The sequence below is a fragment of the Serratia sp. CY81684 genome, from assembly GCF_052166595.1.
In the GTDB taxonomy this organism is placed as follows: domain Bacteria; phylum Pseudomonadota; class Gammaproteobacteria; order Enterobacterales; family Enterobacteriaceae; genus Serratia; species Serratia nematodiphila.
Genome location: NZ_JBJNOO010000006.1, coordinates 57,408 through 171,631 on the forward strand (window position 1 = coordinate 57,408; position 114,224 = coordinate 171,631).

At 60.8% G+C, this 114,224-nt stretch carries 100 protein-coding genes, 4 tRNA genes and 1 other RNA gene (2 of these 105 cut by a window edge); 78 read left to right on the forward strand and 27 right to left on the reverse strand.

Translation table 11 applies throughout. The annotated features are described in order from the left end of the window. The 7 genes from bcsA to ACJ8QF_RS21145 form a co-directional block, all read left to right on the forward strand. Positions 1-1,195: the end of a UDP-forming cellulose synthase catalytic subunit gene (gene bcsA / locus ACJ8QF_RS21115; protein ID WP_004934153.1), read on the forward strand. 1,409 nt of this gene lie to the left of the window's left edge; only the last 1,195 of its 2,604 coding nucleotides appear in the window; its start codon lies off the left edge, out of view; its stop codon occupies positions 1,193-1,195. Between the two features lie 62 nt (positions 1,196-1,257). Then, complete coding sequence (bcsB, locus tag ACJ8QF_RS21120; protein ID WP_154871905.1) at positions 1,258-3,546, forward strand: cellulose biosynthesis cyclic di-GMP-binding regulatory protein BcsB; 2,289 nt, start codon at positions 1,258-1,260, stop codon at positions 3,544-3,546. Between the two features lie 5 nt (positions 3,547-3,551). Continuing rightward, positions 3,552-4,664, forward strand: a complete 1,113-nt coding sequence (bcsZ, locus tag ACJ8QF_RS21125) for a cellulose synthase complex periplasmic endoglucanase BcsZ (RefSeq protein WP_442537845.1) — start codon at positions 3,552-3,554, stop codon at positions 4,662-4,664. Then, complete coding sequence (bcsC, locus tag ACJ8QF_RS21130; RefSeq protein WP_442537846.1) at positions 4,646-8,119, forward strand: cellulose synthase complex outer membrane protein BcsC; 3,474 nt, start codon at positions 4,646-4,648, stop codon at positions 8,117-8,119. Before bcsZ ends, bcsC begins: the two co-directional genes overlap by 19 nt. A gap of 229 nt (positions 8,120-8,348) precedes the next feature. Then, a complete protein-coding gene (hmsP, locus tag ACJ8QF_RS21135) occupies positions 8,349-10,355 on the forward strand; it encodes a biofilm formation regulator HmsP (RefSeq protein WP_208020762.1) in 2,007 nt (668 codons plus the stop codon). A 351-nt stretch (positions 10,356-10,706) separates the two neighbouring features. Then, positions 10,707-11,993 carry a dicarboxylate/amino acid:cation symporter gene (locus ACJ8QF_RS21140; protein ID WP_004934168.1) on the forward strand — a complete coding sequence of 429 codons (1,287 nt, stop codon included), beginning with the start codon at positions 10,707-10,709 and terminating at the stop codon, positions 11,991-11,993. A gap of 260 nt (positions 11,994-12,253) precedes the next feature. Further along, entirely contained in the window at positions 12,254-13,756 is a 1,503-nt protein-coding gene (locus ACJ8QF_RS21145) for a M16 family metallopeptidase (RefSeq protein WP_033645700.1), read from the forward strand. 25 nt (positions 13,757-13,781) lie between these two features. Here the strand turns inward: ACJ8QF_RS21145 and ppiC are convergent, their stop codons facing one another. Then, the gene (gene ppiC, locus ACJ8QF_RS21150) at positions 13,782-14,063 is read right to left on the reverse strand and encodes a peptidylprolyl isomerase PpiC (RefSeq protein ID WP_004934175.1); all 282 of its coding nucleotides are present in this window, start codon (positions 14,061-14,063) and stop codon (positions 13,782-13,784) included. 109 nt (positions 14,064-14,172) lie between these two features. Between ppiC and rep the strand changes: the two genes are divergently transcribed. After that, positions 14,173-16,197 carry a DNA helicase Rep gene (gene rep / locus ACJ8QF_RS21155; protein WP_004934177.1) on the forward strand — a complete coding sequence of 675 codons (2,025 nt, stop codon included), beginning with the start codon at positions 14,173-14,175 and terminating at the stop codon, positions 16,195-16,197. Between the two features lie 32 nt (positions 16,198-16,229). Here the strand turns inward: rep and ppx are convergent, their stop codons facing one another. Together ppx and rhlB are read right to left on the reverse strand one after the other, a co-directional pair. Further along, positions 16,230-17,726, reverse strand: coding sequence for an exopolyphosphatase (gene ppx / locus ACJ8QF_RS21160; RefSeq protein ID WP_004934179.1), 1,497 nt, complete (start codon positions 17,724-17,726; stop codon positions 16,230-16,232). A gap of 5 nt (positions 17,727-17,731) precedes the next feature. Beyond that, complete coding sequence (rhlB, locus tag ACJ8QF_RS21165; protein WP_015376249.1) at positions 17,732-19,018, reverse strand: ATP-dependent RNA helicase RhlB; 1,287 nt, start codon at positions 19,016-19,018, stop codon at positions 17,732-17,734. A 131-nt stretch (positions 19,019-19,149) separates the two neighbouring features. Here rhlB and trxA point away from each other — a divergent pair, with 131 nt between their 5' ends. The 20 genes from trxA to ACJ8QF_RS21265 all read left to right on the forward strand — a co-directional run bounded on the left by trxA (position 19,150) and on the right by ACJ8QF_RS21265 (position 36,912). Continuing rightward, on the forward strand, positions 19,150-19,476 hold the full coding sequence (gene trxA / locus ACJ8QF_RS21170; protein WP_004934187.1) for a thioredoxin TrxA: 327 nt from the start codon (positions 19,150-19,152) through the stop codon (positions 19,474-19,476). Between the two features lie 400 nt (positions 19,477-19,876). Continuing rightward, positions 19,877-21,136, forward strand: coding sequence for a transcription termination factor Rho (gene rho / locus ACJ8QF_RS21175; RefSeq protein WP_004934188.1), 1,260 nt, complete (start codon positions 19,877-19,879; stop codon positions 21,134-21,136). Positions 21,137-21,432: 296 nt separating this feature from the next. Then, positions 21,433-22,530, forward strand: coding sequence for a UDP-N-acetylglucosamine--undecaprenyl-phosphate N-acetylglucosaminephosphotransferase (gene wecA / locus ACJ8QF_RS21180; protein ID WP_004934192.1), 1,098 nt, complete (start codon positions 21,433-21,435; stop codon positions 22,528-22,530). 20 nt (positions 22,531-22,550) lie between these two features. Continuing rightward, on the forward strand, positions 22,551-23,603 hold the full coding sequence (wzzE, locus tag ACJ8QF_RS21185) for an ECA polysaccharide chain length modulation protein (protein ID WP_033631474.1): 1,053 nt from the start codon (positions 22,551-22,553) through the stop codon (positions 23,601-23,603). A gap of 86 nt (positions 23,604-23,689) precedes the next feature. Continuing rightward, positions 23,690-24,820, forward strand: a complete 1,131-nt coding sequence (gene wecB / locus ACJ8QF_RS21190; protein WP_004934198.1) for a non-hydrolyzing UDP-N-acetylglucosamine 2-epimerase — start codon at positions 23,690-23,692, stop codon at positions 24,818-24,820. After that, positions 24,817-26,079 (forward strand): UDP-N-acetyl-D-mannosamine dehydrogenase, encoded by a 1,263-nt coding sequence (gene wecC, locus ACJ8QF_RS21195; RefSeq protein WP_004934201.1) that lies wholly within the window; start codon positions 24,817-24,819, stop codon positions 26,077-26,079. The genes wecB and wecC overlap by 4 nt, the downstream gene beginning before the upstream one ends. After that, positions 26,070-27,143, forward strand: a complete 1,074-nt coding sequence (gene rffG / locus ACJ8QF_RS21200; protein ID WP_280631060.1) for a dTDP-glucose 4,6-dehydratase — start codon at positions 26,070-26,072, stop codon at positions 27,141-27,143. Before wecC ends, rffG begins: the two co-directional genes overlap by 10 nt. A gap of 48 nt (positions 27,144-27,191) precedes the next feature. Next, on the forward strand, positions 27,192-28,073 hold the full coding sequence (gene rfbA / locus ACJ8QF_RS21205) for a glucose-1-phosphate thymidylyltransferase RfbA (protein WP_004934207.1): 882 nt from the start codon (positions 27,192-27,194) through the stop codon (positions 28,071-28,073). Next, positions 28,051-28,782: a dTDP-4-amino-4,6-dideoxy-D-galactose acyltransferase gene (rffC, locus tag ACJ8QF_RS21210; RefSeq protein WP_280631059.1), complete on the forward strand. Its 732-nt coding sequence runs from the start codon at positions 28,051-28,053 to the stop codon at positions 28,780-28,782. Before rfbA ends, rffC begins: the two co-directional genes overlap by 23 nt. Beyond that, positions 28,769-29,899, forward strand: coding sequence for a dTDP-4-amino-4,6-dideoxygalactose transaminase (gene rffA, locus ACJ8QF_RS21215; RefSeq protein WP_171453148.1), 1,131 nt, complete (start codon positions 28,769-28,771; stop codon positions 29,897-29,899). The genes rffC and rffA overlap by 14 nt, the downstream gene beginning before the upstream one ends. A 1-nt stretch (position 29,900) precedes the next feature. Continuing rightward, complete coding sequence (gene wzxE, locus ACJ8QF_RS21220; RefSeq protein ID WP_197753744.1) at positions 29,901-31,151, forward strand: lipid III flippase WzxE; 1,251 nt, start codon at positions 29,901-29,903, stop codon at positions 31,149-31,151. Beyond that, positions 31,148-32,233, forward strand: coding sequence for a TDP-N-acetylfucosamine:lipid II N-acetylfucosaminyltransferase (locus ACJ8QF_RS21225; protein ID WP_442537847.1), 1,086 nt, complete (start codon positions 31,148-31,150; stop codon positions 32,231-32,233). Before wzxE ends, ACJ8QF_RS21225 begins: the two co-directional genes overlap by 4 nt. After that, entirely contained in the window at positions 32,230-33,597 is a 1,368-nt protein-coding gene (wzyE, locus tag ACJ8QF_RS21230) for an ECA oligosaccharide polymerase (protein WP_004934221.1), read from the forward strand. Before ACJ8QF_RS21225 ends, wzyE begins: the two co-directional genes overlap by 4 nt. A gap of 14 nt (positions 33,598-33,611) precedes the next feature. Continuing rightward, positions 33,612-34,352 (forward strand): lipopolysaccharide N-acetylmannosaminouronosyltransferase, encoded by a 741-nt coding sequence (gene wecG / locus ACJ8QF_RS21235; RefSeq protein ID WP_004934224.1) that lies wholly within the window; start codon positions 33,612-33,614, stop codon positions 34,350-34,352. A 365-nt stretch (positions 34,353-34,717) separates the two neighbouring features. Beyond that, a complete protein-coding gene (gene thrP / locus ACJ8QF_RS21240; RefSeq protein WP_004934226.1) occupies positions 34,718-36,121 on the forward strand; it encodes a bifunctional threonine/serine APC transporter ThrP in 1,404 nt (467 codons plus the stop codon). A 135-nt stretch (positions 36,122-36,256) separates the two neighbouring features. After that, a tRNA-Arg gene (locus ACJ8QF_RS21245) sits at positions 36,257-36,333 on the forward strand. A gap of 63 nt (positions 36,334-36,396) precedes the next feature. Then, a tRNA-His gene (locus tag ACJ8QF_RS21250) sits at positions 36,397-36,472 on the forward strand. Between the two features lie 41 nt (positions 36,473-36,513). Next, positions 36,514-36,600, forward strand: a tRNA-Leu gene (locus ACJ8QF_RS21255). A gap of 74 nt (positions 36,601-36,674) precedes the next feature. Continuing rightward, positions 36,675-36,751, forward strand: a tRNA-Pro gene (locus ACJ8QF_RS21260). 34 nt (positions 36,752-36,785) lie between these two features. Then, a non-coding RNA gene (locus tag ACJ8QF_RS21265) (RtT sRNA) lies at positions 36,786-36,912 on the forward strand. Positions 36,913-37,619: 707 nt separating this feature from the next. On the opposite strand, the gene hemY is transcribed toward ACJ8QF_RS21265, so the two are convergent. The 4 genes from hemY to hemC are packed head-to-tail and all read right to left on the reverse strand — an operon-like array spanning position 37,620 to position 41,645. Next, positions 37,620-38,816, reverse strand: coding sequence for a protoheme IX biogenesis protein HemY (gene hemY / locus ACJ8QF_RS21270; protein WP_004934228.1), 1,197 nt, complete (start codon positions 38,814-38,816; stop codon positions 37,620-37,622). 3 nt (positions 38,817-38,819) lie between these two features. Beyond that, positions 38,820-39,944 (reverse strand): uroporphyrinogen-III C-methyltransferase, encoded by a 1,125-nt coding sequence (hemX, locus tag ACJ8QF_RS21275; RefSeq protein WP_049200056.1) that lies wholly within the window; start codon positions 39,942-39,944, stop codon positions 38,820-38,822. Positions 39,945-39,966: 22 nt separating this feature from the next. Further along, entirely contained in the window at positions 39,967-40,707 is a 741-nt protein-coding gene (gene hemD, locus ACJ8QF_RS21280; RefSeq protein WP_280631055.1) for a uroporphyrinogen-III synthase, read from the reverse strand. Continuing rightward, a complete protein-coding gene (hemC, locus tag ACJ8QF_RS21285) occupies positions 40,704-41,645 on the reverse strand; it encodes a hydroxymethylbilane synthase (protein WP_049186147.1) in 942 nt (313 codons plus the stop codon). Before hemC ends, hemD begins: the two co-directional genes overlap by 4 nt. 316 nt (positions 41,646-41,961) lie before the next feature. On the opposite strand from hemC, the gene ACJ8QF_RS21290 reads away from it, so the two are divergent. Next, a complete protein-coding gene (locus tag ACJ8QF_RS21290; RefSeq protein WP_019452546.1) occupies positions 41,962-44,514 on the forward strand; it encodes a class I adenylate cyclase in 2,553 nt (850 codons plus the stop codon). 36 nt (positions 44,515-44,550) lie between these two features. On the opposite strand, the gene cyaY is transcribed toward ACJ8QF_RS21290, so the two are convergent. Then, positions 44,551-44,871 carry an iron donor protein CyaY gene (cyaY, locus tag ACJ8QF_RS21295; RefSeq protein ID WP_004934237.1) on the reverse strand — a complete coding sequence of 107 codons (321 nt, stop codon included), beginning with the start codon at positions 44,869-44,871 and terminating at the stop codon, positions 44,551-44,553. A 78-nt stretch (positions 44,872-44,949) separates the two neighbouring features. Between cyaY and lptM the strand changes: the two genes are divergently transcribed. From lptM to uvrD, 6 genes are all read left to right on the forward strand, one after another. Further along, positions 44,950-45,156, forward strand: a complete 207-nt coding sequence (gene lptM / locus ACJ8QF_RS21300; RefSeq protein ID WP_004934241.1) for an LPS translocon maturation chaperone LptM — start codon at positions 44,950-44,952, stop codon at positions 45,154-45,156. 71 nt (positions 45,157-45,227) lie between these two features. Continuing rightward, the gene (gene dapF / locus ACJ8QF_RS21305) at positions 45,228-46,052 is read left to right on the forward strand and encodes a diaminopimelate epimerase (RefSeq protein WP_004934244.1); all 825 of its coding nucleotides are present in this window, start codon (positions 45,228-45,230) and stop codon (positions 46,050-46,052) included. After that, on the forward strand, positions 46,049-46,762 hold the full coding sequence (locus ACJ8QF_RS21310; RefSeq protein WP_004934247.1) for a DUF484 domain-containing protein: 714 nt from the start codon (positions 46,049-46,051) through the stop codon (positions 46,760-46,762). The genes dapF and ACJ8QF_RS21310 overlap by 4 nt, the downstream gene beginning before the upstream one ends. Then, entirely contained in the window at positions 46,759-47,670 is a 912-nt protein-coding gene (gene xerC / locus ACJ8QF_RS21315; RefSeq protein ID WP_021504817.1) for a tyrosine recombinase XerC, read from the forward strand. Before ACJ8QF_RS21310 ends, xerC begins: the two co-directional genes overlap by 4 nt. Then, entirely contained in the window at positions 47,670-48,386 is a 717-nt protein-coding gene (gene yigB, locus ACJ8QF_RS21320) for a 5-amino-6-(5-phospho-D-ribitylamino)uracil phosphatase YigB (RefSeq protein ID WP_004934252.1), read from the forward strand. The genes xerC and yigB overlap by 1 nt, the downstream gene beginning before the upstream one ends. 78 nt (positions 48,387-48,464) lie before the next feature. Then, positions 48,465-50,627, forward strand: coding sequence for a DNA helicase II (gene uvrD / locus ACJ8QF_RS21325; RefSeq protein WP_048326578.1), 2,163 nt, complete (start codon positions 48,465-48,467; stop codon positions 50,625-50,627). A 43-nt stretch (positions 50,628-50,670) separates the two neighbouring features. Here uvrD and ACJ8QF_RS21330 read toward each other — a convergent pair whose 3' ends face one another. Next, positions 50,671-51,144, reverse strand: a complete 474-nt coding sequence (locus ACJ8QF_RS21330) for a WbuC family cupin fold metalloprotein (protein WP_004934257.1) — start codon at positions 51,142-51,144, stop codon at positions 50,671-50,673. Between the two features lie 445 nt (positions 51,145-51,589). Between ACJ8QF_RS21330 and corA the strand changes: the two genes are divergently transcribed. Beyond that, positions 51,590-52,540, forward strand: coding sequence for a magnesium/cobalt transporter CorA (gene corA / locus ACJ8QF_RS21335; protein ID WP_004934262.1), 951 nt, complete (start codon positions 51,590-51,592; stop codon positions 52,538-52,540). Positions 52,541-52,556: 16 nt separating this feature from the next. On the opposite strand, the gene rarD is transcribed toward corA, so the two are convergent. Next, entirely contained in the window at positions 52,557-53,444 is an 888-nt protein-coding gene (gene rarD / locus ACJ8QF_RS21340) for an EamA family transporter RarD (RefSeq protein WP_004934265.1), read from the reverse strand. 66 nt (positions 53,445-53,510) lie between these two features. Further along, positions 53,511-53,981, reverse strand: coding sequence for a thioesterase family protein (locus tag ACJ8QF_RS21345; RefSeq protein WP_442537848.1), 471 nt, complete (start codon positions 53,979-53,981; stop codon positions 53,511-53,513). A 203-nt stretch (positions 53,982-54,184) separates the two neighbouring features. On the opposite strand from ACJ8QF_RS21345, the gene pldA reads away from it, so the two are divergent. The 3 genes from pldA to rhtC are packed head-to-tail and all read left to right on the forward strand — an operon-like array spanning position 54,185 to position 57,572. Then, complete coding sequence (pldA, locus tag ACJ8QF_RS21350) at positions 54,185-55,063, forward strand: phospholipase A (RefSeq protein WP_004934270.1); 879 nt, start codon at positions 54,185-54,187, stop codon at positions 55,061-55,063. A 43-nt stretch (positions 55,064-55,106) separates the two neighbouring features. Further along, the gene (recQ, locus tag ACJ8QF_RS21355) at positions 55,107-56,939 is read left to right on the forward strand and encodes an ATP-dependent DNA helicase RecQ (RefSeq protein WP_004934274.1); all 1,833 of its coding nucleotides are present in this window, start codon (positions 55,107-55,109) and stop codon (positions 56,937-56,939) included. A 12-nt stretch (positions 56,940-56,951) separates the two neighbouring features. Then, a complete protein-coding gene (rhtC, locus tag ACJ8QF_RS21360) occupies positions 56,952-57,572 on the forward strand; it encodes a threonine export protein RhtC (protein ID WP_325962715.1) in 621 nt (206 codons plus the stop codon). A gap of 48 nt (positions 57,573-57,620) precedes the next feature. Here rhtC and rhtB read toward each other — a convergent pair whose 3' ends face one another. Continuing rightward, complete coding sequence (gene rhtB / locus ACJ8QF_RS21365) at positions 57,621-58,241, reverse strand: homoserine/homoserine lactone efflux protein (protein ID WP_004934282.1); 621 nt, start codon at positions 58,239-58,241, stop codon at positions 57,621-57,623. A gap of 147 nt (positions 58,242-58,388) precedes the next feature. Here rhtB and pldB point away from each other — a divergent pair, with 147 nt between their 5' ends. Continuing rightward, entirely contained in the window at positions 58,389-59,432 is a 1,044-nt protein-coding gene (pldB, locus tag ACJ8QF_RS21370; protein WP_325962714.1) for a lysophospholipase L2, read from the forward strand. A gap of 4 nt (positions 59,433-59,436) precedes the next feature. Beyond that, the gene (gene yigL, locus ACJ8QF_RS21375; RefSeq protein WP_004934290.1) at positions 59,437-60,234 is read left to right on the forward strand and encodes a sugar/pyridoxal phosphate phosphatase YigL; all 798 of its coding nucleotides are present in this window, start codon (positions 59,437-59,439) and stop codon (positions 60,232-60,234) included. Positions 60,235-60,277: 43 nt separating this feature from the next. Here yigL and glpQ read toward each other — a convergent pair whose 3' ends face one another. Beyond that, positions 60,278-61,357, reverse strand: a complete 1,080-nt coding sequence (gene glpQ, locus ACJ8QF_RS21380) for a glycerophosphodiester phosphodiesterase (protein WP_004934292.1) — start codon at positions 61,355-61,357, stop codon at positions 60,278-60,280. 82 nt (positions 61,358-61,439) lie between these two features. Then, a complete protein-coding gene (gene glpT, locus ACJ8QF_RS21385; protein ID WP_004934295.1) occupies positions 61,440-62,795 on the reverse strand; it encodes a glycerol-3-phosphate transporter in 1,356 nt (451 codons plus the stop codon). A gap of 364 nt (positions 62,796-63,159) precedes the next feature. On the opposite strand from glpT, the gene glpA reads away from it, so the two are divergent. From glpA to glpC, 3 genes are read left to right on the forward strand one after another with little or no spacing between them, the layout of a single operon-like run. After that, positions 63,160-64,809 carry an anaerobic glycerol-3-phosphate dehydrogenase subunit A gene (gene glpA / locus ACJ8QF_RS21390; RefSeq protein WP_015376274.1) on the forward strand — a complete coding sequence of 550 codons (1,650 nt, stop codon included), beginning with the start codon at positions 63,160-63,162 and terminating at the stop codon, positions 64,807-64,809. After that, a complete protein-coding gene (gene glpB / locus ACJ8QF_RS21395; RefSeq protein ID WP_154871911.1) occupies positions 64,799-66,067 on the forward strand; it encodes a glycerol-3-phosphate dehydrogenase subunit GlpB in 1,269 nt (422 codons plus the stop codon). The genes glpA and glpB overlap by 11 nt, the downstream gene beginning before the upstream one ends. Beyond that, entirely contained in the window at positions 66,064-67,263 is a 1,200-nt protein-coding gene (gene glpC / locus ACJ8QF_RS21400; protein WP_197753750.1) for an anaerobic glycerol-3-phosphate dehydrogenase subunit GlpC, read from the forward strand. Before glpB ends, glpC begins: the two co-directional genes overlap by 4 nt. A 34-nt stretch (positions 67,264-67,297) precedes the next feature. Here the strand turns inward: glpC and ACJ8QF_RS21405 are convergent, their stop codons facing one another. The 3 genes from ACJ8QF_RS21405 to ACJ8QF_RS21415 all read right to left on the reverse strand — a co-directional run bounded on the left by ACJ8QF_RS21405 (position 67,298) and on the right by ACJ8QF_RS21415 (position 69,077). After that, on the reverse strand, positions 67,298-67,861 hold the full coding sequence (locus ACJ8QF_RS21405; protein WP_015376277.1) for a DcrB family lipoprotein: 564 nt from the start codon (positions 67,859-67,861) through the stop codon (positions 67,298-67,300). An 80-nt stretch (positions 67,862-67,941) separates the two neighbouring features. Further along, positions 67,942-68,376 (reverse strand): GNAT family N-acetyltransferase, encoded by a 435-nt coding sequence (locus ACJ8QF_RS21410; protein WP_197753752.1) that lies wholly within the window; start codon positions 68,374-68,376, stop codon positions 67,942-67,944. Positions 68,377-68,417: 41 nt separating this feature from the next. Next, entirely contained in the window at positions 68,418-69,077 is a 660-nt protein-coding gene (locus ACJ8QF_RS21415) for a 7-cyano-7-deazaguanine/7-aminomethyl-7-deazaguanine transporter (protein ID WP_442537849.1), read from the reverse strand. A 220-nt stretch (positions 69,078-69,297) separates the two neighbouring features. Here ACJ8QF_RS21415 and tusA point away from each other — a divergent pair, with 220 nt between their 5' ends. After that, entirely contained in the window at positions 69,298-69,543 is a 246-nt protein-coding gene (gene tusA, locus ACJ8QF_RS21420) for a sulfurtransferase TusA (RefSeq protein ID WP_004934314.1), read from the forward strand. Between the two features lie 80 nt (positions 69,544-69,623). Here tusA and ACJ8QF_RS21425 read toward each other — a convergent pair whose 3' ends face one another. Then, positions 69,624-71,942: a zinc/cadmium/mercury/lead-transporting ATPase gene (locus tag ACJ8QF_RS21425; protein WP_442537850.1), complete on the reverse strand. Its 2,319-nt coding sequence runs from the start codon at positions 71,940-71,942 to the stop codon at positions 69,624-69,626. A gap of 682 nt (positions 71,943-72,624) precedes the next feature. Between ACJ8QF_RS21425 and ACJ8QF_RS21430 the strand changes: the two genes are divergently transcribed. Together ACJ8QF_RS21430 and ACJ8QF_RS21435 are read left to right on the forward strand one after the other, a co-directional pair. Then, positions 72,625-74,088, forward strand: coding sequence for a serralysin family metalloprotease (locus ACJ8QF_RS21430; protein WP_033631502.1), 1,464 nt, complete (start codon positions 72,625-72,627; stop codon positions 74,086-74,088). 55 nt (positions 74,089-74,143) lie between these two features. Further along, positions 74,144-74,521, forward strand: coding sequence for an AprI/Inh family metalloprotease inhibitor (locus ACJ8QF_RS21435; RefSeq protein ID WP_325962712.1), 378 nt, complete (start codon positions 74,144-74,146; stop codon positions 74,519-74,521). Between the two features lie 40 nt (positions 74,522-74,561). On the opposite strand, the gene ACJ8QF_RS21440 is transcribed toward ACJ8QF_RS21435, so the two are convergent. Further along, a complete protein-coding gene (locus ACJ8QF_RS21440; protein WP_015376282.1) occupies positions 74,562-75,188 on the reverse strand; it encodes a lysoplasmalogenase in 627 nt (208 codons plus the stop codon). Between the two features lie 160 nt (positions 75,189-75,348). Between ACJ8QF_RS21440 and ACJ8QF_RS21445 the strand changes: the two genes are divergently transcribed. Continuing rightward, a complete protein-coding gene (locus ACJ8QF_RS21445) occupies positions 75,349-75,705 on the forward strand; it encodes a DUF2500 domain-containing protein (protein WP_015376283.1) in 357 nt (118 codons plus the stop codon). Positions 75,706-75,708: 3 nt separating this feature from the next. Here ACJ8QF_RS21445 and ACJ8QF_RS21450 read toward each other — a convergent pair whose 3' ends face one another. After that, positions 75,709-75,981: a DUF1145 family protein gene (locus ACJ8QF_RS21450; protein WP_004934327.1), complete on the reverse strand. Its 273-nt coding sequence runs from the start codon at positions 75,979-75,981 to the stop codon at positions 75,709-75,711. Further along, positions 75,971-76,591, reverse strand: a complete 621-nt coding sequence (gene rsmD, locus ACJ8QF_RS21455; protein ID WP_015376284.1) for a 16S rRNA (guanine(966)-N(2))-methyltransferase — start codon at positions 76,589-76,591, stop codon at positions 75,971-75,973. The genes ACJ8QF_RS21450 and rsmD overlap by 11 nt, the downstream gene beginning before the upstream one ends. A 242-nt stretch (positions 76,592-76,833) precedes the next feature. Here rsmD and ftsY point away from each other — a divergent pair, with 242 nt between their 5' ends. The 4 genes from ftsY to rpoH all read left to right on the forward strand — a co-directional run bounded on the left by ftsY (position 76,834) and on the right by rpoH (position 81,242). Then, a complete protein-coding gene (gene ftsY / locus ACJ8QF_RS21460; protein ID WP_325962711.1) occupies positions 76,834-78,447 on the forward strand; it encodes a signal recognition particle-docking protein FtsY in 1,614 nt (537 codons plus the stop codon). Between the two features lie 5 nt (positions 78,448-78,452). Next, positions 78,453-79,124: a cell division ATP-binding protein FtsE gene (ftsE, locus tag ACJ8QF_RS21465; RefSeq protein ID WP_004934337.1), complete on the forward strand. Its 672-nt coding sequence runs from the start codon at positions 78,453-78,455 to the stop codon at positions 79,122-79,124. Next, positions 79,114-80,067, forward strand: a complete 954-nt coding sequence (gene ftsX, locus ACJ8QF_RS21470; protein ID WP_004934340.1) for a permease-like cell division protein FtsX — start codon at positions 79,114-79,116, stop codon at positions 80,065-80,067. The genes ftsE and ftsX overlap by 11 nt, the downstream gene beginning before the upstream one ends. A 317-nt stretch (positions 80,068-80,384) precedes the next feature. Next, positions 80,385-81,242, forward strand: coding sequence for an RNA polymerase sigma factor RpoH (rpoH, locus tag ACJ8QF_RS21475; protein ID WP_004934345.1), 858 nt, complete (start codon positions 80,385-80,387; stop codon positions 81,240-81,242). A gap of 63 nt (positions 81,243-81,305) precedes the next feature. On the opposite strand, the gene ACJ8QF_RS21480 is transcribed toward rpoH, so the two are convergent. Genes ACJ8QF_RS21480 through panM form a run of 3 tightly spaced genes read right to left on the reverse strand, consistent with a single transcriptional unit; the run spans position 81,306 to position 84,974 of the window. Beyond that, positions 81,306-83,324: a hypothetical protein gene (locus ACJ8QF_RS21480; protein WP_325962771.1), complete on the reverse strand. Its 2,019-nt coding sequence runs from the start codon at positions 83,322-83,324 to the stop codon at positions 81,306-81,308. A 43-nt stretch (positions 83,325-83,367) separates the two neighbouring features. Beyond that, the gene (locus tag ACJ8QF_RS21485) at positions 83,368-84,585 is read right to left on the reverse strand and encodes a DUF3142 domain-containing protein (RefSeq protein WP_325962710.1); all 1,218 of its coding nucleotides are present in this window, start codon (positions 84,583-84,585) and stop codon (positions 83,368-83,370) included. Further along, entirely contained in the window at positions 84,582-84,974 is a 393-nt protein-coding gene (gene panM, locus ACJ8QF_RS21490) for an aspartate 1-decarboxylase autocleavage activator PanM (RefSeq protein ID WP_004934355.1), read from the reverse strand. Before panM ends, ACJ8QF_RS21485 begins: the two co-directional genes overlap by 4 nt. 405 nt (positions 84,975-85,379) lie before the next feature. Here panM and ACJ8QF_RS21495 point away from each other — a divergent pair, with 405 nt between their 5' ends. From ACJ8QF_RS21495 to ACJ8QF_RS21550, 12 genes are all read left to right on the forward strand, one after another. Further along, positions 85,380-86,495: a branched-chain amino acid ABC transporter substrate-binding protein gene (locus ACJ8QF_RS21495; protein ID WP_265261783.1), complete on the forward strand. Its 1,116-nt coding sequence runs from the start codon at positions 85,380-85,382 to the stop codon at positions 86,493-86,495. A 117-nt stretch (positions 86,496-86,612) separates the two neighbouring features. Then, on the forward strand, positions 86,613-87,539 hold the full coding sequence (gene livH / locus ACJ8QF_RS21500; RefSeq protein ID WP_015376290.1) for a high-affinity branched-chain amino acid ABC transporter permease LivH: 927 nt from the start codon (positions 86,613-86,615) through the stop codon (positions 87,537-87,539). Beyond that, on the forward strand, positions 87,536-88,819 hold the full coding sequence (locus tag ACJ8QF_RS21505; protein WP_049241602.1) for a high-affinity branched-chain amino acid ABC transporter permease LivM: 1,284 nt from the start codon (positions 87,536-87,538) through the stop codon (positions 88,817-88,819). Before livH ends, ACJ8QF_RS21505 begins: the two co-directional genes overlap by 4 nt. After that, positions 88,816-89,586: a high-affinity branched-chain amino acid ABC transporter ATP-binding protein LivG gene (gene livG, locus ACJ8QF_RS21510; RefSeq protein ID WP_265261782.1), complete on the forward strand. Its 771-nt coding sequence runs from the start codon at positions 88,816-88,818 to the stop codon at positions 89,584-89,586. Before ACJ8QF_RS21505 ends, livG begins: the two co-directional genes overlap by 4 nt. 1 nt (position 89,587) lies before the next feature. Beyond that, positions 89,588-90,289: a high-affinity branched-chain amino acid ABC transporter ATP-binding protein LivF gene (gene livF / locus ACJ8QF_RS21515; protein ID WP_015376292.1), complete on the forward strand. Its 702-nt coding sequence runs from the start codon at positions 89,588-89,590 to the stop codon at positions 90,287-90,289. A gap of 44 nt (positions 90,290-90,333) precedes the next feature. Next, a complete protein-coding gene (locus ACJ8QF_RS21520) occupies positions 90,334-91,521 on the forward strand; it encodes an aminotransferase-like domain-containing protein (RefSeq protein WP_004934394.1) in 1,188 nt (395 codons plus the stop codon). Positions 91,522-91,708: 187 nt separating this feature from the next. Then, positions 91,709-93,028 carry a sn-glycerol-3-phosphate ABC transporter substrate-binding protein UgpB gene (ugpB, locus tag ACJ8QF_RS21525; protein ID WP_004934396.1) on the forward strand — a complete coding sequence of 440 codons (1,320 nt, stop codon included), beginning with the start codon at positions 91,709-91,711 and terminating at the stop codon, positions 93,026-93,028. A 78-nt stretch (positions 93,029-93,106) separates the two neighbouring features. After that, entirely contained in the window at positions 93,107-93,994 is an 888-nt protein-coding gene (gene ugpA / locus ACJ8QF_RS21530) for a sn-glycerol-3-phosphate ABC transporter permease UgpA (protein WP_015376293.1), read from the forward strand. Next, complete coding sequence (ugpE, locus tag ACJ8QF_RS21535) at positions 93,991-94,836, forward strand: sn-glycerol-3-phosphate ABC transporter permease UgpE (RefSeq protein ID WP_004934403.1); 846 nt, start codon at positions 93,991-93,993, stop codon at positions 94,834-94,836. The genes ugpA and ugpE overlap by 4 nt, the downstream gene beginning before the upstream one ends. A gap of 5 nt (positions 94,837-94,841) precedes the next feature. After that, positions 94,842-95,912: a sn-glycerol-3-phosphate import ATP-binding protein UgpC gene (locus tag ACJ8QF_RS21540; RefSeq protein ID WP_004934406.1), complete on the forward strand. Its 1,071-nt coding sequence runs from the start codon at positions 94,842-94,844 to the stop codon at positions 95,910-95,912. Beyond that, positions 95,912-96,649 carry a glycerophosphodiester phosphodiesterase gene (gene ugpQ, locus ACJ8QF_RS21545; protein WP_049186115.1) on the forward strand — a complete coding sequence of 246 codons (738 nt, stop codon included), beginning with the start codon at positions 95,912-95,914 and terminating at the stop codon, positions 96,647-96,649. Before ACJ8QF_RS21540 ends, ugpQ begins: the two co-directional genes overlap by 1 nt. A 60-nt stretch (positions 96,650-96,709) precedes the next feature. Next, positions 96,710-97,666, forward strand: coding sequence for an AEC family transporter (locus ACJ8QF_RS21550; RefSeq protein ID WP_049241604.1), 957 nt, complete (start codon positions 96,710-96,712; stop codon positions 97,664-97,666). On the opposite strand, the gene ACJ8QF_RS21555 is transcribed toward ACJ8QF_RS21550, so the two are convergent. Further along, on the reverse strand, positions 97,647-97,976 hold the full coding sequence (locus tag ACJ8QF_RS21555) for a hypothetical protein (protein ID WP_016929457.1): 330 nt from the start codon (positions 97,974-97,976) through the stop codon (positions 97,647-97,649). The two genes, ACJ8QF_RS21550 and ACJ8QF_RS21555, sit on opposite strands and share 20 nt — an antisense overlap. Before the next feature lie 151 nt (positions 97,977-98,127). Between ACJ8QF_RS21555 and ACJ8QF_RS21560 the strand changes: the two genes are divergently transcribed. Then, positions 98,128-98,988 (forward strand): carboxylate/amino acid/amine transporter, encoded by an 861-nt coding sequence (locus ACJ8QF_RS21560; RefSeq protein ID WP_265261781.1) that lies wholly within the window; start codon positions 98,128-98,130, stop codon positions 98,986-98,988. A gap of 16 nt (positions 98,989-99,004) precedes the next feature. Here the strand turns inward: ACJ8QF_RS21560 and metR are convergent, their stop codons facing one another. Beyond that, complete coding sequence (gene metR, locus ACJ8QF_RS21565; RefSeq protein ID WP_015376299.1) at positions 99,005-99,949, reverse strand: HTH-type transcriptional regulator MetR; 945 nt, start codon at positions 99,947-99,949, stop codon at positions 99,005-99,007. 90 nt (positions 99,950-100,039) lie between these two features. On the opposite strand from metR, the gene metE reads away from it, so the two are divergent. Then, positions 100,040-102,328 carry a 5-methyltetrahydropteroyltriglutamate--homocysteine S-methyltransferase gene (gene metE / locus ACJ8QF_RS21570; protein WP_265261780.1) on the forward strand — a complete coding sequence of 763 codons (2,289 nt, stop codon included), beginning with the start codon at positions 100,040-100,042 and terminating at the stop codon, positions 102,326-102,328. An 86-nt stretch (positions 102,329-102,414) separates the two neighbouring features. Here the strand turns inward: metE and ACJ8QF_RS21575 are convergent, their stop codons facing one another. Continuing rightward, positions 102,415-103,242, reverse strand: a complete 828-nt coding sequence (locus ACJ8QF_RS21575; protein ID WP_015376301.1) for a dienelactone hydrolase family protein — start codon at positions 103,240-103,242, stop codon at positions 102,415-102,417. Between the two features lie 493 nt (positions 103,243-103,735). Between ACJ8QF_RS21575 and udp the strand changes: the two genes are divergently transcribed. From udp to hemB, 12 genes are all read left to right on the forward strand, one after another. After that, the gene (gene udp / locus ACJ8QF_RS21580; protein WP_004934432.1) at positions 103,736-104,497 is read left to right on the forward strand and encodes a uridine phosphorylase; all 762 of its coding nucleotides are present in this window, start codon (positions 103,736-103,738) and stop codon (positions 104,495-104,497) included. Between the two features lie 129 nt (positions 104,498-104,626). After that, positions 104,627-105,409 carry a tyrosine-protein phosphatase gene (locus tag ACJ8QF_RS21585; RefSeq protein ID WP_015376302.1) on the forward strand — a complete coding sequence of 261 codons (783 nt, stop codon included), beginning with the start codon at positions 104,627-104,629 and terminating at the stop codon, positions 105,407-105,409. Between the two features lie 79 nt (positions 105,410-105,488). Further along, positions 105,489-106,019 carry a DedA family protein gene (locus ACJ8QF_RS21590; protein WP_265261779.1) on the forward strand — a complete coding sequence of 177 codons (531 nt, stop codon included), beginning with the start codon at positions 105,489-105,491 and terminating at the stop codon, positions 106,017-106,019. A gap of 140 nt (positions 106,020-106,159) precedes the next feature. Continuing rightward, positions 106,160-107,707, forward strand: coding sequence for a DNA recombination protein RmuC (gene rmuC, locus ACJ8QF_RS21595; protein WP_004934441.1), 1,548 nt, complete (start codon positions 106,160-106,162; stop codon positions 107,705-107,707). Positions 107,708-107,785: 78 nt separating this feature from the next. Continuing rightward, positions 107,786-108,541: a bifunctional demethylmenaquinone methyltransferase/2-methoxy-6-polyprenyl-1,4-benzoquinol methylase UbiE gene (gene ubiE / locus ACJ8QF_RS21600; protein WP_004934443.1), complete on the forward strand. Its 756-nt coding sequence runs from the start codon at positions 107,786-107,788 to the stop codon at positions 108,539-108,541. A 13-nt stretch (positions 108,542-108,554) separates the two neighbouring features. Next, a complete protein-coding gene (gene ubiJ, locus ACJ8QF_RS21605; protein WP_004934446.1) occupies positions 108,555-109,163 on the forward strand; it encodes a ubiquinone biosynthesis protein UbiJ in 609 nt (202 codons plus the stop codon). Then, positions 109,160-110,791 carry a ubiquinone biosynthesis regulatory protein kinase UbiB gene (ubiB, locus tag ACJ8QF_RS21610; RefSeq protein ID WP_004934451.1) on the forward strand — a complete coding sequence of 544 codons (1,632 nt, stop codon included), beginning with the start codon at positions 109,160-109,162 and terminating at the stop codon, positions 110,789-110,791. Before ubiJ ends, ubiB begins: the two co-directional genes overlap by 4 nt. Before the next feature lie 80 nt (positions 110,792-110,871). After that, on the forward strand, positions 110,872-111,135 hold the full coding sequence (gene tatA / locus ACJ8QF_RS21615) for a Sec-independent protein translocase subunit TatA (RefSeq protein ID WP_004934452.1): 264 nt from the start codon (positions 110,872-110,874) through the stop codon (positions 111,133-111,135). Between the two features lie 3 nt (positions 111,136-111,138). Continuing rightward, complete coding sequence (tatB, locus tag ACJ8QF_RS21620; protein WP_004934455.1) at positions 111,139-111,708, forward strand: Sec-independent protein translocase protein TatB; 570 nt, start codon at positions 111,139-111,141, stop codon at positions 111,706-111,708. A gap of 3 nt (positions 111,709-111,711) precedes the next feature. Next, positions 111,712-112,482 carry a Sec-independent protein translocase subunit TatC gene (gene tatC, locus ACJ8QF_RS21625; protein WP_004934456.1) on the forward strand — a complete coding sequence of 257 codons (771 nt, stop codon included), beginning with the start codon at positions 111,712-111,714 and terminating at the stop codon, positions 112,480-112,482. A gap of 53 nt (positions 112,483-112,535) precedes the next feature. Continuing rightward, positions 112,536-113,318 carry a 3'-5' ssDNA/RNA exonuclease TatD gene (gene tatD / locus ACJ8QF_RS21630; RefSeq protein ID WP_265261778.1) on the forward strand — a complete coding sequence of 261 codons (783 nt, stop codon included), beginning with the start codon at positions 112,536-112,538 and terminating at the stop codon, positions 113,316-113,318. A 14-nt stretch (positions 113,319-113,332) separates the two neighbouring features. Next, positions 113,333-114,224 carry the 5' portion of a porphobilinogen synthase gene (gene hemB / locus ACJ8QF_RS21635; RefSeq protein ID WP_004934463.1) on the forward strand. Its footprint extends 131 nt past the window's final position, so only the first 892 of its 1,023 coding nucleotides appear in the window; the start codon lies at positions 113,333-113,335; the stop codon falls past the right edge of the window.

Here is a 114,224-nt window from a genome sequence, read left to right on the forward strand (position 1 = left end):
CTATATCCGCATTCCGCAGGCCGCCGGGCTGGCGACCGAAAGCCTGTCGGCGCATATCGGCCAGCGCATTCGCTGGGCGCGCGGCATGGTGCAGATCTTCCGGCTCGATAACCCGCTGCTGGGCAAAGGGCTGAAACTGGCGCAGCGTCTGTGCTACGCCAACGCCATGCTGCACTTCCTGTCGGGCATTCCGCGGCTGATCTTCCTCACCGCGCCGCTGGCGTTTTTACTGCTGCATGCCTACATCATCTTCGCGCCGGCGCTGGCGATCGCGCTGTATGTGCTGCCTCACATGATCCACGCCAGCCTGACCAACTCGCGCATCCAGGGGAAATACCGCCATTCGTTCTGGAGCGAGATCTATGAAACGGTGCTGGCCTGGTATATCGCGCGGCCGACGACGGTAGCGCTGTTCAATCCGCACAAGGGCAAATTCAACGTCACCGCCAAAGGCGGGCTGGTGGAGGAGGAGCACGTCGACTGGGTGATCACCCGGCCTTACATGTTCCTGGTGGTGCTGAATCTGGCCGGGCTGGCGTTCGGCGCCTGGCGGCTGGCCTATGGCCCGACGGACGAGGTGATGACGGTGATCATCAGCCTGGTGTGGGTGCTGTACAACATGACCATTCTCGGCGGCGCGGTGGCGGTGGCGGTGGAGGCCAAGCAGGTGCGCCAGGCGCACCGCGTGGAGATCGCCATGCCGGCGGCGATCGCGCGTGCTGATGGCCACCTCTACCCCTGCACGCTGCGCGATTACTCCGACGGCGGCGTGGGCATTGAGATGCGAGTGGAAAACGCGTTGAAAGACGGCGACAAGGCCTCGCTGTTGCTCAAGCGCGGCCAGCAGGAGTACAGCTTCCCCTGTGTGGTGACGCGCGCCTTCGGCAACAAGGTGGGGGTGCGTCTGGTCAGTCTCTCCACCCGTGAACACATCGATTTCATTCAGTGCACCTTCGCCCGCGCCGATACCTGGGCACTGTGGCAGGACGGGTTCCCTGAAGACCGGCCGATCGAAAGCCTGCGCGACGTGCTGGCGTTGGGCTTCCGCGGCTATGTGCGCATGGCGGACTACGCGCCGCCGCTGGTGCGCGGCCTGCTGGTCGGGGTCACTTCGCTGACCGCCTGGGTAGTATCGTTTATTCCGCGCGGCGTCGGCAGGGATCCGACCTTGGGTCAACAAGAAACAGTGGGTTAGCTGCGAGTTCAACCGCCCGCTCACTCGCCCGGTGAACAGGCTCCAACATTGATGATGATACGATGACGCGAAAAATAACCTGGTTAACTGCTCTGGCCTTAGGCATCAGCACCCTGTCGCAGGCCGAAACCGCCACCGCGCCGACCGTGGCGGCCCAGCCGCCGATCGCCGCGGCGGCCGATACGGCGACCGCGCCGCAGGATCCGAATGCGCCGGTGCGCGACGTGTCGCTGCCGTTCGCGCAGATAGCGCCGCCGCCGGGCACCTTTGTTCTGCGCGGCACCCGGCCGGACGGGCAGATCGAATTCGGCGTGCGCAGCGATGAGGTGGTCTCGCAGGCGATGCTCGACCTGGAATTTACGCCGTCGCCGGCGCTGATCCCGGTCGAGTCGCACGTCAAGGTCTACCTCAACGACGAGCTGATGGGCGTGACCACCCTCGCCAAGGAGCAGCTGGGCAAGCCCAATCGCATCCAAATGGCGATCGATCCGCGCTATATCACCGATTTTAACCGCGTCCGGCTGGTGTTTGTCGGCCATTATCAGAACATCTGCGAAAACCCGGCCAGCACTTCGCTGTGGCTCGACGTCAGCAAGTCCAGCGCGCTGAAGCTGCGTTTCCAGACGCTGCCGGTGAAAAACGAGCTGTCGCACTTCCCTGAGCCGTTCTTCGACAGCCGCGACAATCGGCCGCTGACGCTGCCGATGGTATTCGCCGGCCAGCCTGATCTCGCCCAGCAGCGCGCGGCGGGCATTCTGGCCTCCTGGTTCGGCAGCAAGGCGCAGTGGCGCGGGCAATCCTTCCCGACGCTGTACAATGCGCTGCCGGCGCAGCACGCGGTGGTGTTCGCCACCAACTCGCAGCGCCCGGATTTCCTGCGCGATTATCCGGCGGTCAACGGCCCGACGGTGGAGATGATCAGCCACCCCGACAATCCGTACGTCAAACTGCTGTTGATTCAGGGGCGTGACGACAACGATTTGATCACCGCGGTGAAGGGTATCGCGCAGGGTAACATCCTGTTCCGCGGCCAGAACGTGACGGTGGACAAGGTGGAACAGCTCGCGGCGCGCCAGCCTTACGACGCGCCGAACTGGGTGCGCACCGATCGGCCGATGACCTTCGCCGAGCTGCAGCAATATGCCGAACAGCTGCAAACCAGCGGCATCGAACCCGGCCCGATTTCGCTGACCATGAACCTGCCGCCGGATCTGTTCCTGATCCGCAGCACCGGCATCGACATGCACCTGAAATACCGTTATACCGCGCCGCGCATTCAGGACGGTTCGCGGCTGAGCGTCAGCCTGAACAACCAGTTCGTGCAGGCTTACTCGCTGGTGCCGGAACACGAGCAGGGCGCGCAGCTGCTGAGACTACCGCTGACGCAGGGGCTGCTCGACTCCGACAGGAACGTCAGTATCCCGGCGTTGCGGCTGGGCGCCACCAACCAGCTGCGCTTTGACTTTGACTACACCACGCTGCTGGCCAGCGGCGCGGAAGGGCGCTGCGAAACCTACTCCTTCACGCAAAACCACGCGGTGATCGACGGCGCGTCCACCATCGATTTCTCCGGCTATCGCCACTTTATGGCGATGCCGGATTTGCGCGCCTTCGCCAACGCCGGCTTCCCGTTCAGCCGCCTGGCGGATCTGTCGCAAACGCTGGTGTTGGTGAACCAGAAACCGCAGCCGGCGCAGGTCAGCGCGCTGCTGAACGCGCTCGGCGTGATCGGCGCGCAAACCGGCTACCCGGCGCTGGCCTTTACGCTGAGCGACGACTGGTCGCAGGCCAAGGATCGTGACGACGATATCCTGATGATTGGCACCATTCCGCCGGCGCTGCGCGACGACAAGAAAATCAGCCTGCTGGTGGACGCCACTCAAAGCTGGGTGAAGCAGCCGACGCGCCAACCGCCGTTGCCGAGCGCGGAATTGCTGGCGGAGGACGCCAAGCCGGACAGCAAGACCACCGTCAACTCCGAGGGCGCAATGTCGGCGATCATCGGCGTGCAATCGCCGTTCAACGATCAGCGCAGCATCGTGGCGCTGCTGGCGGACAGCCCGCGCGGCTATGAGTTGCTGAACAATGCCCTGCTGGACAGCGGCAAACGCGCCGCGGTGTTCGGCTCGGTGGCGGTGATCCGCGAATCGGGGGTCAACAGCTTGCGCGTCGGCGATGTTTACTATGTCGGCCACCTGCCTTGGTGGGAGCGGCTGTGGTATGCCCTCTCCACCCACCCTGTTCTGCTGGCGGTGCTCGCGGTGGTGCTGGTGGTGATCCTGGGGCTGATGCTGTGGCGCGGCCTGAAGGCCTTCAGCCGGCGGCGTCTGGCGCCTGAAGATCGGGATTGACGGCGGTGAACGCGATGCTGCAACGCCTGTCGCTCGGCATGCTGCTGCTGTGCGCTTTCAGCGCGGCGGCGGCCTGCGAATGGCCTGGCTGGCAACAGTACAAGCAGTTCTACATCAGCCCGCAGGGGCGGGTGATCGATCCGAGCAGCCCGAACAAAATCACCACCTCTGAGGGGCAGAGTTACGGCCTGTTTTTCGCCCTGGTGGCCAACGACCGGCCGGCCTTCGACCTGTTGTTGACCTGGACGGAGAACAATCTGGCGGCGGGCGATCTCGGCGCCCGTTTGCCCGCCTGGCTGTGGGGCGAGAGCGACGATAAGCAGTGGAAGGTGCTGGACGCCAACTCGGCGTCGGACGCCGATCTGTGGATCGCCTACAACCTGCTCGAAGCCGGCCGCCTGTGGAAAAGCCGGCGTTATCAAACCCTGGGGACGCTGCTGCTGCAACGCATCGGCCGCGAGGAAGTGGCCGACATTCCCGGCCTGGGCCTGATGCTGCTACCGGGCAAAGTCGGGTTCGTGGCGGAAGATCGCTGGCGGCTGAATCCCAGCTACCTGCCGCCGCAGCTGTTGGCGCGTTTTGCGGCTCTGAACGGCCCATGGCGCGCGATGCGCGAGGTCAATCAACGGCTGTGGCTGGACACCGCGCCGCACGGTTTCTCACCGGATTGGGTGGTGTGGCGGGTCGGTGCCGGTTGGCAGCCGGACACCGTCAAGCCGAACGTCGGCAGCTACGACGCTATTCGGGTTTATCTGTGGGCCGGCATGCTGGCGGACGACGATGAGCACAAGGCGGCGCTGCTTGAACGCTTCCAGCCGATGGCGCAGCTCACTGCCAAACAGGGCGTTCCGCCGGAGAAAACCGATACCGCCAGCGGCAAAACCACCGGCGACGGCCCGGTCGGTTTCTCCGCTTCTGTGCTGCCGATGCTGGCGACGCAGGCTGAAGCGCTGGCGGTGCAGCGGCAGCGCATCAGCGAGCACCCGCCGGGTGACGACGCCTATTTCAGCGCTTCGCTGACGCTGTTCGGTCAGGGGTGGGATCAACAACGTTATCGCTTTAATCGTCAGGGTGAATTGCAACCCTCGTGGGACGGCCAATGCACAACTTCAAAATAAACTGGCTGAATTTGATTCCGCTGAGCCTGGCGATGCTGCCGCAGGCGCGCGCTGCGGAGGCCGTGGCCCCGGAACAGTGGCTGCTGGAACAGGTGCGCATTGGCGAGGCCGGCAACAAGGACGATCTGGTGCGCCAGTCGCTGTACCGGCTCGAGCTGATGGATCCGAACAACCCGGACGTGATCGCCGCGCGCATGCGTTTGGCGCTGCGGCAGGGCAACATGGCGCTGGCGCAGCAGCAGCTGGACAAGCTGAAAACCCTCGCGCCGCAGTCCAGCGCCTATCGCCAGGCGCAAATGAACATGCTGCTGACCCAGCCGGAAACCCGGCAAAAGCTGCAGCAGGCGCGCCTGATGGCGACCGCCGGCCGGTTGCCGGAAGCCAAGGCGCAGTACGATGCGCTGTTTCACGGCGAGCCGCCGACGCTCGATCTGGCGGTGGAATACTGGCGGCTGGTGGCGCGTTTGCCGGGGCAGGAGGCGAAGGCGTTAAAGCAGCTGCAGGCGCTGGATCAGCAATATTCAGGCAATGTGGCGCTGCGTATGTCGCTGGCGCGTATGCTGTTCAGTCAGAACCAGGACGCGCAGGCCTATGAACTGCTGCAGAAGATCGCCGCCGATCCGGCCGGGCGAGGCGATGCCGCCGATCTGTGGCTGGACAAGGTCAAAGCGATGCCGGTCAGCGCGCAGAGCGTGGCGGCGCTCAACCGCTTCCTCGGCGTGTTCGACACTGGCGATCAGGCGACCAGCGCCCGCGAAGAGCTGGCCAGACAGCAGAAATTGTTGGCCGATCCGGCCTATCAGGCGCGGGTGCGCGGCCTGGCGCAGGTGGATAAAGGCGGCAGCCGGGCAGCCATTCCTGAGTTGCAAAAGGCGCTGGCGGCGACGCCGAACGACGCCGAGGTGCTGGGCGCGCTCGGCCAGGCCTATTCGCGCGCCGGCAATCGCCCACAGGCGCTGAAGCTGTTTCGCCAGGCGCTGGCGGCCGACAAGAACGGCTACGACAGCGGCAAGTGGCAAAGCCTGATCAAAAGCACCGGCTACTGGCTGGCGATCGACGAGGGCGACAAAGCGCTCAAGGCCGGCAATCTCTCGCTGGCCCGGCAGAAATATCAGCAGGCGCGTCAGCTCGACGACAGCGACGGCGACGCGTTCATCGGCCTGGGCGATGTGGCGGTGGCGAGTAAAGATGACGCCGCGGCGGAAGGGTTTTATCGGCAGGCGCTGCGGCGCGATCCCGGTAACGGCAGCGCGCTGCGCGGCCTGGTGAATATCTATCAGCGCCAGTCGCCGGAAAAAGCGCTGGCCTACCTCAACGGCCTGCCGCGCAGCCAACAGGCCAAGCTGCGCAGCACCCTCGACGGACTGCGGCTCGATATGCTGAAACAGCAGGCGGAGACGCTGGCGGCACAGCAGCAGTGGCAGCAGGCGGCGGAAATCTATCGCCGCGCTCAGCCGATGGATCCCGACGACGTCTGGCTGACCTATCGCTATGCACAGGCGCTGCGTCAGGCCGGGCAGCCGCAGCAGGCAGACGCTCTGTTCCGGCAGCTGGCGCAGCGCCAACATGCCAATCCGCAGCTGACCTACGCCTATGCGCTCTATCTTTCCGGCAGCGATCGCGACAGGCAGGCGCTGGCACAACTCAATACGCTGCCTGCGGCACAGTGGAACGACAACATGCGCGAGCTGGCGCAGCGGCTGAAAATGCAGGCGGTAATCGAGCATGCCGAACGGCTGCGGGCGGCCGGTGACGAACCGGCGGCGGAAGCCTATCTGCGCCGGCAGCCGGCGGACACGCGCATCGATTTGCTGCTGGCCGACTGGGCACTGGCGCGCGGGGAGTATGCGGCGGCGCTGGACGACTATCAGCGGGTGAAACGGCGTGAGCCGAACAACCCGGATGCGCAGCTGGGCGAGATCGAAGCCTATGTGGCGCAGGGGGATCTGGACGCGGCGCGTCAACGGCTTAAAACCGAACCGCAGCCACAAGACGCTTCGCTCAACAGCCAGCGGCGAGTCGCCAACGCCTGGGGGGCGGTCGGCGATCCGCAGCAGGCCGAAGCTATCTTCGACCGACTGAAAACGGTGGCGGCTTCGGAGCCCGTCGGACAGACCAAGGCGCTGGTTTACCGTGACGCCGCCCGGCTGGAGCGGGCTCAGCAACAGCCTGAGCGGGCGCAGCAGGATTACCGCCAGGCGATGGTGGCCAGCGGCATCACGCCGACGCTGCCGCAGGATAATGACAGCTACACCTATTTGACGCGCAATAATCCGAGCGACGACTGGCTGAAACGCGGCATCCGCTCCGACGCCGCGGATCTGTATCGACAGCAAGACGTGAACGTCACGCTCGATCACGATTACTGGCGCTCGAGCGGCACCGGCGGCATCTCCGACTTCAACGCGCACGATACCATGCTGCAGGTGGACATGCCGCTGCATGACGGGCGCGCCTTCTTGCGCACCGACACCGTGCAGCTGGATGCCGGCCGCTTTTCGACCGACGGCAGCGGCAAATACTACGAAACCTTCGGCACCTGCCACACGCAAGGGTGCCGCGGCGATGAACACCAGAAAACCACCGGCACCAGCGTGGCGGCCGGCTGGAAAAACGATCGTTGGGCCGCCGACATCGGCACGACGCCGATGGGGTTTGAGGTGGTCGACTGGACCGGCGGCCTGGCCTACAGCGGCGACTGGAACCACATTGGTTGGACGCTGGCGGCCTCGCGACGGCCGATCTCCAGCTCGCTGCTGGCGTTCGGCGGCGCCAAAGACCCGAATACCGGCATCACCTGGGGCGGCGTGCGCGCTACCGGCGTCAGCCTGAGCGCCAGCTACGATCGCGGCGAGGCGAACGGCGTCTGGGCCGATCTCAGCGCGCACCAGATTACCGGCAAGAACGTGGCGGACAACCAGCGGCAGCGGTTGATGGCCGGTTACTACTACAAGCTGATCAACGAAGACAATCGCCGCCTGAGCGTCGGGCTCAATACCATGCTGTGGCACTACCAGAAGGATTTGAGCGGCTATTCGCTGGGGCAGGGCGGCTATTACAGCCCGCAGCAATATCTGTCGGTGTCGCTACCGGTCAACTACCGTCAGCGCACCGAGAACTGGTCGTGGGAGCTGGGCGGTTCGGTTTCGCTGTCCCATTCGAAAACCGACAGCCAGCGCCGCTATCCGCTGCAGGGGCTGATCCCGGATTCGTTGCCCGATAAGTTCGCCGTCGAGGACGGCAGCTCTTCGAGCGGCGTCGGTTATACCCTGCGGGCGATCGTCGAACGCCGTCTCAGTTCGCACTGGACGCTCGGCGCCGGCATCGATATTCAACAGGCGAAGGACTATACGCCGAGCCACGCGTTGATTTATCTGCGTTATTCCCTGGCCGGCTGGCAAGGGGATCTCGATTTGCCGCCGCAGCCGCTGACGCCTTACGCCGACTTCAAGTAGCCGGAAGGGGAAAGATTCGGAGTGTCGGACGCCGGGGAGTTTTGTTACCCTGTGTCCGGGTCGCGTTTGTTCGCTTTAGGAAAAGACTGAAACCCGCGATTTTCTTGGTTTTGCCTGCGGCATAGCCAGATAAAAACAGCCGATGATCGAGTATACTCAGCCCGGTTCGAGGGGGCGGGTGAGAGTCAGCCCCCTTTTTTGTTTCAGCCCGATTTCACGGAGAGCAGGTTTGCGGGTCAGGCGTTCGTTAACGATTAAGCAGATGGCGACAGTGTCCGGCGTGGCGCTGGTCACGATCTGCATTTTTATCGTGATCCAGTTATTCCACTTTGTGCAGCAGCGCAGGGATGACTACGCCCAGCAACTGGAGAATATCGCTCATTCCGTGCGCCAGCCGCTGGCGGAAGCGGTGCTGCGCATGGACGTGCCGGAAGCCAAAAGGGTGCTGAACACGCTGTTGCCGGTCGGCATTCTCAGCCGGGCGGATATCGTGTTGCCGAACGAGTTTCAGGCGCTGCACGCCAATTTCCCGCCGGAGCGGCCGGTGCCGACGCTGATCGCCCGGCTGTTTGAACTGCCTATCCAAATTTCCGTGCCGCTCTATTCGCTGGAGCGCGTGCCCGCCAACCAGCAGCCGCTGGCCTATCTGGTGCTGCAGGCCGATTCGTTCCGCATGTACCAGTTTATCCTCAGCATTTTGTCGACCATGCTGTCGACCTACCTGCTGCTGGCGCTGATCCTGTCGGTGGCCATCACCTGGTGCATGAACCGGTTGATGGTGCATCCGCTGCGCGCGATGGCCAAAGAGCTGGAGAACATCTCGCAGGACGAAGCGCCCTATCACCAGCTGATGCTGCCGGCGCTGCACCAGGACGACGAGCTCGGCCTGCTGGTGCGCAATTACAACCGCAATCAACAGACGCTGGCCAAGGCGCATGCCGATATGAGCCGCCTGAGTACCCGCCACCCGGTGACCGAACTGCCGAATCCTGCATTGCTGAACGCGTTGCTGGAACAGCATATCGCCTCCAGTCTGCGCCCTGAGCGTTTTAACCTGCTGGTGATCGGCATCGAGACGCTGCATGAAGCGTCTGGCGTGATGAGCCCGGCGATGCGTGAAGCGCTGCTGCTGGCGCTGGCGAAGAAGCTGCGCGGCTGCATCGACGAAAACGGCGTGCTGGCACAGCTGAGCAATACCGAATTCGCCATTCTGGCCAAGGGCATTGAGCGGCCGTTCCACGCCATGCAGCTGGCGCGGCGCATCATGGCGGAGATCAATGCGCCGTTGACGCTGGAAGGTCTGGCGCTGCGGCCCAACGCCAGCATCGGCATCGCGCACTACCTCAATCAGGGGGAGAGCGCGGAACAGCTGCTGCGCAGCGCCACCTCGGCGATGATGTCCGCGCACCGCGAAGGAAAAAATCAGATCCTGTTCTTCGAACCCAGCCTGACGGAACGCACGCAGAAGCGGCTGACGCAGGAGAGCGAGATCCTGCACGGCATCGAGCAGCGGCATTTCACGCTGTTCCTGCAGCCGCAGATCGACATGCAGTCCAACGAGGTGATCGGCGCCGAAGCGCTGCTGCGTTGGCAGCAGTATGACGGCAGCTATACCCTGCCGGCCGACGTTATCCCGCTCGCGGAAGAGCTGGGCGTGATCGTGCCTCTCGGCAACTGGGTGCTGGAAGAGTCTTGCCGTATCCTGGCGGACTGGCAGCAACGCGGCATTGCGCTACCGCTGGCAGTTAACGTTTCCGGTATTCAGATGCAGGATGAAGCGTTCGTCCCGCATTTGAAAAACCTGCTGGCGCAGTATCGGATCGATCCGCGCAAGCTGCTGCTGGAGATCACCGAGACGGTACGCATCGACGATCTCGATCGCGCCTTGGCACTGCTGCGCGAGCTGCACGACCTGGGGCTGTCGATCGCGCTGGACGACTTCGGCATGGGCTACTCCAGCCTGGAGTACCTCAACCGCTTGAAATCCCTGCCGATCGATTTGATTAAGATCGACCGCAGTTTCATTCAGGGGCTGCCGGGCGACGATGCGATGGTGCGCATCGTCAGTTCGATCTCCGAAGTGCTGGCGTTGCCGGTGATGGCCGAAGGCGTGGAAAACGCCGAACAGCGCGACTGGCTGCTGCAGCACGGCATTCGCAGTGGGCAAGGATTCCTGTTCGCTCGGCCGCTGCCGCGCGAAGCGTTCGAAGCCGAGTTTTGCCGCGCGGCGCCGTGAGCGTCGCGATACCTTTCCGGTACTTTTCCTCGTCCGAAAATCGCCATTCTTTATCTACCTCTTTTGCGTTAGTGCAAACAAAGGCTTACGCAATTTTCAGCTTTGCACCCCGACTGACGCGTTTCAGCTCTTAAATTCACATCAACCCCACACGGTGGGTGCAACAAATTATTTCCATGTTGTTAAGTGGGTGTTATTTTCCGCGCAGCAATAAACCGATTGAGTAATTCATTCCCCCAATAACTGAAACGGCGCCATGCCAGAAAAAAAGCGTGCATGAATCCCGTTTCCTGCATGAGAGGGGGGATCGGTTGCCACCTGATGCGTGTCTTGCCCCCATAGGATGTTCATATGAAAACAACCATTTTTAAGAGCCTCTATTTTCAGGTACTGACGGCGATCACGCTGGGTATCCTGCTTGGCCACTTCTACCCTGATCTTGGCGCCCAAATGAAACCCCTGGGCGATGGCTTCGTCAAACTGATCAAGATGATCATCGCGCCGGTGATCTTCTGCACCGTGGTGACCGGCATCGCCGGCATGGAAAGCATGAAGGCGGTGGGGCGCACTGGCGCCATCGCGCTGCTGTATTTTGAAATCGTCAGCACCATTGCGCTGATTATCGGCCTGGTGATCGTCAACCTGGTGCAACCGGGTGCCGGCATGAACGTCGATCCCGGCACGCTGGACGCCAAAGCGGTGGCGATCTACGCCGAGCAGGCGCAGCAGCAGGGCATCATTCCGTTCCTGCTGGACATCATCCCCGGCAGCGTGATCGGCGCGTTCGCCAGCGGCAACATTCTTCAGGTGCTGCTGTTCGCGGTACTGTTCGGCTTCGCCCTGCATCGTCTGGGCGACAAAGGGCAGCTGATCTACAACGTGATCGACAGCTTCTCGCGGGTGATTTTCGGCATCATCAACATGATCATGCGCCTGGCGCCGCTGGGGGCCTTCGGCGCCATGGCGTTTACCATCGGTAAATACGGCGTCGGCACGCTGGTGCAACTCGGCCAGCTGATCGTGTGCTTCTATATCACCTGCATCCTGTTCGTGGTGGTGGTGTTGGGCAGCATCGCCCGCGCCAACGGCTTCAGCATCTTCAAATTCGTCAACTACATCAAAGAAGAGCTGCTGATCGTGCTGGGAACCTCGTCGTCCGAATCCGCGCTGCCGCGCATGCTGGATAAAATGGAGAAGTTGGGCTGCAAGAAATCGGTGGTGGGTCTGGTGATCCCGACCGGATACTCCTTCAACCTGGATGGCACCTCTATCTACCTGACCATGGCTGCGGTGTTTATCGCTCAGGCGACCAACACCCACATGGATATCATGCATCAGATTACCCTGCTGGTGGTGTTGCTGCTTTCCTCCAAAGGGGCGGCGGGCGTGACCGGCAGCGGCTTTATCGTGTTGGCCGCCACCATCTCCGCCGTAGGCCACCTGCCGCTGGCCGGCCTGGCGCTGATCCTCGGCATCGACCGCTTTATGTCGGAAGCCCGCGCGCTGACCAACCTGGTGGGCAATGGCGTGGCGACCGTGGTCGTGGCCAAATGGTGTAATCAGCTGGATGAGAAACAGCTGAAAGACACCCTGAACAACAAAAACACCGGCGCGGACAAAACGCTGCCTTCCGCCTGATTTCGGCGGTAAATCACCGGCCGCAGCCGCGGCCGGTGAGCTTCTTCCCCTGCCTCGTAACGATTTTTTGCATTAAAAACCCCGCAATCTATTATTTTTCACTCTAATGAGTGACATCCGCAAAGGCGCGCGGTCTAACACGATGGTACACTTTCTGCTTTCCGCCCCACTGTGAAACTCAGGGCGTATTTTTATGATTCCATTGAATGGAATACACGCATTTGCATAAGAAATTGGATAGTCATTAAGTAGGGGTTCACATGCAGGGCACCAGAATTCATCTTATAGTTGGTGGGCTGCTACTGGCGGCAGCCAGTAGCAGCGTGCAGGCTGAAGCACTACAACCCGATCCTGCCTGGCAGCAGGGGGCGCTGGCCAACGGGTTTTCATGGCAGATTCTCGATACGCCGCAGCGGCCAAGCGACCGCGTGGAACTGCGGCTGATCGTCAATACCGGCTCTCTGGTGGAGTCTTCGCAGCAGACCGGTTTCGCCCATCTGCTGCCGCGGCTGGCGTTGGCGCGCAGCGAAAGCTTTACCGCGCCGCAGCTGCGCGCCCTGTGGCAACAGAGCGTGGATAACGAGCGGCCGCTGCCGCCGGCGATCATCTCGTATGATTTCACCATGTATAACCTCAGCCTGCCGAACAACCGGCCCGACCTGCTGAAAGAAGCGCTGGCCTGGCTGGCGGACACTACCGGCAAACTGGCGATCGACGAGCATACGGTGCACGCGGTGATGAATTCCAGCATCAATCCGGTCGGCACTTTCCCGCCCAATACCCAAGATGCCTGGTGGCGTTACCGCCTGAAAGGCTCGACGCTGCTGGCGCACGATCCGGCGCAGCCGGCGAAGCGGCCGGTCAACCTCGAGCAGCTGAAGAAATTCTATCAACAGTGGTATACCCCGGACGCCATGACGCTGTTCGTGGTCGGCAAGGTCGACAGCCGCAGCCTGGGCGAGCAGATCAACAAGGCGTTCTCGCCGCTGCAGGGCAAACGTGAAACCCCGGCCCCGATGCCGACCCTGACGCCGCTGCCGCAGCAGCCGGTGAGCCTGATCAGCGAGCAGGTGAAACAGGATACGCTGTCGATCATGTGGGATTCGCCGTGGCACCCGATTCGCGATTCGCAGAGCCTGCTCCGTTACTGGCGTGGCGATCTCGCCCGCGAGGCGCTGTTCTGGCATCTTCAGCAGACGCTGGAAAAAAGCGACCAGAAGAGCCTGCATCTGGGCTTTGACTGCCGTGTGCAGTACCAGCGGGGGCAGTGCGCCATCCATCTGGATACGCCGAACAACAATCTGAACGGCAGCCTGGGCTTTATCGCCCGCGAGCTGGCCAACGTGCGTGACAACGGCCTGTCGAAAGAGGAATTCGATGCGCTGCTGGCGCAGAAAAACGATCAGCTGAGCAAGCTGTTCGCCACCTACGCCCGCACCGACACCGATGTGCTGATGAGCCAGCGCCTGCGTTCGCAGCAGAGCGGGGTGGTGGATATCGCGCCGGAGCTGTATCAGAAACTGCGCCAGGAGTTCTTGTCCAGCCTGACGCTGGAGACGCTGAATCAGGCGCTGAAGCTGCAGCTGTCTCAGGAGGCGACGCTGGTGCTGATGCAGCCGAAGGGCGAGCCGGAAATGAGCATGAAGCAGCTGCAGGAAACCTATGACGGCATCATGATGCCGGCGCCGGCGGTGGTGACGGAAGAAGCCAAACCGGCCGACACCGCGGTGGCTGCGCCGGCGACGGACGCCGGCGCGCAGTAATTCGCAGCAGGGGGCGCAGGCCCCCTCAGTTGCGGTACAGCACCTTGATGATGTGGTAACCGAACTGGGTTTTGACCGGGCCGTAAGGTTTGAGCAGCGGTATGCTGAATACCGCTTTATCGAACGCCGGCACCATCGCGCCCTTGTTGAATTCGCCCAGCGAGCCGCCGTTGCGTTTTGACGGGCAGCTCGAATATTTGCGTGCCAGCGTGTCGAAGCTGACGCCGCGCTTCAGCTTGGCCAGCAGCTCGTTGGCCAGCTTTTCATTGTCTACCAGAATGTGCAGGGCGCACGCCGTTTTTGCCATGGTATTGCCTTTGTCGATGCGAAAATTGCGCTGATTATACCCGCTAAATCTCATCGGCGCTTTCTGCTACAATTCCCTTCCACGTTTTACAGTCGAGCAAGCCAGCACCATGCGATTAAACCCCAGCCAACAACAAGCCGTCGAATTCGTTACCGGGCCCTGCCTGGTGTTGGCCGGCGCCGGGTCCGGCAAGACGCGCGTTATCACCAACAAGATAGCTCACCTGATCCACCACTGCGGCTATCAGGCGCGGCACATCGCCGCCGTGACCTTTACCAACAAGGCCGCACGCGAGATGAAAGAGCGCGTGTCGCAAACCCTGGGCCGCAAAGAGGCGCGCGGGCTGATGATTTCCACCTTCCATACCCTGGGGCTGGAGATCATCAAGCGGGAATACGTGGCGTTGGGGATGAAGTCCAACTTCTCGCTGTTCGACGATCAGGATCAGCTGGCGCTGTTGAAAGAGCTGACCGAAAAGTGGCTGGAAAGCGACAAAACGCTGGTGGCGCAGCTGATTTCGACCATCTCCAACTGGAAAAACGACCTGATCGATCCCCAGCGGGCGGCAGAGTTGGCGCGCTCGGAACGCGACAAGCTGTTCGCCCACTGCTACGGTCTTTACCACGCCCATATGCGGGCGTGCAATGTGCTGGACTTCGATGACTTGATCCTGCTGCCGACGCTGCTGTTGCAACGCAACGAAGAGGTGCGCGAACGCTGGCAGCAGCGCATCCGCTATCTGCTGGTGGATGAGTACCAGGATACCAACACCAGCCAATACGAGCTGGTGAAGCTGTTGGTGGGCAACCGCGCGCGCTTTACCGTGGTGGGCGACGACGACCAGTCGATCTACTCCTGGCGCGGCGCGCGGCCGCAGAACCTAGTGCTGCTGAAGGAAGATTTCCCGGCGCTGCAGGTGATCAAGCTGGAGCAAAACTACCGTTCCAGCGAGCGCATTTTGAAGGCGGCCAACATTCTGATCGCCAATAACCCGCACGTGTTTGAAAAGCGGCTGTTTTCTGAGCTGGGATATGGCGAAGAGCTGAAGGTAGTGACCGCCAACAATGAGGATCACGAAGCCGAGCGGGTGGTGGGGGAGCTTATCGCCCACCACTTCGTGAAAAAGACCAATTACGGCGACTATGCGATCCTGTACCGCGGTAATCACCAGTCGCGGGTGTTTGAAAAGATGCTGATGCAGAACCGTATCCCGTACAAGATTTCCGGCGGCACCTCGTTCTTCTCGCGCCCCGAGATCAAGGATCTGCTGGCTTACCTGCGCGTGCTGACCAACCCGGAAGACGACAGCGCCTTTCTGCGCATCGTCAATACCCCCAAGCGCGAGATCGGCCCGGCAACGCTGCAGAAGCTTGGCGAGTGGGCCAACCAGCGCAACAAAAGTTTGTTCCATGCCAGCTTCGATCTGGGGCTGAGCCAGCACTTGACCGGACGCGGGCTGGAATCGCTGCAGCGCTTCACCCATTGGCTGGGCGGCATCGCCCAGCAGGCGGAACGTGAGCCGGTGGCGGCGGTGCGCGATCTGATCCGCGGCGTGGATTATGAGAGCTGGCTGTTTGAAACCTCGACCAGCCCGAAGGCCGCCGAAATGCGGATGAAAAACGTCAACACGCTGTTCGGTTGGATGACGGAAATGCTGGAAGGCAACGATCTGGACGAGCCGATGACGCTGACCCAGGTCGTGACGCGCTTCACCCTGCGTGACATGATGGAACGCGGCGAAAGTGAAGAGGAGCTGGATCAGGTGCAGCTGATGACGCTGCACGCCTCAAAGGGACTGGAGTTCCCTTACGTGTTCCTGGTGGGCATGGAAGAGGGGCTGCTGCCGCACCAGAGCAGCATCGACGAAGACAATGTCGATGAAGAGCGGCGTCTGGCCTATGTAGGGATCACCCGCGCGCAAAAAGAGCTGATTTTCACCCTGTGCCGCGAGCGCCGTCAGTACGGTGAGCTGGTGCGGCCGGAGCCGAGCCGGTTCCTGCTGGAGCTGCCGCAGGACGATTTGGCGTGGGAAACCGAGCGCAAAGTGGTGAGCCCGCAGGAGCGGATGCAGAAGGGGCAGAGCCATCTGGCCAATATCCGCGCCCAGCTGGCCAAGGCCAAAGGCGGGAATTAAAAAGAAAGGGCGCGATTCGCGCCCTGGTCATGTCAACGTTGTTCTTCCAACCGCAGCGTCCAGTGGACGTAGCTCTGCCAGTGGCTTTCCTGCTCCAGCGCCTCGGCGCGCAGCGGATGCTGTTCCAGCCAACCCGGCGGCAAGATCACCGTCAGTTCATCGTCCTGATTGGCGCGTAACCGCACCGCCGGCAGCGTGTCGTCGCGGCGGCGGCTGGCGAAGATGATCGCCAGGCGCAAAATGCGGCACAGGCGCTGCGCAGTGCGCGGCGGCAGGGCGTTTTGCTGGTTCAACAGCGACAGGTCGAGGGTGTTGCTCTGATTTTGCAGCAGGGTGGCCAGCAGTTTTTTCTGCGCCGGGGTAAAGCCGGGTAAGTCCAGGTGGCGGATCAGGTAGGCGGCGTGTTGCGGCGCCTGCTTGAAATCGACGCTGAGGCCGAGTTCGTGGATCAGGCTGGCGCTGTGCAACAGCTCGCGACATCGTGCATCCAGCTGCCACTCGTTGGCGACCTGCTGGGAGAAGTTGGCGGCGAGCTGGCTGACGCGTTCGGCCTGCTCGGTGTCGATCAGGTAGCGGCGCTGCAGGTTGCGGATGGTGCGGATGCGAATATCCTGCTCCACCGGCAGATGCAGCATGCCGTAAACCAGACCTTCACGCAGCGCCCCGCCGGCCAGCATCATGCTCTCGATGCCCAGCTCCTGGAAGATGGCCAACAGGATGGACAGGCCGCTCGGGAACACCAGCGCGCGCTCCAGCGTCAACCCTTCGATCTCCAGCTCTTCCAGCTTGCCGCACTGAATGGCGCGCTGTTTCAGCTGGCGCAGTTTGGGCAGGGTGATGCGCTCATCCATGCCCTGCGCCACCATGATCTCCTGCAGCGCTTGCACGGTGCCGGAAGCGCCGACGCAGATCTGCCAACCTTGTTGGCGCAATTGCGGTGCGATCGGCCGCACCATTTCGCGCGCGGCCTGTTCGGCGCGCTCGAAGTTTTCTTGCCCAAGGTTGCGATCGCTGAAGTAGCGTTCCAGCCAGGTGACGCAGCCCATCGACAGGCTATACAGCTGCGTTGCCTGTGCGCCGGTGCCGGTGACCAGTTCGGTGCTGCCGCCGCCGATGTCGACGACCAGCCGACGATCCGGCCCGCCGGTGGTGTGCGCGACGCCGTGATAGATCAGCCGTGCCTCTTCTTCGCCGCTGATCACCTGTACCGGGCAGCCGAGGATTTGCTCGGCGGCCTGCAGGAACTCATCGGCGTTGGACGCCAGACGCAGCGTGGCGGTGGCGACGACGCGGATCTGCTCGCGCGGTATGTCCTGCAGGCGTTCGGAGAACAGCCGCAGGCACTGCCAGCCGCGTTGCATGGCCTCATGCGACAGGTGATTGTTCTGATCCAGCCCGGCCGCCAGGCGCACTTTGCGCTTGATCCGCGCCAGAGTCTGAATGCTGCCTGCCACCTCGCGCACTACCAACATGTGGAAGCTGTTGGAGCCGAGATCGATGGCAGCATAAAGCGTGCTGGAACTGAGCATGGCGATCAGCTCGAACGTTTACGGTTGTTGCGCGGCGCGCCGCCGCGACGAGGCGCGGAGTTGCGACGTGGGCCGTTGCCGCCGCGCGGGCGCGACAGGCGCTTCGGCGCCGGCAAATCGGTCAGCAGCGCATCGCTGTTGTACTTGCTCACCGGAATGCTGTGGTCGATATAGGTCTCGATCGCCGGCAGGTTGAGCGCATACTCTTCACACGCCAGGCTGATGGAGTGGCCGCTGGCGCCTGCGCGGCCGGTACGGCCGATGCGGTGCACGTAGTCTTCGCAGTCGTCAGGCAGATCGTAGTTGAAGACGTGTGTGACGGAAGGGATGTGCAGACCGCGCGCGGCGACGTCGGTGGCGACCAGAATATCGAGATTGCCTTTGGTGAAGTCGTCGAGGATGCGCAGGCGTTTTTTCTGCGCCACGTCACCGGTCAGCAGGCCCACGCGGTGACCGTCGGCGGCCAGATGGCCCCAGATGTCTTCGCAGCGGTGCTTGGTGTTGGCAAAGATGATGGCGCGATCCGGCCACTCTTCTTCGATCAGCGTCTGCAGCAGACGCATTTTTTCTTCGTTGGACGGGTAGAACAGCTCTTCTTTAATGCGGTGGCCGGTTTTCTGTTCCGGTTCCACTTCAACATATTCGGCGTTGTTCATCTGCTCGAAGGCCAGTTCGCGTACGCGATAGGACAGGGTAGCGGAGAACAGCATGTTCAGGCGTTGATCGGCCGCAGGCATGCGGCGGAACAGCCAACGGATGTCTTTGATAAAGCCAAGATCGTACATGCGATCGGCTTCATCCAGCACGACGACCTGCATCGCGCCGAGATCGACATAGTTCTGTTTGGTGTAATCGATTAAACGGCCGGTGGTGCCAATCAGAATGTCCACGCCGCTTTCCAGCACCTTCAGCTGTTTGTCGTAGCCGTCGCCGCCGTAGGCCAGGCCCAGTTTCAGGCCGGTGCTCTGGGAGAGCGCTTCCGCATCGGAGTGGATTTGCACCGCCAGTTCACGCGTAGGCGCCATGATCAAGGCGCGCGGCTGATTGGTCTGGCGATCCTGTTTCGCCGGGTGAGTCAGCAAATAGTGAAAAGTAGACGCCAAAAACGCCAGCGTCTTTCCGGTACCGGTTTGCGCCTGACCTGCAACGTCACGCCCGGAGAGCGTGAGCGGCAATGCTAACGCCTGGATGGGCGTGCAATTGTGAAACCCTTTTTTCTCAAGGGCTTCAAGGACTAACGGGTGCAGGGCGAAGTCGGAAAACTTCTGTTCGGTCAAGTGTGTTTTGCTCATAGTGTGGTAGAATATCAGCTAACTATTGCTTTACGAAAGCACATCCGTTGAAATAAACGCGGTGCAATAAAATCACCTTGAGTTGGTTAATGCTACACCAACAAGGTAGACATAATCCTGTGGAGTAGAACATGAGCGATAAAATTATTCACCTGACTGACAGCAGCTTCGAAGCTGACGTGCTGAAAGCGGAAGGGCCGATCCTGGTCGATTTCTGGGCTGAATGGTGTGGGCCGTGCAAGATGATTGCTCCGATTCTGGATGAGATTGCCGAAGAGTTCGAAGGCAAACTGACCATCACCAAGCTGAATATCGATCAGAACCCGGCTACCGCGCCTAAGTACGGTATCCGTGGCATCCCTACGCTGTTGCTGTTCAAGAACGGTGAAGTGGCCGCGACCAAGGTTGGCGCGTTGTCCAAAGGTCAGCTCAAAGATTTCCTGAACGCGAATCTGTAATCGGGCGGGAAGCCCAGTATCAGGCGCCTGGCGGTGATGTTCAATTCACCGCTAGACGCCTGCCAAGAAGCGTGTTAAGTTTAACCACACTGCATATAGAACTTGCCCGAAGTTTTAAATCTAAAGAGTTTGAATCTAAAGCTATACTCTGTGTCGAATCACTGGCGTTGAAAGTAAACTGAACTCAGCCCGTGTTTTGGCAATCAAACGGTTTTGCAAAAATCATTTTTAAGGTACCTTCGATCTTCAACCGTCAATGCGTGCGCCCGATGTAAGCCATTTCTTACCGCGACGGCTCTGCGCCCGGTGATCGAACGTCCAGTAAACAGGCACGCATTTCGCTGCCATACCATTCACGATACAAGTTCGAGACATACCCCGAGTTTAAGAACCCACCACTATGAATCTTACCGAATTAAAGAATACGCCGGTTTCTGAGCTGATTACTCTCGGCGAAAATATGGGGCTGGAAAACCTTGCCCGTATGCGCAAGCAGGACATTATCTTCTCCATTCTGAAGCAACATGCGAAAAGCGGAGAAGATATCTTCGGCGACGGCGTGCTCGAGATATTGCAGGATGGATTCGGTTTCCTCCGCTCTGGAGACAGTTCCTACCTCGCCGGTCCCGACGACATCTACGTATCCCCTAGCCAAATCCGCCGCTTCAACCTCCGCACTGGTGACACCATTTCCGGTAAGATTCGTCCGCCAAAAGAAGGCGAGCGCTATTTTGCCCTGTTGAAAGTCAACGAAGTCAACTACGACAAGCCGGAAAACGCCCGCAGCAAGATCCTGTTCGAGAACTTGACGCCGCTGCACGCCAATTCCCGTCTACGGATGGAGCGCGGCAACGGCTCGACCGAAGACCTGACGGCGCGCGTACTGGATCTGGCGGCGCCTATTGGCCGCGGCCAGCGTGGCCTGATCGTGGCACCGCCGAAAGCCGGTAAAACCATGCTGCTGCAGAATATTGCGCAGAGCATCGCCTACAACCACCCAGACTGCGTGCTGATGGTGCTGCTGATCGACGAACGTCCGGAAGAAGTGACCGAGATGCAGCGCCTGGTGAAAGGCGAAGTGATTGCATCGACCTTCGACGAGCCGGCTTCGCGTCACGTGCAAGTGGCCGAAATGGTGATCGAGAAGGCCAAGCGCCTGGTTGAGCACAAGAAAGACGTGATCATTCTGCTCGACTCCATCACCCGTCTGGCGCGTGCCTACAACACCGTGGTACCGGCCTCTGGCAAGGTGCTGACCGGTGGTGTGGACGCCAACGCCCTGCATCGTCCGAAGCGTTTCTTCGGTGCGGCACGTAACGTGGAAGAGGGCGGCAGCCTGACCATCATCGCGACCGCGCTGGTTGATACCGGTTCGAAGATGGATGAAGTGATCTACGAAGAATTTAAAGGTACCGGCAACATGGAATTGCATCTGGCGCGTAAAATCGCCGAGAAACGCGTATTCCCTGCGATCGATTACAACCGCTCCGGTACCCGTAAAGAAGAGCTGCTCACCACTTCCGAAGAGCTGCAGAAAATGTGGATCCTGCGCAAAATCATTCACCCGATGGGTGAGATTGACGCGATGGAGTTCCTCATTAATAAGTTGGCGATGACCAAAACCAACGATGAATTCTTCGATATGATGAAACGCTCATAATTCGTTAAAAAATTCGCTGAACGCCACGCCTAGTCGTGGCGTTTTTCGCTTTTGGCGGATACGATAAGTAGCAGTAATGGAAAAGTAAGTTGTTTCCTCGACTTATTGAGAATTCATCTTGTTTGTCGGTCGGCCCGGTGCCGGTCGGCTTTGCTGCTGTCGTTTTGTCAGCCGATGCGAAGAAAATAGGCATGAATCACCGTTGTCATAGGAAATGACCGAAAGGTGGCGGGGGTCGATGGCACAAGCTATTGCCCGTGGTAAGCTGCCTTATCTTCTACAGAGATCTGTTAACTGTGAACTTACTCACTATGAGTACTGAAATTCTATTTGTTTTCCTGTTTTCTTTGGCTTTTCTCTTTGTTGCCCGCAAGGCGGCAAAACGTATTGGTCTGGTAGATAAACCCAATTATCGCAAACGCCATCAGGGGTTGATTCCGCTGGTCGGCGGTATTTCCGTTTATGCCGGGTTGTGCTTCGCGTTTTGGATTTCCGAACAACCTATCGCGCACGCCAAGCTTTATCTCACCTGCGCCGGCATTCTGGTGTTTGTGGGCGCGCTCGACGATCGTTTCGACATCAGCGTTAAAATCCGCGCCTTGGTGCAGGCATTAGTCGGCATCGCCATGATGGTGTTCGCCGGTCTGTATCTGCGCAGCTTCGGCCATGTGCTGGGTGACTGGGAGATGCTGCTGGGGCCGTTCGGCTATCTGGTGACGCTGTTCGCGGTATGGGCGGCGATCAACGCCTTCAACATGGTCGACGGCATTGATGGCCTGCTGGGTGGGCTGTCGTGCGTTTCCTTCGGGGCGCTGGGCCTGCTGCTGTACCTGAGCGGCCATCATGAGCTGGCGTTCTGGTGCTTTGCGATGATCGCCACCATCGTTCCCTATATTTTGCTCAACCTCGGCATCCTCGGCCGCCGTTATAAGGTGTTTATGGGGGACGCCGGCAGCACCCTGATCGGCTTTACCGCCATTTGGCTGCTGCTGCAAAGCTCGCAGGGTAAGGCACACTCGATCAACCCGGTGACCGCGCTGTGGATCATCGCTATTCCGCTGATGGACATGATAGCAATCATGTACCGTCGTTTACGCAAGGGGATGAGCCCCTTCTCTCCCGATCGTCAACATATTCACCACCTGATCATGCGCGCCGGCTTTACGCCGCGGCAGGCTTTCGTGTTGATCACCCTGGCGGCCGCATTGCTGGCGGCGGTGGGCGTGATCGGCGAACGCCTGACTTTTATCCCTGAGTGGGTTATGTTGGCATTATTCTTGCTTGCTTTCTTCCTGTACGGTTACTGCATCAAGCGCGCCTGGCGGGTTGCGCGGTACATTAAGCGTATCAAGCGCCGGCTGCGGCGTTCGAGCGATAACAAGCAAGTATCTTAACCAGAGGCTTTTTGGCTGTGATGAATCCAGAAACAACGTCTGACAAGCATACCCCGGCGGTGGATAACGAACTCGATATTCGCGGCCTGTGCTGCACCCTGTGGCGCGGCAAACCGTGGATTATCGGCATTGCGGTGCTGTTCGCGGCGGTCGCGCTGATCGTTTCTTACCTGGTTAAGCAAGAGTGGAGCGCGACCGCAATCACCGACAAACCCACGGTGAATGCGCTGGGCGGTTACTATTCCCAGCAGCAGTTCCTGCGCAATCTGGACGTGCGCACGTTGCCGGCGACGGCCGGCGATCAGCCGAGCATCGCGGATGAAGCGTACAATGAGTTCATCATGCAGCTGGCGGCTTACGACACGCGTCGCGATTTCTGGCTGCAGAGCGATTACTACAAACAGCGTCAGGAAGGGGATGCCCGTGCCGATGCGGCATTGCTCGACGAGCTGATCAATAACATTCTGTTCACGCCGCGCGACGACAAAAAAGTCCCGAACGACGGCGTGAAGCTGACAGCGGAAACCGCAGCGGACGCCAATCGCCTGCTGCGTCAATACGTGGCCTTCGCCAGCCACCGCGCTGCTCTGCACCTGAACGAAGAGATTCAGGGGGCGTGGGCCGCCCGTACCACCTCAATGAAGGCGCAGGTCAAACGTCAGGAAGCGGTGGCGGAGTCGGTTTACAAGCGCGAGCTGAACACCACGCAGCAGGCGCTGAAAATCGCCGAAAGCCAGGGGATCAGCCGCACGCAAACCGACACCCCGGCAGAACAGTTGCCGGATTCGGATCTGTTCCTGCTGGGTCGGCCAATGCTGCAGGCGCGTCTGGAAGGCCTGCAGGCCTCAGGCCCGACCTACGATCTGGATTACGATCAGAATCGTGCAATGTTGGCGACGCTGAACGTTGGCCCGACGTTGGATGAGAAGTTCCAGACCTATCGTTATTTGCGTACGCCGGAAGAGCCGGTAAAACGCGACAGCCCGCGCCGGGTATTCTGGCTGATTCTATGGGGCGCGATGGGCGCTTTGGTTGGCGCGGGTGTTGCCTTGGCGCGTCGGCCGCGTAGTTAAAAAATAATATAATAATCTGATGCAGGGCGCGTGAGCGCCCCATTCGCAGGCGGGGCCTGCGATTAACCGACCAAAAGAGATTCGCTGTGAAAGTGTTGACTGTTTTCGGCACCAGACCTGAAGCCATTAAAATGGCACCGCTGGTACATGCACTGGCCCAGGATGAGGCCTTTGAAGCAAGAGTCTGCGTAACGGCACAGCATCGTGAGATGTTGGATCAGGTATTGCGGCTGTTCGAGATCACGCCGGATTACGACCTGAACATCATGAAACCCGGCCAGGGGCTAACGGAAATCACCTGCCGCATCCTGGAAGGGCTGAAAGGGGTGCTGGAAGACTTCAAACCGGACGTGGTGCTGGTGCACGGCGATACCACCACCACGCTGGCGACCAGTCTGGCAGCGTTCTATCAACGCATCCCCGTCGGGCATGTCGAGGCCGGGCTGCGTACCGGCAATCTGTATTCTCCCTGGCCGGAAGAGGCCAACCGCAAACTGACCGGCCATCTGGCGATGTACCACTTCGCGCCGACCGAGAACTCGCGCCAAAACCTGCTGCGCGAGCTGCTGCCGGACAACCGTATTTTTGTGACCGGCAATACGGTGATCGACGCGCTGTTCTGGGTGCGCGATCGCGTGATGAGCGATGCTGCGCTGCGCGCCAGCCTGGCGCAGCGTTACCCGTTCCTCGATGCCGACAAAAAACTGATTCTGGTCACCGGCCATCGCCGGGAAAGTTTTGGCGGCGGTTTTGAGCGGATTTGCAGTGCGCTGGCGGAGATCGCCCGCAGCCACCCGGAAGTGCAGGTAGTGTACCCGGTACATCTCAATCCGAATGTCAGCGAGCCGGTGAATCGCATTTTGAAAGGCATCGACAACGTCATGCTGATCGAGCCGCAGGATTATTTGCCGTTTGTCTATTTGATGACCCACGCTTACATGATCCTGACCGACTCCGGCGGCATTCAGGAAGAGGCGCCCTCGTTAGGCAAGCCGGTGCTGGTGATGCGCGACACCACCGAGCGCCCGGAGGCGGTAGATGCGGGCACGGTGCGCCTGGTCGGCACCGATGTGGCCAAAATTGTTGAAGCGGTGACCCGGCTGTTGACGGACGAAAGCGAATATCACGCGATGAGCCGGGCGCACAACCCATACGGCGACGGGCATGCCTGTCAGCGTATCCTCGAAGCTTTAAAGAATCATCAGGTGACACTATGAGTTTTGACACTATTTCGGTTATCGGCCTGGGTTATATCGGCTTGCCAACGGCGGCGGCGTTTGCTTCCCGCAAGAAAAAAGTGGTGGGCGTAGATGTTAACCAACATGCGGTAGATACCATTAACCGCGGCGCGATCCATATCGTCGAGCCGGATCTGGACAAAGTGGTCAAGGACGCCGTCGACGGCGGTTTCCTGCGGGCGGTGACCAAACCGCTGGCGGCCGATGCGTTCCTGATCGCGGTGCCTACGCCGTTCAAGGGCGATCACGAGCCGGATCTGGCCTATGTCGAAGCAGCGGCGAAATCGCTGGCGCCGGTGCTGAAAAAAGGCGATCTGGTGATCCTGGAGTCCACCTCGCCGGTGGGTGCCACCGAACAAATGGCGGACTGGTTGGCGCAGGCGCGCAGCGATCTCAGCTTCCCGCAGCAAGCGGGCGAAGCGGCGGACGTGAATATCGCCTACTGCCCGGAGCGCGTGTTGCCGGGGCAGGTGATGGTAGAGCTGATTCAAAACGACCGCGTGATCGGCGGCATGACACCGAAGTGCTCGGAACGAGCCAGCGCGCTGTACAAGATTTTCCTCGAGGGGGAATGCGTAGTCACCAACTCACGCACTGCCGAGATGTGCAAGCTGACGGAAAACAGCTTCCGCGACGTGAACATCGCCTTTGCCAACGAATTGTCGTTGATTTGCGCCGAACAGGGGATCAACGTCTGGGAACTGATCCGCCTGGCGAACCGCCATCCGCGGGTGAATATTCTGCAGCCGGGGCCGGGCGTAGGCGGCCACTGCATCGCCGTCGATCCGTGGTTTATCGTGGCGCAAAACCCGCAGCAGGCGCGTCTGATCCACACCGCACGTCTGGTGAACGACGGCAAACCGCTGTGGGTGGTCGACCGGGTGAAAGCGGCGGTGGCCGATTGCCTGGCCGCCACTGACAAGCGCGCGTCCGAGGTGAAAATTGCCTGCTTCGGCCTGGCCTTCAAGCCGAATATCGACGATTTGCGTGAAAGCCCGGCAGTGGAAGTGGCGCACCTGATCGCCGAATGGCACGTTGGCGAAACGCTGGCGGTAGAACCGAATGTCGAACAGTTGCCGAAGTCGCTGGCGGGCCATGTGACGTTGACGCCAATCGCTGAGGCGTTGCAGCAGGCTGATGTGATCGTGATGTTGGTCGATCACCAACAGTTCAAGGCCATCCGGCCGGAAGATGTAAAACAAACATGGGTTGTTGATACCAAAGGAGTATGGCGTTGAAACGTATTTTAGTTACCGGTGGTGCCGGTTTCATTGGCTCCGCAGTTGTGCGGCACATCATCGAGGCCACCGGCGACAGCGTGGTGGTGGTGGATAAGCTGACCTATGCCGGTAACCTCGAGTCGCTGGCGGTGGTGGCCGAGAGCGAGCGCTATGCCTTCGAGCAGGTCGACATCTGCGATCGTACCGAGCTGGATCGGGTATTTGCCCGCTATCAGCCGGACGTGGTGATGCACCTGGCGGCGGAAAGCCACGTCGATCGCTCTATCGACGGCCCGGCGGCCTTTATCGAGACCAACGTGGTTGGCACTTACACGATGCTGGAAGCGGCGCGCCATTACTGGCAGCCGTTGGCGGCGGAGAAGAAGCAGGCTTTCCGCTTCCATCATATCTCCACCGACGAAGTGTACGGCGACCTGCACGGCACCGACGATCTGTTCACCGAAACCACGCCATATGCGCCGAGCAGTCCGTATTCCGCCTCCAAGGCGTCGAGCGATCATCTGGTACGTGCCTGGTTGCGCACCTACGGTTTGCCGACCCTCGTGACCAACTGTTCGAACAACTACGGCCCTTATCACTTCCCGGAGAAGTTGATCCCGCTGGTGATCCTGAATGCAGTAGCCGGCAAACCGCTGCCGGTATACGGTAACGGCGCGCAGGTGCGTGACTGGTTGTATGTTGAAGATCACGCGCGCGCGCTCTATCAGGTCGTGACCGAAGGCGTGGTGGGCGAAACTTACAATATCGGCGGCCATAACGAGCGCAAGAATATCGAAGTGGTGCAGACCATCTGCGATCTGCTGGAAGAACTGGCGCCAAACAAACCGCAGGGCGTGGCGCACTACCGCGATCTGATCACTTACGTGAAGGATCGCCCGGGCCACGATATGCGTTACGCCATCGACGCCGGCAAAATCGATCGCGAGTTGGGCTGGCGGCCGCAGGAAACGTTCGAAAGCGGCATTCGCAAGACGGTAGCCTGGTATCTGGCTAACGAAACCTGGTGGCGCCGGGTGCAAGACGGTTCTTATGCCGGTGAGCGTTTGGGGTTGTCAGATTAATTTAACGCCGCGTTGCCCTGATGTGGCGCGGCGGGTTTTGGAGTAAGTATGAAAGGTATTATTCTGGCCGGCGGTTCCGGCACGCGTCTGCATCCGATTACTCGTGGTGTGTCCAAGCAAATGCTGCCGATCTATGACAAGCCGATGATCTATTACCCGATGTCGGTACTGATGCTGGCGGGGATCCGCGACATTTTGATCATCTCGACCCCGGAAGATCTGCCGTCCTTCGAGCGTTTGTTGGGTAACGGCGAGCAGTTCGGCGTCAATCTCAGCTATGCGGTGCAGCCTAAGCCGGAAGGGTTGGCGCAGGCGTTCCTGATCGGCGAGGAGTTTATCAACGGCGATTCTTGCTGCCTGGTGTTGGGAGATAACATCTTCTTCGGCCAATCTTTCAGCCCGAAATTAAAAACCGTCGCGGCCCGCACTGAAGGTGCCACCGTGTTCGGTTATCAGGTCATGGATCCTGAACGCTTTGGCGTCGTGGAGTTTGACGACAATTTCCGTGCGCTGTCGATCGAAGAGAAACCGAAGAAACCGAAATCCGATTGGGCGGTGACCGGCCTGTACTTCTACGATAACCAGGTGGTGGAGTTTGCCAAGCAGGTGAAGCCTTCCGAGCGCGGCGAGCTGGAAATCACCAGCATCAACCAGATGTATCTGGAGCGCGGTGAACTGACCGTCGAGCTGTTGGGGCGCGGTTTCGCCTGGTTGGACACCGGGACTCACGACAGTCTGCTGGAAGCCAGCAGCTTTGTGCAGACGGTAGAAAAGCGTCAGGGCTTTAAAATCGCCTGTCTGGAAGAGATTGCCTGGCGCAACGGTTGGCTGGATGACAAGGGGCTGAAACGCGCCGCTACCGCATTGTCCAAAACGGGCTACGGCAAGTATTTGCTGGATCTGCTGCATGCACGTCCACGCCACTATTGAGCCTTTGTCATGGGAAAGCGAGTTTTTCGCGCTAGACAGCGCGAAACTCAGCTTTTCCTCCTCGGCTCCGGCGCTTGCCGAAGCCGATCTGGCGGCTTATACCCTGGTGCAGGCCAAAGTCCCCGCGCAGCACCTTGCGTTGGCGGACGGCCTGGCTGATTTGGGATTTCGCCTGGTTGAGGGCGAAGTCGATCTGGTTCTGGCTCTTGAGCACGATCACGCGGTTGAACCGGGTTCCGTCGCCCAGACTTCCCGCCTGGCGACAAAGGCCGATATCCCGGCATTGCGTGCCGCGGCGGCTCGGGCGTTCACCGTCAGCCGCTTTCGTACGCCCTGGTATCAACCTGATGACAGCGGCCGGTTTTATGCTTTGTGGATCGAAAAGGCCGTTTTGGGCACTTTCGATCATCAGTGCCTGTTGGCGCTGGACGAACAGGGGCGGCCAGAGGGATTTGTCAGCCTGCGTGACATTGGCGGCCAGGAAACGCGCATCGGCCTGTTGGCGGCTTTCCCCGGCGCATCCGGCCGGGGCGTGGGCGCCAGGCTGATGACGGCGGCGATCGCCGAGTGTCGACGGCAAGGGATGCAGCGCCTGCGGGTCGCGACCCAGATAGGCAATATCGCCGCATTACGACTCTATCAACGACAGGGTGCCGTGATTGAAAGCACCGCGTACTGGCTATACAGAGGTAGACATGATTCCATTTAACGCTCCACCGGTTGTTGGCACTGAACTGGAATATATGCAGGCTGCCATGGGCAGCGGCAAATTGTGCGGCGATGGCGGTTTCACCCGTCGCTGCCAGCAGTGGATGGAACAGCGTTTCGGCAGCGCGAAAGTGTTGTTGACGCCTTCCTGCACCGCGTCGTTGGAAATGGCCGCCATCCTGCTGGATATCCAGCCGGGTGACGAAGTGATCATGCCGAGCTTTACCTTCGTTTCCACCGCCAACGCCTTTGTGCTGCGCGGTGCCAAAGTGGTGTTCGTCGACCTGCGTCCGGACACCATGAACATCGACGAAACCAAAATCGAAGCGGCGATCACCGATAAAACCCGCGCGATTGTACCGGTGCACTATGCCGGCGTTGCCTGCGAGATGGATACCATCATGGCGCTGGCGAAGAAATATAACCTGTTCGTGGTGGAAGACGCCGCGCAGGGCGTGATGTCGACCTACAAAGGCAAGGCATTGGGCACCATCGGCCATATCGGCTGCTTCAGCTTCCATGAAACCAAAAACTACACCGCCGGCGGCGAAGGCGGCGCGACGCTGGTGAACGATCCGGCCCTGGTCGATCGGGCGGAAGTCATCCGCGAGAAGGGCACTAACCGCAGTCAGTTCTTCCGTGGCCAGGTCGACAAATATACCTGGCGCGACATCGGTTCCAGCTATCTGATGTCTGACCTGCAGGCCGCCTACCTGTGGGGCCAACTGGAAGTGGCGGAACGCATCAACCAGCGCCGTTTGGCTCTGTGGCAGAAGTACTACGACAGCTTCCAGCCGTTGGCCCGGTCAGGCCGCATCGAACTGCCGGTAATCCCGGCCGACTGCGTGCATAACGCGCACATGTTCTATATCAAGCTGCGTGATATTGAAGAGCGCACGGCCTTTATCGACTACCTGAAGGAAGCCGAAATCATGGCGGTGTTCCATTATATCCCGCTGCATGACTGCCCGGCCGGTGAACGCTTTGGCCGCTTTGCCGGCGAAGATCGTTACACCACGCAGGAAAGCGCGCGCCTGGTGCGTTTGCCGCTGTTTTACAATATGTCTGATGTCAATCAGCGTACGGTAATCAATACCATCCTGAGCTTCTTTGCCTGATATGTCGTTGGCAAAAGCATCGATATGGACCGCCGGCTCCACGCTGATCAAAATCGGCGTGGGGCTGTTGGTGGTGAAACTGCTGGCGGTGGCGTTTGGCCCCAGCGGGGTGGGGCAGGCGGGTAACTTCCGCCAGTTGATCACCGTGTTGGGCGTGCTGTCCGGCGCGGGCATTTTTAACGGTATCACCAAATACGTGGCGGAGTACCACCAGGATCCGCAGCGTTTACGCCTGGCGGTGGGCACTGCGTCGAGCATCGTGCTGGGTTTTTCGACCTTGCTGGCGCTGGTGTTTTTGTTCGCCGCCGAACCGATCAGCGTCGGGTTGTTCGGGCATGCCGATTACGTCGATGTGGTGCGCGCCGTCGCTTTCATTCAGATGGGCATCGCCTACGCCAACCTGTTCATGGCGGTGCTGAAAGGCTATCGCGACGCGATGGGCAATGCGCTGGCGGTGATCGGCGGCAGCCTGATTGGCGTGGTGGCTTATTACCTGTGCTTCAAGCTGGGGGGCTATGAAGGCGCGCTGGCGGGGCTGGCGCTGGTGCCGGCGTTGGTGGTGTTGCCGGCCGGGCTGATGCTGTGGCGGCGCAAAACGCTGCCGCTGCGCTATCTGGCGCCGCGTTGGGACAAACTCGTGGCCGGCAACCTTGGCAAATTCACCCTCATGGCGTTGATCACCTCGGTGACGCTGCCGGTGGCTTACGTGATGATGCGTAACCTGCTGGCTGCGCATTACGGTTGGGATGAGGTGGGGATTTGGCAGGGCGTCAGCAGCATTTCCGATGCCTATCTGCAGTTCATCACCGCCTCGTTTACCGTCTATCTGCTGCCGACGCTGTCGCGGCTGACGGACAAGGGCGCCATCTCGCGGGAGATCGTGCGCTCGCTGAAATTCGTGCTGCCGGCGGTAGCGGCGGCGAGCTTTACGGTATGGCTGCTGCGTGATTTCGCCATCTGGCTGTTGTTCTCGGACAAATTCGTCGCCATGCGCGATCTGTTTGCCTGGCAGTTGGTGGGCGACGTGCTGAAAGTCGGGGCCTATGTGTTCGGCTATTTGGTGATCGCCAAAGCGTCGCTGCGCTTTTATATCCTGACGGAAGTCAGCCAGTTTCTGCTGCTGACGCTGTTCTCACACTGGCTTATCCCGCTGCACGGCGCGCTGGGGGCGGCTCAGGCCTATATGGCAACCTACATCGTGTATTTCACGCTCTGTAGCTGCGTGTTTCTTATCTATCGTAGACGAGTATGACCACACTGATTCACGTTCTGGGATCCGATATCCCGCATCATAACCAGACGGTGCTGCGCTTCTTCAATGACGTGCTGGCGCCGCGTCTGCCGGCTGAGCAGACGCGGCATTTTATGGTGGCGGCCAAGGATGTGGCGGCACTGGGAGATTTCCCCGCCCTGAACATTGAGCCCTACGCGGACAAGAAAAGCCTGGCGGCGGCGGTCATCGCGCGCGCCCAGGCCGATCGCGATACGCGTTTCTTCCTGCACGGCCAGTTCAACCCGGGGCTGTGGCTGGCGCTGCTGAGCGGCAAGATCAAGGCGCGTCAGGCCAGTTGGCATATTTGGGGCGCCGATCTGTACGAAGACGCCACCAGCTGGAAATTTCGGCTGTTTTACCTGCTGCGCCGCATTGCGCAGGGGCGAGTGGGGAACGTGTTCGCCACCCGCGGCGACGTGATCCACTATCAGCAGCGCCATGCGCGGGTGCCGGCCTCGTTGTTGTACTTCCCGACGCGGATGGATCCGGCGCTGACCGACGTTCACGTCGAGAAAAACCTGGCCGGGCCGATGACGATTCTGGTGGGCAACTCCGGCGATCGCAGCAATCGGCATATCGAAGCGCTGCAGGCGATTCATCAGCAGTTCGGCGCCGACGTGCGCGTGATCCTGCCGATGGGTTATCCGGCCAATAACGACGCCTACATCGAGCAGGTGCGCGCCGCCGGGTTGCCGCTATTCGGCGAGAAAAACCTGCAGCTGCTCACGCAGCAGGTGGCATTCGAGGACTACCTCAATATTCTGCGCGCCTGCGATCTGGGCTATTTCATTTTCAATCGCCAGCAGGGGATTGGCACCCTGTGCCTGCTGATTCAGTTCGGCGTGCCTTTTGTGCTCAGCCGGCAAAACCCGTTCTGGCAGGATTTGGCGGAACAGCACCTGCCGGTGCTGTTCTACGGCGATTCGCTGGACGAGGCGGTGGTGCGCGAAGCGCAGCGTCAGCTGGCGGCGGTGGATAAACAGGCGATCGCCTTCTTCAATCCGAACTATGTTGACGGCTGGCAGCAAGCCCTGGCGTTGGCGGCGGGAGAGCACTCATGACGTTGGCGCAATTCGGCGGCCTGTTTGTCGTCTATCTGGTCAGCCTGACGTTTATCCTGACGCTGACCTACCAGGAGTTTCGGCGCGTGCGCTTTAACTTCAACGTCTTCTTCTCGCTGCTGTATTTGCTGACGTTCTATTTCGGCTTCCCGTTAACCTGCCTGCTGGTGTTTCAGTTTGACGTCGAGGTGGTGCCGGTGGAGTTTCTGCTGTACGCCCTGCTGTCGGCGACGGCGTTTTACGCCATCTATTACGTCACCTACAAGACCCGGCTGCGCAAGCGCCGCACTCAGCCGCGCGCGGCGCTGTTTACCATGAACCGGGTAGAGACTCATATGACCTGGGTGCTGCTGGCGCTGGTGGCGATCGGTACCGTTGGGATCTTCTTCATGCAGAACGGCTTCCTGCTGTTCAAGCTCAATTCCTACAGTCAGATCTTCTCCAGCGATGTGTCCGGCGTAGCGCTCAAGCGGTTCTTCTACTTCTTCATTCCGGCGATGCTGGTGGTTTATTTCCTGCGGCAGGATCTGCGCGCCTGGTTTTTGTTCCTGGTGGCGACGGTGGCGTTCGGCATTTTGACCTACGTGATCGTCGGCGGCACCCGTGCCAATATCATCATCGCTTTCGCGTTGTTCCTGTTTATCGGCATCGTGCGCGGCTGGATCACGCTGTGGATGCTGGCGGCGGCGGGCATATTCGGCGTGGTCGGCATGTTCTGGCTGGCGTTGAAGCGCTATAGCCTGGACGTCAGCGGCGCGGAAGCGTTTTATACCTTCCTCTACCTGACCCGCGATACCTTCTCGCCGTGGGAAAACCTGGCGCTGCTGCTGCAAAATTACGACAAGATCGATTTCCAGGGCCTGGCGCCGATCTTGCGTGATTTCTACGTCTTTATCCCAACCTGGCTATGGCCGGGCCGGCCGGACGTGGTGCTGAACTCGGCCAACTATTTCACCTGGGAAGTGCTGAACAACCACTCCGGGCTGGCGATTTCGCCGACGCTGATCGGTTCGCTGGTGGTGATGGGCGGCGCGCTGTTTATCCCGCTCGGCGCGATTCTGGTGGGCATGATCATCAAGTGGTTCGACTGGCTGTATGAGCTGGGCAAAACAGAGCCGAACCGCTATAAGGCGGCCATTCTGCAGGGGTTCTGCTTCGGCGCGGTGTTCAACATGATCGTGTTGGCGCGTGAAGGGGTGGACTCATTCGTGTCGCGCGTGGTGTTCTTCTGCATTATTTTCGGCGCCTGTCTGGTGCTGGCGAAGTTGCTGTATTGGCTGTTCGATACCGCCGGGCTGATCAAGGCCAGAGTGACGCGTGCCCGCGCGCTGGCGTCTCCGCCTCGGGCCAACGGTCTTTTGTAAGGGTAATGAGAACGATGGAAACAAAGATTTCGGTGCCGCAGTATGAGCTGCGCGGTTTCAGCCTGTGGGGCTTTCGCGATATGGCGCATTGCATGGACTTTCTGTTCGACGGCGGCCGGGTCAAACAGGGCACGCTGGTGGCGATGAATGCGGAAAAGATCCTGAAGGCGGAAGAGGACCCGGCGCTGCATGCGTTGCTGGATGAAGCGGAGTACAAGTACGCCGACGGCATCAGTATGGTGCGCTCAATCCGCCGCAAATACCCGGCGGCGGATGTGTCGCGCGTCGCGGGCGCCGATCTGTGGGAAGCGTTGATGCAGCGCGCCGGCCGCGAAGGCACGCCGGTCTTCTTGGTCGGCGGCAAGCCGGAAGTCTTGGCGGAAACCGAGCAAAAGCTGCGCAGCCAGTGGAATGTCAACCTGGTGGGCAGCCAGGACGGCTATTTCAAACCGGATCAGCGAGAGGCGCTGTTCGAGCGTATTCGTGCCAGCGGCGCCGCTATCGTGACGGTGGCGATGGGATCGCCGAAGCAGGAGATCCTGATGCGCGACTGCCGCAAGGTGCATCCGCAGGCGCTGTATATGGGCGTGGGCGGCACCTACGACGTTTTTACCGGGCATGTGAAGCGTGCGCCCAAGGTGTGGCAGAACCTTGGTCTGGAATGGCTCTACCGCCTGCTCAGCCAACCCAGCCGCATCGGCCGGCAGTTGAAGCTGTTGAAGTTTGTCGGCTACTACTACAGCGGCAAGATGTAACCTCTCATCCGGGGTGGAAAGTGCTGTTCCGCTCCGGACTGCTGTACCAATAATCTGCTTTTGCGCGTTTCTCCCGCATATCTATAACCCTCGGCCCTAAACGCCGCTGCATTTATTCCATAAAGTTTTAAATTGCGGTTTGCTTATAGCGGCGAAATGCGAAACGATACCGCCCGGAAATTATCCCTGGCCGCTGAAGCCTGATGCGACAGCGCTGAACGATGTCCTTCTCACGGTAACTTCGCTCCGACTACCCGTTGATGCCAGTCCGATCGGCAGGGGATGATTTATTCTTTTAATAATGACAATAACGACCGGCAGCGGCCGGCAGGCAAACACAACCCGAGAAAAATTATTGAGGATTTATGGCACACAAAGAGAAACCGCAAGGGCTACACCGGGGGCTTGAGGCCCGGCACATCGAGCTTATCGCTCTGGGGGGCACCATCGGCGTCGGCCTGTTTATGGGCTCGGCCAGTACGCTGAAGTGGGCGGGGCCATCGGTGCTGCTGGCTTACATCATCGCCGGGCTGTTCGTATTCTTCATTATGCGTTCGATGGGAGAAATGCTGTTCCTTGAGCCGGTCGCCGGGTCGTTTGCCGTTTACGCGCATAAGTACATGAATCCCTACTTCGGTTATCTGACCGCCTGGGGCTACTGGTTTATGTGGATTGCCGTCGGCATTTCTGAGATCACCGCCATCGGGGTGTATGTGCAGTTCTGGTTCCCGGAAATACCGCAGTGGGTGCCGGCGCTGATTGCCGTGGCGATGGTGGCGCTGGCCAACCTGGCGGCGGTGCGCCTGTACGGTGAGCTGGAGTTCTGGTTCGCCATGATCAAGGTCACCACCATCATCGTGATGATTCTGGTGGGGCTGGGGGTGATCTTCTTCGGCTTCGGCAACGGCGGTGAACCTATCGGTTTCGCCAATTTGACGGCGCACGGCGGTTTCTTTGCCGGCGGCTGGAAAGGCTTCCTGTTTGCGCTGTGCATCGTGGTGGCGTCCTATCAGGGGGTTGAGCTGGTGGGCATCACCGCCGGGGAAGCCAAGAACCCGCAGGTGACGCTGAAACGCGCGATCAACAATATCCTGTGGCGCATCCTGATCTTCTATGTCGGCGCGATCTTCGTCATCGTCACCATTTTCCCTTGGAACGGCATCGGCACTACCGGCAGCCCGTTCGTGCTGACCTTCGCCAAGATCGGCATCGTTGCCGCCGCCGGCATCATCAACTTCGTGGTGTTGACCGCCGCGCTCTCCGGCTGCAACAGCGGCATGTACAGCGGCGGCCGCATGCTGTACGCCCTGGCCAAGAATCGCCAACTGCCGGCGGCGTTGACCAAGCTTTCCGCCAGCGGCGTGCCGGTGAATTGCATCGCCGTCACCATCGGCTGCCTGCTGGTGGGATCTGCGCTGAACTACATTATCCCGAATCCGGAGCAGGTGTTCGTCTATGTCTACAGCGCCAGCGTGCTGCCGGGCATGGTGCCGTGGTTCGTGGTGCTGATAAGCCAGCTCTATTTCCGCCGCGCCCATAAGGAAGCGATCAAAAACCACAGCTTTAAGTCGATCATGTTCCCGTATGTGAACTATCTGACCATCGCTTTTCTGGTGTGCGTACTGGTCGGCATGGGAATCAACCCGGATACGCGGATTTCCCTGCTGGTCGGGGCGATTTTCTTAGCGGGCGTCAGCCTGTGCTACTTCGCTTTCGGCATGCATAAGAAACATCATCCGGCTGAAAATCGGGTAGAAACGCGGCAATAAACGGTGAAAAGGGGCTACGGAGTGCGCTTTCCTGCGCAGGAGTGAGCAAAGCGTAATCAAACGCAACATTTCTGCGAAAAAGCACTAGACAGGATTGGCGTAAATCCGTAGTATCCCCTCCCGCAACGGCGCTACGCGCCCGTAGCTCAGCTGGATAGAGCGCTGCCCTCCGGAGGCAGAGGTCTCAGGTTCGAATCCTGTCGGGCGCGCCATTAAGTTTGTGCGCAGGAGCTGCGGTGGTAATATTACCGCGTGAGTAAGAAGAAGTAGTAATGGTGGCTATAGCTCAGTTGGTAGAGCCCTGGATTGTGATTCCAGTTGTCGTGGGTTCGAGTCCCATTAGCCACCCCACTTCCTGATGAAGTGAAGATTTAGCAGTATTTTGTGACAGTGCGAAGGTGGCGGAATTGGTAGACGCGCTAGCTTCAGGTGTTAGTGTTCTTACGGACGTGAGGGTTCAAGTCCCTCTCTTCGCACCACGCAAAATATATGATAAATATAAGATTTATATGGACAACGGTCTGATAAATCGGGTAGTATGAGCAACACAAATCGGCGAGTAGCGCAGCTTGGTAGCGCAACTGGTTTGGGACCAGTGGGTCGGAGGTTCGAATCCTCTCTCGCCGACCACTTTCAAAGAAACCGACGCAAGTCGGTTTTTTTACGCCTGCAGTTTATGAGCATGAGCCCTTCCGCAGGCGGTTCGAGCCTCGCGAAGCGAGACAACGTTGCTTCAGCAACGGCCCGCAGGGCGCGTATCCAGGATGCGCGTAATCTTTCTCTCGCTGACCAGTTTCAAAGAAACCGACGTAAGTCGGTTTTTTTACGTCCGCCGTTGATGAGGGTAAGTCCTTGCCGCCGCGAGGAAACGCATAGCGACCAACCCGTGCGGTATTGCACGGGTTTTTGCGTATCTGAACATTGGCATTTTGTCTCAACCGGCACGTGTGTAGGTTTTCAGCGACAATGTGGTTCGACGTTGTCGCCAGTTTGAGACAAATAATCCATTGATTTTAAATATTAAAAGTGGCTTTGGCTTAAGTCGTCGTTTTGCGGCGACAGCATCAGATCGGCCGTGGGTAAAGAACGACCGGGGACGGCATGCTGAGAGAAAGTTAGGGGGTAAATAAAAATTCAATATTTTCAATAAATTGAATGCTATTTTTTATGGCGACTTTCCTGGTTCTGAAAGTTGGCACGTCAAATGCAATATCTATAGCGTAGATGCTCATTCCACCTCTTATGTTCGCCTTAGGCTTCATAAACCCTGGGAATGACGCAGAGCCGATTTAGGGTGCCTATCGCCCACGAGAACGATGACTAACCCGTCATCACGCTCAGGGCAAAACGTTGAGTGAGGCACCGCCCCTGTTGTCCTAGACCTGATTGCTTCTTTATACACTTGCCATACGGCAAGTGTTTTTTTTTGCGCCACAGAAAACCCTGGGCAAAAAAAAGCGCGGCATCGGAGCCACGCTTTTCTCACTTGGGCAGGGCGTTATTCGCCGCCGTTCTGTTTCAGCGTCAACATCAGTCCCTCACGTCGCATCTGCGCCGCTTCATCCGAACGATGCAGTTTTTCCAGCGTATCGGCCAACCAGGCGTAGTCGTAAGCATCCGGGCGCTGTTTCAACGCTTCGCGGAAGGCGTCGGCCGCTTGCTGCCACTCGCCGTGCTTCATCAGCAGTTGCCCCAGCGTGCTGTTCAGCAGCGGCGTCGCGCCGTGTTGCTTCATCTGCTGACGCAGCGCTTTCTCAAGCTGCTCGGGGTTGCCGGACTTCAGCCGCGGCAGCAACAGCACCAGGCGCTCGTCATATTGGCGCTTCAGGCTATCGAGCACAATCTCCTGCGCCAGTTCGTGGTCGTTGCATTCGATCAGGTGCTCCACCATCGCGATTTGCAGCGGCACTTCGTGACGCGTCTTGCGGCTCTGATCTTTCCACCAGCGCTTCAGGCCTTCGCTGCCTTCGTCCGCCATCGCCTGATTCATCAGCCCGATGTAAGCCTGTTGCTGCAACGCCTGCAGCTGCTCTTCGCTGTGCAGTTCGATTTTACGCATCGACGGCAGTACTTCCAGCAGCGACGCATAGGCGCCGGTGCGCAGATAGGCTTGTTCCGCCAGGCGCAACACTTCCGGATGGCGCGGCGCCTGGTTCAGCAGGCGATCGACGCCGTGGCGCGCGGCATGGTTCTCGCCCTGCGCCAGCTGGATGCGAACCCGGGTGATATCCACCGGCAGCTGATCGGTATCGGCGGCTTCGGCGGCCCGCTCCAGATACTGGTTGGTACGGAAGTCATCGCCGCGTTGCTGCGCGGCCTCGGCGGCCAGCAGATAGTTCACCACCGGTTGCTCAGCGTGATCGGCGTTGCGCGTCATCAGCTTTTCAACCTGTTTGTAGTCGCCTTCCGCCAGTTTGATCAGCGCGGCTTTGGTTTGCTGGCGCGCGCGGGTGCGCTTGCGGCCGATAAACCAGCCGCGCGTGCGGGCGCCGGTACGGAAGATACGGCGCAGGATCCATTCGATCGCCAGCAGCACCACGAACAGCAGCACCAGCATGATCACCAGGCCGGTGACGCTGGTTTCAATATTGTAATTATCGGTCTGGATCAGCACATAGCCCTGATGCCCGGCCAACATCGGCCCGAGCACCACGCTGGCGATCACCACCAGGAACAGAAATAGCACACGTAACATGGCTTAACCCTCCTGGTGAGCGGCAGGGGACTGGGTCATCAGGTTGCGCACCCGGGTCTGCATCACTTTTTCCAGCAGCGGCTGGCTCTTCAGCTGATCCGGCACATCCATCGAGATCGACTGTTGGCTCAGGCTGTCCAGCTCTTCCAGGAAGGCCTTGGTCGCCGGGTCGGTGGTGTCGAAATAGGCGCGCACCCAGGTGGAGACGGTTTCCAGCGACTGCTTGTAGGTCTCGTTCTGATGGCGCGGGATGGCCTGTGCGGCCACCAGCAGGCGCGAACGGATGTTCTCGCGCAGGTAGATGTCCTGGTTCGGCGCCAGCAGCGGTTCGGCGCTGGTGTCGCGGCGGCGGATGGTGATGAAGTCGGCCATGAAATTGCGCCAGCTCTTGGCCAGGTTCTGCCGCCATTCGCCGATCGAGCCGGAGAGCTCGCTGCTGTTTTGATCCATCGGCGCTTCGTCGGTGTCGTTGTCCGCCAGGCGCAGGTTATCCACCTGATTGGACAGCTGATTGACCTTGAGGATGATGCCGTCGTAATCGACCTGGGTCAGCGTGGAAAGCGTGCTGATGTCTTCGGTAATGGCGCGGCGCACGTCGAGCAGGCTCGGATCGTTCATGTCCGCCAGGCTGGCGTCGGCGCTTTTCAGCAGCGCGGCGGCGCTGCTGACGTCCTGATCGCTCCACAGCTTGCGGCCGGCCATTTTCACCAGGAAATCGGCCTGCGCCAGCAGCCAGGTTTTGGCGTCGCTGCCGGAGATGGTCGCCACTTTTTCCTGCAGCTCGCTCAGCTGGCGCGCCAGATTCGCCTGCTCGCGATCGGCGGCGTCCAGAGTTTTACCCTGCTGTTGCAGCAGGCCTTCCAGCGCGTTTCTTTCCTGCTGCTGACTCTGCTTCACGCCTTCGAGCTGCTGCTGCAGTGCCTGATTGGCGGCGATCAGCTGTTGCGCCTGCTTGTGCGTGTGGTAATAGCCGCCCGCGCCGAGGGCGATGACCAGCACGATAGCGATCGCGCCGAGCACCGGGCCGGTATTCTTGCCTTTGCGGCTGGCAGCGGCTGGCTGCTGGGAGCTCTCAACCGCGGTGGTTGGCTCTTCAACCGGGGCGGATGGGGTATTTTGTTCCGTCATAGTGGCACATCCCATAGTCAGATTATTGTAGCGCGCGGATCAGCGCGTCATTATCGGCGTTGTCAGCTACCCGAATCGTACGCCAGCCCAATTCCCGAGCGAGGGTAGCCAGGCGTTCGCTCACTACTACCAGGCGGCAACGCAGCAGCCATGAAGAACGATAGTAATCAGGAACTAAAGTATAGAGCTGTTGTAACATTTCACCGCTGGTCACCACCAGCGTATCCACACCGGCGCGCTGCCAGTGGGCGCTTTGCTCGCTGCCGTCATAGTGCACCGGGCTGCGTTGATAGCATTCATAATAGCTGACGTCGGCGCCGCGCTCGCTCAGCGTCGACCCCAACAGTTCGCGGCCGCCGTTGCCGCGCAGAATCAGCGCGCGTTTGCCCGCCAGCTTTTGCAGCGCCGGCAGCAGCAGCAGCGTTTCGCTGATCTCGCGTTCGCGCGGGTATTCCACCGGCAAACTGCTGATGCGGTGCAGCGCCAGCCCGGTGGTGCGGCCGATGGCGTAATAAGTCAGGTGCGCGGGCCAGCTCAGCCCGGCGCGGCCGATAACCGAATCGGCATAGTTCACCGAATGCTGCGACAGCACGAACACCAGATCGCCGGCGCTAAGCTGCTGCAACGCCTGCGGCAGCTTCGGCAGATCGCCGCCGGGGGCGAAGTCGATCAGCGGTGCATGATAGGCAACCCGGCCGAGTGCGCGCAGCCGGCTCACTAACAGCTCCCCCGAAGGCGATGGGCGGGTTACCAGAATGGTCATGCCGGCGGATTTCCCTGATAAACTTCGCTCAGGATCTCGCGCGCGCCGCGCGCCAGCAGCTCTTCCGCCAGCTCAACGCCCATCCGTTCGGCCTCGGCGGCCGGGCCGCGGCGTTCGCCGCGCACCATCTGGCTGCCGTCCGGCGCGCCGACCAGGGCGCGCAGCCACAGGCTGTCGCCATCAAGTTCGGCATAACTGCCGATCGGCACCTGGCAGCCGCCTTCCAGGCGAGTGTTCATCGCCCGCTCGGCGCGTACGCGGGTTTCGGTGGCCGCATGGTTCAGCGGCGCCAGCAGCGCGCGGGTGACGCTGTCGTCGAGACGGCATTCAATGCCGACCGCACCCTGGCCGACCGCCGGCAGACACTCTTCGGCGCTCAGCGGGCTGCGGATGCGTTGCTCCAGACCTAAACGCTTCAGGCCGGCCACCGCCAGGATAATCGCGTCGTAGTCGCCGTTGTCCAGCTTGGCCAGGCGAGTGCCGACGTTGCCGCGCAGGTCGCGCACGATCAGATCCGGGCGGCGTTCACGCAGCTGGCACTGGCGGCGTAGGCTGGAGGTGCCGACCACGCTGCCCTGCGGCAGCTGATCGAGCGAGGCGAAACGATTGGAAACAAAAGCGTCGCGCGGATCTTCGCGTTCGCAAATGGTGGTCAAACCGAGCCCGGCAGGGAAATCGACCGGCACGTCTTTCATCGAATGCACGGCGATATCGGCGCGGCCTTCCAGCAGCGCCAGTTCGAGTTCTTTAACAAACAGGCCTTTACCGCCGACTTTCGCCAGCGGCGTATCCAGAATAACGTCGCCGCGGGTGACCATCGGCACCAACTCGACCTGCAGGCCGGGATGGCAGGCCATCAGACGTTGCTGCACATAATGTGCTTGCCAAAGTGCAAGCGGGCTTTGTCGGGTGGCAATTCGAATAATTTTGTCTAACATGCTTGTTACCGTTTTTATATTTCGCCATCCATCCTACCACTGAGAGCCAATACTGTCAGTGCAAGAAGCCGGAGGCGGAAAAAGGACAACGGAATCAAAGGGACGTGTGATGTGCTTTGGGGCAGTTAACACTGCGGGTAAATCGTTTAGGGAAGCGCTACAATAATTGTGAAGCGTTACCTCCTTTACGGTCAATCAGCAAGGTGTTAAATTGATCACGTTTCCAGCAATAAGTCGCCAAATATTCTTCTTACACTAACGGCGCTTATGGAATACGGGTTTTTTTCTAAACACCGGGATAATCAGGCGAGACGTCTTGTACCTCTACATCGAGACATTGAAGCAGAGACTGGATGCGATCAATCAGCTACGCGTCGATCGCGCCCTGGCGGCTATGAAGCCCGCGTTTCAACGGGTATACAGTCTGCTGCCCACCTTACTGCACCACCACCACCCGCTGATGCCGGGTTACCTGAACGGTAACGTTCCCCACGGCATTTGCCTCTACACGCCTGATGAAACTCAACAAGATTACCTGAACGATTTAGAAGACAAATGGGGCAGCCCGTTTGACAAACCGGCCAGCGGCGAGCTGCCGATCACCGGCGTCTATTCGATGGGCAGCACCTCGTCTATCGGCCAAAGTTGCAGCTCGGATCTCGATATCTGGGTCTGCCACCAGTCCTGGCTGGACAACGAAGAACGCACCCGCCTGCAGCAAAAATGCAGCCTGCTTGAGAAGTGGGCCGCCTCGATGGGGGTGGAAGTCAGCTTCTTCCTGATCGACGAAAACCGTTTCCGCCATAATGAAAGCGGCAGCCTGGGCGGCGAAGACTGCGGCTCGACGCAGCACATCCTGTTGCTGGACGAGTTCTACCGCACCGCGGTGCGCCTGGCCGGCAAACGCATCCTGTGGAACATGGTGCCGGGCGAAGAAGAAGCGCACTACGATGAATACGTGCTGTCGCTGTACGCGCAGGGCGCGCTGACGCCGAACGAGTGGCTGGATCTCGGCGGCCTGAGTTCGCTGTCGGCGGAAGAGTACTTCGGCGCCAGCCTGTGGCAGCTGTACAAGAGCATCGATTCGCCTTACAAGGCGGTGCTGAAGACCCTGCTGCTGGAAGCCTATTCCTGGGAATACCCCAATACCCAGCTGCTGGCGACGGACATCAAACATCGCCTGCATCAGGGCGAGATCGTCAGCTTCGGGCTCGACGCCTACTGCATGATGCTTGAGCGCGTCACTCGCTATCTGACCGACATCAACGACACCACCCGCCTCGATCTGGCCCGCCGCTGTTTCTACCTGAAAGTGTGTGAAAAGCTGTCGCTGGCCAAGGCCTGCGTCGGCTGGCGGCGCGAGATCCTCAGCCAGCTGGTCAGCGAGTGGGGCTGGAGCGAAGAGCGTCTGGCGATGCTGGACAATCGCGCCAACTGGAAGATCGAGCGGGTGCGCGAAGCGCATAACGAGTTGCTCGACGCGATGATGCAGAGCTACCGCAACCTGATCCGTTTCGCCCGCCGCAACAACCTCAGCGTCAGCGCCAGCCCGCAGGATATCGGCGTGCTGACCCGCAAACTGTATGCGGCGTTCGAAGCGCTGCCCGGCAAGGTGACGTTGGTGAACCCGCAGATTTCGCCGGACCTGTCGGAAAACGACTTAACCTTTATTCACGTGCCGGTTGGCCGCGCCAACCGCACCGGCTGGTACCTGTATAATCAGGCGCCGGCCATGGATTCGATCGTCAGCCATCAGCCGCTGGAATATAACCGCTACCTGAACAAGCTGGTGGCCTGGGCCTATTTCAACGGCCTGCTGACGCCGCAGACCCGCCTGCACATCAAGAGCGGCAACCTGTGCGATACCGCCAAGCTGCAGGAGCTGGTGGCCGACGTTTCCCATCACTTCCCGCTGCGCCTGCCGGCGCCGACGCCGAAAGCGCTGTACAGTCCGTGCGAAATTCGCCATCTGGCGATCATCGTCAATCTGGAAAACGATCCGACCGCCGCCTTCCGCAATCAGGTGGTGCACTTCGATTTCCGCAAGCTGGACGTGTTCAGCTTCGGCCAGCAGCAGCAGTGTCTGGTGGGCAGCATCGATCTGCTGTACCGCAACTCCTGGAACGAGGTGCGCACCCTGCATTTCAGCGGCGAGCAGTCGGTGCTGGAAGCGCTGAAAACCATTCTCGGCAAAATGCATCAGGACGCCGCACCGCCGGAGTCGGTGGAAGTGTTCTGCTACAGCCAGCACCTGCGCGGCCTGATCCGCACCCGCATTCAGCAACTGGTGTCGGAGTGCATCGAGCTGCGCCTGTCCAGCACCCGGCTGGAACCCGGCCGCTTCAAGGCGGTGCGCGTCGCCGGGCAGACCTGGGGGCTGTTCTTCGAGCGCCTGAGCGTGTCGGTGCAAAAGCTGGAGAATGCGGTGGAGTTTTACGGCGCCATCTCCAACAACAAGCTGCACGGCCTGTCTATCAAGGTGGAAACCGATCAGGTGCATCTGCCGCCGGTGGTGGATGGCTTCGCCAGCGAAGGGATCATCCAGTTCTTCTTCGAAGACACCTCGGATGACAAGGGTTTCAACATCTATATTCTGGACGAGTCGAATCGGGTGGAGGTGTATCACCACTGCGAGGGCAGTAAAGAGGAACTGGTGCGCGACGTCAGCCGCTTCTACTCTTCATCGCACGATCGTTTCACCTACGGCTCCAGCTTCATCAACTTTAACCTGCCGCAGTTCTATCAAATCGTGCAGCTCGACGGGCGCACGCAGGTGATCCCGTTCCGCAGCAACGTGCTGTCCAGCCTGTGCGTGACGGTGGCCGACGGCGCCGCTCAGCCGCTCAAACAGCAGTTCCAGCTGCATTGACGCCGCAAGGGCTCGGTGGCCGAGCCCCGCATTGCCTCAGGAAAAATGCAGTTCCTCACCGGCCTGCGCGCTGGCCGCTTCGCTGAGCAGCTGATAAAACGGCTGCCCGCTGCGATCGCATAACCAGACGCCGTCGCGGTAGTTGAAGTGGTAGCCGCCGGCCTTGGTGGCAAGCCACACCTGGTGCAGCGGTTCCTGGCGGTTGATGACGATTTTGGTGCCGTTTTCGAAGCTCAGCGTCATCACGCCGCCATTGGTTTCGTAATCGATGTCCGCATCGCCGTCAAAATCGTCCAGTGTCTCTTCAATATTCAGCATCAGCTGGTCGGCCAACTGGTGAAACTCGCTGTCGTTCATATTCAATTCCTATTGCTTTTCATGATCCACCTGCGATTATAGAGACCTTGGACGCATGAATTACAGGCATTAATGCAAATGAAAAAACAACTACGCTATGCGCTGATGGCAGTTCTGGTTACCGGCCTCGCCGGCTGTGGTCTGAAAGGCCCGCTTTACTTCCCACCTGCCGACCCCGCCAGCCAGAAACCGGCCAAGCCGCCGGTGCAAACGGGCGATCAGGTGCAAAAGAACCAGCAGGAGCAGTCTGGCTCTCAGCAAAAACCGTCGATGGTTGACCAGTAACACCCTGTTTGCGGTGGCGAGCGCCGCCGTAAAATCAAGACGGATAGCGCGTCCAGATAGCGGAGTATGATATGCAGTTCTCCAAAATGCACGGTCTGGGCAACGACTTTATGGTGGTCGATGCCGTTACACAGAATGTCTATTTTTCACCTGAGCTGATCCGCCGGCTGGCCGATCGGCACCTGGGCGTCGGCTTTGACCAGATGCTGGTGGTAGAACCGCCTTACGATCCCGAACTGGATTTTCACTACCGAATTTTTAACGCCGACGGCAGCGAAGTGGCGCAGTGCGGCAACGGCGCGCGTTGCTTCGCGCGTTTCGTGCGGCTGAAAGGGCTGACCAACAAACGCGACATCCGCGTCAGCACCCAAACCGGGCGCATGGTGCTCAGTGTCACCGACGACGATCTGGTGTGCGTCAACATGGGTGAGCCGAATTTCGACCCGCAGGCGGTGCCGTTCCGCGCCGCCAAGGCTGAAAAGACCTACATCATGCGCGCGGCGGAACATACCGTGCTGTGCGGCGTGGTGTCGATGGGAAACCCGCATTGTGTTTTGCAGGTGGACGACGTAAAAACCGCCAAGGTGGAGCTGCTCGGGCCGGTGCTGGAAGGGCATGAACGCTTCCCGGAACGGGCCAACATCGGCTTTATGCAGGTGGTCAGCCGCGATCATATCAAGCTGCGCGTTTATGAGCGCGGCGCCGGTGAAACGCAGGCCTGCGGCAGCGGCGCCTGTGCGGCGGTGGCGGTGGGGATCCAACAGGAATTGCTGTCAGAAGAAGTGCATGTAGAGCTGCCGGGCGGCAGCCTGCATATTCGCTGGAAAGGGCCGGGCAACCCGCTGTTTATGACCGGTCCGGCAACCCATGTCTATGACGGATTTATTCATCTATGAAAAGCGTAGAAGAACAGAGCGTCGCCGGCCTGGCGCTGGATGACGACACCGTGATGCAGTATCTGCTGCAGAACCCGGATTTCTTTATTCGCAACGCGCGCCAGGTTGAGCAGATGCGCGTGCCTCACCCGGTGCGCGGCACCGTTTCGCTGGTGGAATGGCATCTGGCCCGCCAGCGCAATCATATCGAACGGCTGGAAGAAGAGATCACGCTGCTGATGGAGCAGGCCAGCGCCAACGAAGGGCTGTTCGCCAGGCTGCTGCACCTGCAGGCCGATCTGGCCACCGCCGACAGCTTGCAGGACATGCTCAACCGGCTGCAGCGCTGGGCGCGCGGCTTCGGTTTGGCCGGCGCCACGGTGCGCCTGTTCGCCGAGCGCTGGAATATCGGCGCGCCTTCCGATTTCACCCATCTGGCGCTGACGCGTTCGGCGTTCGAGCCGTTCCGCATCCAGCGGCTGGGCAGCGAACAACACTACCTCGGCGGCCTGAACGGCCCCGAACTGCTGCTGCTGTTGCCGCAGGCCAAACAGATCGGCCAGATTGGTTCGGTAGCGCTGTCGATGCTGGGCGACGATGGCGAGCTGGGCATGGTGATCTTCAGCAGTCGCGATACGCAACACTATCAGCAGGGCATGGGCACGGTAATGCTCAATCAACTGGCGCGCATGCTGCCGGAACTGCTGGAACGCTGGATCGAACGCGCATGACGCCGATTGCGCCCAGCCTGCAGCAGCCGGTGGACGCTTTTCTGCGTTATCTCAAGGTAGAACGGCAACTCAGCCCACTGACGCAGCTCAGCTATTCGCGCCAGCTGGCGGCGCTGATGCGCCTGGCGCAGGAGATCGGCGTCACCGACTGGGCGGCGCTGGACGCCGCCCGGGTGCGCATGCTGGCGGCGCGCAGCAAACGCGCCGGCCTGCAGTCCGCCAGCCTGGCGCTGCGGCTCTCTTCATTGCGCAGTTTCCTCGATTGGCTGGTCAGCCAGGGCGTGCTGCACGCCAACCCCGCCAAGGGCATCCGCACGCCGCGCAGCGGCCGCCATCTGCCGAAAAACATCGACGTCGATGAAATGAACCAGCTGCTGGAGATCGATCTCAACGATCCGCTGGCGGTGCGCGATCGCGCCATGCTGGAGGTGATGTACGGCGCCGGCCTGCGCCTCTCCGAGCTGGTGGGGCTGGATTGCCGCCATGTCGATATGGCGGCCGGCGAGGTGTGGGTGATGGGGAAAGGCAGCAAAGAACGCAAACTGCCGATTGGGCGCACCGCCGTCACCTGGCTGGAACACTGGCTGGCGATGCGCGATCTGTTTGGACCGCAGGACGACGCGATGTTTCTGTCCAATCAGGGGCGACGCATCTCGACGCGCAACGTGCAAAAACGCTTCGCCGAATGGGGCGTGAAGCAGGGCGTCAACAGCCATATCCACCCGCACAAGCTGCGCCACTCCTTCGCCACCCATATGCTGGAGTCGAGTGGCGATCTGCGCGCGGTGCAGGAGCTGCTCGGCCACGCTAACCTGACCACCACGCAGATTTATACCCACCTCGACTTTCAACATCTGGCGAACGTGTACGATGCCGCGCATCCGCGCGCCAAACGGGGGAAATCCTGATGCATTTTTATCGCCCGCTGCGCCCGCTGGCGGCGCTGACTTTCGATCTGGACGACACGCTGTATGACAATCGTCCGGTGATTAGACAGACCGAACAACAGTCGGTGGCTTTCCTGCAGAGCTACCATCCCGGTCTGAACAGCTTCCAGTCGGCGGATTTCCACCGCCTGCGCCAGGAGCTGCGTGAGCAGGATCCGGAGATCTACCACGACGTCACCCAGTGGCGCTGGCGCGCCATTCATCTGGCGCTGAGCCGGCAGGGGCTGCGCGACGCTGAAGCGGCAATCGGGGCCGATGCGGCGATGCAAAACTTCGCGCTGTGGCGCAGCCGCATCGAGGTGCCGGAAGCGACCCACGCCACGCTGAAGGCGCTGGCCGAGCGCTACCCGCTGGTGGCGATCACCAACGGCAACGCCGATCCGGCGCAGTGCGGCCTGGACGGTTACTTCCAGTTCGTGTTGCGCTCCGGGCCGGACGGGCGCGCCAAGCCATATCAAGACATGTATCACCTGGCCGTCGAACGGCTGGGCGTGGCGCCCGGGCAGATCCTGCACGTAGGCGACGATCTGACTACCGACGTCGCCGGCGCACTGCGCGCGGGGCTGCAGGCCTGTTGGATCAACGATCGGCAACGCTGCCTGATGCAGGCCGCCGACAGCCGCCTGCTGCCGCATATTGAGATTTCGCAGTTGGCATCGCTGACAGCATTGTTATAATCCCTGCCAGAACTCTGTATAAATTTCCAGTGAAAAACCCGTCACCGGCGGGTTTTCCCTTAACCATTAGTGGTGCCTATGGACGTCTCCGATCTGCTCGACAGCCTGAATGAAAAACAACGTGAAGCCGTGGCGGCGCCGCGCAGCAACCTGTTGGTTCTGGCCGGAGCGGGCAGTGGCAAGACGCGGGTGCTGGTGCATCGCATCGCCTGGCTGCTGTCGGTGGAGAACTGCTCGCCGTATTCGATTATGGCGGTGACCTTCACCAACAAGGCGGCGGCGGAAATGCGTCACCGAATCGAACATCTGATCGGCACCAGCCAGGGCGGCATGTGGATCGGCACCTTCCACGGCCTGGCGCATCGTCTGTTGCGCGCCCACCACCTGGAAGCCAACCTGCCGCAAGATTTCCAGATCCTCGACAGCGACGACCAGCTGCGGCTGCTCAAGCGCATCATCAAGGCGCTGAACGTCGACGAGAAGCAGTGGCCGCCGCGTCAGGCGATGTGGTACATCAACGGCAAGAAAGACGAGGGCCTGCGCCCACAGCACGTCGAGACCTACAACAACCCGGTAGAGGCCACCTGGCTGCGCATCTACCAGGCCTATCAGGAAGCCTGCGATCGCGCGGGGCTGGTGGATTTCGCCGAGCTGCTGCTGCGCGCGCACGAGCTGTGGCTGAACAAGCCGCATATCCTCAACCACTACCGCGAACGTTTCACCAACGTGCTGGTGGATGAATTCCAGGATACCAACAGCATCCAGTACGCCTGGATCCGCCTGCTGGCGGGCGGCAACAGCAACGTGATGATCGTCGGCGACGATGACCAGTCGATCTACGGCTGGCGCGGCGCGCAGGTGGAAAACATCCAGCGTTTCCTGAAGGATTTCCCCGGCGCGGAAACCATCCGCCTGGAGCAGAACTACCGTTCCACCAGCAACATCCTGAAAGCGGCCAACACCCTGATCGCCAACAACGACGGGCGCATGGGCAAAAACCTGTGGACCGAAGGCGGCGAAGGTGAACCGATTTCCCTCTACTGCGCCTTCAACGAACTCGACGAAGCGCGCTTCGTGGTCAACCGCATCAAGACCTGGCAAGACAACGGCGGCGCGCTGAACGACTGCGCCATCCTGTACCGCAGCAACGCCCAGTCGCGGGTGCTGGAAGAGGCGCTGCTGCAGACGGCGATGCCGTACCGCATCTACGGCGGCCAGCGCTTCTTCGAACGCCAGGAAATCAAGGATGCGCTGGCTTACCTGCGCCTCATTTCCAACCGCAACGACGACGCAGCCTTCGAGCGCGTGGTCAACACCCCGACGCGCGGCATCGGCGATCGCACCCTCGACGTGGTGCGCCAGGCGGCGCGCGATCGCCAGCTGACGCTGTGGCAGGCGACGCGCGAGCTGATGCAGGACAAGGTGTTGGCCGGCCGCGCCGCGTCGGCGCTGCAGCGTTTCATCGAACTGGTGGAATCGTTGGCCCATGAAACCGCCGATATGCCGCTGCATGTGCAGACCGACCGGGTGATCCGCGACTCCGGGCTGTTCATCATGTATGAACAGGAGAAGGGCGAGAAGGGGCAGGCGCGTATCGAAAACCTCGAGGAACTGGTGACGGCGACGCGCCAGTTCAGCTATCAGGACGAAGATCAGGATCTGATGCCGCTGCAGGCGTTCCTGTCGCATGCGGCGCTGGAAGCGGGCGAAGGCCAGGCCGACGCCTATCAGGACGCGGTGCAGCTGATGACTCTGCACTCGGCCAAGGGGCTGGAGTTCCCGCTGGTGTTTATCGTCGGCATGGAAGAGGGCATGTTCCCGAGCCAGATGTCGCTGGATGAAGGCGGCCGTCTGGAGGAGGAGCGCCGTCTGGCCTATGTGGGCGTAACGCGCGCCATGCAGAAGCTGACGCTGACCTATGCCGAAACGCGCCGTCTGTACGGCAAAGAAGTTTACCATCGGCCGTCGCGCTTTATCGGCGAACTGCCGGAGGAGTGCGTGGAAGAAGTGCGCCTGCGCGCCAGCGTATCGCGCCCGGTCAATCACCGCCGCATGGGCACGCCGATCAGCGAGAACGATACCGGCTATAAGCTGGGCCAGCGCGTGCGCCATCCCAAGTTTGGCGAAGGCACCATCGTCAATCTGGAGGGCAGCGGCGAGCACAGCCGGCTGCAGATCGCCTTCCCGGGCGAGGGCATCAAATGGCTGGTGGCGGCCTACGCGCGTTTGGAAACGGTCTAATGAGAGAGGCGTTGCAGGGGCAAGCCCCTGCAATCGTTCACCATCAGTGAGGGTAGCGGTCGCCGACCTGTGCGGTGGCGTACCAGCGCATCACCGCTTCGGTGCCTTCGCCGCCTTCCTGCGGCGCCCACGGCATGCAGTCTTCTTCGGTCAGCGCCTGATACGGCCCCTGCTTCACTTCGAACACCACGCCGCCGGCATCGACCGATAGCACCGCATGCCAGGTAAAGGCCGGCATCTCCAGCACTTTGGTTTCTTCGCCGAGCAGGGTGCGCTGCGTCACGACGCCGTCATCGTTGAACTGTAACACGACAAAACGGCCGCGCAGCGGCGTCAGCAGCTCCCAGGTTTGCGGGTGGCGGTGCGGGCGGATATAGGTGCCGGGTTCCATGGCGATCGCCAGGCGTTGCACCGGGTCGCTCAGCTCTTCGTGTAAGGTGCGGTGCGCGCGCAGGCGGGCCACGCTGGCGGCCTGTTCGCTCATCGCGGTCAGTTCATGGGCGGTAATCTGTTTCATCGTTTAAATCCGCATGCTTGTCGTACCATTAGGGTGATGTCATCTTAGCAACATTCTGGGAGGTGGTAAGCGATCGCCGCGACTTTTTCAGTACGGTTTAAGCGCCATTTCTGCCATTGATCATCGTGATGATTTGTTGCGCAATTATCCCGCCTAACGTGTTGACAGGCTTTTTCTTCTCGGCGTAACATGCGCGCACTATTATCATTGAGGACAGACGCCTTGGACACACCCAGTAGATACTGGCTCACTGACCTGCGCCGCAGGTATAACTTCTAAGGCTCTCCGTTTTTGCTGATAGCCTTCGTGGTTGTCGGCGACCCCGCAAAGCGTCGCTATGAGTCAGATCTCTTCATGGTCTGAAACAAATCGGTGATACGCATCCCCTCTGTTTCTGTGCTTCAACGCGTTGTCCGCACCCGTTACCTTCACGGAGTTTTGGCACATGCTGAGCGCTTTTAAATTAGATAACCGCCGCTTGTCCCGTCTGGAACTGGACGACTCGGATGATCTCACGTCATCGCTGTGGGTTGATCTGGTCGAGCCGGAAGAGGGCGAGCGTGAGCGCGTGCAGAATGAGCTGGGACAAAGCCTGGCGACGCGTCCCGAACTGGACGACATCGAAGCCTCCGCCCGTTTCTTCGAAGACGAAGACGGTCTGCATATCCACTCCTTCTTCTACTTTGAAGATGCGGAAGATCACGCCGGCAACTCCACGGTGGCGTTCACCATCCGCGACGGTCGCCTGTATACCCTGCGTGAGCGTGAACTGCCGGCGTTTCGCCTGTACCGCATGCGCGCCCGCAACCAGACCATGCTCGAAGGCAACGCCTACGAACTGCTGCTGGATTTGTTCGAAACCAAGATTGAACAGCTGGCGGACGAGATAGAGAACATCTACAGCGATCTGGAACAGCTCAGCCGGGTGATCATGGAAGGGCATCAGGGCGACGAATACGACGCCGCGCTGTCGACGCTGGCGGAGCTGGAAGATATCGGCTGGAAGGTGCGTTTGTGTCTGATGGATACCCAGCGCGCGCTCAACTTCCTGGTGCGCAAGGCGCGTTTGCCGACCGGCCAGCTGGAGCAGGCGCGTGAAGTGCTGCGCGACATCGAATCCCTGCTGCCGCACAACGAATCGCTGTTCCAGAAGGTGAACTTCCTGATGCAGGCGGCGATGGGCTTCATCAACATCGAACAGAACCGCATCATCAAGATCTTCTCGGTGGTGTCGGTGGTGTTCCTGCCGCCTACGCTGGTGGCCTCCAGCTACGGCATGAACTTTGAATTCATGCCGGAACTGAAATGGTCGTTCGGCTACCCGGGGGCCATCACCTTGATGATCCTGGCGGGTCTGGCCCCTTACCTGTACTTCAAGCGCAAGAACTGGCTGTAACCCGGCGGCGCCGGGCTCAGCGCAGCTTGCGCTGGGTATAGAGCGCGTCGAGGGTGAACAGGATCAGCGCCGCCCAGATAAAGCCGAAGGTCACCAGCTTGTCCTGGCCGACGGTCTCGCCGTAGAAGGTGACCGCCAGCAGGAACATCAGCGTCGGGCCGAGATACTGGAAGAAACCGAGCGTCGACAGGCGCAGCCGGGTAGCCGCCGCGGTGAAGCACAGCAGCGGCACGGTGGTGACGATGCCGGCGGCGACCAGCAGCAGGTTCAGCGACCACGGGTTGGCGCTCAGGTGGCTGGTGGGGCTGTCGGCGAACAGGAACAGGTAGCCCGCCGCCACCGGCAGCAGCCACAGCGTTTCAATCAGCATGCCGGTCTGCGCGTCGATGGCGATTTTCTTGCGCAGCAGGCCGTAGAAGGCAAAGCTGAACGCCAGGCCCAGACCGATGATCGGCAATGAGCCGAACTGCCAGAGCTGCACCAGCACCCCGGTGAACGCCAGCGCCACCGCCACCCACTGCATGCGGCGGAAACGTTCGCCGAGAAACAGCATCCCCAACAGCACGTTAACCAGCGGGTTGATGAAGTAGCCCAGGCTGGCTTCCAGCATATGGTGGTTGTTCACCGCCCAGATGAACAGCAGCCAGTTGCCGCCGATCAACAGCGCGGTGACCGCCAGCAACAGCAGCCGTTTGCGGTTTTGGCAGGCGGCGCGCACTTTCGGCCAGTTGCGGCCCAGCGTGATCAGCGCCAGCATGAAGAAAAACGACCAGATGATCCGGTGGGTGAGGATCTCGTCCGCGGATACTTGCTGGATCAGTTTGAAATAGGCCGGGGCGATGCCCCACATAAAATAGGCGGCCAGGGCGAAGAAAATGCCCTGACGCGTTTGCTTTGCGTCCATGACGTCACTCTGGTGGGGAACGTAAGATGCGGTGAGTGTACTGAAGTCGCTCACCGCACACAATCATCAGCCGACCAGATAGGTGGCGGTAGCGGTGGCGATATGCAGGCCGTCGTGGTTATGCAGTTCTACGCGCGCGACGGCGACCTTGTTGCCGCTGCGCAGCACGCTGGCGGAGGCGACGAAGTGTTCGCCGCGGCCGGGGCGCAGATAGTCGACGCGCAGATCGATGGTGCCCATGCGCGACAGTTTGGCGGCGATCTCTTCTTCGATCAGCGGTTCCATGCGCGTCAGCACGCCGCCGGCGCAAGCCAGCCCGGCGGCGACGTCGAGCACCGCGGCGATCACGCCGCCGTGCAGAATTTCCTGAGCGGCGTTGCCCACCAGCTTGCGCTGGTTGGTGAAGCTCAGCTCGACGTAGTCATCGTCGAAGCGGCGCAGCTCCAGGCCAAGCTCGCGGTTGAACGGCATGTGGTAGACAAAGATTTCGCCGATCTTGCGGCGGGCGGCTTCCAGGGTCAGAGCAGTGGTCGGCATAGCGGGTTTCCGTTTTTCTTTTGCGTTTTAAGGGAGCTAACTGGTCAGTCCAGGTTAATGGAATGTTGATTTTATGCTTAACCTTTGTTGCTTTCCAGACTATTCCAATAAAACCGGACTGCGCTGCGGTAAATCCTCCTTTGTGTGTAAAATGGCCTGATTTTTTCCGGGCTTGCCCTTTTTCGTTGGAGTAAGGAGAGGTTATGCGCATTTTGTCAGGGATCGTTTCCGCCACGCTGCTGATGCCGGCGCTGGCATTGGCTGAGGAAGCCAAAGAGCAGCAGATTCACGATAAGCCGGCGGTGCGCGGCAGCATTATCGCCAACCTGCTGCAGGAGCACGATAATCCATTCACGCTGTATCCTTACGATCCCAATTACCTGCTGTACACCGACACCAGCGATATCAACAAAGAAGCCATCAAGACGTACAACTGGGCCGACAAGGCGCGCAAGGACGAGGTGAAATACCAGCTTAGCCTGGCGTTTCCGCTGTGGCGGGGCATTGCCGGCGACAACTCGGTGCTCGGCGCGTCTTATACTCAGCGCTCCTGGTGGCAATTGTCCAACCGCGGCGAGTCTTCGCCGTTCCGCGAGACCAACTACGAGCCGCAGCTGTTCGTGGGGTGGGCGACCGATTACCGCTTTGCCGGCTGGACGCTGCGCGATGTGGAAATCGGCGTTAACCATCAGTCTAACGGCCGCTCGGATCCGACGTCGCGCAGCTGGAATCGCGGCTATGCGCGGCTGATGGCGCAAAATGGCAACTGGCAGGTGGATCTCAAGCCCTGGTTCCGCTTCTCGGAGAGCTCGAGCAACGACGACAACCCGGACATCACCAAATACATGGGATACTACCGGTTGAAGGTCGGTTACGCCTGGGGCGACAGCGTGTTCAGCGTCGACAGCCACTACAACTGGAACAGCGGCTACGGCGGCGCGGAACTGGGCTGGAGTTACCCGATCACCCGCAACGTGCGTTTCTATACCCAGGTGTTCAGCGGCTACGGCGAATCGCTGATCGACTACAACTTCCGGCAGACACGGGTGGGCGTTGGTGTCATGCTGAACGATATTATGTAATCATACCCGGTGGGTGTGTACCGATGAAAAAATGGGGAAGTGTGTGTCAACCGCAGCAGTGATTAACAGAGAGTTGCTGGCCGAGCAGGTATTGCGCGATACCTTTGGCTACCAGCAATTCCGCCCGGGCCAACAAACGATTATCAACGCCGCGATCGGCGGGCAGGATTGCCTGGTGGTGATGCCGACCGGCGGCGGCAAGTCGCTGTGTTACCAAATCCCGGCGCTGGTGATGGACGGCCTGACGCTGGTCGTTTCCCCGTTGATCTCGCTGATGAAGGACCAGGTCGACCAACTGTTGGCCTACGGCGTTTCCGCCGCCTGCTACAACTCGACGCAAACCCGCGAGGAGCAGCTGGACGTTATGGCCGGCTGCCGCAACGGTACCATCAAGATGCTGTACATCGCGCCGGAGCGGCTGATGATGGAAAGCTTCCTCAACCTGCTCGATCACTGTCCGCCGGCGATGCTGGCGGTGGATGAGGCGCACTGTATTTCGCAGTGGGGCCATGACTTCCGGCCGGAATATCGCGCGCTGGGCCAGCTGAAACAGCGCTTCCCGTCGATGCCGGTGATCGCGCTGACCGCCACCGCCGACGAGGCCACCCGCGGCGATATCGTGCGCCTGCTGTCGCTGCAGGACCCGCTGGTGCAGGTCAGCAGCTTCGACCGGCCGAACATCCGCTACACGCTGGTGGAAAAATTCAAACCGCTCGATCAGCTGTGGCGCTTCGTGCAGGATCAGCGCGGCAAGAGCGGCATTATCTATTGCAACAGCCGCGCTAAGGTGGAAGACACCGCCGCGCGCCTGCAAAGCCGCGGGCTGAGCGTCGGCGCTTATCACGCCGGGCTGGACAACGATCGCCGCGCCCAGGTGCAGGAAGCGTTCCAGCGTGACGATCTGCAGGTGGTGGTGGCCACCGTCGCCTTCGGCATGGGCATCAACAAACCCAACGTACGTTTCGTGGTGCATTTCGACATCCCGCGCAATATCGAATCCTATTATCAGGAGACCGGCCGCGCCGGGCGCGACGGCCTGCCGGCCGAAGCCATCCTGCTGTACGATCCGGCCGACATGGCCTGGCTGCGCCGCTGTCTGGAGGAGAAACCCGCCGGGCAACAGCTGGACATTGAGCGCCACAAGCTGAACGCCATGGGCGCGTTCGCCGAGGCACAAACCTGCCGCCGCCTGGTGCTGCTCAACTACTTCGGCGAAGGCAAGCACGAGAACTGCGGCAACTGCGATATCTGCCTCGATCCGCCCAAGCGCTACGACGGGCTGGAGGACGCGCGCAAGGCGCTGTCCTGCGTGTATCGCGTCGGCCAGCGCTTTGGCCTCGGGTACATCGTGGAAGTGCTGCGCGGCGCCAACAACCAGCGTATTCGCGAATATGGCCACGACAAGCTGCCGGTGTACGGCATCGGCCGCGATCAGACCACCGAACACTGGACCAGCGTGCTGCGTCAGCTGATCCACCTGGGTTTTATCACCCAGAACATCGCCATGCACTCGGCGTTGCAATTGACCGAGGCGGCGCGCCCGGTGTTGCGCGGCGAGGTGGCGCTGCAGCTGGCGGTGCCGCGCATTCAGAGCCTGAAGTCGCGCAGCAGCGCCAACCAGAAATCCTACGGCGGCAATTACGATCGCAAGCTGTTTGCCAAGCTGCGCAAACTGCGCAAATCGATCGCCGACGAAGAAAACATTCCTCCCTACGTGGTGTTCAACGACGCCACGCTGCTGGAAATGGCCGAACAGATGCCGATCAAGGCCGGCGATCTGCTGAGCGTCAACGGCGTCGGCCAGCGCAAACTGGAGCGTTTCGGCGCGCCCTTTATGGCGATGATCCGCGACCATCTCGACAATGATGAAGACTGAGGGCGATAAATCATGCTGATGCTGTTTCTCACCGTGGCGCTGGTGCATCTGATTGCGCTGATGAGCCCGGGGCCGGACTTCTTTTTCGTGTCGCAGACCGCCGCCAGCCGTTCGCGCCGCGAGGCGATGATGGGCGTGGTCGGCATTTCGCTCGGCATCGTGGTGTGGGCCGGCGTGGCGTTGATGGGGCTGCACCTGATCCTGCAGAAGATGGCCTGGCTGCATCAGATTATCATGGTCGGCGGCGGGATGTACCTGTGCTGGATGGGGTGGCAACTGCTGCGTTCCGCGCGGACGCAGCAAGCGCAGCCGCCAGCGGAGGCCCAGGTGGCGTTGCCCAAGGCCGGGCGCAGCTTTATTCGCGGCTTCCTGACCAATCTGTCCAACCCGAAAGCGGTGATCTATTTCGGCAGCGTGTTCTCGCTGTTCGTCGGCGACAGCGTTGGCGCCGGAGCGCGCTGGGGGCTGTTCTTGCTGATCGTCGCCGAGACCTTCGTCTGGTTCAGCCTGGTGGCGGTGGTGTTCGCGCTGCCGGCGATGCGCCGCGGTTATCAGCGGTTGGCCAAGTGGATCGACGGGGTGGCGGGCGTGCTGTTCACCGGCTTCGGGTTACACCTGATCTTTACCCGCTGATCGGCGGTGACATGCCCAAGGCCGAGCAGCGATGCCCGGCCTTTTTTGTCAGGCTTTGCGGGCAGTCGCCAGCAGCCCCGCCACCAGAATGAACAGCGAACCGAACAGTCGGTTGAGCAACTGCATCTGGCGCGGCGTTCTCAGCCAGCCGGCGATGCGCGTCGCCAGGGTGGCGTAACCGATCATCACCAGAATATCCACCACCACGGTGGTGACGCCGAGCACCAGATACTGCTCGGCCTGCGGCTGATTGGGCAAGATAAACTGTGGGAACAGCGCGGCGAGAAACACGATGCTTTTCGGGTTGGTCAGGTTGACCAGCACCGCGCGGCGGAACAGACGGCGGCGCGGCATGCTGCCCGCCAGCGCATGCAGATCCAGCGCCCCGGCGGCGCGCCACTGCTGGATGCCGAGCCACACCAGGTAGGCGGCGCCCAACCATTTCAACAGTTCGAACGCCAGCAGCGATTGCGATATCAGCGCGCCGAGACCGATGCCCACCAGCACGATGTGCGCGCTCAGCCCGACCTGCAGCCCGGCTATCGAGGCGGCGGCGCCGCGATAGCCGTGGCTGATGCCGGTGCTCATGGTATTGATGGCGCCTGAGCCGGGGGAAAGGCTCAGGATAAGCGTGGTCAGCAGATAGGTTAACCACCAGTCCAAGGTCATGGTGCTTCGGCTCCCTGAAAGTGTCGTTTTGTGCCACAATGCGCCGATGTGGCGCTGTTTTTGTCAGAATTGAATCACAATACGCTAGTATGATTTCTTGTGCCAGCGGTCACATTTTCCGCCGGCCCCACAGGGAAAACGCTCTCGATGACCACGTTCACTCTCAGCTCCGATGACTGGTTAACGCGTGAAACGCAGTTCGCTGCCTTCGCCACCGGGCCGCTGCTGGATTTCTGGCGGCAGCGCGAAGAAGGCGAATTCAGCGGCGTGGACGGCGTGCCGATCCGCTTTGTGCGCTTCAGTTCTGCGCGGCATCAGCGAGTGGTGGTGGTCAGCCCCGGCCGCATCGAAAGCTACGTGAAATACCCTGAGGTGGCCTACGATCTGTTCCACTGCGGCTACGACGTGGTGATCGTCGATCATCGCGGCCAGGGGCGTTCCGGGCGTTTACTGGCGGATACGCACCGCGGTCATGTGGTAAACTTCGCCGACTACGTGGATGATTTCGAACAGCTGTGGCTGCGCGAGGTCGAATCGCACGGTTATCGGCAGCGCTTCGCGCTGGCGCATTCGATGGGCGGCGCGATCCTGGCGCAGTTCCTGCAGCGTCGGCCGCAGGCGTTCGACGCGGCGGCGTTTTGCGCGCCGATGTTCGGCATCCGGTTGCCGATGCCGGGTTGGCTGACCGATCGCATTCTCGACTGGGCGGAGACCCGCCCGGCGATCCGCGACTATTACGCGGTGGGCACCGGCCAGTGGCGTCCGCTGCCCTATGTGGTCAACGTGTTGACCCATAGCCGCGAGCGTTACCGGCGCAGCCTGCGTTATTATGCCGATTACCCCGAGCTGCAGGTGGGCGGGCCGACCTACCATTGGGTGCGGGAGAGCATCCGCGCCGGCCGGCAGATTATCGCGCAGGCCGGGAAGATCGCCACGCCGCTGTTGCTTTTGCAGGCCGGTGAAGAACGGGTAGTCGACAACCGTTCGCACCAGGCTTTTTGTCAGGCTCTGTCAGACGCGGGGCGCCCTTGCGAAGGGGGGCTCCCGTGGGTTATCAACGGCGCACGCCATGAGATCCTGTTCGAGCGGGACGCGCTGCGCGCCGAAGCACTGAACGCAATTCTGCGCTTCTTTGCTCAACACTTAGGCGGCGCGCTGCCGCCGACAACTCCATCAGAGGTTAGAACATAACGCTATGTATCACGTCGTCGCTTCCGATTTAGATGGCACGCTGCTGTCTCCCGACCATACCCTGTCGCCGTACGCTAAAGAAACGCTGAAGTTGCTGACTCAGCGCGGCGTGCATTTCGTGTTCGCCACCGGCCGCCACCATATCGACGTGGCGCAGATCCGCGACAGCCTGGAGATCAGCGCCTTTATGATCACCTCCAACGGCGCACGGGTGCACAACACCGCCGGCGAACTGATTTTCAGCCACAACCTGGACGGAGATATCGCCCGCGATCTGTACGGCATGCTGCACGACGATCCGGATATCACCACCAACGTCTACCGTAACGACGATTGGTTTACCAACCGCGAAAGCCCGGAGCAGGAAGAGTTCTTCCAGGAGTCGGTGTTCAAATATCAGCTGTTTGAGCCGGGCCTGCTGGAAACCGACGGCGTCTGCAAGGTTTACTTCACCTGTGAAGATCACGAGCGGTTGCTGCAGGTGGAAGACGCCATCAACGCGCGCTGGGGCGATCGGGTCAACGTCAGCTTCTCGTTCCCGACCTGCCTGGAAGTGATGGCGGGCGGCGTGTCGAAAGGGCATGCGCTGGAAGAAGTGGCCAAGATCATCGGCTATACGCTGCAAGAGTGCATCGCCTTCGGCGACGGCATGAACGATCTGGAGATGTTGTCGATGGCCGGCAAGGGCTGCATCATGCGCGACGCGCATCAGCGCCTGAAGGACATGCTGCCGGAGCTGGAAGTGATCGGCTCCAACGTCGATAACGCGGTGCCGCACTACCTGCGTAAGATGTTCCTCTGAAATAACCATTAAATAATAAGGGCGCCTCGCGGCGCCCTTGGCATTACTTGTGCTGGCCCTGCTTCTGCAGGAACTGCACGCCCTTGTCCGGGAAGTCGGTGAACACGCCGTCGACGCCGGCCTGGTTGTAAATCACGTCATACAGTTGGTTCACGTCGGTCACGTACTTCGGCAGCGCATCGGCGCGGATGGTGAACGGATGCACCGCCAGCTTGCTGGCGTGCGCTTCTTTCACCATGTCGGTCAGCACGATGTGGCCCGGTTTGGATTTTTCCGCCACCACCAGCATGTGGTAGTCCGGCCCGATGCCGTCGGCATACTGCGCGATTTTCTTCATCGCGCCCGGTTTGAACATCCAGTCGTAGTCGTATTCCACCCACTTGCCATCGGCTTTCTGCTCGTAGGTTTCCTGCCAGTCGTTATAGGCGATCAGCTGCACCAGCTTCAGATCCATGCCCAGCTTCGGCTCCAGCTCGTTCTTGATGCGCTTGAGCTCGTTGGCGTCGAAGCACTGCAGGTAGACGTTGTCGTTCTTGCCGGTGTAGCCGTACTGCTTGAGCACCGCCAGCACTTTACTGGAGATGTCTTTGCCTTCCTGTTTGTGGAACCACGGCGCCTTGATTTCAGGGTAGATGCCGATGTTCTTGCCGGTCGAATGGTTCAGACCCTGCACGAACTCGATCTCTTCCTGGAAGGTGTGCACGCGGAAGTCGGATTTGCCCATCGGGAAGCGGCCAGGGTAGCCCTGCACCTTCTTGCCGTTTTCGATTTCAAAGCCTTCGGTGAACTTCAGCGATTTGATCTCCGCCAGCGTAAAGTCGATGGCGTAATAACGGCCGTCTTTACGCGCGCGATCCGGGAAGCGTTCGGCGACGTCGGTGACGCGATCGAGGTAGTGGTCGTGCAGCACCACCAGCTCGTTGTCTTTGGTCATCACCAGGTCTTGCTCGAGGTAATCGGCGCCCTGCGCATAGGCCATCGCCTTCGCCGGCAGGGTGTGTTCCGGCAGGTAGCCGCTGGCGCCACGGTGGGCGATCACCACTTTGTCCGCCGCCTGCGCGGCGCTGACCATTGAGGTGGCGAGAATGATCCCTGTCAGCAGGGCTTTGACTTGAGTCCGCATTCCGTTTTCTCCGTGTTGTTGGGGGCAGGGTAGTAAAAAGGCCGCAGGGCGGCCTTTAAATCATGCAAAAGTCGTGTGACGCTTAGCCGCGTTTGCCGGCTGCGATTTCCGCGTGGTGTTTCTTCTCGTTCAGCATGGTCAGCAGCAGCAGGATAACCGCCAGCACGCCGCCGCCGATCATCACCATGAAGCCGCCGTCCCAACCGAAGAAGTCTACGGTGTAGCCGACGATGGCGCTGGCCGCGACCGAGCCGCCCAGGTAGCCGAACAGGCCGGTGAAGCCCGCGGCGGTGCCGGCGGCTTTCTTCGGCGCCAGCTCCAGCGCGTGCAGGCCGATCAGCATCACCGGGCCGTAGATCAGGAAGCCGATGACCAGCATACAGATCATGTCCACGGTCGGGTTGCCGGCTGGGTTCATCCAGAACACCACGGTGGCGATGGTCACCAGCGTCATGAAGAACACGCCGGTGGCGCCGCGGTTGCCTTTGAACACTTTGTCCGACATCCAGCCGCACAGCAGAGTGCCCGGGATACCGGCGTATTCATACAGGAAGTAGGCCCAGGAAGACTTGTCCAGCGCGAAGTGCTTCACTTCTTTCAGGTAGGTCGGCGACCAGTCCAGAATGCCGTAACGCAGCAGGTAGACGAACACGTTGGCGACCGCGATGTACCACAGCAGCTTGTTCGGCAGGATGTACTGCATGAAGATCTGCTTGGCGGTCAGCTCTTCTTCGTCTTTTTCGCTGTAGTCGTCCGGATAGTCGTTTTTGTACTCTTCAATCGGCGGCAGGCCGCAGGATTGCGGGGTGTCGCGCATCAGGGCGAAGGCGATCAGGGCCACCAGGATGGCGCCGAAGGCCGGCATGTACAGCGCCGCGTGCCAGTCGTTGAACCAGGCCATGCCCAGCAGGAACAGCAGCGGCGGCAGGCCGCCACCCACGTTGTGGGCGCAGTTCCAGATGGAAACGATGCCGCCGCGTTCTTTCTGCGACCACCAGTGCACCATGGTACGGCCGCACGGCGGCCAACCCATGCCCTGGAACCAGCCGCACAGGAACAGCAGGACGAACATGATGGCGATGCTGGAGGTGGCCCACGGCACGAAGCCCATGAACAACATCACCGCCGCCGCCAGGATCAGGCCGGCAGGCAGGAACACTCGCGGGTTGGAACGGTCGGAGACCGAACCCATGATGAATTTGGAGAAGCCGTAGGCGATGGAGATGCCCGACAGCGCGAAGCCGAGGTCGCCGCGGCTGAAGCCTTGTTCGATCAGGTAAGGCATGGCCAGGGTGAAGTTCTTACGCACCAGATAGTAAGCGGCGTAACCGAAGAAGATCCCCAGGAAAATTTGCCAGCGCAGCTTACGGTAGAGCGGGTCTACCTTATCGCTCGGCACGCGAGCGATGTGTGCGGCCGGCTTAAAAATACTCAACATGAGCGCCTCCGATGGCTTTATCTGTTATCACATCAATATGACCTTTTACGTTCATTTGATGATTGAGCGGATATCGAATGTGGTGTTTTTGTGTTCCATAACGAGCGCCATTGTCGACAAATACGCCTGGTGTCGCTGTGACGAATGGCGCAATTGTTACACTTTCATGAAACCACGGCGGATTTTGAGCGATTCGTTAACGTTATGAAATAGAAAAACGTCCAAAAATCGTGATTATGATCACATTGATGGTTTTTTGTGGACATTTTTATTTCGTTTCATGTTCGTTCTTGTTCCTTATCAAACAAAGACCCTAATAACCGTGGCTCAATAGGCTCATAACTACCGATCCTGAGGGAGCGACATGAGCAGCTATTTTGACGGCGGCGAAACGGATGTGATCATCATCGGCGGCGGCGCCACCGGCGCAGGCATTGCCCGCGATTGTGCGCGGCGCGGCTTGCGCTGCATTTTGCTGGAGCGTCACGACATCGCCACCGGCGCCACCGGCCGCAACCACGGCTTGCTGCACAGCGGCGCGCGCTATGCGGTGACCGACGGGGAGTCGGCGCGCGAGTGCATCGAAGAGAACCGCATCCTGAAACGCATCGCGCATCACTGTATCGAGCGCACCGATGGGCTGTTCATCACCCTGCCGCAGGACTCGCTGGAGTATCAGCAACAGTTTATCGCCGCCTGTCGCCAGGCCGACATCGACGCCGAAGCGATCGACCCGCAGCTGGCGCTGCGGCTGGAGCCGGCGGCTAATCCGGCGCTGATTGGCGCGGTGCGGGTGCCGGACGGCACCGTCGATCCTTTCCGGCTGACCGCCGCCAACATGCTGGATGCGCGCGAACACGGCGCGCAGATCCTGACTTACCACCAGGTGGTCGGATTGTTGCGCAGCGGCGACCGGGTGACGGGCGTGCGCGTTTACGACCATCAGAATCAGCGGCGCTATGAGCTGCACGCAGCGGTGGTGGTCAACGCCGCCGGCATCTGGGGCCAGCAGATCGCCGAATACGCCGATTTGCGTATCCGCATGTTCCCGGCCAAGGGAGCGCTGCTGATCCTCGGTCACCGCATCAACAACATGGTGATCAACCGTTGCCGCAAACCGGCGGACGCCGACATCCTGGTGCCGGGCGACACCATCTCGCTGATCGGCACCACCTCGACCCATATCGACTACGACCAAATTGACAACATGCTGGTGACCCCGCAGGAGGTGGACATTCTGATCCGCGAGGGGGCGCTGCTGGCGCCCACCCTGGCGCAGACCCGCATTCTGCGCGCCTATGCCGGGGTGCGGCCGCTGGTGGCCAGCGACGACGATCCCAGCGGGCGCAATGTCAGCCGCGGCATCGTGCTGCTCGATCACGCCGCCCGCGACGGGCTGGAAGGGTTTATCACCATCACCGGCGGCAAGCTGATGACCTACCGTCTGATGGCGGAGTGGGCCACCGACAAGGTGTGCGAAAAGCTCGGGGTAAACCGCCCGTGCACCACCGCGCAGGACGCGTTGCCCGGATCCCGTCAGTCGGCGGAGGAAACGGTGCGCAGCGTGGTTTCTCTGCCCGCCAGCATTCGCGGCTCGGCGATTTACCGGCACGGCGATCGCGCCAGCCAGGTGCCGGCGGCCGATCGGCTCGACACCAGCCTGGTGTGCGAGTGCGAGGCGGTGACCGCCGGGGAAGTGCGCTATGCGGTCAATTCGCTGACCGTCAATAACCTGGTGGATCTGCGCCGCCGCACCCGCGTCGGCATGGGCACCTGCCAGGGTGAACTCTGCGCCTGCCGCGCCGCCGGACTGCTGACGCGCTTCAAGGTCAGCACGCCGCAGCAATCCATCGCGCAGCTGTCGCAGTTCCTCAACGAACGCTGGAAAGGCGTGCGGCCGATCGCCTGGGGCGATGCGCTGCGCGAGAGCGAATTTACCAGTTGGGTTTACCAAGGGTTATGCGGGCTTGAGGCCCAGGCAGACAAAGAGCAGGAGGCGGATGATGCGATTTGACGTAGTGGTGATTGGCGGCGGCCTGGCGGGCCTGAGCTGCGCCATTGCCGTGGCCGAACAGGGCAAACGCTGTGCGGTGGTCAGTTCCGGCCAGAGCGCGCTCTACTTCTCCTCCGGCTCGCTCGATCTGCTGGCGAGATTGCCGGACGGCACGCCGGTCGAGATGCCGCTGGCGGCGCTGCCGCAGCTGGCGCAACAGGCGCCGCAGCATCCGTATTCTCTGATTGGCCCCGGCCGGGTGGCGGCGCTGTCCGCCGCCGCGCAGCGGCTGCTGGAACGCTGCGGGCTGAATCTGCAGGGCGAGGGGGTGAACAACCATCTGCGCATCACGCCGCTCGGCACGCGCCGCGCTACCTGGCTCAGCCCGCAGGCGATCCCGACGCTGCCGCTGACCGGCCAACTGCCCTGGCGGCGCATTGCGGTGATCGGCATCGAAGGGTTCCTCGATTTCCAACCGCAGATGGCCGCCGACTCTCTGAGCCGGGAGCTCGGCGTAGAGGCGGATGTGGCCTATCTGCACATGCCGGCGCTGGACAGATTGCGCAATAACCCCAGCGAGTTCCGTGCGGTGAACATCGCCCGGGTACTGGATTTGATGGAAAGCCTGCCGCCGATGGCCGAGGAGCTGCGGCGGCTGGCGGGCGAGGCCGAAGCGCTCTTCCTGCCGGCCTGTCTGGGCCTGGAGGACGACGCGTCGCTGGCGGTGCTGCAGGATGCGGTCGGCAAGCCGATCCGGCTGCTGCCGACGCTGCCGCCTTCGGTGCCCGGCATGCGCTTGCATCAGGCGCTGCGGCGGCGTTTCCAGCAGCTGGGCGGTGTTTTCATGCCGGGCGACAGCGTGCTGCGCGCCGAGTGTGAAGCCGGCCGCGTCACCGGCCTGTATACCCGCAACCACGGCGATATTCCTCTGCGGGCGCAGCAGGTGGTGCTGGCCAGCGGCAGCTTCTTCAGCAACGGGCTGGTGGCGGATTTCGATGAAGTGCGTGAGCCGATCTTCGGGCTGGACGTGCACAGCCGCGCCGATCGCGCCGACTGGAGCCGGCGCGAGCTGTTCGCCCCACAGCCTTATCTGCAGTTTGGCGTGCGTACCGACGGCAGGCTGCGGGCGATGAAGCAGGGAGTGCCGTTCGACAATCTGTATGCCATCGGTGCAGTCGCCGGCGGTTACGATCCGCTGCAGCAGGGCTGCGGCGCCGGCGTGTCATTGATCGGTGCGCTGCACGTTGCGCAGCAGATCGCCGCGGAGGAAAACGCATGAGTCTGCATCAGGATCACAGCTTTGAAAGCTGCATCAAATGCACCGTCTGCACCACCTACTGCCCGGTCGCCAAAGTGAACCCGCTCTACCCGGGGCCGAAACAGGCGGGGCCGGACGGCGAGCGGCTGCGGCTGAAAGACCCGGCGCTGTACGATGAAGCGCTGAAATACTGCACCAACTGCAAGCGTTGTGAAGTGGCCTGCCCGTCCGACGTCAAAATCGGCGACATCATTCAGCGCGCCCGCGCCGACTTTGCCCAGAGCAAGCCGACGCTGCGTGACGCCATCCTCAGCCACACCGATATCATGGGATCGCTGTCGACGCCGTTTGCGCCGATCGTCAACGCCGCCACCGGGTTGAAACCGGTGCGCAAGCTGCTGGACAAGGCGCTGAAGATCGATCACCGGCGCGAACTGCCGAAATATTCCTTCGGCACCTTCCGCCGCTGGTACCGGCAACAGGCGCAGGCTCAGCAGCGTTACGCCGAGCAGGTGGCATTCTTCCACGGTTGCTTCGTCAACTATAACCACCCGCAGCTGGGCAAGGATTTGGTCCGGGTGTTCAACGCGTTGGATATCGGCGTGCAACTGCTGAAACGCGAGAAATGCTGCGGCGTGCCGCTGATCGCCAACGGGTTTATCGATCAGGCTAAAAAGCAGGCCAGGGTCAATGCCGAATCGCTGCAGGAAACGGTGCTGGAGCGCGGCATTCCGGTGGTGGCGACCTCATCGAGCTGCACCTTCACCCTGCGTGACGAATACCCTCATCTGCTGGACGTAGACACCACGCCGGTGCGCGATCGGGTGGAGCTGGCGACGCGCTATCTCTATCGCCTGATCAATCAGGGGCGCAGCCTGCCGCTCAAGCGCACGCCGCTGCGGGTGGCTTATCACACGCCTTGCCATATGGAGAAGATGGGCTGGACCGCCTACACTCTGGAGCTGCTGCGGCAGATACCGGGGCTGGAGCTGGTGGTGCTGGATTCGCAGTGCTGCGGCATCGCCGGCACTTACGGGTTCAAATCGGAGAACTACGCCACGTCGCAAGGCATTGGCGCGCCGCTGTTTCGGCAGATAGAAGAGAGCGGAGTGGATCTGGTGGTGACCGACTGCGAGACCTGCAAGTGGCAGATAGAAATGTCCACCAGCAAACGCTGCGAACATCCGATCACCCTGCTGGCGCAGGCGTTGGCATAAAGACTCAGGGGCCGGCAAACCGGCCCCTGCGGGATTACTGCTTCAGTTTCAGGGTGGAGATGATGCCTTCGGCTTCGGTCTGCGCCTGCTGCTGGTTGTCCGCCGGCAGCGTCACCTGAATGGTCAGCATGTTGTTGTTCAGCGAACCGATCAGGACGGAAGAATAGGCTTTCTCGCCGCCGCTGGTGATGATGCTGTCCAGCTGACGCAGCGGCACGCCGTTGACGTCGAGCGCTTTGTTGGTGATCACCTGCAGGTTGGCGTCACGCGCGCGCTGGGTGTTCTCCAGGCGCTTGGCCAGGGTCTCCAGGCTGTCGGCGGTCTTGTCGCCCAGGATGACGATCACTGCGCGCTGGCCGGTGCTGTCTGCGTAAACATGCATGTTGTTGGCCTGGTTGCCCAGCTTGCCGCTCTGATCCGCCATGCCGACCGGCAGGGTGAACGCCAGTTTACCGTCCAGCAGGCTCACCTGCTGCCCGGCCGGCGCGCTGGCCGCCGCGCCGTCCGTTGCCGCCTTGGTGTCTTTGGTTTCGCCGTCGCAGGCCGCGAGGCCAAGCGCCAGCAGGCTGATACCCATCAATTTCGCTACTTTACGCATCGGGCTTCCTTCTTCCTTTCCGGTAGGGATTCACTGTCGTATCGCAACCTATTCCAGGTTGAAATGCAAGGCAGATGTTGTCACAAGTTTTTTTCCAGTAATAGCCGATAATCAGCCACTTCGCCTTTCTTTTCCAGCTGAACAATCTGATAGTGGTGGGCGAACAGCATCGTCAGCATGGCGCGGAACCGGTTACGGGTTTTGACCGTCAGTTGGCGATAGCCCTGCGCCCGCGCCCAGCGTTCCTGTTCAGCCAACAAGGCTTGTGCCACACCGTGGCGACGAAATGCCGGCAGCACGCCGCCCAGCCAGCTGTAAAACACCGTTTCCTGCCGTTGATAACCGAGTTTGAAACCGGCCGGTTGCCCGGCTATCTCGGCGATCAACAGGCTGGCGGGGGCGGCGCCGATGCGCCGCTGCAGATCGGCCAGGCTATGCAGGCCGCCGAATTCGGGGATGCGTTGGTAAAGGCGGTGGATGTCTTCAAGCGTGGCGGTGCGGACGATTGGGGTCATGAGCGGCCTCCAAAGGATAGGGCCGCCCAGAATAACACGACTCAGCCCGGCTGCAGGCCGCCGCTGCGCGCCGCGATGCGTTTGAGCAGCATGTTCAGCAACACGCCGTACATCGGCAGGAAGAACAGTAGGCAGATCATCACCTTGAAGCTGTAATCCACCAGCGCGATCTCCACCCAGTTGTTGGCCATGAAGGGATCGCTGCTCTTATAAAAGGCGATGAAGAAGAACGCCAGCGTATCGCTGATGTTGCCGAGGAACATCGCCGCCGCCGGCGCCACCCACCAGGCGCTGCGTTGACGCAGGCGGTTGAAGACGTGTACGTCGAGGATCTGGCCGAGCACATAGGCCATAAAGCTGGCGACGGCGATGCGCGCCACGAACAGGTTAAAACTTTTCAGCGCCGCAAAGCCCTGCCATTCTCCCTGATAGGTGACGGTGGAGATCACATAAGAGATGAACAGCGCCGGCACCATCACCGCCAGGATGATGCGCCGCGCCAGCGGCGCGCCGAAGATGCGCACGGTCAGATCGGTCGCCAGGAAGATAAACGGGAAAGTAAAGGCGCCCCAGGTGGTATGGAAGCCGAAAACGGTGATCGGCAGCTGCACCAGGTAGTTGCTGGAGGTAATGATGGCGATATGAAACAGCGAAAGCCAGACCAACGCGGTAAAGCGCTGCTGTGCGGTAAACGAATACATGTTGTAGCCTTTTTAGCAGTGGGGTGAGGGAACCCAGTGTGTCTTGTCAAAACAGCAAAAAACGCTGCGCGGCGGCATGATACGCGTTTGCGCAACCAATGCAATGGTTAAATTTAACGCAAACGTTAACGCATCTTGCGCAGAAAAACTACCGGCGTAAACTAGGCGCTAATGAGATGCGGCGAGCGTTCGCCGATCGTTTTTGAACGAGAAAAATTGCATGACTGACTTATTTGCCCAGGCAGACCAGACGCTCGACGCGCTGGGGCTGCGCTGTCCGGAACCGGTGATGATGGTGCGTAAAACCGTGCGCCATATGGACAACGGCGAAACGCTGCTGATTATCGCCGACGATCCGGCCACCACCCGTGATATCCCGGGGTTCTGCCGCTTTATGGAGCACACGCTGGTGGCGCAGGAGACCGAACAGGTGCCATACCGTTATCTGCTGCGTAAAGGCGTCTAACGGCGGCGCGGCCGAGTTAAAAGTTCCCTCCCCCAAATGACAACGGGCGCGGTATGCCGCGCCCGTGTTTGTTTCAGAGCTTAGCTGCGCTTTCTCAATAGCCGCAGCGCGTTGGCGGTGACCAGCGCGGTGGCGCCGGAGTCAGCCAGCACCGCCAGCCACAAACCGGTCAGCCCCAGCAGGCTGGTGATCAGGAAGACCCCCTTCAACCCCAATGCGATGGTGATGTTTTGCCGGATATTGGCGTGGGTGGCGCGTGAGATGCGGATCATCTCCGCGACGCCCAGCAGCCGGTTGTGGGTCAGGGCGGCGTCGGCGGTTTCCAGCGCCACGTCGGTGCCGCTGCCCATGGCGATGCCGATGTTGGAGGCTTTCATCGCCGGGGCGTCGTTGATGCCGTCGCCGATCATCGCCGTCGGGCGCAGTTCGCTCAGTTCGGTGACCGCTTTGACCTTATCTTCCGGCAGCAGACCGGCGCGATAGTCGAGGCCCAGTTCGCCGGCGATCGCCGCGGCGGCGCGCGGGTTGTCGCCGGTCAGCATCACGCCGCGAATGCCCAGCGCGTTCAGTTCGGCTATCGCCTGTTTGGCGTCGCCGCGCAGCGTATCGCGCAGCGCCAGCAAGCCGATAGGCGCGCCGTCTTCCAGCACCACCACCGCCGTTTTGCCGGCGTTTTCCAGCTTGTCTACCTGGCTCTGCCATTGGGTGCCGAGCAGGCCCGGCGCCAGTTTGCCCGGCGCGCTGATCAGCACGGTCTTGCCGTCCACGATCCCTTCCACGCCGACGCCGGCCAGCGCGCGGCGCGCCTGCGCCAGCGGCAACTCAGCCCCGCTTGCGGCAGCGCGGTTGATGATCGCCTGCGCCAGCGGGTGATGTGAACCGGCTTCCACCGCGGCGGCAAGCTGCAACAGCCGTTGTTCGGTCAGCACACCGATAGGCAGCACGTCGGTGACCGTCGGCTTGCCTTCGGTCAGGGTGCCGGTCTTATCGAAGGCGATGGTTTGAATCTGGCCCAGTTGCTCCAGCGCCGCGCCGCCTTTAATCAGCGCGCCGCGCCGCGTGGCGGCCGCCAGTCCGGATGTGATGGCCGCCGGCGTTGAGATCACCAGCGCACATGGGCAGCCGATCAGCAGCAGCGTCAGGCCGCGATAGATCCAGGTATCCCACGGCTGCGAGAACAGCAGCGGTGGCACCAGGATCACCGCGACGGCCAGCAGCATAATGGCCGGGGTGTAATAGCGGCTGAAGCGATCGAGGAAGCGTTCGATCGGCGCGCGGCGCTCTTCGGCCTCTTCAATCAGCTGCAGGATGCGGTCGATGGCGTTTTTGCCGGGCTCGGATATCACTTTCATCTGCGCCGCCTGATCGACGGACAGGCTGCCGGCGGCCACTTTCTCCCCCTGTTGGCGCTCGACCGGCACCGATTCGCCGGTCAGGGCGCTTTCATCGAAGCTGGCGAACGGATTGAGCAGCTCGGCGTCGGCCGGCAGGCGCCCACCGGGCGCGATTTCAATCACGTCGCCGGGGCGCAGGCTGGCGACCGGCACGCGTTTGCGTTCCGTGCCTTGCAGCAGCAGCGCATCTTCCGGCACCAGCTCCATCAGCGCCTTCACCCCGCGCCGTGCGCGGTTGGCGGCGTAGGATTCCAGCAGTTCGCCGACCATAAACAGCAGCAGCACCATCGCCGCTTCGGCGGTGGCGCCGATGAACAGCGCGCCGATGGCCGCCACGCTCATCAGCGTTTCGATGGCAAACGGCGTGCCGGAACGAATCAAACGCAGCGCCTTGGCGGCGACCGGCGCCAACCCGACCAGCGTGGTGGCGATAAAGGCGATGCGGCCCAGCTCCGGGTTAACCCGATCCAGCACCCAACTGACCACCATCAGGGTGGTTAACAGCAGCAGCGGCGCGAATTCGCCGAAGCGTGAGGTTTTCGGCGCGGCGGCTTTGGCGGTCTGAGCGCCGAGCAGGGTAAAGCCGGCCTGGGCGACCGCGTCCTGGATCCGCAGGCTGATGTCGGACTGCGCGTCGACCACCAGTTTCTCGGTGGCGAACAACACGCGCGCGCTGTCGACGCCGGGGAGTGCGGTGACGGCATTTTCGATTTTCTTGGCGCAGCTGGGGCAGTCCATGCCGGTGACTTTCCAGCTGAAACGTTGGCTGCCGGAAGGGGGAGCGGCGGCCAGCCTGTCGCTTTCCTCGTCCGGATCGTCGGGCGCGGCGGTGCAGCAGCCGCTATCGCCATGATCGTGATGATGGTGGGCGTGTTCGGCCTGTGCGGTGGCGTTTTTCGGTTCGCTGCTGCAGCCGTGCTGAGTTTTGCTGTGGCTGTGGTTGCAGCCGCATCCGCCTTCGGCGTGGTGATGTTCCTGATGATTATGGTTTTGCTGATTGTGCATAACGTCCGCCTGCGGGCTGTTAAACGGGTTTGCTCAACTGACTCTACACCCTGGAGTCCACTCCAGAGTCAAGCGCCGGATGAGAATTATTGCTAACGGCGTTCAAGCGTAGAAAGGGGGTATTCATTCAATAATGAATAATGCGGATTTTAATCTATCGGCTTTTCTTATCCCCTATTGGGGCGAAAAGGCTCGCTGCCGTTAGTTTAAATAAGAAAATAATATTCCTATAGAAACTAAAAAATCGCCCGACCTAATAATAAAGAGTTATTAATCTATAACGCTTTAGCGAAATTTACCTTTTACCCTGAGTAAAGCCAGCATGATTCGCTTGAGTCTGCAGGCCGCATTGCTATTGAAGTTTGGTGCCAACTTATCCTCATCAAGTTTCATTTGCTTTGTAAAGAAACCTAAAAAGCAGCATAACAAACTTTCGTTGCGATAATAAATGGTTGATTATTTTATGTGCAGTTTTGCGACCCTGCCTATAATTGGAATCGATTACCATTTTTAATGGTGATCTTATTTGCTGATATATATGCATTAATTCTACCTAACACACTGCCGGTAACGGCGCATAAGCCCCTTCCAGCAAGCTTAAGGTTTATTAACCGTGGCTTACGGGGAGGTTATGTCTATCTGTCTGATTGATATCAATCAGGTAATGAGTGGAATCGAACCAATGCAATCTACTAAAAAGGCAATTGAAATTACTGAATCCAGCCTTGCGGCCGCGACAACCGGCTACGATGCTGTAGATGACCTGCTGCATTATCATGAGCGGGGTAACGGGATTCAGATTAATGGCAAGGATTCATTTTCTAACGAGCAAGCTGGGCTGTTTATTACCCGCGAGAACCAAACCTGGAACGGTTACAAGGTATTTGGCCAGCCGGTCAAATTAACCTTCTCCTTCCCGGACTATAAGTTCTCTTCCACCAACGTCGCCGGCGATACCGGGCTGAGCAAGTTCAGCGCGGAACAGCAGCAGCAGGCTAAGCTGTCGCTGCAGTCCTGGGCCGACGTCGCCAATATCACCTTCACCGAAGTGGCGGCCGGTCAAAAGGCCAATATCACCTTCGGCAATTACAGCCAGGATCGTCCCGGCCACTATGATTATGGTACCCAGGCCTACGCCTTCCTGCCGAACACCATTTGGCAGGGCCAGGATTTGGGTGGCCAGACCTGGTACAACGTCAACCAATCCAACGTGAAGCATCCGGCGACCGAAGACTACGGCCGCCAGACGTTCACCCATGAGATTGGCCATGCGCTGGGCCTGAGCCACCCGGGCGACTATAACGCCGGTGAGGGCAACCCGACCTATAACGACGTCACCTATGCGGAAGATACCCGCCAGTTCAGCCTGATGAGCTACTGGAGTGAAACCAACACCGGTGGCGACAACGGCGGTCACTATGCCGCGGCTCCGCTGCTGGATGACATTGCCGCCATTCAGCATCTGTATGGCGCCAACCTGTCGACCCGCACCGGCGACACCGTGTACGGCTTTAACTCCAATACCGGTCGTGACTTCCTCAGCACCACCAGCAATTCGCAGAAAGTGATCTTTGCGGCCTGGGATGCGGGTGGTAACGATACCTTCGACTTCTCCGGTTATACCGCTAACCAGCGCATCAACCTGAATGAGAAATCGTTCTCCGACGTGGGCGGCCTGAAGGGCAACGTCTCGATCGCCGCCGGTGTGACCATTGAGAACGCCATCGGCGGTTCCGGCAACGACGTGATCGTCGGCAACGCGGCCAACAACGTGCTGAAAGGCGGCGCGGGTAACGACGTGCTGTTCGGCGGCGGCGGGGCGGATGAACTGTGGGGCGGTGCCGGCAAAGACATCTTTGTGTTCTCTGCCGCCAGCGATTCCGCACCGGGTGCTTCCGACTGGATCCGCGACTTCCAGAAAGGGATCGACAAAATTGACCTGTCGTTCTTCAATAAAGAAGCGCAGAGCAGCGATTTCATTCACTTCGTCGATCACTTCAGCGGCACGGCCGGTGAGGCGCTGCTGAGCTACAACGCGTCCAGCAACGTGACCGATTTGTCGGTGAACATCGGCGGGCATCAGGCGCCGGACTTCCTGGTGAAAATCGTCGGCCAGGTAGACGTCGCCACGGACTTTATCGTGTAACACAGCAACGGAACGCCCGGCGCAGTCTCGGCCGGGCGTGATGCAGGAGCCCGGTATGAAAGGTACTTTAGCGCGCACCGCTTTGGCGGCGGGTGGCATGATGGTGACGAGTGCGGTGATGGCCGGCAGTTTGGCATTGCCGACCGCGCAGTCGCTGGCGGGACAATGGCAGGTGGCCGACAGCGAACGGCAATGCCAAATCGAGTTTCTGGCGCATGAACAAAGCGAGACCAACGGCTATCAGCTGGTGGATCGGCAACAGTGTTTGCAGAGCGTGTTTGCGGTGGAAGTCGTGGGCTGGCGCCCGGCTCCGGACGGCATCGCCCTGCTGCGGGCGGATGGCAGCACGCTGGCGTTCTTCTCGCGCGACGGCGATCTGTACCGCAATCAGCTGGGTGCGGATGATGCTTTGACGTTGAAAGCGCTGGCTTGATGAAGAAACGGGTTCGGCGCGCCGAACCCGCGGTAGGCCTCTACAGGTAGAGCGAACGCACGATCAGGAAGTGGCCGGAGAAGTAACAGAAAGCCACGATGGCGTCCGCCGCGCGGAAGGTGAAGCGGTAGCGGTTGAGCAGCCAAACCACGTTGGCCAGCAGCAGCAGCGAGGTGCCGGTCAGCAGCGAGAAGCCGAAATCGGTGCTGCGCAGGAAATATTGTTCGCCCGCTAGCCAGACCATCAGCAGCGTCATCGCTACGTAGGTAACGATCGGCCAGCGCATCTCTTCCAGCCGGGTCCAGACGGTGGCCAGCAGCAGTGCGCCGATCGCCAGCAGCGCCAGCGGCAGCGGCCAGAACAGGCTGAACGTCATCTGGCTGGCGAAACTCAGGGTGTACAGCAGGTGGGACAGGAAAAAGGCGCCGATGGCGTACAGCACCCGTTCGCGCGGCAACAGGAGCAATGCGTCGCCGATCAGCGTCGCCAGCAGGCCGAGTACGATCAGATAACCCGCAGCGCTGAGCACCGGCGCCTGCCAGGCCAACAGCAACAGCAGCAGCAGCGTGACGGGTTTGAACACCCAGCGCTGCCAGCGCGGCCCACGGTAAGAGGCGTCGACGAACAGCCAACCGGAAAAGAATACGGCAAGGAACGGCCAACTCATTAATGTCTTCCTTATGTATGAGGGAGCCGCAACAACCGGCTCCAAACTGTCACCAATGTCACTTCTTCATTTCAGTGTAGGTAGCCTGCCGGCGATCGACAATGCTTTCTTGAGAATGCTATGTTTACGCTGATTTAGCCGCGAAGGAAATGGGAAACCGATGAGTAAGCCACCGTTATTTTTTGTCGCCGTGATTGCGTTGATCGCCGTGCTGGCCACGCAACGCTACTTCAAGCAGCGGCAGCAGGAGGCGGAAAACGATCGCGCGCCGATGCGCAGTCTGCAGGTGACGGTGAGCGACAAACGCGCGGTGCCGGTCACCAAGACCCGCGCGCCGCAGCGCGAGCCGTTGGTCAATGAACCGATGAATTACGAGGTGGTGTTCAGCCCGGTACAGGGAGGTGAAGACATCCAGCTGCGGCTGAAGCAATGGCAGTACAACCCGATAGAAAAAGGCGCGCAGGGCACGTTGAACATGCAGGGCACGCGCTTCGTCTCGTTCACCGCTCAGCCGTAGCGGTCACTTCTTCTTGATGGGCGGCTGTTTCTTTTGCCAGGCCAGCAGCTCGAACACGCCAAAGATAAAGATCTTGGCCTCTTGCCAGTAGCTGATCGGCTGATCCTTCGGCTGGGTGGATTTCAACAGCACCAGCTGCAGGCCGTGCATCACCACCATAAAGAACAGCGCCACGTCGATGAAATACTTCAGCGGCTTGGGAAACGGATGGAACAGGTTAGAGAGCAGGAAGCCCCACACGCACAGCATCAGCAGGCGGCCCAGATTAATCAACATGGTCGGTTTTCTCTTGCGAACGAATATAAAGGCGATAGGCCACCTGGCCGGCGACCTTCTCCCGGTGCAGCTGCCAGCTGGCAGGCACGTCCGCCGCGGCGCTTTCCGCCTCGGCTTCTACATAGATCCAGGCCTCGTCGGCCAGCCAGCCGCGTTGCTCCAGCAACAGGGCGGTTTCCGCCAGCAGGCCTTTGCGAAACGGCGGATCGAGGAACACCACGTCGAACGGTTGACCATCGCCCGCCAGCCAGCTCAGCGCGTTGGTGTTGATAACCACCCCTTTGCCCTGCAGCAGCGCCAGATTTTTTTCCAGCTGCTGCGCCACCGGCCGCTCGAATTCCAACAGCGTGGCGCTGCCGGCATAGCGCGACAGCGCTTCCAGCCCCAATGCGCCGCTGCCGGCGAAACAGTCGAGGCAGCGCGCGCCCTGAATCACCGGCGCCAGCCAGTTGAACAGGGTTTCGCGTACCCGATCGGTGGTGGGGCGCAGCCCCGGGCTGTTCGGCACCGGGAGTTTGCGACCGCGCCATTGGCCGCCGATGATGCGGATCTGTCCGGCTGCGGCCTGGGGCGGTTTTTTGGCCGCCGCCCGTGGCGAGAGTCTTGTCATAAGCGTTGTTTGGTTTCTTTCGCGGCGCGGGGCCGCCGAGGTTAACGAAAAGTTGTCCCTATTCTACCGGTGACGGGCGTCGGGGGGAACGGTAAAACGTTGTTGTCTGATTTCACGCCGGAAAGCATGCCGGATGCGTGTTGCTGGGCGAGGGAAAGTGATAGACTCGGCGGATTATTGTCAGCATATATCCTTCAGGTATGGAGGGTAAGCGAGCCTTCGGTACGGAGTAGAGTCATAACATGGCAAAAGATAAGAAACGTGGGTTTTTCTCCTGGCTGGGGTTTGGCCAGAAGGAGAAGGAAGAAGAGCAACAGCAACCTGAGCCGTCGGTAGAGCAGGCGGAACCTCAGGCCGCGGAGACGCCGGCTGAACCGGTCACCGCCAAGCTGGATGACAAGCTCCCCGCCCAGGAATCTGAACCTGCCGCCTCCGTCGACACCCCGGGAGAGTGGGATAACGGTCAGGCCGGCGAGCAAATCGCGGAAAATCTGCCGGCAGCGGCCGAGCATCCGGCGGCGCAAGCGCTGGCCGAAGAGATCGTCAGCGTCACCGAACAGGTGGCGGCGCAGCAGCAACCTGTCACCGAACCCGAGCCGGTTGTCGAACCCGAGCCGGTCGTAGAGCCTGAGCCGGTCGTTGAGCCTGAGCCGGTCGTCGAACCTGAGCCGGTCGTCGAACCCGAGCCGGTTGTCGAGCCAGAGCCGGTCGTCGAGCCCGAGCCGGTCGTTGTGCCTGAGCCGGTCGTCGAGCCAGAGCCGGTCGTCGAACCTGAGCCGGTCGTCGAACCCGAGCCGGTCGTTGAGCCCGAGCCAGTCGTTGAACCGGAACCGGTTGTTGAACCCGAGCCAGTCGTTGAGCCAGTGCCGGAAGCGGAAGAAGAGCCGCTGGAACCCGTCGTGCCGGCCGCTGCGCAAGAGCAAGAGCGCCCGACCAAAGAGGGCTTCTTCGCGCGCCTGAAGCGCAGCCTGCTGAAGACCAAGCAGAACCTCGGCTCCGGCTTTATGGGGCTGTTCCGCGGTAAAAAGATCGACGACGACCTGTTCGACGAGCTGGAAGAACAGCTGCTGATCGCTGACGTTGGCGTGGACACCACGCGCAAAATCATCACCTCCCTGACCCAGCACGCCAGCCGCAAGCAGCTGAAAGACGCCGAAGCGCTGTACGGCAAGCTGAAGGAGGAAATGTCCGAAATTCTGGCCAAGGTCGATCAGCCGCTGGATGTCAGCGGGAAAACCCCGTATGTCATCCTGATGGTCGGCGTGAACGGCGTGGGTAAAACCACCACCATCGGCAAGCTGGCGCGCCAGTTCCAGGCGGAAGGCAAGTCGGTGATGCTGGCCGCGGGGGACACCTTCCGCGCCGCGGCGGTGGAGCAGCTGCAGGTGTGGGGTGAACGCAACCGCATTCCGGTGGTGGCGCAGCATACCGGCGCGGATTCCGCTTCGGTGATCTTCGATGCGGTGCAGGCCGCCAAGGCGCGCGGCATCGATGTGTTGATCGCCGATACCGCCGGCCGTCTGCAGAATAAATCGCACCTGATGGAAGAGCTGAAGAAGATCGTCCGCGTCATGAAAAAACTGGACGACCAGGCCCCCCATGAGGTTATGCTGACGCTCGATGCCAGCACCGGCCAGAATGCGGTCAGTCAGGCGAAATTATTTAATGAGGCCGTGGGCTTAACCGGCATCACGCTGACTAAACTGGACGGTACCGCCAAGGGTGGGGTGATCTTCGCCATCGCCGATCAGTTCGGTATCCCGATTCGCTATATCGGCGTCGGGGAAGGCATCGAAGATTTGCGGCCGTTTAAGGCTGACGATTTTATTGAGGCACTTTTTGCCCGAGAGGATTAATACGGATGATTCGCTTTGAACAGGTCAGTAAAGCTTATCTGGGCGGACGGCAAGCGCTGCAGGGGGTTGATTTCCATCTGCGCCCGGCGGAAATGGCGTTTCTGACCGGCCATTCCGGCGCGGGGAAAAGTACCCTGCTGAAACTGATTTGCGGTATCGAACGGCCCAGCGCCGGCCACATCTGGTTTGGCGGCCACGACATCAGCCGTTTGAAAAACCGCGAGGTGCCGTTCCTGCGCCGGCAGATCGGCATGATCTTCCAGGATCACCACCTGCTGCTGGATCGCACGGTGTATGACAACGTGGCGATGCCGCTGATCATCGCCGGCGCCAGCACCGAAGACATCCGTCGCCGCGTCTCCGCCGCGCTGGATAAGGTCGGTCTGCTGGATAAAGCGAAGAACTTCCCGATTCAGCTGTCCGGCGGTGAGCAGCAGCGCGTGGGCATCGCCCGCGCGGTGGTGAACAAGCCGGCGGTGCTGCTGGCGGATGAACCGACCGGTAACCTGGACGATGCGCTGTCGGAAGGCATTTTGCGCCTGTTTGAAGAATTCAACCGCGTCGGCGTGACCGTTCTGATGGCGACGCACGACACCGGGCTTATCGCCCGCCGCAATTACCGCATCCTGACGCTGAGCCAGGGCCGCATGCAAGGAGGCGCTCATCATGGCCAATAACGCAAAAACCGCCAAGAGCAAGGCGCTGCGCGGCGGCTGGCGCGAACAGTGGCGTTACGCCTGGATGAACGCCATCAAAGACATGCTGCGTCAGCCGTTGGCGACGCTGCTGACGGTGATGGTGATCGCCATTTCCCTGACGCTGCCGAGCGTGTGCTATATCGTGTGGAAAAACGTCAGCACCGCGGCCAGCCAGTGGTATCCAACGCCGCAGCTGACCGTCTATCTGGATAAATCGCTCGATGACGACGCCGCGCTGAAAGTGCTCGACGCCATCAAGGCGGAAGCCGGCGTGGAGAAGGTGAACTACCTGTCGCGTGAAGAAGCGCGCGGCGAGTTCCGCAACTGGTCGGGCTTTGGCGGCGCGCTGGACATGCTGGAAGAGAACCCGCTGCCGGCGGTGGCGATCGTCACGCCGAAGCTGAGCTTCCAGAGTTCGGACACCCTCAACACCCTGCGCGATCGCGTGGCGGCGGTGCAGGGCGTAGAAGAAGTGCGTATGGATGACAGCTGGTTTGCCCGCCTGGCGGCGCTGACCGGGCTGGCGGGCCAGATCGCGGCGATTATCGGCGTGCTGATGATTGTGGCGGTGTTCCTGGTGATCGGCAACAGCGTGCGTCTGAGCATCTTCAGCCGCCGCGACACCATCAACGTGATGAAACTGATCGGCGCCACCGACGGTTTTATCCTGCGGCCGTTCCTCAACGGCGGGGCGATGCTGGGCTTTGCCGGCGCGCTGCTGTCGCTGGTGCTGTCCGGCGCGCTGGTGTGGCAGCTGGAGTCGGTGGTCGCCGGGGTAGCCAAGGTATTCGGCACCACCTTCACCCTGCACGGGCTGGGCTGGGATGAGGCGCTGCTGCTGCTGATCATCTCCGCGATGATCGGCTGGATCGCCGCCTGGCTGGCGACGGTGCAACATTTACGCCGATTTACACCACAGTAAGATTTTTTTGGTATACTCTTCTCCTGCTGCTTTTGATCGCGTTGCGGGAGAAGAGTGACCTCAAGCGAAGTCAGCACCATCCCTCTCTTCTTAGCGCACAAATTCCCTATCGGCCTGCACCTTCGTCACGTATTGTCAGCAACAATGCTTGCAAAAAAGGGTGAACTTTTAGGGCGGAGTACGGTCAAAAATTGCAGCAAATGTTAAGGTGCCCGGCGTGTGGAACCGCTTTTGCTTCAGCAACTGCCGTAGAATCAATCATTTCCCCGCTGTAATAATCACCTGCATGATTTTGTATTCTCATAGAGAGGGTTTGAATGACCAAAGAAATGCAAACTTTAGCCTTAGTACCCCAAGGTAGCTTGGAAGCCTATATCCGGGCAGCCAACGCCTATCCGATGCTGACGGCAGAGGAAGAGCGGGAGCTGGCTGAACGGCTGCATTATCAGGGCGATCTGGATGCCGCTAAGCAGCTCATCCTGTCTCACCTGCGCTTTGTCGCTCATATTGCCCGCAACTATTCAGGCTATGGTCTGCCGCAGGCGGATCTGATTCAGGAAGGCAATATCGGCCTGATGAAAGCCGTTCGCCGCTTCAACCCTGAAGTCGGCGTGCGTCTGGTTTCCTTTGCGGTGCATTGGATTAAGGCGGAAATCCACGAGTACGTATTGCGCAACTGGCGCATCGTGAAAGTGGCGACCACCAAAGCGCAGCGCAAGCTGTTCTTTAACCTGCGCAAAACCAAACAGCGTTTGGGCTGGTTCAACCAGGACGAAGTGGAACTGGTGGCCCGTGAGCTGGGCGTAACCAGCAAAGACGTGCGCGAGATGGAATCTCGCATGGCGGCGCAGGACATGACGTTCGATCCGACTCCGGACGACGAGGCCCGCGATGGCCAGTCGATGGCGCCGGTGCTGTACCTGCAGGACAAGAGCTCGGACTTCGCCGAAGGCATCGAGGAAGATAACTGGGAAAGCAACGCCGCAGACAAACTGGCCTATGCGCTGGAAGGTTTGGACGAGCGCAGCCAGCATATCATTCGTGCCCGTTGGTTGGACGACGACAACAAGTCGACGCTGCAGGAGCTGGCCGATCAGTATGGCGTTTCCGCCGAGCGCGTGCGCCAGTTGGAAAAGAACGCCATGAAGAAACTGAAAATGGCGATCGAAGCCTGAGTCGATGCGAGATTCGATAAAAAAGCCCGGCAAGCCGGGCTTTTTAGTGCCTGAAATCCGGCGCTATGGCGCCACGGCGGCAAAGTCTGGCGCCGGGCAATCGTAGCCGAATTTCGCCGCCCACGGGTAGCGGGTGCCGGTGTTGATGTAGCGCTGATAAAGTGCCCGGCCAGTTTTGGCGTCGCGCTTGATAACCCAGCTGGCGGCGTTACACAGCACGGCGGCATAGGCCTGGCTCTTCGGCGGCAGCAGATCGGCCGCCTGCTGCGCCAGCCCAACCGCCTGCCAGCGATAGTGCAGGAAACGGTTGTCTTCCGCCGGTAGCGCCGCCTTGGCGCGTGCCGCTTCCGCACTGTCGATCCAACTTTTGTGCTTCAGCTCGCGGGTATCGAACGCATCCCCCAGATAGGAATAGCCGGCGCCATAGATGGCGTAGTCCGGCGTCATCTCATAGCCGGTAAACTCCAGCCCCTGGGCGCGCAGCAGGTTGGCGGCGCGATAGTAAGCCTGCGCACGAGCCAGCGGTGCGGCGGATTTGTCCTTGGCGGCCTTCAGCTCGTCGGCGTACTGCTGCGCCGCCTGCCGGTAGTTGGGGATATCGAAGTAGGCCAGCGCCTCCGGCGCTCTTCCGGCGCGCATCAGCCGCCGCGCCAGCAGTTCGCGCAGCTGCACCTCCGGCGTGATCTGCTGGCCGCCGTAGTCGTCCGGGTTAACCGGCTTGAGCGGCGTCGTCGGCGCCGGGGCGTGCTTATCGACAAAGCCTTTCAACTCATCGACGGTCAGCACTCGCTCCGCCACATCGGCCACGTCGGCCCAATAGAGCGCCTTGCCGCGATACAGCAGGTCCATCGCCTGCAGATAATCGCCGCGGTTCAGCGCCAGGATGGCCTGTTCGCCAGCCACCCGGCATTCGGGCACGATGGTTTCCGCAACAAAGTCGGCGTTGCGTTGCTCGCCCCAGCTTTCGTCGGTGGGGAATGCGCTTGCCGCCTTGGCGTAGGCGGCGGTGGCGGCTTTCACATCGCCGTCGCGCAGCGCCATTTTGGCGCGCAGCCACCACGCCAGGCCGCTGTCGCCGGCGTTTTTCAGCAGGCTTGCCGCCATCGGGTACTGCCCGGAGCGGTAAGCCAATGCCGCCAGCCGATCGCTGCCGGCGAAGCCGCTTTTCACTGAGCCGTCCAGCAGCGTCAGGATCTGGTTGATGATTTGTGCGGAGCGGCCGTTGCCGTCGGTATCCGCCATTTGCAGGTTGCCGCTGCGGGCGAACAGCTCAATGGTCACCAGCTGTTGGATCAACGGATCGCCGATAACCTGCTTCAGCGTGTCCAAATGGTCGGGATTGACCAGGAAGCTGGAAACGTACTGCAGCGACTGCCCGCCGCTCGGATCGCCCTGTGCCGCCTGCTGTGCGTACAGGTGGGCGGCGGGGGCGACGTCACCCAGCCACAGGTGGATGCGCGCCTGTTGCCCAAGGCTGCTCAGCGCCAGCTGATCGGGATCGGCGGTACCGTTTTTCACCCGATCGATCACCTGCTGGAATGCTGCCAGCGCCTGTTCGAGCGCGGCTTTTGGCGGATGCTCGGCGGCGGGGGCTGTTTCACCGGATTCATTCACCGGCGTTCCGTGGTCCGCCATCAGTACCCGCCCCAGCGAATACTGCGCCCGCAGCCCCCAATCGCCCTGCTCGGCGGTCGGTAGCTTCAGCACCTGCTGGAAATAGTCTGCGGCGCGCGGATCGTGGCTGGCGAAAGCCACGGCGCCCAGTTGATAGAGACGCGCAGCGTTGGACAACCCTTGCGTATTGACGGCGTCAGCCTCTTCCACCGTTTTGGCGGCGCGCATTTTGCCGATCGCTATCGTTTCCGGCGATTGCGGCATCGGTTTCGGCGGCATCGGCGGCGGCGGGGCCTGCCAGTGCGGCAACTGACTGTCTGCCGGCACCAGCCGACCGGCTTCGAAGGCGAAATTGCCCTCCGGCATATACAGCAGGGTGCCGTTGCGATCGATCAGCAGCCGGTTAGGAAAATCCGGGCCGCAGGCATAGCCGTTCAGCGGCAGCGCCAGCGCGGCGCCGATCAGCATGGCCAGCGGAAGAAGGCGGCGGGTGTTCCGTGCCGCGCGCGTATCAAGGTGTGACAAGGGTGCCTCCTGGCGTCAGTTGTTGGCAGCGCAGCCAGCCCAGCGGCCGGGATTGCCCGGCGCGCAGCTGATCGCCGCTGATGCGAATAAAGCGTTGCCGTTGCGGTGCGGATTCCAGCCGGTAGTTGCCGACCGCGTCCGCCGCCAGACAGTCGTCGGCGCGGATGATGACTTCTTGCGGCAGCGGGGCGTCCACCGGCCCGTTGTTATGAATTATCAGATCATACAGCCCGTTTTGCTGTGGCTGAGGCCTAAATTTTACCTGCCAGTCGACATTCAGCGGCCGCCGTTCGATCACCGCTCGCAGCGTGGCGAGCGACCAGGCGCGCCGATCGTCCGCCAGCGGCAAGCGGAACCAGATAATGCCGCGCAGCCGGGGCGGCGTTTTCTGCGCCAGCGTTTGCAGAAAATCGGCGATCTGCTGCGGCGCGACCGTCAGTTCGCGGCCGTTGCCCGCCACGCGCAGCGAGGATTCGCTCTCCACCTGCGCGCCCTGCGCATCAAACCCCAGCAGCGCCATGCCGTAGGCCGGCAGCGCGACGCGAAACGGCTTCGGTGTGACGGCGGCGTACTGCCGCACCCAGCGTAGCGCCAAGGGGCCGTCAAACAGCCCCTGCTGCGGCGAGAGCACCGCATGCACCTGCAGGACGGAGCTGTCGGCCTGTTGCAGTACGCCGGGCAGGTCGGGCGAGCCGATCCAGGCCGGCAGGGCGGTGATGCCGAGTTGCAAAGCGGCGGGCAGCCGTTGGCGTAGCCGCTGCAGAAAGCGTTGATAGTCCGGCAGGCGGGCGGTGGCGGCGTCATGATCGATCTCGACGCCGGTGACGTGCAGCCCGTCCGCCTGCCAGCGTTGGGTGAGCGCCAGCAGCCGCTGGATAATGGCTTCCTGGTCCAGCTGCGGCAGCTGGCCGTCGAGGCGCGCCACCAGCCAGAGCGGGCGGCCGTCCTGCTTCAGCAGGCTGAGATCGGCCGGGATTTCCCGCCAGCCCTCGCGTGGATGCACCTGCAGCGCCAGCACCCGCAGCCCGGCGAACAGATCGCGGCTGCGCGCCAGTGCATCGGCGTGTTGCGGTGTCCAAACCCGCTGCCAAACGTAAACCTGCTGATCCCAGCCTGAGGCCTGGCGCAGCGCCTGCTGACGCCCGGCGAACCAGGCCGCCAACCCCAGCGCAATCAAAACCAGCGCCGCCAACCGGCGTTTCATTTTTGCCAGAGATCGCCCTGCGGCGCGAAGCCGCAGGCGCGCATGAAGTTATCGACTTCCCCACGTTCGCGCGGCGCCAGACCGGCGGTCGACAGCTGCCAATGGGCGACCTGCGGCAGCTGACGCTGTGCATCTTGCACCAGGTAAAGACCGACGCCGCGGCGGCGCGTCACTTCGCGCACCAGCAAGTCCTGCAGCTCGGCGCGGTCATCCTGCAGCGCAATTTTCACCGCGCCCAGCAGACGCTCGTTGAAGCGGGCGGCGAACAGCGCCTTGCCGCCGCTCAACCAGCTCTGCCACTGTTCCGGCTGCTGATGCGGCCAAATTTTACCGAGATCGATAAGGTCTTGCGGGGACAGCGCGGTCAGGCGCTCGATGGTCAGTTTCATGCAGAATTTCCGCGCAGCTAAATGATGCCGACAGTGTAATAGATCTTGTGCAGAGCGTTGTGTAAGTTTTTCTGTACGATTACTGTGCAATATGTTTTTTGCACGGGGCATTTTCCGAGTAAATAGTTAGTAAAGGGATTGTTAACCAGCACAACGCGCTACGCCTCAAGGTAAACGGCGCAGATTTAATTCGAATTTTATCCTGTTTACACCGCTTGTTTCTGCCTGATGAAGTTGATTTGCAGCAGAAAATTCCTGTTTAATGGCATGAAAAATAAAGTCTTATTATAAAATGATGCCGAAAAAGCGCCTAAATCATTATTACTTATAACAAAAGCGGTCAATAACGATCGGGCGCAGGCAAACACAACAGGTACGTTCACAACGACAGATGGGGATTTGCGGATGAAATTAACAACAGGTAAGGCACTGCTGGCGGGTTGCATTGCGATGGCCATGAGCCAGGCGGCTATGGCGAAAGACATCAAGGTGGCGATCGTCGGGGCGATGTCCGGCCCGGTCGCGCAGTATGGCGATATGGAGTTTACCGGCGCGCGCCAGGCGATTGCCGACATCAACGCCAAGGGCGGCATCAAGGGCGACAAGCTGGTCGGCGTGGAATACGACGACGCCTGCGATCCGAAACAGGCGGTTGCGGTCGCCAACAAGGTGATCAACGACGGCATTCGTTACGTGATTGGCCACCTGTGTTCCTCTTCCACCCAGCCGGCGTCCGATATCTATGAAGACGAAGGCGTGATCATGATTACCCCGGCGGCCACCAACGCCGATCTGACTACTCGCGGCTACAAGATGATCCTGCGCACCACCGGTCTGGATTCGGATCAGGGCCCGACCGCCGCCAAATACATCCTCAGCGATATCAAGCCGAAGCGCATCGCCGTGGTGCACGATAAGCAGCAATACGGCGAAGGCCTGGCGCGCTCGGTGCGCGACAGCCTGAAAAAACAGGGCACCGAAGTGGCGATGTTCGAAGGCATCACCGCCGGCGACAAAGACTTCTCCACCCTGGTGGCGCGCCTGAAGAAAGAGAATATCGATTTCGTGTATTTCGGCGGTTACTACCCGGAAATGGGCCAGATCCTGCGTCAGGCCAAACAGGCCGGGTTGACCACCCGCTTCATGGGGCCGGAAGGCGTGGGTAACTCCTCGCTGTCCAACATCGCCGGCGCCGCCTCGGAAGGCATGCTGGTGACGCTGCCGAAACGCTACGATCAGGTGCCCTCCAACCAGCCGATCGTCGATGCGCTGAAAGCCAAGAAGCTGGATCCGACCGGCCCGTTCGTCTGGACTACCTATGCCGCGCTGCAGTCGCTGACCACCGGGATGGAGCGCAGCGGCAGCCAGGAGCCGGCGGACATCGTCAAGGATCTGAAAACCGGCAAACCGGTGGACACCGTGATGGGGCCGCTGAGCTGGGATGACAAGGGCGACCTGAAAGGCTTCGAGTTCGGCGTGTTCGAGTGGCATGCCAACGGCACGTCCACACCGATCAAATAAGCCATAATGATTAGGGTGGGGCGCAGTTTGCTGCGCCCGGCGGGTCGGCTTGCCGGCCCCGTCTCCCTTTACCCGCCGGTTCTCCGTCGGCGGGTTTCGCAGCCAAGGGTTCAGAGTATGTCAGAGCAGCTCCTCTATTTTCTGCAGCAGATGTTCAACGGCTTAACGTTGGGCAGCACCTATGCATTGATCGCCATCGGTTACACCATGGTTTACGGCATCATCGGCATGATCAACTTCGCCCACGGCGAGGTGTACATGATCGGCAGCTATGTCTCCTTTATCGTTATCGCCGCCCTGATGATGCTCGGCATCGACGTCGGCTGGTTGCTGATCGGCGCCGCGTTCCTGGTCTCGATCGTCATCGCCAGCGCCTACGGCTGGAGCATCGAGCGGGTAGCCTACAAACCGGTGCGCAACTCCAAGCGCCTGATTGCGCTGATCTCGGCCATCGGCATGTCGATATTCCTGCAAAACTATGTCAGCCTGACGCAGGGTTCGCGCGATCTGGCGCTGCCCAGCCTGGTGACCGGCCAGTGGGTGCTGGGGGAAAGCAACGGCTTCGCCGCCACCATCAGCACCATGCAGCTGACCATCTGGCTCGTGACCTTCCTGGCGATGCTGGCGCTGACGCTGTTTATCCGCTATTCACGCATGGGCCGCGCCTGCCGCGCCTGCGCGGAAGACCTGAAGATGGCCAGCCTGCTGGGCATCAACACCGACCGGGTGATCTCGCTGACCTTCGTCATCGGTGCGGTGATGGCGGCGGTGGCCGGGGTGTTGCTCGGCCAGTTCTACGGCGTCATCAACCCTTACATCGGCTTTATGGCCGGTATGAAAGCCTTTACCGCTGCGGTCCTGGGCGGCATCGGCAGCATTCCCGGCGCGATGATCGGCGGCCTGGTGCTGGGCGTGGCGGAAGCGCTGACCTCCGCTTATTTGAGCACCGAATACAAAGACGTGGTGTCGTTCGCGTTGCTGATCGTGGTGCTGCTGATCATGCCGACCGGCATTCTTGGGCGTCCGGAGGTTGAGAAAGTATGAAACTCAATCTGCTTAATGCGCTGATCGCCACGGCGGTGCTGTTCGTGATGGCGTCGTTCCTGATGGGCATGCAGCTCAGCCTGGACGGCACCAAACTGGTGGTGCACGGCGCGGCGGAAGTGCGCTGGATGTGGATCGGCATCGGCTGCGTCATCGTCTTTTTCTTCCAGCTGTTGCGCCCGCTGCTGCAGCAGGGCTTGAAAAAGGTCTCCGGCCCGGCGTTCGTGCTGCCGAGCTTCGACGGCACCACGCCGCGGCAAAAGCTGCTGGCGGCTCTGCTCATCGTCGCGGCGGTCGCCTGGCCGTTCCTGGTGTCGCGCGGCACGGTGGATATCGCCACCCTGACGCTGATCTACGTGATGCTGGGCCTCGGCCTCAACGTGGTGGTGGGTTTGTCCGGTCTGCTGGTGCTCGGCTACGGCGGTTTCTACGCCATCGGCGCCTACACCTACGCGCTGCTGAATCACTATTACGGTTTCGGATTTTGGGAGAGCCTGCCGCTGGCGGGTATCGTCACCGCCGCCTTCGGCTTCCTGCTCGGTTTCCCGGTGCTGCGGCTGCGCGGCGACTACCTGGCGATCGTGACGCTCGGCTTCGGCGAGATCGTGCGCATCCTGCTGCTGAACAATACCGAGATCACCGGCGGGCCGAACGGCATCAGCCAGATCCCGAAACCGACCTTTTTCGGCCTGGAATTTAACCGCAGCGTGCGCGACGGCGGTTGGGATACCTTCCATAACTTCTTCGGCCTGAAATACGATCCGAGCGATCGCATCGTGTTCCTGTACCTGGTGGCGCTGCTGCTGGTGGTGCTGACGCTGTTCGTCATCAACCGCCTGCTGCGCATGCCGCTCGGGCGCGCCTGGGAAGCGCTGCGTGAAGACGAGATCGCCTGCCGCTCGCTGGGCCTCAGCCCGACGCGCATCAAGCTGACCGCCTTTACCATCAGCGCCGCCTTCGCCGGGTTTGCCGGCACGCTGTTCGCCGCGCGCCAGGGTTTCGTCAGCCCGGAATCCTTCACCTTCGTCGAGTCGGCCTTCGTATTGGCGATCGTGGTGTTGGGGGGCATGGGCTCGCAGTTCGCGGTCATTCTGGCGGCGATCCTGCTGGTGGTGTCGCGCGAGCTGATGCGCGATCTGAATGAATACAGCATGTTGCTGCTGGGTGCGCTGATGGTGCTGATGATGATTTGGCGGCCGCAGGGGCTGTTGCCGATGAAACGGCCGCAGCTGAAGCTGCAGGCGGCGGACATTCACGCGGGCAAGGGGGAACAGGCATGAGCGTTCAACCTTTACTTCAGGTGGAAGGCCTGTCGATGCGTTTCGGCGGGCTGCTGGCGGTCAACAATGTGGCGTTGACGCTGAACGAAGGCGAAATCGTGTCGCTGATCGGCCCCAACGGCGCCGGTAAAACCACGGTATTCAACTGCCTGACCGGTTTTTACCGCCCGAGCGGCGGCACCATCAAATTGCGCGATCGCCATCTGGAAGGGCTGGCGGGGCAGGCCATTGCCCGTATGGGCGTGGTACGCACCTTCCAGCATGTGCGGCTGTTCCGTGAAATGACGGTGATTGAGAACCTGCTGGTGGCGCAGCATCAGCACCTGAAAAGCGGCGTGTTCGCCGGGTTGCTGAAAACCCCGGCCTTCCGCCGCGCCGAAGCCGAGGCGCTGGCGCGCGCGGCGGAGTGGCTGGAGCGCGTCGGCCTGCTATCGATGGCCAACCGTTCGGCGGGCAACCTGGCCTACGGGCAGCAGCGTCGGCTGGAGATCGCCCGCTGCATGGTGACCCGGCCGGAGCTGCTGATGCTGGACGAACCGGCCGCCGGCCTCAACCCGAAAGAGACCGACGAGCTGGATCATCTGATCGTCGAGCTGCGCGATCGGTATAAGGTCTCGGTGCTGCTGATCGAGCACGACATGAAGCTGGTGATGGGCATTTCCGATCGCATTTACGTGGTGAATCAGGGCACGCCGCTGGCGCAGGGCACACCGGCGGAGATCCGTAACAACCCGGACGTGATCCGGGCTTATTTGGGCGAAGAATAATATGTTGTCATTCAATCAGGTATCCGCCCATTACGGCAAAATTCAGGCGCTGCATCAGGTCAGTCTCACGATAAGTCAGGGTGAAATCGTGACGTTAATCGGCGCCAACGGCGCCGGTAAAACCACGCTGCTCGGCACCCTGTGCGGCGAACCGCGCGCCAGCGAAGGCAGCATCGTCTTTCAGGGCCAGGACATCACCCAGTGGCAAACCTCGCGCATCATGCGTGAAGCGGTGGCGATCGTACCGGAAGGGCGGCGCGTCTTCTCGCGCATGACGGTGGAAGAAAACCTGGCGATGGGCGGCTTCTTCGCCGATCGTCACCAGTATCAACAGCGCATCGAACGGGTGTTCACGCTGTTCCCGCGCCTGCTGGAGCGCCGAAGCCAGCGCGCCGGCACCATGTCCGGCGGCGAGCAGCAAATGTTGGCCATCGGCCGCGCGCTGATGAGCCAGCCGAAGCTGCTGCTGCTCGACGAACCTTCGCTTGGGCTGGCGCCCATCATCATCCAGCAGATTTTCGACATCATTCAGCAACTGCGGGAAGAGGGCATGACCATCTTCCTGGTGGAGCAAAACGCCAATCAGGCGCTGAAATTGGCGGACCGCGGTTATGTGCTGGAAAACGGCCGCGTGGTGTTGGAAGATACGGGGGCTGCATTGTTAGCCAACGAAGCAGTGAGGTCGGCGTATCTGGGCGGTTAATCCGCCCCCCTACGAATTAAAATAATCAGGTACGAGAAGAAGAAATGAAGACAGAAGGGTTACTCGCGCAGCGCATCGTTAACGTAAAAAGTTCGGCCATCCGTGAATTGCTTAAGCACAGCAAGATGGAACACGTCATTTCGCTGGCGGGCGGCATCCCCTCTGATGCGCTGTTCGATTTCGAAGGATTGAGCATTGCCACCCAGCAGGCGATCACCGAACAGCCGAAAAGCGCGTTCCAGTATGGCCTGACCGAGGGCAGCCCGCTGCTGCGTGAGCGCATCTGCGCGCTGTGCGCCGAGCGCGGCGTCACCGCGCGCGCGGAAGAGGTGATGGTCACCGCCGGCTCTCAGCAGGCACTGGATTTGGTGATGCGCGCCATCGTCAACCCGGGCGACGTGTTCGTGGTGGAGCGCCCGACCTACCTGGCGGCGCTGCAAACGCTGGAACTGGCGGAAGCCAACATCATGTCGGTCTCGTCCGACAGCGACGGCATGGTGGTGGAAGAGCTGGCCGAGCTGCTGAAAACCCAGCGTATCAAGGGCGTGTACGTGGTGCCGAACTTCGGCAACCCGAGCGGCATCACCCTCAGCGCCGCGCGCCGCGAACTGCTGGTGAAGCTGGCCGCCGAACATAACTTCCTGATCATCGAAGACGATCCGTACGGCGAGCTGCGTTTCACCGAAGAGCGCCACCCGACGCTGCATCAGGTGTCGCAGCGGGTGCTGGGCAATACCGACCACATCATCTATACCTCGACCTTCTCCAAGATCCTGGCGCCGGGCCTGCGCCTGGGATGGGCGATCCTGCCGCCGTTCCTGCTGCATAAAGTGGCGATCATCAAACAGGCGGCGGATCTGCACGCCAGCGCCCTGTCGCAGAGCATCGTCGAATGCTACCTCGGCCTGGATCGCCTGCCGGCCCAGATCGACAAGATCCGCGCCGCCTACAAACAGAAGGGCGAGATCCTGGCCGGTTTGGTGGAGCAGGAGCTGGGCGACTACATCACCTTCGATAAACCGAAGGGCGGCATGTTCCTGTGGGCGCGTTTCCGCCAGCCGTTCAACGCCACCGAATGGCTGAACACCACGCTGCAGCAGGGCGTGGTGTTCGTGCCGGGGGAATACTTCTTCTCCGACAACCCGGATCGTTCGACCTTCCGCCTGTCGTTCGCCACCGCCACCGAGCAGCAGATGCAAGAAGCGGTGGCGCGCCTGCGCCGTTCGCTATAAGCCTCGCGGCGGCGGAGCCGATGCCCGCCGCCGACATCAAACCGCCATCTTCACTTCACCTTGCCGTCATGTGGCTGTCATCTAACGGTTATTTTTCTGTCATCCGCGCATGGCATGTTAGCTTCCGAACAAAAAACTGATTCTTTTCGCTCACGCGCTTTTACACCAGCTTTTTCAGGAGTTAGGCATGCTCACCTACGCTATTCGCAAAACCACGCTGTGCGTCGCATTGACCCTGGCGGTCAGCGCCCAGGCGCTGGCGGCGACAGAAATCCCGTTCTGGCATTCGATGGAAGGCGAACTGGGTAAAGAAGTGGACTCTCTGGCGGATCGCTTCAACCAGTCGCACAGCGACGTCAAGATTGTGCCGGTTTATAAAGGCAACTACGAACAGAGCCTGGCGGCGGGTATCGCCGCTTACCGCTCCGGCAAGGCGCCGGCGATCTTGCAGGTTTACGAAGTGGGCACCGCCACCATGATGGCCAGCAAAGCCATCAAGCCGGTCTACGAAGTGTTTAAAGAGGCCGGTATCAACTTCGACGAATCGGTGTTCGTGCCGACGGTGGCCGGCTATTACACCGACAACAAGAGCGGGCATCTGCTGTCGCAGCCGTTCAACAGCTCCACGCCGGTGCTGTACTACAACAAAGACGCCTTCAAAAAGGCCGGCCTGAACCCGGATCAACCGCCGAAAACCTGGCAGGAACTGGCGGCAGATACCGCCAAGCTGCGCGAAGCCGGCATGAAGTGCGGTTACGCCAGCGGCTGGCAGGGTTGGATCCAACTGGAGAACTTCAGCGCCTGGCACGGCGTGCCGTTTGCCAGCGAAAACAACGGTTTCGGCGGCACCAGTGCCAAGCTGGAGTTCAACCAACCGCTGCAGGTCAAGCATATCGCGCTGCTCGAAGCGATGAACAAGAAGGGTGATTTCACCTACTTCGGCCGCAAAGACGAATCCACCGAGAAGTTCTACAACGGCGATTGCGCCATCACCACCGCCTCATCCGGTTCGCTGGCGGACATCAAGCACTACGCCAAATTCAACTACGGCGTCGGCATGATGCCTTACGACGCTGACGCGAAAAACGCGCCGCAGAACGCCATCATTGGCGGGGCCAGCCTGTGGGTGATGAACGGCAAAGACGCCGCCACCTACAAGGGCGTAGCCGAATTCCTGCAGTACCTGGCGCAGCCGGAAATCGCCGCCGAATGGCACCAGAAGACCGGCTATCTGCCGATCACCACCGCGGCTTACGACCTGACCAAGCAGCAGGGCTTCTATGACAAGAACCCGGGCGCCGACGTCGCCACTCGCCAGATGCTGAACAAGCCGCCGTTGCCGTTCACCAAGGGCCTGCGCCTGGGCAACATGCCGCAGATCCGCAGCGTGGTTGATGAGGAGCTGGAAGGCGTGTGGACCGGCAAGAAAACGCCTCAGCAGGCGTTGGACGCCGCCGTGCAGCGCGGTGACGTGCTGCTGCGTCGCTTCGAAGCATCAACCAAATAACCCTGCGTCGCGGGCCCGGCGGACCGGGCTCGCGTCTTCACGCCGATCCTTCCGTGCCCGATTAATGGTTTAACTGCTATGTCATCTTCCCGTCCCGGTTTCGGCTGCAGCTGGTTGCCCTATGCATTGGTGCTGCCGCAGCTGCTGATTACCGCCGTCTTCTTTTTATGGCCCGCCGGCGAGGCGCTGTGGTATTCGGTGCAGAGTCTCGATCCGTTCGGCCTGTCCAGCCAGTTTGTCGGGCTGGATAACTTTAAGCAGCTGTTCCAGGATCCTTACTACCTCGACTCGTTCTACACCACGCTGATCTTCAGCTTCCTGGTGGCGGGCATCGGGCTGGCGGTCTCGCTGTTCTTCGCTGCGCTGGTGGACTACGTGCTGCGCGGCAGCCGCCTCTATCGCACGCTGATGATCCTGCCCTACGCGGTGGCGCCGGCGGTGGCGGCGGTGCTGTGGATCTTTCTGTTCAACCCCGGTCTGGGGTTGATCACCCACTTCCTCAATGGGCTGGGTTATAACTGGAACCATGCGCAAAACAGCGGCCAGGCGATGTTCCTGGTGGTGCTGGCCTCGGTATGGCAGCAGATAAGCTATAACTTCCTGTTTTTCCTCGCGGCGCTGCAGTCGATCCCGCGTTCGCTGGTGGAGGCGGCGGCCATCGACGGCGCCGGCCCGGTGCGGCGTTTCTTCCATCTGGTGCTGCCGCTGATCGCGCCGGTGAGCTTCTTCCTGCTGGTGGTCAATCTGGTGTACGCCTTCTTCGATACCTTCCCGGTGATCGACGCCGCCACCGGCGGCGGGCCGGTGCAGTCCACCACCACGTTGATCTACAAGATCTACCGCGAAGGCTTCGCCGGATTGGATCTCTCCAGCTCCGCCGCGCAGTCGGTGATCCTGATGTTGCTGGTGATCGGCCTGACGGTGATCCAGTTCCGCTTCGTTGAACGTAAGGTGCGCTACCAATGATTGAGAATCGACGCGGGCTGGACATCTTCAGCCATGTGATGCTGATTATCGGCGTGCTGGTGGTGCTGTTCCCGCTGTACGTGGCCTTTGTCGCCGCCACGCTGGACGACAAACAGGTGTTTCAGGTGCCGATGACGCTGGTGCCCGGCGGCCACCTGTGGGAGAACATCCGCAATATCTGGCAGGGCGGCGTGGGCAACCTCAAAGTGCCGTTCTCGCTGCTGCTGCTGAACAGTGTGATCATGGCGCTGGCGATCACCTGCGGCAAGATCGCGGTGTCGGTGCTGTCGGCTTACGCCATCGTATATTTCCGTTTCCCGCTGCGCAGCCTGTTCTTCTGGCTGATTTTCCTCACCCTGATGCTGCCGGTGGAGGTGCGCATTTTCCCGACGGTGGAGGTGATCTCCAACCTCAACCTGCTGGACAGTTACACCGGCCTGACGCTGCCGCTGATGGCCTCGGCCACCGCCACCTTCCTGCTGCGCCAGTTCTTCATGACGCTGCCGGATGAGCTGCTGGAGGCGGCGCGCATCGACGGCGCCGGGCCGATGCGTTTCTTCTGGGACATCGTGCTGCCGCTGTCGAAAACCAATCTGGCGGCGCTGTTCGTCATCACCTTTATCTACGGCTGGAACCAATACCTGTGGCCGATCCTGATCACCAGCGACGCCTCGATGGGCACCGCGGTAGCGGGCATCAAGAGCATGATCTCCACTTCCGGCGCGCCGACCCAGTGGAACCAGGTGATGGCGGCGATGATTCTGACTTTATTGCCACCGCTGGCGGTGGTGCTTCTGATGCAGCGCTGGTTTGTGCGCGGTCTGGTTGATAGCGAGAAATAACGACGATGGCAGGATTAAAACTACAGGCGGTCACCAAGTCTTACGACGGTAAAACGCCGGTGATCAAACAGATCGATCTCGATGTGGCGGACGGTGAGTTCATCGTGATGGTCGGCCCGTCCGGCTGTGGCAAGTCCACGCTGCTGCGCATGGTGGCCGGGCTGGAACGCACCACCAGCGGCGATATTTATATCGATACCCGGCGCGTGACCGATCTGGAGCCCAAGGATCGCGGCATCGCGATGGTGTTCCAGAACTACGCGCTCTATCCGCACATGAGCGTGTACGACAACATGGCTTACGGCCTCAAGATCCGCGGTTTCGGCAAGGATCATATCCGCCAGCGGGTGGAGGAGGCGGCGCGCATTCTGGAGCTGGAGCCGCTGCTCAAGCGCAAACCCCGCGAGCTATCCGGCGGCCAGCGCCAGCGCGTGGCGATGGGGCGCGCCATCGTGCGCGAACCGGCGGTATTCCTGTTCGACGAGCCGCTGTCCAACCTGGACGCCAAACTGCGGGTGCAGATGCGCCTGGAGCTGCAACAGCTGCACCGACGCCTGAAAACCACCAGCCTGTACGTGACCCACGATCAGGTGGAGGCGATGACGCTGGCGCAGCGGGTGATCGTGATGAACAAGGGCGTGGCGGAGCAGATCGGCACCCCGAGCGAGGTATATCAGCGGCCGGCTTCGCTGTTCGTCGCCGGCTTTATCGGCTCGCCGGCGATGAACCTGCTGCCCGGCACCCTGAGCGCCGACGGCGGCCAGCTGCTGCTGGCGGACGGCATGGCGCTGCCGTTGCCGGCGGCCAAGCCGCAGTGGGCGGGGCGGCAGTTGACGCTGGGCATTCGGCCGGAGCATATTCAGCGGGTGGCGCAAGGCCAGGGCGTGCCGCTGCAGCTGCAGACGCTGGAACTGCTGGGGGCCGACAATCTGGCGCACGGCCAGTGGGGCGGCCACGGGGTGATCGCGCGGCTGTCGCATGAAACCTTGCCGGCGGCGGGCAGTACGCTATATTTGCAGCTGCCTGCTCAGGCGTTGCACTTCTTTGACACCCACAGCGGATTACGGATGGATTGATGACGAGACCCTGGCCTTACCCTCATATTGTCGCCCACCGCGGCGGCGGTTCTCTGGCGCCGGAAAACACCCTGGCGGCGATCGACGTCGGCGCGCGCCACGGCCACAAGATGATCGAGTTCGATGCCAAACTGGCGCAGGACGGACAAATTTTCCTGCTGCATGATGATACGCTGGATCGCACCAGCAACGGCTGGGGCGTGGCGGGCGAGCTGCCGTGGGATAAGCTGGTGCAGCTGGACGCCGGCAACTGGTACAGCTCGGCCTTCAAGGGCGAGCGGCTGCCGCTGCTGTCGGAGGTGGCGGAACGCTGCCGGGAACACGGTCTGATGGCCAATATCGAGATCAAACCGACCACCGGCAGCGACGACGAAACCGGCCGGGTGGTGGCGCTGGCGGCACGGCTGCTGTGGCAAGGGCAGACCGACCCGCTGCTCTCCTCCTTCTCGGTGGAAGCGCTGGCGGCGGCGCAACGCACCGTGCCGGATTTGCCGCGCGGCTTGCTGCTGGAGGACTGGGACGACAACTGGCGCGAGCTGACCGAACGTCTGGACTGCGTCTCGCTGCATATCGACCACAAGGCGCTGACTGCCGAACGGGTGACAGCGTTGAAAGACGCCGGTCTGCGCATTCTGGTGTATACCGTTAACCAGCCGGATCGCGCGCGCCTGCTGCTCGACTGGGGCGTTGACTGCATTTGCACCGACCGGATAGATTTGATTGGCCCGGAGTTCTAATCTGGCGCCGATGAATCCTGCGACGACAAGCCTTGCCGCCGCACCACCGGAAGGAATGCGATGCCTGGCTTTATCCTGTCACTGTGGCACCAGATGGTGCTGTCATTACCGCTGTTCGTCCTGATCGCGTTGGGTTATGGGCTGATTCGCTGGGGGAAATGGCCTACCAGCATCACCGATGGCCTGACGCGCTTTGTGTTTTCCCTCGCCTTGCCCGCCATGCTGTTTCGCATGATGTGCGACTTCTCGCAGCGTCCGGCGGTCGACGCTCGGCTGCTGATCGCGTTCTTCGGCAGTTGCCTGATCGTGTTCGTGCTCGGCCGTCTCGTCGCCCGGCACCTTTTCCGGCTGGATGGCGTCGCCGGGTCGGTGTTTGCGCTGGGTGGTATTTTCTCCAATAACGTGATGCTCGGTTTACCGATCGCCAGCGTGATGCTGGGGGAGGCGGCGATCCCGTCGGTGGCGCTGGTGCTGGTGTTCAACGGCCTGATCCTGTGGACGCTGGTCACGGTGTCGATCGAATGGGCGCGCAACGGCTCGCCGACGCTGGGGGGCTTTGCTAAAACCGCGCGCAGCGTGCTGACCAACCCGCTGATCGTCGGCATTTTGTCCGGCACGCTGTTTAGCCTGACCGGCCTGCCGCTGCCGGACTTCGTCGATCGGCCGGTCAGCATGCTCGGCCAGGTGGCGGCGCCGCTGTCGCTGGTGGTGCTTGGCATGGGGCTCGCCGAGTACCGCATCAGCGAAGGCTGGCAACTGAGCAGCGCCATCTGCGTGCTGAAGTTGCTGGTACAGCCGTTGGTGATTTGGCTGCTGGCCTGGATGATGGATCTGCCGCCGATGGAGACCCGCGTGGTGGTGCTGCTGGGCTCAATGGCGGTGGGGGTGAATGTCTACCTGATGTCACGTCAGTTCAATACGCTCACCGGCCCGGCCGCCACCAGCCTGGTGATGTCCACCGTGCTGGCGGCGATCACCACGCCGCTGATCCTCACCGTTATGGGCGTGCGGGCGTAGCCGGCAGCGGGGCCTGCGGCACCGCCGGCGCGGTGCGGTTGAACGGATCGCGCGGCTGGTTGCCGTTAGGCAGCAGCTGGCCGCCGTTCGGCGTGGTTTGCAACAGCTGTTGCCGTTGATTGTCGAACTGGCGCTGCTGTTGCAGGCGGCGTTGATCCATCTGCCGGTTGTTCAACAAGCGCTGTTGCTGCGCCTGTTGGCTGTTTTGGTTGAGAAGCTGCTGCTGTGAACGCAGATCGGTTACGCCGTTGGCCGCTGCAGCCAGGCCGGGCAGCAACAGCAGAGCGAACAGGATGTGAGACGTTTTCATGATGGTTACCTCGCTTTTTTATTAAGCCTAACCCAGCGGTGAAATTTTGCTGGTAGTTTGTATTTTGTTCAAATGTAAACCGCCTTTTCGCCAACGCGGTGCCCATCTTCCGTTACAATCGCCCTTTCGGTCTTTTTAGGGTGAACCCATCGTGCTGCTTTTGGTTATAACCACCATTCTGTGGGCGTTTTCTTTCAGCCTGATCGGCGAGTATTTGGCGGGTCAGGTCGACAGCGGGTTTTCGGCGCTGGTGCGCATCGGGCTGGCGGCGCTGGTGTTCCTGCCGTTCCTGCGTTGGCGCAATATCAAGCCCAGGGTGATCCTGCTGTATATGCTGGTGGGCGCCTTCCAGCTGGGCATCATGTATCTGTTCAGCTTCCGCGCCTATCTCTACCTGACGGTACCCGAATTCCTGCTGTTCACCGTGTTGACGCCGCTGTACATCACGCTGATCTACGACTTACTGAGCGGCCGACATTTACGCTGGGGCTATGTGTTCAGCGCGCTGCTGGCGGTGCTGGGCGCGGCGATCATTCGCTATCACCAACTGAGCGAACACTTCTGGTGGGGGCTGCTGTTGGTGCAGGCGGCGAACATCAGCTTCGCCATCGGCATGGTCGGCTATAAGCGCCTGATGGAAGTGCACCCCTTGCCGCAGCACACCGCCTTTTCCTGGTTCTACCTGGGGGCGGCGGCGGTGGCGGTGGTGGCCTGGTTCCTGTGGGGCAATCCGCAGCAGCTGCCGACGACCAATCTGCAGTGGGGCGTGCTGATCTGGCTGGGCGTGGTGGCGTCGGGGCTGGGCTATTTCATGTGGAACTACGGCGCGACGCAGGTGGATGCCGGCACGCTCGGCATCATGAACAACATGCATGTGCCGGCCGGCTTGTTGGTCAACCTGGCCATCTGGCAGCAACAGCCGCACTGGCCGAGCTTTATCATCGGCGGGGCGGTGATCGTCGCTTCGCTGTGGGTGCACCGCCGCTGGGTGGCGCCGAAACAGCTCGGCTAAACGGGAGGGCGACAGTTTATACGCCGGCCGCCAATGCTTTGGCGCCGGTCGCGCCGGGGCGTGCCGCGTCGCGCACGAACGGCAGATGATCGCAGGCGTGCTGGCGGGCCGAGCGGATAAAGGCTTCGGTCACCGCCTGGCGCTGTTCGCCGTCGCGCACGGCGGCGTACAGGCGGCTCCACAGGCCGTCACCCAGGGTTTTGGTCACCACCAGCCCCTGCCGTTCGAAACTTTCCACCACCCAATGCGGCAGCGCCGCAATCCCCATCCGCGCCGAGACCATCTGGATCAGTAGCAGCGTGTTATCGACGTTCTTCAACGCCGGGTTGACGCCCGCCGGCTGCAGGAAATGCCGCCAGATATCCAGCCGCTGGCGCTGCACCGGGTAAATCAACAGCGTTTCATCGCTCAAGTCTGCCGGCTCGATGTGCGGCTTGCCGGCCAGCGGATGATCCGGCGCCAGCACCAGACGCACCTCGAAATCGAACATCGGCGAATAGTGCAGGCCGCTGCGCGGCAGAATATCCGACGTCATCACCAGATCCAGCTCGCCCTGTTGCAGGGCCGGCTGCGGATCGAAAGTCACGCCGGAGGTGAAGTCCATCACCACCTGCGGGAAACGCTGGCGGAAATTGTCCAGCGCCGGCGTCAGCCACTGAATGCAGCTGTGGCATTCGATGGCGATGCGCAGCGTGGTCTGGTGCGGCTCGTGGCAGGCCTGCAGCGCCTGTGAGATTTGCGGCAGCACCTGTTCCGCCAGCTGCAGCAAGATCTCGCCCTGGGCGGTGAAGCGCAGCGGCTGGCTCTTGCGCACGAACAGCTTGAAGCCCAGACGTTGCTCAAGATCGCTGAACTGGTGCGACAGGGCAGACTGCGTCTGATGAAGTTGGGCCGCCGCCCCCGCCAGCGAACCGCTGCTGCGCAGGGCCTGCAGCGTCCGTAAATGTTTCAGTTCGATCATGAGAGTCCTTCACATTGACAGTGAATAAATTGCGCTTGTGGTTAATACAGTACCTGCTGATTATGGATGTGTAAACATCTGGACGGCTAAATGGGGAATAAGACGATGGCAATTTTGAATCACACACTGGGTTTTCCTCGCGTTGGGCTACGACGTGAGCTGAAAAAAGCTCAGGAAAGCTACTGGGCTGGCAACTCAACGCAGGAAGAGCTGTTGGCGGTTGGCCGCGAGCTGCGCGCTCGCCATTGGCAACAGCAACAGCAGGCCGGGGTGGATTTGGTGCCGGTCGGCGATTTCGCCTGGTACGATCATGTGTTGACCACCAGCCTGCTGCTGGGCAACGTGCCGGCGCGCCATCAGAATGCGGATGGCTCGATCGATCTGGACACGCTGTTCCGCATCGGCCGTGGCCGCGCACCGACCGGCGAGCCGGCAGCCGCGGCGGAAATGACCAAATGGTTCAACACCAACTACCACTACATGGTGCCCGAGTTCCAACAAGGCCAGCAGTTCAAGCTGGGCTGGACCCAGCTGCTGGATGAAGTGGACGAAGCGCTGGCGCTTGGTCACCGCATCAAACCGGTGCTGCTGGGCCCGGTGACCTATCTGTGGCTGGGTAAAGTGAAGGGCGAGCCGTTCGATCGCCTGTCGCTGCTGAAAGACATTCTGCCGGTTTACCAGCAGGTGCTGGCGGAGCTGGCGAAACGCGGCGTCGAGTGGGTGCAAATTGACGAGCCTGCGCTGGTGCTGGAGCTGCCGCAGGCCTGGCTGGACGCCTTTAAACCAGCTTACGACGCGCTGCAGGGGCAGGTTAAGCTGTTGTTGACCACGTATTTCGACAGCGTCGGCCACAACCTTGATACGGTTCGCACGCTGCCGGTGCAGGGGCTGCACGTCGATCTGGTCGCCGGTCACGACGATATCGCCGCGCTGAGCGCCGCATTGCCGCAAGACTGGCTGCTGTCGCTGGGCGTGATCAACGGCCGCAACGTTTGGCGCGCCGATCTGAGCCGCTGGTTCGAACGTCTTCAGCCGCTGGTGGGCACCCGCCCACTGTGGATCGGCAGCTCCTGTTCACTGCTGCACAGCCCGATCGACCTGAGCGTGGAAAGCCGTCTGGATGAAGAAGTGAAAAGCTGGTTCGCCTTCGCTCTGCAAAAATGCGCCGAGTTGGCGCTGCTGGCTGCGGCGCTGAACGCGCCTGACGCGGCGAAGCTAGCCGAACTGGACGCCTACAGCGCACCGATCCGCGCCCGCCGTCAGTCGAGCCGTGTACACAATGCGCAGGTTGAGCGCCGTCTGGCCGCTATCACCGCGCAGGACAGCGAGCGCCACAGCGCGTACGCCGAGCGCGCCAGGGCGCAGCGCGAACGTTTCAACCTGCCGGCCTGGCCGACCACCACCATCGGTTCGTTCCCGCAGACCACCGAGATCCGCGGCCTGCGTCTGGACTTCAAGCAGGGCCGTCTGGACGGCAGCAACTACCGCACCAGCATCGGTGAGCACATCAAACAGGCGATCGTTGAGCAGGAGCGCCTCGGGCTGGACGTGCTGGTGCACGGTGAAGCCGAGCGCAACGACATGGTGGAATATTTCGGCGAAAACCTCGACGGCTTCGTGTTTACCCAGAACGGCTGGGTGCAGAGCTACGGCTCCCGCTGCGTGAAGCCGCCGGTGATCATCGGTGACGTCAGCCGCCCGGAAGCCATTACCGTCGAATGGGCAAAATTCGCCCAGTCGCTGACCGACAAGCCGGTAAAAGGCATGTTGACCGGGCCGGTGACCATCCTGTGCTGGTCGTTCCCGCGTGAAGACGTGACCCGTGAAGTGATTGCCAAGCAGATTGCGCTGGCGCTGCGCGACGAGGTGGAAGATCTGGAAAAAGCCGGTATCGGCATCATTCAGATCGACGAACCTGCCCTGCGCGAGGGGCTGCCGCTGCGCCAATCCGACTGGGCCGCCTACCTGAACTGGGCGGTGGACGCCTTCAAATTGAACGCCGCCGTGGCGCAGGATGACACCCAGATCCACACCCACATGTGTTACTGCGAGTTCAACGACATCATGGACTCCATCGCCGCGCTGGACGCCGACGTGATCACCATCGAGACCTCGCGTTCCGATATGGATCTGCTGGAAGCCTTCAAAGAGTTCGAATACCCGAACGAAATCGGGCCGGGCGTCTACGATATTCACTCGCCGAACGTGCCGAGCGTGGAATGGATCGAAGCGCTGCTGCGTAAAGCGGCGCAGAACATCCCGGCGGAACGCCTGTGGGTTAACCCGGACTGCGGCCTGAAAACTCGCGGCTGGCCGGAAACCCGGCAGTCGCTGGCCAACATGGTATTGGCGGCGCAGCGTCTGCGCGAGCAGGCGTGATGGCGTGCGGCGGATGAGCTCCGCCGCTTACAGATTGACTGGTGTGATGATTGGGCGCTTCGGCGCCCTTTTTTATGCGGGGGAGGTTACTTGACGCCGTGCTGGGCGAACCACGCCAGCATGCGTTGCCAGCCGTCTTGCGCCGCTTCGGCGTTGTAGCTGGGACGATAATCGGCGTTGAACGCATGCCCAACCTCGGGGTACACCACGATTTCGGCCTCGGCGTTGGCGGCGCGTATCGCCTGGCGCATGGTTTCCACCGTCTCCAGCGGAATGCCGCTGTCCTGCCCGCCATACAGCCCCAGTACCGGCGCCGACAGGTGGGTGGCGACATCGACCGGATGCTTCGGTGAATTCAGCGTTTTCTCGCCGACCAGTTTGCCGTACCAGGCGACCGCGGCCTTCAACTGCGGGTTGTGCGCCGCGTACAGCCAGGTAATGCGGCCGCCCCAGCAGAAGCCGGTGATCGCCAGCTTGCCGGCGTCGCCGCCGTGGCGGATAGCCCAGTGCGCGGCGTGATCCAGATCCGACAGCACCTGACGATCCGGCACCCTGGTCACCAACTGCTGGAACAGCTCGCCGATATCGCTGTAGTCGTTGGCATCGCCCTGGCGGAAATAGAGCTCGGGCGCGATCGCCAGATAGCCCTGCTTGGCCAGGCGACGGCACAGATCCTGAATGTGCTCATGGACGCCGAAGATTTCCTGCACCACCAGCACGATGGGAAAGGGGCCGTTATGGTCGGCGGGTTTGGCGACGTAGGCCGGCAGCGCGTCGCCCTGAGAAGGGATGGTCGTTTGCCCGGCATGAATGCCCTGTTCGTCGGTGATAATCGCGGAGGCGGCCAACGGCGCGGCGGCCGGGGCGAATCCCCCCTGAGCCTGTTCTAATGTCATCACATGTTCGGTTTTCATTGCGGTCTCCGTGCAATAGAAAAAAGCGCTGAGATTAACTATAGGAAAGATTACCCATTATTGGCGCTGCGTGGCGCACTTTCGGACAAGTCGATAAAAAACGGCTAATTATCTGGCTTTGCGGCATTTTTAAGCGCTTTTTATCATGTTATTACGCGTTTTGGCCCGCGTAAGTGCCATAAGGTGCGTTAGAGGGCTTTTTTGCCCCTAAGCAACCGATAAGATGGAGTTATTTCGGATTGATGAGCTAAATAGTTTCAGCCGGCAACCAACGTGCAGGGAGCTGCAAGGTTTGTCGGCTAGACTGAGGTTTAGCGGTGCATTCTGGATGCCTTATAGTGATAGTGCTTTTTTGTGATAAAAATCACAAAAAATATGTAGCATGTAATTTGTTTCTCTTTTCATAGTGACTGTCGTCACGAAATTAAGCGGCGATTTTCAGTAGAGTGCTTTTTTGTTCCTCCCAATAAACATGATCCATGAGGAGTCTCGTATGTCTCAGTCTGACGTTTTTCATCTCGGCCTCACCAAGAACGATTTACAAGGGGCCCAGCTTGCCATCGTGCCGGGCGATCCGCAGCGCGTAGAGAAGATTGCCAAGCTGATGGAAAATCCGGTGCATCTGGCCTCCCATCGTGAATTCACCACCTGGCGCGCAGAGCTGGACGGCAAGGCGGTGATCGTCTGCTCCACCGGTATTGGCGGCCCGTCTACCTCTATTGCGGTGGAAGAGCTGGCGCAGCTGGGTATTCGCACTTTCCTGCGCATCGGCACCACCGGCGCCATTCAGGCCAATATCAACGTCGGTGACGTGCTGGTGACTACGGCGGCGGTACGCCTCGACGGCGCCAGCCTGCACTTTGCGCCGATGGAGTTCCCGGCGGTTGCGGACTTCGCCTGCACCACCGCGCTGGTGGAAGCGGCCAAAGCCAGCGGCGCGACCACCCACATTGGCGTAACCGCCTCTTCCGATACCTTCTACCCGGGCCAGGAACGTTACGACACCTACTCCGGCCGCGTGGTTAGCCGTTTTAAAGGCTCGATGGAAGAGTGGCAGGCGATGGGCGTGATGAACTATGAAATGGAGTCCGCCACGCTGCTGACCATGTGCGCCAGCCAGGGCCTGCGTGCCGGCATGGTGGCTGGGGTGATCGTTAACCGCACCCAGCAAGAGATCCCGAACGCCGAGACCATGAAAAACACCGAAAGCAAAGCGGTGCAGATCGTGGTGGACGCCGCTCGCCGCCTGCTGTAATCGCCTCCCCTGAACGGGCCGCCGCCGCGGCCCGTTTTTCCATTCGCGACTAATCTGTTACGGTGATACTCCTCAGCGCTGCGCCGATGGCCGCCGCGCGTTGTCATAACAAAAACAATGAGGACGTTTATGACCGCCCAGATCCTGCTTCATCCTTCGCTTGCGCCGCTCGACGGCGGCATTAATTTCCGTGACTTCGGCGGCAACGGCGTGGCCGACGGGCGCCGCATCAAGCGCGGCCTGCTGTTTCGTTCCGGTTCCCTCGAGCGGCTGACGGAAAACGACTGCGCCTTTCTCGCCGGCGTGCCGGTGCGTTCGGTGCTGGACTACCGCGATGCCGACGAAGTGCAGGCCAAACCGGATATTCTGTGGAATGGCGCCGACTATCATCACGTGCCGGCCAACCCGCTGAGCAGCGAAGTCAACGCCAACCTGGAGAAGCTCACCAACGAAACGCTGGCCGCTTTCGACGCCCGCGCGTTCATGCTGGAACTGTATCGCCGCCTGCCGTTCGGCAATGTGGCCTATCAGCGGTTGGCGCAGCTGCTGAGCAACCCCGGCGGCGGCGCGATCGTGCAGCACTGCGCAGTCGGCAAGGATCGCACCGGGGTCGGTTCGGCGCTGGTGCTGTTCGCGCTGGGGGCCGACGAAGCGACGGTGCTGGAAGACTATCTGCTGACTGAAACCACGCTGGCCACTTTCCGCGAGCAGATGCTGGATCAGCTCTCTATCAAGCTGAATGCGGCGGCGCTGGAGCAATTCGCCTACGTGCTCAGCGCGCGCGAGGAGTTCCTGATGACGGCGCTGGGCTGCATCCGTCAGCAATACGGCTCCACCGACCGCTGGCTGGAAGCGGAATACGGTCTGGGCGCGGCCCAGCGCGAAGCGCTGCAGGCGTTCTACCTCGAGTAAATCGCCGCGTGTTTAACCGGGGTTTAACTCGCCCCGGCTTATCCTAGGCGGCGAACCATCGCGTATCAGGAGCCCCGTATTGAGCCTCAATGACGTTATCAACTGGGTCAGCGACGTCGTGCGTCAGCACGAAGGCTGGGCCATTCCCATCATCTTCTTCCTGGCGTTCGGCGAGTCGATGGCGTTTTTGTCGCTGCTGCTGCCGGCCACGGTGATCCTGCTGGCGCTGGGCGCGCTGATCGGCGAAAGCGGCATCGCCTTTTGGCCGATTTGGGCCGCCGCCGCCGCCGGGGCGTTTTTCGGCGACTGGCTCTCTTACTGGATCGGCTATCACTATCAGGATCGCGTGGCCCATATGTGGCCGCTGTCGCGCAATCCGCAGCTGCTGGCGCGCGGCCACGCCTTCTTTGAACGCTGGGGCGTGCTGGGCATTTTCATCGGCCGCTTCTTCGGCCCGCTGCGCGCCGTGGTGCCGTTGGTGGGCGGTATTTGCGGCATGCCGCAGCGCTATTTCCAACTGGCCAACGTCACGTCGGCGATGATCTGGGCGTTCGGCATTCTGGCGCCGGGGGCGTTCGGCATCAAGTGGCTCAGCCAGTGGCTGGGTTGATTTCTCGCTAAATTGCGCAGCGCCGCGCAATATTGTGCGCGGCCGGCAAAATCAGGCTGGACATCCATACAGCCTCCCCTTAACGTGACGGGCAATGGGCGTGCAAAACGCCGCAACGGCAAGGTGCAACAGGAGGCAGGGTGGATACCAGTCTGATTTATGGGATTGGCGGCGTAGCGATCGGCATGCTGTTGGGGTGGCTGATCGCCAGTCTGCGGGTGCAGCAGACGCATGCGCAACATGAAACCGAGCTGCGGTTGCTGGAGCAAGCGTTGCAGCAGGCGCAGCAGGAAACGGCGGCGCGGCAGGAAACGCTGCAGCGCCACGAGCAGCAGTTGCGCCAGAGCGAGCTGGAGCTGCGCAATCTGCACAGCCAACTGGCGGCCGGACATGAGAAGCTGCAACAGCTCAACCATTGGCGCAACGAATGCGAACTGCTCAATCAGGAGCTGCGCGCCCAGCGCGAGGTTAACAGCGCGCAGGAAGCCGAACTGCGCGAAGTCACCATCCGTCTGGAAGAGACGCGTATGGCAGCGGAGGAGAAGCAGCGCCTGCTTATCAACAGCGAACAGCGGCTCACCACCCAGTTTGAAAATCTCGCCAACCGCATTTTTGAACACAGCGGCCGCAAGGTTGACGAGCAAAATAAGCAAAGTTTGGATCGTTTACTGTTGCCGCTGCGCGAACAGCTGGACGGTTTCCGCCGTCAGGTGCAGGACAGCTTTGGCCAGGAAGCGCGGGAGCGCCATACGCTGACGCACGAGATACGCAATCTGCAGCAGTTGAACGCGCAGATGGCGCGCGAGGCGATCAACCTCACCAAAGCGCTGAAAGGCGACAACAAAACGCAGGGCAACTGGGGCGAGGTGGTGCTGAGCCGAGTGCTGGAGGCTTCCGGCCTGCGCGAAGGGCATGAGTATGAAACGCAGGTCAACGTGCGGGTGGATCATCAGAGCCGCATGCAGCCCGATGTGATCGTGCGCCTGCCGCAGGGCAAGGATGTGGTGATTGACGCCAAGATGTCGCTGATCGCCTACGAGCGCTATTTCAACGGCGAGGATGAGGCGGAGCGCGAAGCGGCGCTGAGCGAACATATCGCCTCGCTGCGCGGCCACATCCGCATGCTGGGCCGCAAGGACTATCAGCAGCTGCCGGGGCTGCGTTCGCTGGATTATGTGCTGATGTTCATTCCGGTCGAGCCCGCCTTCCTGCTGGCTATCGATCGCGAGCCGGAGCTGATCAGCGAAGCACTTAAGCACAACATTATGCTGGTCAGCCCGACCACGTTGCTGGTGGCGCTGCGTACCATCACCAACCTGTGGCGCTATGAGCATCAGAGCCAGAACGCCCAGCGCATCGCCGATCGCGCGGCGAAACTGTATGACAAGATGCGGCTGTTCGTGGACGATATGTCCGCGTTGGGGCAGAGCCTGGACAAGGCGCAGGGCAGTTATCGTCAGGCGATGAACAAACTGAGCGAAGGCCGTGGTAATCTTATCGGCCAAATTGAAGGTTTCCGCGCGTTGGGGGTTGAGGTCAAACGGCCGATAAACCCGCTGCTGGCGCAGCAAGCCGGCGCGCAACACGATGAAGCGGAAGAGGCGAACGACGATGATGTCGCCGCGCTGCCGCAGACGAACGACGATGACGATACCGCAGGGGAATCGGGCTTCGTTTCGCACGGCTGAGGCCGTGGCGAGGTGGGGTATTCACCGGGCTTCTGGTACACTCATCCACACAAAATTGACTGAATAGCAGGCAGGACAATGGCAGATCAATCGCAGGAAACCACCGATTTCGGTTTTCGCACCGTCGCTAGAGACGAAAAACAGGCCATGGTGGCGGACGTTTTCCATTCGGTAGCGGCAAAGTATGACGTGATGAACGACCTGATGTCGTTCGGTATTCACCGTATCTGGAAGCGTTTCACCATTGACTGTAGCGGCGTGCGCCGCGGGCAGCGCGTGCTGGATCTGGCCGGCGGTACCGGCGACCTGGCCGCCAAGTTCTCCCGCATGGTGGGCGAGCAGGGGCAGGTGGTGCTGGCGGACATCAACGATTCGATGCTCAAGATGGGGCGCGAGAAGCTGCGCGATCGCGGCATCGTCGGCAACATCAATTACGTGCAGGCCAACGCCGAAGCGCTGCCGTTCCCGGACAATTACTTCGATTGCATCACCATCTCCTTTGGCCTGCGTAACGTCACCGACAAAGACAAAGCGCTGCGCTCGATGTTCCGCGTGCTGAAGCCGGGCGGCCGTCTGCTGGTGCTGGAATTCTCCAAGCCGCTGCTGGCGCCGCTGAGCAAAGCCTATGACGCCTACTCTTTCCACGTGCTGCCGAAGATCGGCGAGCTGGTGGTGAAAGATCCGGACAGCTACCGCTACCTGGCGGAATCGATCCGCATGCACCCCGATCAGGAAACCCTGAAGGGCATGATGGGCAACGCCGGTTTTGAAAACGTCACCTATTTCAACCTGACCGGTGGGATTGTCGCCCTGCATCGCGGCTTCAAGTTCTGAGAGGGAGATGCCGATGCTGTTTACCCCTCTGCTGACCGGTGCGCTGGAAACCTCGCTGAATAACCTGCTGTTTCGCGATCGCAGCATGAAAGCCGCCCGCCAACGCCTGGCGGGCAAGGTGCTGCGCATCGAACTGGAAGAGTTGGCTTCGCCGCTGGTGCTGGTGTTCAGCGAACTGCGCGTGGATGTGCTGGGGCAGTCTGAAGACAGCGCCGATTGCACCGTGCGTAGCCGCATTCCCTCCTTGCTGAAGCTGCGCGATCGCCAGCAGTTGCCGGTGCTGATGCGCAGCGGCGAATTGACGGTGGAAGGCGATATTCAGGTGGTGCAACAGCTGGTTGGCCTGCTCGATCTGGCGGAGTGGGATCCGGCGGAGTGGCTGGCGCCCTACATCGGCGATATCGCCGCCCAAGGCATTACACAGGCGTTGGGAAAAGGCGCCTCGCTGCTGAAAGCCGGCTTTATGCGCCGGCAGCAGGGGATGGCGGAGGCGTTGACAGAAGAGTGGCGCCTGGCGCCGGGGCCGCTGGAAGTGGTGTGGTTCAACGAAGAAGTTGACGCACTCGCCCGCAGCGCGGAAGCGCTGTCTGCCCGCATGGACAAGTTGGAGGGCAAGCGATGACCCCAGGCGAACTGCGCCGTTTGTATTTTATCGTCCGCGTTTTTCTCAGCTATGGGCTGGATGAGCTGATCCCTAAAATGCGGTTGACGCTGCCGCTGCGCTTTGGCCGCCGGCTGCTGTTCTGGATGCCGAATCGGCACAAGGACAAGCCGCTGGGTGAACGTCTGCGGCTGGCGCTGCAGGAACTGGGGCCGGTCTGGATCAAGTTCGGCCAAATGATGTCGACCCGCCGCGATCTGTTTCCGCCGCACATTGCCGATCAGCTGACGCTGCTGCAGGATCGGGTGGCGCCTTTCGATGGCGCGTTGGCGCGTAAGCATATCGAGCTGGCGATGGGCGGCCCGCTGGAGACCTGGTTCGATGACTTCGATCAGCAGCCGCTGGCCTCTGCCTCGATCGCGCAGGTGCATACCGCGCGGTTGAAAACCACCGGCCAGGAAGTGGTGCTGAAGGTGATCCGGCCGGATATCGGGCCGATTATCAAGGCCGACGTGCGTCTGATGTACCGGTTGGCAGGCTGGGTGCCGAAGCTGTTGCCGGACGGCCGCCGTCTGCGCCCGCGCGAAGTGGTACGCGAGTATGAGAAAACTCTACTGGACGAATTGAACCTGCTGCGCGAAGCGGCTAACGCCATTCAGCTGCGCCGTAATTTCGACGGCAGCCCAATGCTGTACGTACCGGAAGTTTATTCCGACTACTGCCGCGAAAGCGTATTGGTGATGGAGCGCATTTACGGCATTCCGGTCTCGGACATCGCCACGCTGGAACAGCAGGGCACCAACATGAAACTGTTGGCGGAACGCGGCGTCCAGGTGTTCTTTACCCAGGTCTTCCGCGACAGCTTCTTCCATGCGGACATGCATCCCGGTAATATTTTCGTCAGCTACGAACATCCGGAAGATCCTTGCTACATCGGCATCGACTGCGGCATCGTCGGTTCGCTGAACAAGGATGATAAACGCTACCTGGCGGAAAACTTCATCGCCTTCTTCAACCGCGATTACCGCAAGGTGGCGGAACTGCACGTCGACTCCGGGTGGGTGCCGCGCGACACCAACGTGGAAGACTTCGAATTCGCCATCCGCACCGTGTGCGAGCCGATTTTCGAGAAGCCGCTGGCGGAGATTTCCTTCGGCAACGTGCTGCTGAACCTGTTCAACACCGCGCGACGCTTCAATATGGAAGTGCAGCCGCAGCTGGTGTTATTGCAGAAGACCTTGCTGTATGTTGAAGGACTGGGGCGACAGCTCTATCCGCAGCTGGATCTGTGGACCACCGCCAAGCCGTTCCTCGAGAGCTGGCTGCGCGATCAGGTCGGCATTCCCGCCGTGGTGCGTGCGCTGAAAGAGAAAGCGCCGTTCTGGGCGGAGAAGCTGCCGGAACTGCCCGAGCTGTTTTACGACAGCCTGCAGCAGCATAAACTGTTGCAACAAAGCGTTGATAAGCTGACCAACCAGATGCAGGCTCAGCGGGTTCGTCAGGGGCAGTCACGTTATTTGTTCGGCGTTGGCGCTACACTGTTGGTAAGCGGCACGCTGTTGCTGCTGGGGCAAATCGAGGTGTTTCCCGCCTGGATGATGGCCGCCGGCATCGTATGCTGGGTGATTGGCTGGAAGCGAACCACCTGATTTAATTCGTTACTCTGGTAAAGTCGGCTCTATAATGCGGGCTGGCTTTAAAAGACCCTTTAAAATTAGAGGTAATTAAAATGGGCGGTATTAGTATTACGCAATTGTTGATCATCGCAGTGATCGTGGTGCTGTTGTTCGGTACCAAAAAACTGCGCACGCTGGGCTCCGATCTCGGCGCCTCGATCAAGGGCTTCAAGAAGGCGATCGGCGACGATACGCCGTCGACCCCCAACACGGCTGAGAAAAGCAGCCTGGATGACGCTGACTTCTCGGCCAAGCCTATTACCGATAAGCAGCCGGAAGTGAAACCGGAAGAGTCGAAGAACAAAGAGCAGGTATAAACCGTGTTTGACATTGGGTTTAGTGAGCTGCTGCTGGTGCTGGTGATCGGCCTGGTTGTTCTGGGGCCGGAACGCTTGCCGGTCGCGGTCAGAACGGTATCGGGCTGGATCCGCGCGCTGCGCTCGCTGGCGGCCTCGGTGCAGCACGAACTGTCTCAGGAGCTGAAGCTGCAGGAGCTGCAGGACAGCCTGAAAAAAGCGGAACAGGCCGGCCTGCAGAACCTGACGCCGGAACTGAAGGCGTCGATGGATGAGCTGAAAGACGCGGCGGAATCATTGAAACGCACCTACCAGGGCGAGAAAGAAGAGCTGGCGAACACCATTCATAACCCGCAGATCACCGATCCGGAAGCCTTGCACGACGGCGTGACGCCGGCGGAAGCGGCAACCCGCGCCAGTGCGCCCGCCGCCGCGCCAAAACCGGCAGCGGAACCTGAAGCCGTCGCGCCCGTGTCACCGGCACCGCCGGTGGCGGCGCAACCGGCTAAAGCGCCGGCGGAAACCGCGCCGGCACCTGTCGAACCTGTTGCGGATAAAACCCCAGCGTCTCACCAACCTAGTGGCGATCGTTAATACATGGCTGTTGAAGATACCCAACCCCTTATCAGTCATCTGATAGAGCTGCGCAAGCGGCTGTTGAACTCGATTATTTGCGTGCTGGCGGTGTTCGTGGTACTGGTGTTTTTCGCCAACGACATCTACCAGTTGGTCTCTGCGCCGCTGCTCAAGCAGCTGCCGGCCGGGGCGAGCATGATCGCTACTGACGTGGCGTCACCGTTCTTTACGCCGATCAAATTGACCATGATCGTCTCGGTGTTCGTCTCCGCGCCGATGATTTTGTATCAGGTGTGGGCATTCATCGCGCCGGCGCTGTACAAGCATGAACGCCGCCTGATGATGCCGCTGCTGGTGTCCAGCAGCCTGCTGTTCTACCTCGGCATGGCTTTCGCCTACTTCATCGTGTTCCCGCTGGCCTTCGGCTTCTTTGCCAAGACCGCGCCGATGGGGGTGACCATTGCCACCGACATCAAAAACTACCTCGATTTCGTCATGGCGCTGTTTATGGCGTTCGGCGTCGCTTTCGAAGTGCCGGTCGCCATCATTCTGCTGTGCTGGAGTGGCGTCACCTCGCCGGAAGATCTGAAGAAGAAACGGCCGTATGTGTTGGTTGGCGCGTTTGTGGTCGGCATGCTGTTGACGCCGCCGGACGTGTTCTCGCAAACCCTGTTGGCAATACCGATGTATCTGCTGTTTGAAGTGGGGGTGTTCTTCGCCCGCTTCTATACCGGCAAACGTCGTCCGCAGGCGGAAGAAGAAGACGAGGGTGACGAACCGCCAGCTCCCTGATCCATCTTGATTGCGAAGCCGCCCATTGGGCGGCTTTTGCTTTGGAAAAAATCATGTTTGATATCGGCGTTAATCTCACCAGCAGCCAATTCGCCAAAGACCGCCAGGCGGTGGTGGAGCGCGCCTGCACCGCAGGGGTGACCGGGATGTTGATTACCGGCACCGATCTGCCGGAGAGCCGCGAAGCCGCCGAACTGGCGCAACAACATCCGGGCTATTGTTGGTCTACCGCCGGTGTGCATCCGCATTACGCCAGCGGTTGGGATGAACACTCTGCCGAGCAGATTTATGCGTTAGCCGCACGCCCTGAAGTGGCGGCGATCGGCGAATGCGGCCTGGATTTCAATCGCAACTTCTCGACGCCCGTACAGCAGGAAGCGGCGTTCACCGCGCAGCTGGCGCTGGCGGCGGAGTTGGCGCTGCCGGTGTTTCTTCATTGCCGCGACGCACACGCACGTTTTGCCGAGCTACTGACGCCGTGGTTGGATAAACTGCCCGCGGCCGTGGTGCACTGCTTCACCGGCACCGCCGAAGAATTAACAAGCTGCCTGTCGCTGGGTCTGTCGATCGGGATTACCGGTTGGGTCTGCGACGAGCGGCGCGGCCTGGAATTGCGCGCCCTGTTGCCGCAGATCCCGGCCGAGCGTCTGCTGCTGGAAACGGACGCCCCTTATCTGTTGCCCCGGGATTTACAGCCTAAACCCGCATCTCGCCGCAACGAACCCTGTTTCCTGCCCCATATCGTGCATCAGGTCGCCGTCTGGCGACAGGAAGAGCCGCAATGGCTGGGGCAAAAAACCGATGAGAACGCCCGCCGGCTATTCCGGCTGGTTTGAGCTAGGAGAAAACTATGAGCTATGCATTTCCGGGCACCTTCCCTGGTCGCCGTATGCGCCGCGTGCGCCGTCACGACTTCAGCCGCCGCTTGGTGGCCGAGAATCAACTGACGGTCAACGACCTGATTTATCCGGTGTTTGTCATGGAAGGCAGCAACCGCCAGGAAGAAGTGGCCTCGATGCCGGGCGTATCGCGCATGACGATCGATCTGCTGGTGAAGGAAGCGGAAACCATCGCCAAACTTGGCGTGCCGGTGATTTCCCTGTTCCCGGTGATCGAACCGAGCCTGAAATCGCTGCATGCGGAAGAAGCCTATAACCCGGAAGGGTTGGTACAGCGCACGGTGCGCGCGCTGAAAGACGCGGTGCCTGAGCTGGGCATTCTGACCGACGTGGCGCTCGACCCCTACACCACGCATGGGCAGGACGGGGTGATCGATGAGCAGGGTTATGTGATTAACGACGTGACCAAAGACATTCTGGTGCGTCAGGCGCTGTCCCATGCCGAAGCGGGCGCGGAAATCGTGGCGCCGAGCGACATGATGGACGGCCGCATCGGGGCGATCCGCGATCGTCTGGAATTGCAGGGCCTGGTGAATACCCAAATCATGGCCTACTCCGCCAAGTATGCTTCCTGCTACTACGGCCCGTTCCGCGATGCGTTGGGCTCCAGCGGCAACCTGAAGGGCGGCAACAAGAAGACCTATCAGATGGATCCGGCCAACAGCGACGAAGCGCTGCAGGAGATTGCGCAGGATCTGCAGGAAGGTGCGGACATGGTGATGGTGAAACCGGGCATGCCGTACCTCGACGTCGTGCGCCGCGTGAAGGATACTTTCGGTGTGCCAACCTTCGCTTATCAGGTGTCCGGCGAGTACGCCATGCATATGGCGGCGATTCAGAACG

Excerpts from the sequence above, each read along its gene's own strand:
- ACJ8QF_RS21440 (WP_015376282.1), bottom strand. The coding sequence starts at position 75,188 with ATGAGTTGGCCGTTCCTTGCCGTATTCTTTTCCGGTTGGCTGTTCGTC.
- metE (WP_265261780.1), top strand. The coding sequence starts at position 100,040 with ATGGGGAATAAGACGATGGCAATTTTGAATCACACACTGGGTTTTCCT.
- ACJ8QF_RS21145 (WP_033645700.1), top strand. The coding sequence starts at position 12,254 with ATGCAGGGCACCAGAATTCATCTTATAGTTGGTGGGCTGCTACTGGCG.
- ACJ8QF_RS21410 (WP_197753752.1), bottom strand. The coding sequence starts at position 68,376 with ATGACCCCAATCGTCCGCACCGCCACGCTTGAAGACATCCACCGCCTT.
- tusA (WP_004934314.1), top strand. The coding sequence starts at position 69,298 with ATGACTGACTTATTTGCCCAGGCAGACCAGACGCTCGACGCGCTGGGG.
- hemX (WP_049200056.1), bottom strand. The coding sequence starts at position 39,944 with ATGACGGAACAAAATACCCCATCCGCCCCGGTTGAAGAGCCAACCACC.
- ftsX (WP_004934340.1), top strand. The coding sequence starts at position 79,114 with ATGGCCAATAACGCAAAAACCGCCAAGAGCAAGGCGCTGCGCGGCGGC.
- rffA (WP_171453148.1), top strand. The coding sequence starts at position 28,769 with ATGATTCCATTTAACGCTCCACCGGTTGTTGGCACTGAACTGGAATAT.
- ugpE (WP_004934403.1), top strand. The coding sequence starts at position 93,991 with ATGATTGAGAATCGACGCGGGCTGGACATCTTCAGCCATGTGATGCTG.
- ACJ8QF_RS21140 (WP_004934168.1), top strand. The coding sequence starts at position 10,707 with ATGAAAACAACCATTTTTAAGAGCCTCTATTTTCAGGTACTGACGGCG.
- rfbA (WP_004934207.1), top strand. The coding sequence starts at position 27,192 with ATGAAAGGTATTATTCTGGCCGGCGGTTCCGGCACGCGTCTGCATCCG.
- rho (WP_004934188.1), top strand. The coding sequence starts at position 19,877 with ATGAATCTTACCGAATTAAAGAATACGCCGGTTTCTGAGCTGATTACT.
- cyaY (WP_004934237.1), bottom strand. The coding sequence starts at position 44,871 with ATGAACGACAGCGAGTTTCACCAGTTGGCCGACCAGCTGATGCTGAAT.
- rhlB (WP_015376249.1), bottom strand. The coding sequence starts at position 19,018 with ATGAGCAAAACACACTTGACCGAACAGAAGTTTTCCGACTTCGCCCTG.
- ACJ8QF_RS21485 (WP_325962710.1), bottom strand. The coding sequence starts at position 84,585 with ATGAAACGCCGGTTGGCGGCGCTGGTTTTGATTGCGCTGGGGTTGGCG.
- yigB (WP_004934252.1), top strand. The coding sequence starts at position 47,670 with ATGCATTTTTATCGCCCGCTGCGCCCGCTGGCGGCGCTGACTTTCGAT.
- glpC (WP_197753750.1), top strand. The coding sequence starts at position 66,064 with ATGAGTCTGCATCAGGATCACAGCTTTGAAAGCTGCATCAAATGCACC.
- trxA (WP_004934187.1), top strand. The coding sequence starts at position 19,150 with ATGAGCGATAAAATTATTCACCTGACTGACAGCAGCTTCGAAGCTGAC.
- rsmD (WP_015376284.1), bottom strand. The coding sequence starts at position 76,591 with ATGACAAGACTCTCGCCACGGGCGGCGGCCAAAAAACCGCCCCAGGCC.
- pldB (WP_325962714.1), top strand. The coding sequence starts at position 58,389 with ATGACCACGTTCACTCTCAGCTCCGATGACTGGTTAACGCGTGAAACG.
- tatA (WP_004934452.1), top strand. The coding sequence starts at position 110,872 with ATGGGCGGTATTAGTATTACGCAATTGTTGATCATCGCAGTGATCGTG.
- udp (WP_004934432.1), top strand. The coding sequence starts at position 103,736 with ATGTCTCAGTCTGACGTTTTTCATCTCGGCCTCACCAAGAACGATTTA.
- ACJ8QF_RS21430 (WP_033631502.1), top strand. The coding sequence starts at position 72,625 with ATGCAATCTACTAAAAAGGCAATTGAAATTACTGAATCCAGCCTTGCG.
- ugpA (WP_015376293.1), top strand. The coding sequence starts at position 93,107 with ATGTCATCTTCCCGTCCCGGTTTCGGCTGCAGCTGGTTGCCCTATGCA.
- wecG (WP_004934224.1), top strand. The coding sequence starts at position 33,612 with ATGGAAACAAAGATTTCGGTGCCGCAGTATGAGCTGCGCGGTTTCAGC.
- rffC (WP_280631059.1), top strand. The coding sequence starts at position 28,051 with ATGCACGTCCACGCCACTATTGAGCCTTTGTCATGGGAAAGCGAGTTT.
- rep (WP_004934177.1), top strand. The coding sequence starts at position 14,173 with ATGCGATTAAACCCCAGCCAACAACAAGCCGTCGAATTCGTTACCGGG.
- livF (WP_015376292.1), top strand. The coding sequence starts at position 89,588 with ATGTTGTCATTCAATCAGGTATCCGCCCATTACGGCAAAATTCAGGCG.
- panM (WP_004934355.1), bottom strand. The coding sequence starts at position 84,974 with ATGAAACTGACCATCGAGCGCCTGACCGCGCTGTCCCCGCAAGACCTT.
- wzzE (WP_033631474.1), top strand. The coding sequence starts at position 22,551 with ATGAATCCAGAAACAACGTCTGACAAGCATACCCCGGCGGTGGATAAC.
- livG (WP_265261782.1), top strand. The coding sequence starts at position 88,816 with ATGAGCGTTCAACCTTTACTTCAGGTGGAAGGCCTGTCGATGCGTTTC.
- hemY (WP_004934228.1), bottom strand. The coding sequence starts at position 38,816 with ATGTTACGTGTGCTATTTCTGTTCCTGGTGGTGATCGCCAGCGTGGTG.
- rhtB (WP_004934282.1), bottom strand. The coding sequence starts at position 58,241 with ATGACCTTGGACTGGTGGTTAACCTATCTGCTGACCACGCTTATCCTG.
- rhtC (WP_325962715.1), top strand. The coding sequence starts at position 56,952 with ATGCTGATGCTGTTTCTCACCGTGGCGCTGGTGCATCTGATTGCGCTG.
- glpT (WP_004934295.1), bottom strand. The coding sequence starts at position 62,795 with ATGTTGAGTATTTTTAAGCCGGCCGCACACATCGCTCGCGTGCCGAGC.
- ACJ8QF_RS21345 (WP_442537848.1), bottom strand. The coding sequence starts at position 53,981 with ATGCCGACCACTGCTCTGACCCTGGAAGCCGCCCGCCGCAAGATCGGC.
- ACJ8QF_RS21330 (WP_004934257.1), bottom strand. The coding sequence starts at position 51,144 with ATGAAACAGATTACCGCCCATGAACTGACCGCGATGAGCGAACAGGCC.
- ACJ8QF_RS21425 (WP_442537850.1), bottom strand. The coding sequence starts at position 71,942 with ATGCACAATCAGCAAAACCATAATCATCAGGAACATCACCACGCCGAA.
- bcsC (WP_442537846.1), top strand. The coding sequence starts at position 4,646 with ATGCACAACTTCAAAATAAACTGGCTGAATTTGATTCCGCTGAGCCTG.
- uvrD (WP_048326578.1), top strand. The coding sequence starts at position 48,465 with ATGGACGTCTCCGATCTGCTCGACAGCCTGAATGAAAAACAACGTGAA.
- ACJ8QF_RS21435 (WP_325962712.1), top strand. The coding sequence starts at position 74,144 with ATGAAAGGTACTTTAGCGCGCACCGCTTTGGCGGCGGGTGGCATGATG.
- wzxE (WP_197753744.1), top strand. The coding sequence starts at position 29,901 with ATGTCGTTGGCAAAAGCATCGATATGGACCGCCGGCTCCACGCTGATC.
- ppx (WP_004934179.1), bottom strand. The coding sequence starts at position 17,726 with ATGCTCAGTTCCAGCACGCTTTATGCTGCCATCGATCTCGGCTCCAAC.
- livH (WP_015376290.1), top strand. The coding sequence starts at position 86,613 with ATGTCAGAGCAGCTCCTCTATTTTCTGCAGCAGATGTTCAACGGCTTA.
- rffG (WP_280631060.1), top strand. The coding sequence starts at position 26,070 with ATGGCGTTGAAACGTATTTTAGTTACCGGTGGTGCCGGTTTCATTGGC.
- wzyE (WP_004934221.1), top strand. The coding sequence starts at position 32,230 with ATGACGTTGGCGCAATTCGGCGGCCTGTTTGTCGTCTATCTGGTCAGC.
- ACJ8QF_RS21415 (WP_442537849.1), bottom strand. The coding sequence starts at position 69,077 with ATGTATTCGTTTACCGCACAGCAGCGCTTTACCGCGTTGGTCTGGCTT.
- rpoH (WP_004934345.1), top strand. The coding sequence starts at position 80,385 with ATGACCAAAGAAATGCAAACTTTAGCCTTAGTACCCCAAGGTAGCTTG.
- ftsE (WP_004934337.1), top strand. The coding sequence starts at position 78,453 with ATGATTCGCTTTGAACAGGTCAGTAAAGCTTATCTGGGCGGACGGCAA.
- metR (WP_015376299.1), bottom strand. The coding sequence starts at position 99,949 with ATGATCGAACTGAAACATTTACGGACGCTGCAGGCCCTGCGCAGCAGC.
- ACJ8QF_RS21575 (WP_015376301.1), bottom strand. The coding sequence starts at position 103,242 with ATGAAAACCGAACATGTGATGACATTAGAACAGGCTCAGGGGGGATTC.
- ACJ8QF_RS21495 (WP_265261783.1), top strand. The coding sequence starts at position 85,380 with ATGAAATTAACAACAGGTAAGGCACTGCTGGCGGGTTGCATTGCGATG.
- yigL (WP_004934290.1), top strand. The coding sequence starts at position 59,437 with ATGTATCACGTCGTCGCTTCCGATTTAGATGGCACGCTGCTGTCTCCC.
- wecC (WP_004934201.1), top strand. The coding sequence starts at position 24,817 with ATGAGTTTTGACACTATTTCGGTTATCGGCCTGGGTTATATCGGCTTG.
- ACJ8QF_RS21310 (WP_004934247.1), top strand. The coding sequence starts at position 46,049 with ATGAAAAGCGTAGAAGAACAGAGCGTCGCCGGCCTGGCGCTGGATGAC.
- ACJ8QF_RS21405 (WP_015376277.1), bottom strand. The coding sequence starts at position 67,861 with ATGCGTAAAGTAGCGAAATTGATGGGTATCAGCCTGCTGGCGCTTGGC.
- dapF (WP_004934244.1), top strand. The coding sequence starts at position 45,228 with ATGCAGTTCTCCAAAATGCACGGTCTGGGCAACGACTTTATGGTGGTC.
- rarD (WP_004934265.1), bottom strand. The coding sequence starts at position 53,444 with ATGGACGCAAAGCAAACGCGTCAGGGCATTTTCTTCGCCCTGGCCGCC.
- ACJ8QF_RS21450 (WP_004934327.1), bottom strand. The coding sequence starts at position 75,981 with ATGTTGATTAATCTGGGCCGCCTGCTGATGCTGTGCGTGTGGGGCTTC.
- tatD (WP_265261778.1), top strand. The coding sequence starts at position 112,536 with ATGTTTGATATCGGCGTTAATCTCACCAGCAGCCAATTCGCCAAAGAC.
- ACJ8QF_RS21550 (WP_049241604.1), top strand. The coding sequence starts at position 96,710 with ATGCCTGGCTTTATCCTGTCACTGTGGCACCAGATGGTGCTGTCATTA.
- ftsY (WP_325962711.1), top strand. The coding sequence starts at position 76,834 with ATGGCAAAAGATAAGAAACGTGGGTTTTTCTCCTGGCTGGGGTTTGGC.
- ACJ8QF_RS21480 (WP_325962771.1), bottom strand. The coding sequence starts at position 83,324 with ATGCTGATCGGCGCCGCGCTGGCGCTGCCGCTGAACGGCTATGCCTGC.
- ppiC (WP_004934175.1), bottom strand. The coding sequence starts at position 14,063 with ATGGCAAAAACGGCGTGCGCCCTGCACATTCTGGTAGACAATGAAAAG.
- ugpQ (WP_049186115.1), top strand. The coding sequence starts at position 95,912 with ATGACGAGACCCTGGCCTTACCCTCATATTGTCGCCCACCGCGGCGGC.
- pldA (WP_004934270.1), top strand. The coding sequence starts at position 54,185 with ATGCGCATTTTGTCAGGGATCGTTTCCGCCACGCTGCTGATGCCGGCG.
- thrP (WP_004934226.1), top strand. The coding sequence starts at position 34,718 with ATGGCACACAAAGAGAAACCGCAAGGGCTACACCGGGGGCTTGAGGCC.
- ubiJ (WP_004934446.1), top strand. The coding sequence starts at position 108,555 with ATGCTGTTTACCCCTCTGCTGACCGGTGCGCTGGAAACCTCGCTGAAT.
- ACJ8QF_RS21520 (WP_004934394.1), top strand. The coding sequence starts at position 90,334 with ATGAAGACAGAAGGGTTACTCGCGCAGCGCATCGTTAACGTAAAAAGT.
- ugpB (WP_004934396.1), top strand. The coding sequence starts at position 91,709 with ATGCTCACCTACGCTATTCGCAAAACCACGCTGTGCGTCGCATTGACC.
- lptM (WP_004934241.1), top strand. The coding sequence starts at position 44,950 with ATGAAAAAACAACTACGCTATGCGCTGATGGCAGTTCTGGTTACCGGC.
- ACJ8QF_RS21555 (WP_016929457.1), bottom strand. The coding sequence starts at position 97,976 with ATGAAAACGTCTCACATCCTGTTCGCTCTGCTGTTGCTGCCCGGCCTG.
- xerC (WP_021504817.1), top strand. The coding sequence starts at position 46,759 with ATGACGCCGATTGCGCCCAGCCTGCAGCAGCCGGTGGACGCTTTTCTG.
- glpA (WP_015376274.1), top strand. The coding sequence starts at position 63,160 with ATGAGCAGCTATTTTGACGGCGGCGAAACGGATGTGATCATCATCGGC.
- bcsB (WP_154871905.1), top strand. The coding sequence starts at position 1,258 with ATGACGCGAAAAATAACCTGGTTAACTGCTCTGGCCTTAGGCATCAGC.
- glpB (WP_154871911.1), top strand. The coding sequence starts at position 64,799 with ATGCGATTTGACGTAGTGGTGATTGGCGGCGGCCTGGCGGGCCTGAGC.
- ACJ8QF_RS21445 (WP_015376283.1), top strand. The coding sequence starts at position 75,349 with ATGAGTAAGCCACCGTTATTTTTTGTCGCCGTGATTGCGTTGATCGCC.
- hemD (WP_280631055.1), bottom strand. The coding sequence starts at position 40,707 with ATGACCATTCTGGTAACCCGCCCATCGCCTTCGGGGGAGCTGTTAGTG.
- ACJ8QF_RS21505 (WP_049241602.1), top strand. The coding sequence starts at position 87,536 with ATGAAACTCAATCTGCTTAATGCGCTGATCGCCACGGCGGTGCTGTTC.
- ubiE (WP_004934443.1), top strand. The coding sequence starts at position 107,786 with ATGGCAGATCAATCGCAGGAAACCACCGATTTCGGTTTTCGCACCGTC.
- glpQ (WP_004934292.1), bottom strand. The coding sequence starts at position 61,357 with ATGCGGACTCAAGTCAAAGCCCTGCTGACAGGGATCATTCTCGCCACC.
- ubiB (WP_004934451.1), top strand. The coding sequence starts at position 109,160 with ATGACCCCAGGCGAACTGCGCCGTTTGTATTTTATCGTCCGCGTTTTT.
- ACJ8QF_RS21585 (WP_015376302.1), top strand. The coding sequence starts at position 104,627 with ATGACCGCCCAGATCCTGCTTCATCCTTCGCTTGCGCCGCTCGACGGC.
- ACJ8QF_RS21540 (WP_004934406.1), top strand. The coding sequence starts at position 94,842 with ATGGCAGGATTAAAACTACAGGCGGTCACCAAGTCTTACGACGGTAAA.
- hemC (WP_049186147.1), bottom strand. The coding sequence starts at position 41,645 with ATGTTAGACAAAATTATTCGAATTGCCACCCGACAAAGCCCGCTTGCA.
- corA (WP_004934262.1), top strand. The coding sequence starts at position 51,590 with ATGCTGAGCGCTTTTAAATTAGATAACCGCCGCTTGTCCCGTCTGGAA.
- ACJ8QF_RS21225 (WP_442537847.1), top strand. The coding sequence starts at position 31,148 with ATGACCACACTGATTCACGTTCTGGGATCCGATATCCCGCATCATAAC.
- tatC (WP_004934456.1), top strand. The coding sequence starts at position 111,712 with ATGGCTGTTGAAGATACCCAACCCCTTATCAGTCATCTGATAGAGCTG.